General features: G+C 30.1%; 92 protein-coding genes, 1 tRNA gene and 1 pseudogene (1 of these 94 running past the window's edge). 50 read left to right on the forward strand and 44 right to left on the reverse strand.

The features are described from left to right. Both K354_RS0103640 and K354_RS0103645 read right to left on the reverse strand, forming a co-directional pair. Positions 1–264, reverse strand: the 5' end (the start) of a protein-coding gene (locus K354_RS0103640) for a molybdopterin-containing oxidoreductase family protein (protein WP_024954155.1). It extends 2,292 nt beyond the left edge of the window; only the first 264 of its 2,556 coding nucleotides appear in the window; its start codon is at positions 262–264; its stop codon lies beyond the left edge, outside the window. A 190-nt stretch (positions 265–454) separates the two neighbouring features. Beyond that, the gene (locus K354_RS0103645; RefSeq protein ID WP_024954156.1) at positions 455–997 is read right to left on the reverse strand and encodes a 6-carboxytetrahydropterin synthase; all 543 of its coding nucleotides are present in this window, start codon (positions 995–997) and stop codon (positions 455–457) included. A gap of 82 nt (positions 998–1,079) precedes the next feature. On the opposite strand from K354_RS0103645, the gene K354_RS0103650 reads away from it, so the two are divergent. The 7 genes from K354_RS0103650 (at position 1,080) to K354_RS13885 (ending at position 5,640) form a co-directional block, all read left to right on the forward strand. Next, positions 1,080–1,694: a LysE family translocator gene (locus tag K354_RS0103650; protein ID WP_024954157.1), complete on the forward strand. Its 615-nt coding sequence runs from the start codon at positions 1,080–1,082 to the stop codon at positions 1,692–1,694. A 399-nt stretch (positions 1,695–2,093) separates the two neighbouring features. Next, positions 2,094–2,315 carry a hypothetical protein gene (locus K354_RS0103655; protein ID WP_024954158.1) on the forward strand — a complete coding sequence of 74 codons (222 nt, stop codon included), beginning with the start codon at positions 2,094–2,096 and terminating at the stop codon, positions 2,313–2,315. A gap of 43 nt (positions 2,316–2,358) precedes the next feature. Next, positions 2,359–2,778, forward strand: coding sequence for an ester cyclase (locus K354_RS0103660; RefSeq protein ID WP_024954159.1), 420 nt, complete (start codon positions 2,359–2,361; stop codon positions 2,776–2,778). Continuing rightward, complete coding sequence (locus K354_RS0103665) at positions 2,775–3,011, forward strand: hypothetical protein (protein WP_024954160.1); 237 nt, start codon at positions 2,775–2,777, stop codon at positions 3,009–3,011. Before K354_RS0103660 ends, K354_RS0103665 begins: the two co-directional genes overlap by 4 nt. A 92-nt stretch (positions 3,012–3,103) precedes the next feature. Continuing rightward, positions 3,104–3,682 carry a 7-carboxy-7-deazaguanine synthase QueE gene (locus tag K354_RS0103670; RefSeq protein ID WP_024954161.1) on the forward strand — a complete coding sequence of 193 codons (579 nt, stop codon included), beginning with the start codon at positions 3,104–3,106 and terminating at the stop codon, positions 3,680–3,682. Further along, positions 3,682–4,368 (forward strand): 7-cyano-7-deazaguanine synthase QueC, encoded by a 687-nt coding sequence (gene queC, locus K354_RS0103675; RefSeq protein ID WP_024954162.1) that lies wholly within the window; start codon positions 3,682–3,684, stop codon positions 4,366–4,368. Before K354_RS0103670 ends, queC begins: the two co-directional genes overlap by 1 nt. Before the next feature lie 135 nt (positions 4,369–4,503). Continuing rightward, the gene (locus K354_RS13885) at positions 4,504–5,640 is read left to right on the forward strand and encodes a Fic family protein (RefSeq protein ID WP_156928205.1); all 1,137 of its coding nucleotides are present in this window, start codon (positions 4,504–4,506) and stop codon (positions 5,638–5,640) included. 2 nt (positions 5,641–5,642) lie between these two features. Here K354_RS13885 and K354_RS14585 read toward each other — a convergent pair whose 3' ends face one another. Next, positions 5,643–6,557: a putative phage abortive infection protein gene (locus K354_RS14585; protein ID WP_024954163.1), complete on the reverse strand. Its 915-nt coding sequence runs from the start codon at positions 6,555–6,557 to the stop codon at positions 5,643–5,645. Positions 6,558–6,581: 24 nt separating this feature from the next. After that, positions 6,582–7,457 (reverse strand): NAD(+) diphosphatase, encoded by an 876-nt coding sequence (nudC, locus tag K354_RS0103690; protein ID WP_024954164.1) that lies wholly within the window; start codon positions 7,455–7,457, stop codon positions 6,582–6,584. Positions 7,458–7,694: 237 nt separating this feature from the next. On the opposite strand from nudC, the gene K354_RS0103695 reads away from it, so the two are divergent. The 7 genes from K354_RS0103695 (at position 7,695) to K354_RS0103725 (ending at position 14,557) form a co-directional block, all read left to right on the forward strand. After that, positions 7,695–8,189 (forward strand): YgjP-like metallopeptidase domain-containing protein, encoded by a 495-nt coding sequence (locus K354_RS0103695; RefSeq protein WP_024954165.1) that lies wholly within the window; start codon positions 7,695–7,697, stop codon positions 8,187–8,189. Beyond that, positions 8,186–8,671 (forward strand): nucleoside 2-deoxyribosyltransferase, encoded by a 486-nt coding sequence (locus K354_RS0103700; RefSeq protein ID WP_024954166.1) that lies wholly within the window; start codon positions 8,186–8,188, stop codon positions 8,669–8,671. Before K354_RS0103695 ends, K354_RS0103700 begins: the two co-directional genes overlap by 4 nt. 264 nt (positions 8,672–8,935) lie before the next feature. Next, the gene (locus K354_RS0103705) at positions 8,936–10,375 is read left to right on the forward strand and encodes an alanine/glycine:cation symporter family protein (RefSeq protein WP_024954167.1); all 1,440 of its coding nucleotides are present in this window, start codon (positions 8,936–8,938) and stop codon (positions 10,373–10,375) included. Between the two features lie 105 nt (positions 10,376–10,480). Next, positions 10,481–11,608 carry a sensor histidine kinase gene (locus K354_RS0103710; protein ID WP_024954168.1) on the forward strand — a complete coding sequence of 376 codons (1,128 nt, stop codon included), beginning with the start codon at positions 10,481–10,483 and terminating at the stop codon, positions 11,606–11,608. After that, a complete protein-coding gene (locus K354_RS0103715) occupies positions 11,589–12,269 on the forward strand; it encodes a response regulator transcription factor (protein ID WP_024954169.1) in 681 nt (226 codons plus the stop codon). The genes K354_RS0103710 and K354_RS0103715 overlap by 20 nt, the downstream gene beginning before the upstream one ends. 133 nt (positions 12,270–12,402) lie before the next feature. Then, positions 12,403–13,062, forward strand: a complete 660-nt coding sequence (locus tag K354_RS0103720) for a ferritin family protein (protein ID WP_024954170.1) — start codon at positions 12,403–12,405, stop codon at positions 13,060–13,062. Positions 13,063–13,120: 58 nt separating this feature from the next. Further along, positions 13,121–14,557, forward strand: coding sequence for a sensor domain-containing diguanylate cyclase (locus K354_RS0103725; RefSeq protein WP_024954171.1), 1,437 nt, complete (start codon positions 13,121–13,123; stop codon positions 14,555–14,557). A gap of 8 nt (positions 14,558–14,565) precedes the next feature. Here K354_RS0103725 and K354_RS0103730 read toward each other — a convergent pair whose 3' ends face one another. The 15 genes from K354_RS0103730 to K354_RS0103800 all read right to left on the reverse strand — a co-directional run bounded on the left by K354_RS0103730 (position 14,566) and on the right by K354_RS0103800 (position 29,259). Continuing rightward, positions 14,566–15,447, reverse strand: coding sequence for a DNA cytosine methyltransferase (locus tag K354_RS0103730; protein ID WP_024954172.1), 882 nt, complete (start codon positions 15,445–15,447; stop codon positions 14,566–14,568). Positions 15,448–15,465: 18 nt separating this feature from the next. Beyond that, a complete protein-coding gene (locus K354_RS0103735) occupies positions 15,466–15,852 on the reverse strand; it encodes a hypothetical protein (protein WP_024954173.1) in 387 nt (128 codons plus the stop codon). A 72-nt stretch (positions 15,853–15,924) separates the two neighbouring features. Next, positions 15,925–16,683 carry a phosphate ABC transporter ATP-binding protein PstB gene (gene pstB, locus K354_RS0103740; protein WP_281169388.1) on the reverse strand — a complete coding sequence of 253 codons (759 nt, stop codon included), beginning with the start codon at positions 16,681–16,683 and terminating at the stop codon, positions 15,925–15,927. Positions 16,684–16,691: 8 nt separating this feature from the next. Then, positions 16,692–17,861: a phosphate ABC transporter permease PstA gene (pstA, locus tag K354_RS0103745; RefSeq protein WP_024954175.1), complete on the reverse strand. Its 1,170-nt coding sequence runs from the start codon at positions 17,859–17,861 to the stop codon at positions 16,692–16,694. 15 nt (positions 17,862–17,876) lie between these two features. After that, entirely contained in the window at positions 17,877–18,779 is a 903-nt protein-coding gene (gene pstC / locus K354_RS13895) for a phosphate ABC transporter permease subunit PstC (RefSeq protein WP_037940176.1), read from the reverse strand. A 202-nt stretch (positions 18,780–18,981) separates the two neighbouring features. After that, the gene (locus K354_RS0103755; RefSeq protein ID WP_024954176.1) at positions 18,982–20,010 is read right to left on the reverse strand and encodes a PstS family phosphate ABC transporter substrate-binding protein; all 1,029 of its coding nucleotides are present in this window, start codon (positions 20,008–20,010) and stop codon (positions 18,982–18,984) included. Between the two features lie 43 nt (positions 20,011–20,053). Beyond that, positions 20,054–20,803: a glycosyltransferase family 2 protein gene (locus K354_RS0103760; protein ID WP_024954177.1), complete on the reverse strand. Its 750-nt coding sequence runs from the start codon at positions 20,801–20,803 to the stop codon at positions 20,054–20,056. A gap of 45 nt (positions 20,804–20,848) precedes the next feature. Further along, entirely contained in the window at positions 20,849–22,582 is a 1,734-nt protein-coding gene (locus tag K354_RS14590; protein WP_024954178.1) for a methyl-accepting chemotaxis protein, read from the reverse strand. Between the two features lie 103 nt (positions 22,583–22,685). Next, complete coding sequence (locus K354_RS0103770) at positions 22,686–23,102, reverse strand: acyl-CoA thioesterase (protein WP_024954179.1); 417 nt, start codon at positions 23,100–23,102, stop codon at positions 22,686–22,688. A 56-nt stretch (positions 23,103–23,158) separates the two neighbouring features. Beyond that, positions 23,159–24,283 (reverse strand): hypothetical protein, encoded by a 1,125-nt coding sequence (locus tag K354_RS0103775; protein WP_024954180.1) that lies wholly within the window; start codon positions 24,281–24,283, stop codon positions 23,159–23,161. A 55-nt stretch (positions 24,284–24,338) separates the two neighbouring features. After that, entirely contained in the window at positions 24,339–24,659 is a 321-nt protein-coding gene (locus tag K354_RS0103780) for a hypothetical protein (protein ID WP_156928206.1), read from the reverse strand. A gap of 51 nt (positions 24,660–24,710) precedes the next feature. Further along, complete coding sequence (locus K354_RS0103785; protein ID WP_024954182.1) at positions 24,711–26,489, reverse strand: PhoX family protein; 1,779 nt, start codon at positions 26,487–26,489, stop codon at positions 24,711–24,713. A gap of 44 nt (positions 26,490–26,533) precedes the next feature. After that, positions 26,534–27,919, reverse strand: a complete 1,386-nt coding sequence (locus K354_RS0103790; RefSeq protein WP_024954183.1) for a sensor histidine kinase — start codon at positions 27,917–27,919, stop codon at positions 26,534–26,536. Continuing rightward, a complete protein-coding gene (locus K354_RS0103795; RefSeq protein WP_024954184.1) occupies positions 27,916–28,578 on the reverse strand; it encodes a response regulator transcription factor in 663 nt (220 codons plus the stop codon). The genes K354_RS0103790 and K354_RS0103795 overlap by 4 nt, the downstream gene beginning before the upstream one ends. Before the next feature lie 9 nt (positions 28,579–28,587). Continuing rightward, positions 28,588–29,259, reverse strand: a complete 672-nt coding sequence (locus tag K354_RS0103800) for a phosphate signaling complex PhoU family protein (protein ID WP_024954185.1) — start codon at positions 29,257–29,259, stop codon at positions 28,588–28,590. A gap of 128 nt (positions 29,260–29,387) precedes the next feature. On the opposite strand from K354_RS0103800, the gene olsF reads away from it, so the two are divergent. Further along, positions 29,388–31,097 (forward strand): bifunctional ornithine lipid synthase OlsF, encoded by a 1,710-nt coding sequence (gene olsF, locus K354_RS0103805; RefSeq protein WP_024954186.1) that lies wholly within the window; start codon positions 29,388–29,390, stop codon positions 31,095–31,097. A gap of 16 nt (positions 31,098–31,113) precedes the next feature. Here olsF and K354_RS0103810 read toward each other — a convergent pair whose 3' ends face one another. Continuing rightward, positions 31,114–31,617, reverse strand: coding sequence for a DUF2062 domain-containing protein (locus tag K354_RS0103810; RefSeq protein WP_024954187.1), 504 nt, complete (start codon positions 31,615–31,617; stop codon positions 31,114–31,116). Between the two features lie 95 nt (positions 31,618–31,712). Between K354_RS0103810 and K354_RS0103815 the strand changes: the two genes are divergently transcribed. From K354_RS0103815 to K354_RS0103835, 5 genes are all read left to right on the forward strand, one after another. Then, the gene (locus K354_RS0103815; RefSeq protein WP_024954188.1) at positions 31,713–32,564 is read left to right on the forward strand and encodes an ADP-ribosylglycohydrolase family protein; all 852 of its coding nucleotides are present in this window, start codon (positions 31,713–31,715) and stop codon (positions 32,562–32,564) included. A gap of 133 nt (positions 32,565–32,697) precedes the next feature. Beyond that, on the forward strand, positions 32,698–32,976 hold the full coding sequence (locus K354_RS13905) for an HvfA family oxazolone/thioamide-modified RiPP metallophore (protein WP_024954189.1): 279 nt from the start codon (positions 32,698–32,700) through the stop codon (positions 32,974–32,976). A gap of 16 nt (positions 32,977–32,992) precedes the next feature. Continuing rightward, a complete protein-coding gene (locus K354_RS13910) occupies positions 32,993–33,811 on the forward strand; it encodes an MbnB/TglH/ChrH family RiPP precursor modification enzyme (protein WP_037940181.1) in 819 nt (272 codons plus the stop codon). Then, positions 33,798–34,487: an HvfC/BufC family peptide modification chaperone gene (locus K354_RS0103830; protein WP_024954190.1), complete on the forward strand. Its 690-nt coding sequence runs from the start codon at positions 33,798–33,800 to the stop codon at positions 34,485–34,487. Before K354_RS13910 ends, K354_RS0103830 begins: the two co-directional genes overlap by 14 nt. 1 nt (position 34,488) lies before the next feature. Beyond that, positions 34,489–34,923, forward strand: coding sequence for an HvfX family Cu-binding RiPP maturation protein (locus tag K354_RS0103835; protein WP_024954191.1), 435 nt, complete (start codon positions 34,489–34,491; stop codon positions 34,921–34,923). Positions 34,924–34,956: 33 nt separating this feature from the next. Here K354_RS0103835 and K354_RS0103840 read toward each other — a convergent pair whose 3' ends face one another. Then, positions 34,957–35,157: a hypothetical protein gene (locus K354_RS0103840; protein WP_024954192.1), complete on the reverse strand. Its 201-nt coding sequence runs from the start codon at positions 35,155–35,157 to the stop codon at positions 34,957–34,959. Positions 35,158–35,284: 127 nt separating this feature from the next. On the opposite strand from K354_RS0103840, the gene K354_RS0103845 reads away from it, so the two are divergent. From K354_RS0103845 to K354_RS0103855, 3 genes are all read left to right on the forward strand, one after another. Continuing rightward, on the forward strand, positions 35,285–35,569 hold the full coding sequence (locus K354_RS0103845; protein ID WP_024954193.1) for a hypothetical protein: 285 nt from the start codon (positions 35,285–35,287) through the stop codon (positions 35,567–35,569). Positions 35,570–35,659: 90 nt separating this feature from the next. Then, positions 35,660–36,316 carry a response regulator transcription factor gene (locus K354_RS0103850; protein ID WP_024954194.1) on the forward strand — a complete coding sequence of 219 codons (657 nt, stop codon included), beginning with the start codon at positions 35,660–35,662 and terminating at the stop codon, positions 36,314–36,316. Continuing rightward, the gene (locus K354_RS0103855) at positions 36,309–37,463 is read left to right on the forward strand and encodes a sensor histidine kinase (RefSeq protein WP_024954195.1); all 1,155 of its coding nucleotides are present in this window, start codon (positions 36,309–36,311) and stop codon (positions 37,461–37,463) included. Before K354_RS0103850 ends, K354_RS0103855 begins: the two co-directional genes overlap by 8 nt. Here the strand turns inward: K354_RS0103855 and K354_RS0103860 are convergent. From K354_RS0103860 to K354_RS0103870, 3 genes are read right to left on the reverse strand one after another with little or no spacing between them, the layout of a single operon-like run. Further along, entirely contained in the window at positions 37,456–38,583 is a 1,128-nt protein-coding gene (locus K354_RS0103860) for a hypothetical protein (protein ID WP_024954196.1), read from the reverse strand. The genes K354_RS0103855 and K354_RS0103860 overlap by 8 nt on opposite strands. Positions 38,584–38,630: 47 nt before the next feature. Next, positions 38,631–39,101, reverse strand: coding sequence for a hypothetical protein (locus K354_RS0103865; RefSeq protein WP_024954197.1), 471 nt, complete (start codon positions 39,099–39,101; stop codon positions 38,631–38,633). Then, positions 39,101–39,391, reverse strand: coding sequence for a hypothetical protein (locus K354_RS0103870; protein WP_024954198.1), 291 nt, complete (start codon positions 39,389–39,391; stop codon positions 39,101–39,103). Before K354_RS0103870 ends, K354_RS0103865 begins: the two co-directional genes overlap by 1 nt. An 84-nt stretch (positions 39,392–39,475) precedes the next feature. Between K354_RS0103870 and ciaB the strand changes: the two genes are divergently transcribed. The 4 genes from ciaB (at position 39,476) to K354_RS0103890 (ending at position 45,252) form a co-directional block, all read left to right on the forward strand. After that, on the forward strand, positions 39,476–41,332 hold the full coding sequence (gene ciaB / locus K354_RS0103875) for an invasion protein CiaB (protein WP_024954199.1): 1,857 nt from the start codon (positions 39,476–39,478) through the stop codon (positions 41,330–41,332). Between the two features lie 16 nt (positions 41,333–41,348). Beyond that, positions 41,349–41,945, forward strand: coding sequence for a hypothetical protein (locus tag K354_RS0103880; protein ID WP_024954200.1), 597 nt, complete (start codon positions 41,349–41,351; stop codon positions 41,943–41,945). A gap of 58 nt (positions 41,946–42,003) precedes the next feature. Continuing rightward, positions 42,004–43,752 (forward strand): EAL domain-containing protein, encoded by a 1,749-nt coding sequence (locus K354_RS0103885; RefSeq protein ID WP_024954201.1) that lies wholly within the window; start codon positions 42,004–42,006, stop codon positions 43,750–43,752. A gap of 96 nt (positions 43,753–43,848) precedes the next feature. After that, positions 43,849–45,252, forward strand: a complete 1,404-nt coding sequence (locus tag K354_RS0103890; protein WP_024954202.1) for a chloride channel protein — start codon at positions 43,849–43,851, stop codon at positions 45,250–45,252. Here the strand turns inward: K354_RS0103890 and K354_RS0103895 are convergent. The 4 genes from K354_RS0103895 to proV form a co-directional block, all read right to left on the reverse strand. Further along, the gene (locus K354_RS0103895) at positions 45,247–45,855 is read right to left on the reverse strand and encodes a LysE/ArgO family amino acid transporter (protein ID WP_169733414.1); all 609 of its coding nucleotides are present in this window, start codon (positions 45,853–45,855) and stop codon (positions 45,247–45,249) included. The two genes, K354_RS0103890 and K354_RS0103895, sit on opposite strands and share 6 nt — an antisense overlap. A 100-nt stretch (positions 45,856–45,955) precedes the next feature. After that, the gene (gene proX / locus K354_RS0103900) at positions 45,956–46,912 is read right to left on the reverse strand and encodes a glycine betaine/L-proline ABC transporter substrate-binding protein ProX (RefSeq protein WP_024954204.1); all 957 of its coding nucleotides are present in this window, start codon (positions 46,910–46,912) and stop codon (positions 45,956–45,958) included. 11 nt (positions 46,913–46,923) lie between these two features. Next, the gene (proW, locus tag K354_RS0103905; protein WP_024954205.1) at positions 46,924–47,937 is read right to left on the reverse strand and encodes a glycine betaine/L-proline ABC transporter permease ProW; all 1,014 of its coding nucleotides are present in this window, start codon (positions 47,935–47,937) and stop codon (positions 46,924–46,926) included. After that, on the reverse strand, positions 47,927–49,048 hold the full coding sequence (proV, locus tag K354_RS0103910; protein WP_024954206.1) for a glycine betaine/L-proline ABC transporter ATP-binding protein ProV: 1,122 nt from the start codon (positions 49,046–49,048) through the stop codon (positions 47,927–47,929). Before proV ends, proW begins: the two co-directional genes overlap by 11 nt. Before the next feature lie 219 nt (positions 49,049–49,267). Between proV and K354_RS0103915 the strand changes: the two genes are divergently transcribed. Next, positions 49,268–49,615 (forward strand): MerR family transcriptional regulator, encoded by a 348-nt coding sequence (locus K354_RS0103915; RefSeq protein ID WP_245600566.1) that lies wholly within the window; start codon positions 49,268–49,270, stop codon positions 49,613–49,615. 120 nt (positions 49,616–49,735) lie between these two features. On the opposite strand, the gene K354_RS0103920 is transcribed toward K354_RS0103915, so the two are convergent. After that, a tRNA-Phe gene (locus K354_RS0103920) sits at positions 49,736–49,811 on the reverse strand. Positions 49,812–49,955: 144 nt separating this feature from the next. On the opposite strand from K354_RS0103920, the gene K354_RS0103925 reads away from it, so the two are divergent. The 3 genes from K354_RS0103925 to K354_RS0103935 are packed head-to-tail and all read left to right on the forward strand — an operon-like array spanning position 49,956 to position 53,428. After that, entirely contained in the window at positions 49,956–51,863 is a 1,908-nt protein-coding gene (locus tag K354_RS0103925) for a TonB-dependent receptor (protein WP_024954208.1), read from the forward strand. Next, a complete protein-coding gene (locus K354_RS0103930; RefSeq protein WP_024954209.1) occupies positions 51,860–52,273 on the forward strand; it encodes a hypothetical protein in 414 nt (137 codons plus the stop codon). The genes K354_RS0103925 and K354_RS0103930 overlap by 4 nt, the downstream gene beginning before the upstream one ends. Before the next feature lie 6 nt (positions 52,274–52,279). Next, complete coding sequence (locus K354_RS0103935; RefSeq protein ID WP_024954210.1) at positions 52,280–53,428, forward strand: diguanylate cyclase; 1,149 nt, start codon at positions 52,280–52,282, stop codon at positions 53,426–53,428. Here K354_RS0103935 and K354_RS0103940 read toward each other — a convergent pair. Then, positions 53,425–54,267, reverse strand: a complete 843-nt coding sequence (locus tag K354_RS0103940; RefSeq protein ID WP_024954211.1) for a TIGR02285 family protein — start codon at positions 54,265–54,267, stop codon at positions 53,425–53,427. The genes K354_RS0103935 and K354_RS0103940 overlap by 4 nt on opposite strands. A gap of 135 nt (positions 54,268–54,402) precedes the next feature. Here K354_RS0103940 and K354_RS0103945 point away from each other — a divergent pair, with 135 nt between their 5' ends. From K354_RS0103945 to K354_RS0103960, 4 genes are all read left to right on the forward strand, one after another. Further along, positions 54,403–55,176 (forward strand): exodeoxyribonuclease III, encoded by a 774-nt coding sequence (locus tag K354_RS0103945; RefSeq protein WP_024954212.1) that lies wholly within the window; start codon positions 54,403–54,405, stop codon positions 55,174–55,176. Between the two features lie 65 nt (positions 55,177–55,241). Continuing rightward, positions 55,242–57,188: a thioredoxin domain-containing protein gene (locus tag K354_RS0103950; protein WP_051505384.1), complete on the forward strand. Its 1,947-nt coding sequence runs from the start codon at positions 55,242–55,244 to the stop codon at positions 57,186–57,188. 168 nt (positions 57,189–57,356) lie between these two features. Continuing rightward, positions 57,357–58,676 carry a double-cubane-cluster-containing anaerobic reductase gene (locus K354_RS0103955; RefSeq protein ID WP_024954214.1) on the forward strand — a complete coding sequence of 440 codons (1,320 nt, stop codon included), beginning with the start codon at positions 57,357–57,359 and terminating at the stop codon, positions 58,674–58,676. A gap of 1 nt (position 58,677) precedes the next feature. Beyond that, positions 58,678–59,430 carry an acyl-CoA dehydratase activase gene (locus K354_RS0103960; protein WP_024954215.1) on the forward strand — a complete coding sequence of 251 codons (753 nt, stop codon included), beginning with the start codon at positions 58,678–58,680 and terminating at the stop codon, positions 59,428–59,430. Positions 59,431–59,538: 108 nt separating this feature from the next. On the opposite strand, the gene murD is transcribed toward K354_RS0103960, so the two are convergent. Together murD and mraY are read right to left on the reverse strand one after the other, a co-directional pair. Next, the gene (gene murD / locus K354_RS0103965; protein ID WP_024954216.1) at positions 59,539–60,729 is read right to left on the reverse strand and encodes a UDP-N-acetylmuramoyl-L-alanine--D-glutamate ligase; all 1,191 of its coding nucleotides are present in this window, start codon (positions 60,727–60,729) and stop codon (positions 59,539–59,541) included. After that, positions 60,726–61,790 (reverse strand): phospho-N-acetylmuramoyl-pentapeptide-transferase, encoded by a 1,065-nt coding sequence (mraY, locus tag K354_RS0103970; protein WP_024954217.1) that lies wholly within the window; start codon positions 61,788–61,790, stop codon positions 60,726–60,728. The genes murD and mraY overlap by 4 nt, the downstream gene beginning before the upstream one ends. 83 nt (positions 61,791–61,873) lie before the next feature. Here mraY and gpmI point away from each other — a divergent pair, with 83 nt between their 5' ends. From gpmI to accA, 5 genes are all read left to right on the forward strand, one after another. Further along, a complete protein-coding gene (gpmI, locus tag K354_RS0103975; RefSeq protein WP_156928207.1) occupies positions 61,874–63,337 on the forward strand; it encodes a 2,3-bisphosphoglycerate-independent phosphoglycerate mutase in 1,464 nt (487 codons plus the stop codon). A 100-nt stretch (positions 63,338–63,437) separates the two neighbouring features. Continuing rightward, a complete protein-coding gene (gene fabG / locus K354_RS0103980; protein ID WP_024954219.1) occupies positions 63,438–64,181 on the forward strand; it encodes a 3-oxoacyl-ACP reductase FabG in 744 nt (247 codons plus the stop codon). Between the two features lie 79 nt (positions 64,182–64,260). Continuing rightward, entirely contained in the window at positions 64,261–64,491 is a 231-nt protein-coding gene (acpP, locus tag K354_RS0103985) for an acyl carrier protein (RefSeq protein ID WP_024954220.1), read from the forward strand. Between the two features lie 57 nt (positions 64,492–64,548). After that, entirely contained in the window at positions 64,549–65,757 is a 1,209-nt protein-coding gene (locus K354_RS0103990) for a beta-ketoacyl-ACP synthase II (protein ID WP_024954221.1), read from the forward strand. A gap of 8 nt (positions 65,758–65,765) precedes the next feature. After that, on the forward strand, positions 65,766–66,704 hold the full coding sequence (accA, locus tag K354_RS0103995) for an acetyl-CoA carboxylase carboxyl transferase subunit alpha (protein WP_024954222.1): 939 nt from the start codon (positions 65,766–65,768) through the stop codon (positions 66,702–66,704). A gap of 104 nt (positions 66,705–66,808) precedes the next feature. Here the strand turns inward: accA and K354_RS0104000 are convergent, their stop codons facing one another. The 5 genes from K354_RS0104000 to K354_RS0104020 form a co-directional block, all read right to left on the reverse strand. Further along, positions 66,809–67,828: a c-type cytochrome gene (locus K354_RS0104000; protein ID WP_024954223.1), complete on the reverse strand. Its 1,020-nt coding sequence runs from the start codon at positions 67,826–67,828 to the stop codon at positions 66,809–66,811. Then, positions 67,825–69,078 (reverse strand): cytochrome b, encoded by a 1,254-nt coding sequence (locus K354_RS0104005; RefSeq protein ID WP_024954224.1) that lies wholly within the window; start codon positions 69,076–69,078, stop codon positions 67,825–67,827. Before K354_RS0104005 ends, K354_RS0104000 begins: the two co-directional genes overlap by 4 nt. A gap of 9 nt (positions 69,079–69,087) precedes the next feature. Next, complete coding sequence (gene petA / locus K354_RS0104010) at positions 69,088–69,591, reverse strand: ubiquinol-cytochrome c reductase iron-sulfur subunit (RefSeq protein ID WP_024954225.1); 504 nt, start codon at positions 69,589–69,591, stop codon at positions 69,088–69,090. Positions 69,592–69,909: 318 nt separating this feature from the next. Next, entirely contained in the window at positions 69,910–70,542 is a 633-nt protein-coding gene (locus K354_RS0104015) for a Crp/Fnr family transcriptional regulator (RefSeq protein ID WP_024954226.1), read from the reverse strand. Further along, complete coding sequence (locus K354_RS0104020) at positions 70,524–70,733, reverse strand: YgaP family membrane protein (protein WP_024954227.1); 210 nt, start codon at positions 70,731–70,733, stop codon at positions 70,524–70,526. Before K354_RS0104020 ends, K354_RS0104015 begins: the two co-directional genes overlap by 19 nt. A 293-nt stretch (positions 70,734–71,026) precedes the next feature. On the opposite strand from K354_RS0104020, the gene K354_RS0104025 reads away from it, so the two are divergent. Next, positions 71,027–71,455, forward strand: coding sequence for a hypothetical protein (locus K354_RS0104025; RefSeq protein WP_024954228.1), 429 nt, complete (start codon positions 71,027–71,029; stop codon positions 71,453–71,455). 93 nt (positions 71,456–71,548) lie between these two features. On the opposite strand, the gene mnmG is transcribed toward K354_RS0104025, so the two are convergent. Beyond that, a complete protein-coding gene (gene mnmG, locus K354_RS0104030) occupies positions 71,549–73,417 on the reverse strand; it encodes a tRNA uridine-5-carboxymethylaminomethyl(34) synthesis enzyme MnmG (RefSeq protein ID WP_024954229.1) in 1,869 nt (622 codons plus the stop codon). A 135-nt stretch (positions 73,418–73,552) separates the two neighbouring features. Between mnmG and ribE the strand changes: the two genes are divergently transcribed. Genes ribE through K354_RS0104050 form a run of 4 tightly spaced genes read left to right on the forward strand, consistent with a single transcriptional unit; the run spans position 73,553 to position 75,271 of the window. Then, positions 73,553–74,161: a riboflavin synthase gene (gene ribE, locus K354_RS0104035; protein WP_024954230.1), complete on the forward strand. Its 609-nt coding sequence runs from the start codon at positions 73,553–73,555 to the stop codon at positions 74,159–74,161. Next, entirely contained in the window at positions 74,161–74,769 is a 609-nt protein-coding gene (gene pgeF / locus K354_RS0104040; protein WP_024954231.1) for a peptidoglycan editing factor PgeF, read from the forward strand. Before ribE ends, pgeF begins: the two co-directional genes overlap by 1 nt. Continuing rightward, the gene (locus K354_RS0104045) at positions 74,766–75,068 is read left to right on the forward strand and encodes a cupin domain-containing protein (RefSeq protein WP_024954232.1); all 303 of its coding nucleotides are present in this window, start codon (positions 74,766–74,768) and stop codon (positions 75,066–75,068) included. The genes pgeF and K354_RS0104045 overlap by 4 nt, the downstream gene beginning before the upstream one ends. Then, the gene (locus tag K354_RS0104050) at positions 75,044–75,271 is read left to right on the forward strand and encodes a hypothetical protein (RefSeq protein WP_024954233.1); all 228 of its coding nucleotides are present in this window, start codon (positions 75,044–75,046) and stop codon (positions 75,269–75,271) included. The genes K354_RS0104045 and K354_RS0104050 overlap by 25 nt, the downstream gene beginning before the upstream one ends. Before the next feature lie 43 nt (positions 75,272–75,314). Here the strand turns inward: K354_RS0104050 and prx-suh are convergent, their stop codons facing one another. The 6 genes from prx-suh to K354_RS13920 form a co-directional block, all read right to left on the reverse strand. Beyond that, positions 75,315–75,857, reverse strand: a complete 543-nt coding sequence (gene prx-suh, locus K354_RS0104055; protein ID WP_024954234.1) for a thiol peroxidase Prx-SUH — start codon at positions 75,855–75,857, stop codon at positions 75,315–75,317. A 114-nt stretch (positions 75,858–75,971) separates the two neighbouring features. Then, positions 75,972–76,817: a universal stress protein gene (locus K354_RS0104060; RefSeq protein WP_024954235.1), complete on the reverse strand. Its 846-nt coding sequence runs from the start codon at positions 76,815–76,817 to the stop codon at positions 75,972–75,974. Between the two features lies 1 nt (position 76,818). Then, positions 76,819–78,315, reverse strand: coding sequence for a SulP family inorganic anion transporter (locus tag K354_RS0104065; protein WP_024954236.1), 1,497 nt, complete (start codon positions 78,313–78,315; stop codon positions 76,819–76,821). A 121-nt stretch (positions 78,316–78,436) separates the two neighbouring features. Beyond that, the gene (locus K354_RS14595; protein WP_169733415.1) at positions 78,437–81,388 is read right to left on the reverse strand and encodes a GGDEF domain-containing protein; all 2,952 of its coding nucleotides are present in this window, start codon (positions 81,386–81,388) and stop codon (positions 78,437–78,439) included. Positions 81,389–81,506: 118 nt separating this feature from the next. Beyond that, positions 81,507–82,055 carry an AmmeMemoRadiSam system protein A gene (gene amrA, locus K354_RS0104075; protein WP_024954238.1) on the reverse strand — a complete coding sequence of 183 codons (549 nt, stop codon included), beginning with the start codon at positions 82,053–82,055 and terminating at the stop codon, positions 81,507–81,509. Then, positions 82,042–83,745, reverse strand: a complete 1,704-nt coding sequence (locus K354_RS13920) for a sensor domain-containing phosphodiesterase (RefSeq protein ID WP_156928208.1) — start codon at positions 83,743–83,745, stop codon at positions 82,042–82,044. Before K354_RS13920 ends, amrA begins: the two co-directional genes overlap by 14 nt. Positions 83,746–84,069: 324 nt before the next feature. Here K354_RS13920 and rpsB point away from each other — a divergent pair, with 324 nt between their 5' ends. The 5 genes and pseudogenes from rpsB to K354_RS0104105 form a co-directional block, all read left to right on the forward strand. Next, positions 84,070–84,879 (forward strand): 30S ribosomal protein S2, encoded by an 810-nt coding sequence (gene rpsB / locus K354_RS0104085; protein WP_024954240.1) that lies wholly within the window; start codon positions 84,070–84,072, stop codon positions 84,877–84,879. A 2-nt stretch (positions 84,880–84,881) separates the two neighbouring features. Beyond that, a complete protein-coding gene (tsf, locus tag K354_RS0104090) occupies positions 84,882–85,928 on the forward strand; it encodes a translation elongation factor Ts (protein ID WP_024954241.1) in 1,047 nt (348 codons plus the stop codon). Between the two features lie 61 nt (positions 85,929–85,989). After that, positions 85,990–86,613, forward strand: coding sequence for an ABC transporter ATP-binding protein (locus K354_RS0104095; RefSeq protein ID WP_024954242.1), 624 nt, complete (start codon positions 85,990–85,992; stop codon positions 86,611–86,613). Continuing rightward, positions 86,601–87,371, forward strand: coding sequence for a flagellar biosynthetic protein FliR (fliR, locus tag K354_RS0104100; protein WP_024954243.1), 771 nt, complete (start codon positions 86,601–86,603; stop codon positions 87,369–87,371). The genes K354_RS0104095 and fliR overlap by 13 nt, the downstream gene beginning before the upstream one ends. Before the next feature lie 56 nt (positions 87,372–87,427). Continuing rightward, a pseudogene (locus K354_RS0104105) lies at positions 87,428–88,166 on the forward strand (hypothetical protein); the annotation flags it as partial.

Genomic DNA, 88,166 nt, shown 5'->3' on the forward strand with positions numbered 1-88,166 from the left:
CATAGCAGCTCGTCCACGTCCACAAAGACCACCATATGGAGTATCCATATTTGCTTCCATGCGAACTAGTCTACCATTACGTACTGTAGCTATCGCAGGACATTTTTGTGCACACATGCGGCAAAGTAGTGGAACCTTTTTTTCAATTCCAAAATCAGCATTTGTGACTGTCTTGGCTTGACTGACAGTTTTTCCACCTAAGGTTACGCCAGCAATTGTTGAAACGCTTCCTTTAAGAAACTTTCTTCTTGAAGTAGTGCCCATATTTCCATCCTTAAAATAGATTTATAAATTACTTTTAGAAATTTTCTTAAAGAAACTTTATCATAGGAAAGGGTTGAAAGAGGGGGAGAAGAGTGCATTAGTATTAAATAAAAATAAAAATACTATTGTTTTTATTCAGTAAATGGGAGAGAGTAATTTTCTCAATTTTGTTCTATATAAGTGAAATTTTTTAGGACGGATTATATACTATACTTCGGCTTTTAGGGGTTTCAAAAAACTCTATGCGGGAGACATCGACATTTATCTTTTTCATTTTTTCAGCAACAATTCTCATAAGCCATGTAGAGATATTTTCACTTGTAGGTACAAAATCTACTATGATATATCCTTCATACATTTCTATAAGGTGTTCAGGTTTATCTCTTAATACATCTAAGTTTGGTCTTTGAAAGCCATCTTCAAAATCAATTAAATTTTGTTTGTCTGCAAAATCAGGAAGCAGAGTTGCAAAAAGAGGGTCATTGATGTCTATAATAAATTTATGATCAAGAGTTTTATCTAAAAAAACTTTAAACCAGTTAAGATGGTGAAAATCTGTAACCATACCGTTTTCAAGTTTGTCACTCTCTAGATATACTATTAAACGACCTTGATGACCATGTAGATGACGACAAGCTAAACAACTATCCATAGAAAATTCTACATTGAGAGTTTGCGACCAAACCCTATGCCCATAACAAAAATCAAACTGCTTAGCTATTTCCCACTTCATTTTACGCCTTATTAAATTCATATTTGGTATTATACCAAATAGAATTTAAGTAGGGATATTATGTGTAACAAAAGGATTAAAAATGTTTAGTACAGAGTTTTTCTTAACTTCGTTGATAGTTGTACTAATACCTGGAACAGGTGTAATTTATACTCTTTCAACAGGTTTATTTGTAGGTAAAAAAGAGAGTATTTTTGCTGCTCTTGGATGCACATCAGGAATTATTCCTCATTTAGTAGCGTCTGTTTTGGGCTTGTCTGCTTTACTTCATACCAGTGCTGTTGCATTTAGTATTGTTAAATATATAGGCGTAGCGTATCTTCTTTATCTTGCTTATTCTATGTGGAAAGATACGAGTACTTTGCAAATAGATGCTAATACTCAAAAAACTAATTTATTAAAAATAGTTACAAAAGGTTTTTTGATTAATATTTTAAATCCAAAATTATCTATATTCTTTTTAGCATTTTTACCACAGTTTGTTTCACCACATGCTTCTTCACCTATGACAGAGATGTTTTTTTTAAGTTTTTCTTTTATGTTTATGACTTTTGTAATCTTTGTTTTTTATGGTTTATTTGCCAATAAAGCTAGAGTATATGTCATAAATTCTCCAAAAATCATGAGTAGAATTCAAAAAACATTTGCTGCTATTTTTGTTTTATTTAGTGCAAAACTTGCTATGGCTGAGAGATAAAAAAAATAACTGCTCATACACAAATTCTACATTGAGAGTTGAAGCTCAAAGTCTATTGCATAACAAAAACTACTAATTTAATAATTTCATCGAGATAGTATATTACTAAGAGGGTATATAAGCCTCTCTTTGAGAAAAATAAAAGGATGCATAACCTCTATTTTAGGTGTTTCTGAGCATTTTGTTTTTTTAAGATTTCTTTTAGCAAAATTATTTATTTTTTTGATTATAATTTCTGTGTAGAATAAGGATTTAAGTTAAAAAGGGGTTCCTGAAAACTTTGTTTAAAACATTGGTCGTGTATTGCAAAAGTTCTCAGAAACATGTTGTACTCTAAAAAAAGAGTACTTTTATACTAACAAAATAAACTTAGTTTATTGTTAAGCTATAGGAGAAAAAGTGTTTAAATATATCATTGTTACGTTGATGGTTTTTCAACTATCTATAAGTGCGCAGGAACAAAAACCAGCAGAAGAAGATTTACATAGTAGTGTCATATGTGAAGCAAATTTTGATAAATGTATATCGAAATGTGATGAAAATGAACAAGAAGCAAAATGTTCTAATCAATGTGAGGAAGCATTTAACGAATGCATAACTAAAGGAGAACAAAACAATTAAAAAACATTATCCTTATTCTACATGAAAAATATTGGAGAATAAAATGAATTTCAAATCATATAAAGAAGCAGTGCTTTCTTATTATGAAGAACTATGGAATGAAAAGAACAAAAGTTATATAGATTTACTTTTTGATGATGAAATTACTTTTAGAGGTTCGCTAAATGTTGAAACAAAAGGTAAAAAAGAATTTGAAAAATATATGGATAATGTAAATCAAGGTTTGCCTAATTTGTATCATGGTGTTGAAATGATGGTTTGTGAGAATAATTTGATTTCTGCAAAGGTTCATTATCATGGTACTCATACAGGAAAGTTATTTAAGCTTGAAGCAACTAATAAAACGATTAGATATAGCGGTGCTTCATTTTTTCAATTTCGTAATAAAAAAATTGTTAATATTTGGGTTTTAGGTGATTTAATTAATCTTTATAAGCAGTTAGATGTTAAGGACATTATATGAATTCTGTGATATATGAATTAAGAGCAAACAATATTAAAGATGAAGATATTGAAATAATTATGGATAGGGTAAAAAATAGACTTTCTGAGGAAAATTTAGATATAGAACTACAAAAATTGGGCTATCCTAAAATATTTACAGTTGACTACGACAATTATGATTATGATAGTTTTGATGACTATGATGATTTTGAGTTAATGCAAAAATCTGATAAATATAGTGATTTTGACTAATAACAAATGCTATAGAAATTTTCTATAGCATTTTACGCCTTATTAAATTCATATTAGATATTATGTCGTATAGAATTTAAATAGAGGTTTTTATGCTAAAAATAGTAGATATTTTTTACTCAATACAAGGTGAAGGAAATTTTAGTGGAGTGCCTTGTATCTTCGTTCGACTTCACGGTTGTAATCTTGATTGTTCTTTTTGTGATGAGGATTTACATAAGGGAGCCTATGAGAGTAAAACAATTGATGAAATCTTAGAACACATAAGTCAACACCCTTCAAAATATGTAGTTATCACTGGTGGTGAACCATCTTTAAACGATATCAATGAGTTTATAGATGCTTTACATGTAAAGGATTATCATGTGGCTATTGAGAGCAACGGATATAAGTTTGAGCATATCAAAAATGCAGACTGGATAACATACTCTCCAAAAGATTGGGACTCTTTACATGTAGAAGGTTTTAATGAGTATAAGTTCATAGTAGGAGCAGATTCTGATATAAATAAACTTTTACATGTAAACCAAGAAAAACCAATATATATACAACCAGAGAATTTTAAAGATAGAGTCAATAAAGAAAATGCAGATTACTGTATAGAACTCGTTAAAAAGCATCCTCAGTTTAAATTGAGTGTGCAGTTACATAAGTATTTAGGGGTAGAGTAGTGAGTACAGTTGATAAAAATGGTTCGGCGTTAATAGTTTTTAGTGGAGGACAAGATAGTACGACTTGTCTAGGTTGGGCAAAAAATAGATTTGAAGATGTAGAAACTTTGACATTTGATTATGGTCAAAAACATAGAGTTGAGATTTATCAAGCTAAAAAGATTGCAGATGCAATGAATGTAAATAACTTTGTATTAAATATCAATGCTTTTTCACAGTTAAATGATTCTGCTTTGATTGATGGGAGTTTAGATATCTCTAGTAGCCATCGAACAAAACCAAATCTTCCAGCTTCTTTTGTACCAAACCGTAATGCTATATTTTTTACTTTAGCTCATGCATACGCTCAAAAGCTTGGCATAAACAATATCATAGTAGGGATTAATCAAACAGATTATTCTGGTTATCCTGATTGTAGACAAAACTTTATAGAAGCGTTGGAAATCTCTTTGAACCTTGGAAGTGAATCAGATATAAAGTTTCACTATCCTTTGATGCATCTTAGTAAGGGTGAGACTTTTAAAATGAGTGAAAATGAAGGTATCTTAGATATGGTCATAGACGAATCACACACTTGTTACAATGGTGACCATAACACGAAAAACGAATGGGGATACGGATGTGGAGAGTGTCCAGCATGTATCTTAAGAGCTAAAGGTTGGGAAGATTATAAAGAGCATGTTTAATTTTAAATTGTATTATAATTATATAGTTAAATGTATTTAATTGAAATAAATTTTTTATGATATAATCCCTATATAAAAGCATTTTAGAAGATTTTTTGTAAATAATAAATTTCATAAATGTAGAAAAGGATTTTTGTGAGTGTAGAAAATATTAAGTTAGTTGCTCCATCTTTTGATTCAACATTAGTTGATGTTTTATTAGAATTAAATCATGTAAGAAAGCTTGTACTCTCTGGTTCAACTTATCCAGAAATATTTTTTCAGTTAAAAGAGATTTTTCATATGATGGAGAGTATTGGCTCTGCAAGAATAGAAGGAAATAGAACAACTATTTCAGAGTATATAGAAGAAAAAATAAACAAAACACAAGACAAGAGTGAGCAATACTCAGAAATTGCTAATGTAGAAGAAGCGATGAAATATATAGAAGAGAGTATATCTTTTGAGAGTAAAATTACGCATCAATTTATAAGAGAGCTTCATCATTTAACAGTAAATAAATTGAGTAAAGAAGGCGATAAAACACCTGGTTCTTACAGAAAAACAAATGTAGGGATTGCATTATCTGAACATAAACCACCAGAGCATTATTTAGTTCAAGAGCATATGGAAGATTTGTTAAATTTTATAAATGAAGAAACATCAAATAAATATGACCTACTAAAAGTTGCACAAGTACATCATCGTTTTACTTGGATACACCCTTTTGGAAATGGTAACGGTAGGACAGTAAGACTTCTTACTTATGCACTTTTGATAAAGTATGGTTTTAATGTAAAAGAGGGAAGTTTGTTGAACCCCTCAGCTGTTTTTTTTAATGACAGAGATAAATACTATGAAATGCTAAGTATTGCAGATAAAATGGATGATGAGAGTATGTTAGTATGGACTGAGTATGTTCTAAAAGGGATACTTGAAGAGATAGAGAAGATAAATAAACTTACAGATTATAGTTTTTTATCAAAGCATATATTGTTTCCTGCTATTGCTCATGCCAAAGATAGAGGTCAGATAAATGATAAAGAGTATAAGATTTTGTCAATTGCTATAAAACATCAAATCTTTGCTTCAAAAGATATAAGTGATGCAAAAATAGGACTTACTGAAAGGCAGAGAACTTTTACAATCTCTAAACTAAAAGAGAGTGGACTAATCTATCCAGACAAAAAAGGTGGAAGAAAATACTTTATCAATTTTGTAAGTAGTCATCTGCTTAGAAGCATCATACTTATGCTAGAAAAAGAGAAATTTATCCCTGAGATAAATAGATAAACTTAGGATTTATTTTTTAATTCATCATATTTTTCTAAGATGTTTTCTTTTTCCCCAAAGGCTTTTCTATCGTATTGAGTAAGCTTCTTTTCAATGTCGTCATTTAAAGTTATATGTTCAAAAAATTCAAATTCTTCTATAAGTGGTTTGAATTTTTTAGAGCCAATACTCCCCAAACAGTGATAAAATAAAAACTCTAACTCCTCTTTTGTAAATTGTGCTCTTAAAATATTTACATATAATTGTTTATCTTTTATTTGAGAGTTAGCTATAAACTTTAGAATTTGGTAGTTTTGTATAAAGTAAGTTCCCGTGTTTCCTTCATAGATTTTATTAAAAGCATCATAATCTAAGGTATAGTTTTTTTCTAAAATTAATAAGTAGTTTTTTATTGCAATATAAGCAGAAAACGATCCGTTCATAAAAATTCTGTCTCTATCATATCCTTCATTAATATTGTTAATGAAAAGTTCATTAAAACTATTCCTAAATATATTGATTGTTAAATTATTTCTAGTATTATTAAACAAATCCATAAGTTGAAAAAAATTATTTTCAAATGTTTGTTGTCTTATAGAAGCATTTTGTATTTTAAAAGACTCACTCTGTTCTTCTTGGGCTATTCTTGATGCCTTTAATTCTTCTTTAGTATCTTTCAACTCTTCACGTGAAAGTTCTAATTCTTCAGTTTGTATTTTAATAGTATATATAATTGCAAATAAGCTAAACAAAGCAAATAATGGATTTAGTGTACCACCCATAAAATCACCAAAAGTTCCCCAATCATTTTTTTCTAAGGAAAATCCGCCATGAAAATTTAAAAAATAAAAACCCAATGTGATTACAAAAAGAAATATTGCAATGTATAAAATCAAATTTAGACGAGAAAGTTTTTTAGAGTTAGGTTTAGTTGACATTCAAATCCTTTTAAAAGTTAAATATTATTTTATCCAATACTCTAACAAATTCCTAGCAATTGCTATTTTCCTAGGTGTAGAAATACCAAAGCTTTCATCACCATCAAGTATTTGTTTAATATCATCTTTATGTACCCATTTTGCATCTTCTATCTCATGAGGGTCTATGGTTATCTCTTTTGTTTTTGCCTTTACATGTACGCCTATCATAAGTGTTGAAGGAAATGGCCAAGGTTGGCTAGCGATGTAAGTTACTTCGCCTCCTGTGATGCCAGCTTCTTCGAAGAGTTCACGCTTAGCTGCTTCTTCTATGCTTTCTCCACTTTCCATATACCCTGCCAAACAAGAATAGCGGTTTTCTTTGAAGTTCACCCCACGTCCTAAAAGACAATATTCACCATGAGTTACAAGCATGATAACCACAGGGTCTACACGAGGAAAATGCTCTTTTTTACACGCCACACAATCTCTTCTCCATCCAGCATGCTCCATGAGTGTATTTGCTCCACACTCTGCACAGTGTTTATGAGAAGAGTGCCAGTTTAATACCGAAGAGGCTTGGGCTAAAATACCAAGTGATTTTTCTTTTACATATAAGGCAAATTCTCTCAATCCAGCAGTCGCTAGATTTGAGGGAAATGTGTTTACATGTAAACAAAAATAGTGGACATTTTTATCTTCTCCAAGTAAGATAATCTCCTCTTTGTTGTATGTACATGTAAGAAGGTCTTGTTGCGTAAAAAGATATTGTTTGTTTTGAGTAAGTAAGTTGCCTTCAAAAAAGAGTAAAAATTTACTTGATGGTAAGTTTTGTAGTTTTTGTACTTCTTTTTTATCTCTTCTTGTAGCATCTAGTCTATCAAGAGGGTTTTGTGAGAAAAAAGGGTATAAGTTCTTCATAGATAATGTACCTTGGCAATTTTTTTATAAGTTTACTATTTATTTAATAAAAGTTAATAGAGTGTTTAGACTATAGGTATATAATTTTATTACCAAGACAAAAACCTCCTTTTTGTAGATAGTATGCAAAAGCGTTCGAGATGCCCACCTCGGACGCTTTTTTTTTGCCTATTAAGGATATACATATAAAACTTCTTTTTTCATGCTTATCAAATAAAGCATAGTATATAATTCCTTATGAAATATATTAGCCATTACCCACAACAATTACAAGATCAAATTCAACATCTTATAGATAATGATAAACTTGGTATTTATTTAGAGAAAAAATATCCAAAGAAACATAGTATAAAAACTGATAAAACTTTGTACTCATATGTTATGGATTTGAAAAATGAGTATTTAAAAAAGTTTCAAATCTCAAAAGTACTCTATGATGGCAAGATAAATGATGTGAGTCAATCTTTGGGAACACATACTTTTATCTCACGGGTTCAAGGTGGAAAGTTAAAAGCAAAAAACATTATAAAAGTAGCTACTATTTTTAAAGATGTTCCTGAGGAGTTTTTAAAAATGATAGTTGTTCACGAACTTGCACATTTTAAAGAGAAAGAGCATAACAAGGCATTTTACAAGTTTTGTGAGCATATGCAAAAAGATTATCATCAAGTAGAGTTTGATGTACGAGTATATCTTCTTCATCTTGATATATTACAAAAGAGGAAAATATGAAAAAAATATATATAGCAGGTTTTGATGTTTTTAAGCCTGATAGCTTAGAGATAGGCAAAAAATATAAGCTTACATGTAAAGAGTTTGGATATGAAGGATTGTACCCTTTGGATAACCAAATAGATGAGTCGTGGAGTAAAGAAGTTGCTAGGGATTTTATTTATAAAAAAAATATAGAACTCATAGAAAAATCAGATCTAGTTGTAGCCAATGGAAATCCTTTTAGAGGGGATGAGCTTGATAGTGGAACCGCTTTTGAGATAGGTTATGCAATTGCTTTGAAAAAACAAGTAGTTATTTATATGGAAGATACAAGAGATTATAAACAAAAGTGTACATGTAAAGATGAAAATAGAGATAATGTTGATAAAAATGGTATGTTTATAGAAGATTTTAATTATCCATTAAATTTAATGTTTTTAGATTGTAATATCGTACAAGGTGGGTTTCAAGAAGCTATTCATTTTTTAAAAAACAAGTAATTTACTATTTGTTTATAATAAGTTAATACAACGTTTAAGTTAAAGATATATACTTTTATTAACCAAACAAAACAAAAACCTCCTTTTTGTAGATAGAACTTAATATAACGTTCAGAGTTGCCCGCTCTGAACGTTTTTTTTTGCCAAAATTTTTGAACTTTAGATTATATCTGTCCTCCCTAAAACATTCCTCTATGTACTAGCACACTTTTTACCCTCTTTGAAATGCTAAAATCAAGATAATATAATTTAAAAGGAGCATGTATGCTTGGTGAAATTAATACATTTTTAAATGATTTAATTTGGGGGAATATCCTTATATATTTATTACCTATTTTAGGTATCTTTTTTACTGTGAGTTCGCGGTTTGTCCAATTTCGTTATTTCTTTAAAATGTGGCACATTTTAAAAGAGACTGACCACGATAAAGAAGGGCACATTAGTTCTTTTCAGGCGTTGATGCTTTCAGTGGCTGGTCGTGTTGGTGGTGGTAATATTGCAGGTGTTGCGGTTGCTATTACTTTAGGTGGTGCTGGATCTGTTTTTTGGATGTGGGTTATTGCCTTAGTTGGTATGGCAACGAGCTTTTTTGAGTGTTCTTTAGCCCAACTTTACAAAGAAAAAGATGGTTTTGATGAGAATATTTATCGAGGTGGACCAGCATATTATGCTACTAAAGGGTTGGGGCAAAAATGGCTAGGTGCTGTTATATCTATTTTACTTATTATCACTTTTGGTTTTGCCTTTAATGCAACACAATCATTTATAATTTCAAGCTCATTCGCATCTTCATTTGGTTTTCCAACATGGATTACAGGTTCGATATTAACTCTTATTTTTGGTATTACTATTTTTGGTGGTGTTCAAAGAATTGCACGTATCTCTGAGATAATTGTTCCTATTATGGCTATTGGCTATCTTCTTATTGCTATTGTTGTTATTGCGTTAAATATTGCAGAAATTCCTGCACTTGTTTCTATGATTGTAACAGAAGCATTCAACCCAAGCTCGGCAATTGGTGGTGGCTTTGGTGCTGTAATTATTCAAGGTGCAAAACGTGGTATGTTCTCAAACGAAGCTGGTCTTGGTTCTGCTCCAAATGTTGCAGCAGTTGCATATGTAGCACATCCAGTACAACAAGGTATTGTTCAATCTTTTTCTGTATTTATTGATACAATTATCCTTTGTTCTTGTACAGCTTTTATTATTTTACTCTCAGGTGTTTATACTCCAGGAGCTGAAGGTGTTCAAGGTATACTCTTAACACAAAATGCACTTATTGAACATATTGGACCATTAGGTGGGTATTTTGTAACTTTTGCTCTTTTATTATTTGGTTTTTCTTCTATGCTTTATAACTATTATTTGGCAGAAAATAGTTTAAACTTTTTTGAAAATCATAATCGTACAATTTTTAATGTATTTAGAGTTGTATGTATAGCGCTTATTGTTTGGGGATCATTTCAAGATTTAAGTTCAATTTTCTCTTTTGCAGATTTGAGTATGGGACTTTTAGCTATTACAAATATGATAGTTATTGCACTACTTTATAAACCAGCACTTGCTCTTATTAGAGGGTATGATGCGCAGTTAAAAGAAGGCATTAAACCAGTGCTTCGTTATGATAATTATGATGAGTTTAAAGTTCATCCTGAACCGTGGAAAGAAATTGTTGATGATATCAACGTAAAAACTAAAAAATAAAGTATTTTTGCACACTTTTTTACAAGAGTGTGCAAGTTTTTTTTAACTTTGGCTTTACTATAATAGTATATCAATTATAAGGATATATGAATCAAAAAACAAATTATGTTTAATAAAGAAGGTGTTCCTTTTTTTATTATTATGTTTCCTTTTTTATGTTTAATCTTTTTCTCTTTTTTTACAGCTTCTTATTATTTAAAACTTTCAGAAGAAGTAAGTACTTCTACTCAAATGATTTACAAACAAAAAAATCTTAGTCAAGAAAATATCAACCAACGTATAGAACAAATTCACATACAAAAAAAAGAACAATTTATTAATTATCTTTGGATTATAACTCTGAGTGTTTTAGTTTTTATGCTTCTTTTTTCTTTAGTGATGAATAATATTGTTCATGATATTATAAAACGTTATAAAGAAAAAGTTCATGCAAAGGAAGATTCTTTACGAGAGTTAAATCGAACTTTGACTTTTCAAGTGGCAGAAGGTATTAAAAAAGGAAAAGAAAAAGATAAAACTATTTTAAGAGAGTCTCGGTTAGCTATACTAGGTTCTATGCTTTCTATGATTGCTCACCAATGGAGACAACCTTTAAGTGAACTCTCTGGTATATTAATGCAAATCGAGATAGCTACGAGATTTAAAAAATTGACCAATGAAAAACTTTTTAGTTCACTCGAACGCAGTAATGAGCGAATAGAGTATATGTCTAATACTATTGATGATTTTAGGCATTTTTATAAACCTGATAAAAAGAAAGAGTTGTTTTGGCTTGGAGAAGCATGTCAAAAAGCACTCAACCTGATAAATGCAGCATTAATAAATGCAGATATCAGAGTAGTTACTCGTATAAAAAAAGATGAACAATTTATGGGTTATCCTTCAGAGTTTGCACAAGCCATTTTAAATATTTTGAGTAATGCTAAAGATGTTTTAGTAGATAGAAAGATTGAAAATCCAACTATTACACTTTCATTAAATACTACAGATACTCACATTGTTGTTGTCATTCAAGATAATGGTGGTGGTATTGAAGAAACAAGTATGGACAATATTTTTGATCCATATTTTAGTACTAAAGATGCGTCAAAAGGTACTGGTCTTGGACTGTATATTGCTCAAATTATTATAGAAAAAAATTTAGGTGCTAAGTTGCTAGTATCTAATGGTGATTTTGGAGCTGTATTTACAATAGTGTTTGAAAGGATAGAAGATGAATGCAATTTTTCTTGAAGAGTTACGTACTATTCCTATCTTATGTGTTGAGGATGAAGATGGAATTCGTCAAGTTATTGTAGAAACTTTGAAATATTATTTTGAAAATGTGTATGAAGCAAGAGATGGTGATGAAGCGTATGATAAATATTTAGAACATAAACCTAAAATTATTTTATCAGACATTCAAATGAAAAATTGTGATGGAGTAGAGTTTGTTAGCAAGATTAGAAAACATGATTTACATACCAATATCATAATGCTAACAGCTTATTCAAATGAAGAGTATTTAATGGATTTAATTAATTTAAATATAAATCACTATATTTTAAAGCCATTAAATTTAAAAAAACTAGACGAGGCATTGTTAAAGTATTTAAATAAAGAGCATAAGCCAATAACTTTGTTAAATGATTTTGTTTTAGATTTAGAAAAACGAGAATTAATCTATAAAAACATACAAACAATAACTTTAAGAAAAAAAGAAAAAGAGTTTTTAAAACTATTATATGAAAAAGATAAAAGTGTATTAACTTATGAGCAAATAGAGAATGCATTATGGCTAGATAGAGAAATGACAGCATATGCTTTAAAGTCTTTTATAAAAGAACTTAGAGCTAAATTACCAGTAAATATCATTAAAAATATCCCACAAGAAGGCTATATTTTAAAGAAATAGTAAAAATATATTAAATAATAAAAATTATCATTGACAAATAATTATTATTTAGTTATAATTTCACATATATAACATAAAACAGTTTATTTACTGTTCTATGTTATAATTTTTTACTAATTAAAAAGGAGCTTAAATGCGTCAATATGAAAGTTATAAATGTCCAAAATGTGGTAATGTTATCGAAGTACAAAATGTAGGTGGAGGTACTCTAGCCTGTTGTGGTGTTGAGATGGAATGTATTACAGAAAATCTAACAGCAGTAAACCTAATGAAAGCATTTGCTGGTGAATCTCAAGCTAGAAACAAGTATGAGTATTTTGCAAGAGTGGCGCAAAAAGAGGGTTATAGAGATATAGCTGAGCACTTCCAAAGAGCTGCAAACAATGAAAAACATCATGCAAAAATGGAGTATCAACTACATAATAAAATGGTTTATGGACAAGAGAGTGGTTTTGGAAACACACTAGAAAATCTTGCAGCAGCTAGAGATGGTGAAAGCTATGAAAATGTAACTATGTATCCTGATTTTGAAGCAATTGCAAAGGCAGAAGGATATAAAGATGCAGCAACACTTTTCAAAGGAATTGGAAAGATTGAAGTTGAACATGAAAATATGTATAAAATGCTTTTAGCAAGACTTGAAGCTGGAGAAGAGTTTGTAAGTGAAGATGGTGAAGAAGCTTGGATCTGTGAAATATGTGGACATATCCATTATGGTAAAAAAGCATTGAAAAAATGTCCTGTATGTGCACATGGACAAGAGTACCAATCAAGATTTAATACTAAAAAATAATCACTTAAGATAAAAAAATACTCCTGTAATTAGATATAATCCTTTTACAGGAGTTTTGATGCATTTAAAATATAAAATTATTTCAGTAATAGCAGGTTTGTTATTGTCTGTTTCCATTGTAAGTTCTATTATTAACTACCGAATAGATGTTCTCTCAACGCAGGATCAATTAAAAAATATTTCTTTACCCCTTTCTATTGACAATATCTATACTGAAATACAACAACGAATAATTGAACCTTTGATAGTTTCTTCATTAATGGCAAATGATACTTTTTTAAAAGATTGGGTAATTTATGGTGAAAAAGATATCAAATCGATACAAAAATACCTTCAAGAATTGCAAAAAAAATATCAAATTTTTACTTCATTTTTAGTCTCAGACGATACAAAAAATTATTATCATTCAAAGGGAATTATTGATAAAATTAATAAAAATAATGTTGAGGACGATTGGTATTTTAATTTTAAAAAAAGTCCTGATTTATACGAAGTTAATTTAGACTATAATAAAAATTTAGGTGATTCTTTAGTTATGTTTATCAATTATAAAGTTAAAGATTATGCCAATGATTTTATAGCAATAACGGGTGTTGGAATTAAACTTTTAGAAGTGGAGAAAATGTTACGCTCTTTTAAGCAAAAATATAAATATGATGTGTATTTTGCTGATGAAAATGGTGAGATTGTACTTTTTACAAAAGAACTGAATAAAAGAGGAAATATATCTAGCATTGAAGGTTTAAAAGATATTCAAGCAGATATTTTTGCAAATAAAATCAATAAATTTGAATATACATACAAAGATAATGAGTATTTATTGAGTACCAAATATATAAAAAAACTTAAACTTTATCTTTTAGTTGAGATTGATAAGAAAGAGTATATGGAGGATTTGAATAAGACATTTTATATGAACCTTACTATCTCTGTTATTGTGACTTTACTTGTAGTTTTGATTATTATATATACTATTAATATTTATCAAAAGCAGTTAGAATTACTTGCCGATGAGGATTCATTAACTGGACTTGCTAATAGAAGAAAATTTAATGAAAATTTTGAAAAAATGTTTGATTTATATTATAGAAGAAACCTCAAAAGTTTGGCATTAATTTTGATTGATATAGATGATTTTAAAAGTGTTAATGATACGTTTGGGCATCTTACAGGGGATAAAACGCTTGTACGGTTTTCAGAACTGTTAAAAAGTGAAGTCCGCAAAACTGATATACTTGCAAGATGGGGTGGTGAAGAGTTTGCTATCCTTTTAATTGACACTACTAAAGAAGAAGCTATTCAAATTGCTGAAAAAATAAGAGTAGCTGTAAAAGAGGATGTAGATTTACACAGACTTTTAGAAAAGCAAATGACGATTAGTTTAGGACTTGGTGAATTAACAAGTAACGATAGTCAAGATGGTTTAATTTTAAAAGTTGATGAAGCTCTTTACAAAGCAAAAAATGCAGGAAAAGATCAGCTTATCATAATATAAAATAATATTTAGTGAGCCAAGGTAAATTGGGATAAAATAGTTTTTACAGCATACACACTTAAAGAGTTTCCTATAAGTTTGTAAGACTGTCTTTTAGTTATGGTTTTTGGAAAGATGAAATTATCCCCAAAACCCATAAGAGAGGCTATCTCATTTGGTTCAAACAGTCTTACATTATCTTTACATGTAAGATAAGCACCTGAGTGCATCCATGATTTTGAGTATGATGAGGTAAAACAAGTAGTATAAGCATCTTTATTAGTCGCTTCGATTATACGAAAACCATCTCTAAATTTTTCTAAAATATCTTTTGGTATCAAATAGGGCTCGTCAGGCTCTTTTATGTACTGGCTTAACTCTTTACATGTAAAGCTTCTTTTTATCTCTTTAAGAGGTTTTAAAGATGCACATAGATAGTATCTCATACGTCTATTTGGAATGCCTAGTTCACTTGGGCATAAAAGTGTCTCCGTGATATTGTAACCTACTTTTTCAAGTGTGCTTACGAGTAAATCTCTAGCTTGTGAGTTTTTAAATCCTTCTACATTTTCAAGGGCTACATGTAGAGGTGGATTTTTACATGTACAAATTGCGTTAAGTATGTTTTTAAAACTATCGCTTCTATTGTCTGCTAAATCTTTTTGTACACCTTTTTTTGTATAAGGCTGACAAGGAGGAGACATCCAAAGGAAGTTTACATGTAAAGCATCTAAGTAATTGGCATCAAATTTTTCAAGGTTGAATTTTTCGGCTTTATGAGTAAAATTTGTATTGTAAGTAGCTATTGCAGCATCGTTTTGATCATAGGCATATGTAACATCTATTTCATAATCTTCACAAGCTTTACTAAAACCACCAATACCACAATACAATTCAACTGCTTTAATCAATATATGCCTTTTTTGGGCTTATTTTAGCATAGATTTGAGTTTTTTCTTTTCTTGTTGTTCAAGAAGGAGGATTTGAGTTTGTTGGATATAATATTTTATTGCATCTTTTTGGATTTTATCTAATTTTATGATTTTTTGTCCTCTTAAATATTTCCCTTTTCCTAGCAAAAGTTGAGGAATATCTTCTATAGATGAGCCTTTAAACCAGCCAATATGTACAGTATTATCTTTTGTTTTAATGTAACAAAAACCATTATTAAACTCTTTAGAAAAAATAGAAGTGATGTTCTGTGAGTATTTTTCTGTTACTTTTGTATTATATTTTTCAATATTTTTGATGATGAAAGAGCGAACTTTTAAATAAAGCTCAGCAGTATTTGAATTTAAATCTTTGTCTATTTGCATGTTTTCTCTATGTGTAAAATATCCTTTTAGTATTATACAGTGAAATTGTACTAAAAGGATATAAAGGGAAAATCAACCAAACTTACCAGTGATATACTGTTCTGTTTTTTCTTCTTTAGGGTTTACAAATATTTTTTCAGTTTCATCGTATTCTATTAAATCACCCATATGAAAAAATGCTGTATAGTCTGCTATACGAGCAGCTTGTTGCATGTTGTGAGTAACTACAACAATAGTAAACTTTTCTTTGAGTTTTGTCATAAGGTTTTCGATGTTTTGAGTTGATATAGGATCAAGGGCACTTGTTGGTTCATCCATCAAAATAACATCTGGTTTTACAGCTATGGTTCTAGCGATACAAAGACGTTGTTGTTGTCCACCTGAAAGTGCTGTTCCACTCTCTTGAAGTTTATCTTTTACTTCTTCCCATAATCCAGCATCTTTTAGTGAGTTTTCTACCAACTCATCACACTCTTTTCCTTTTTTGACCATATCATGCATAAGTGGAGCATATGCGATGTTGTCATAAATACTTTTAGGAAAAGGATTTGGTTGTTGAAAAACCATACCGACTTTTTTTCTAACAGCTACTTCATCAACACCATCTTCATAAATATCATGACCATCAAGCGTCACTTTACCATCAATTCGAACACTATCAATCAGATCATTCATACGGTTAAGACATCTTAAATATGTTGATTTACCACATCCAGAAGGACCAATAAATGCAGTGATTTTGTTTTCATATATATCTAAACTTACACCTTTTAGTGCTTGTTTTTCGCCATACCATAATTTTAATTTTTCTGATTTTACTTTTACTGTCATTTCATTTCCTACCATGTTTTTGTATATTTTTTTCTAAGATAAATTGCTATTGCATTTAAAGACAATAAAATGCCTAAAAGCACAAGAATACCTGCTGCTGTTCTTTCTACATATGCACGTTCAGGCATACCTGACCATGTATATATTTGAGCTGGCATGACAGTTGTAGCATCCATAAAAGATGTACTAATATCAGGGATAAAGGCAATCATCCCTACCATAATGAGTGGAGCAGTTTCTCCCATAGCTTGAGCAAGTGCAATAATAGCACCTGTAAGCATACCTGGTGATGAGATAGGAAGTACGTGATCACGTACAATTTGCCATTTTGTAAGTCCTAATGCAAATCCAGCTTGGCGAATTGAATCAGGAACAGATTTTAGAGCGGCTTTTGAGCTTACTACGATAACAGGAAGACTCATTAAAGCTAAAGTCATACCACCTACAAGAGGAGATGAGCGTGGAACTCCAAAAAAGTTTATAAATACTGCAAGTCCCAAAAGACCAAAAAGTATTGAAGGAATGGCCGCTAGATTGTTAATATTTATTTCAATCATTTGCGTAAACTTGTTATCACTTGCAAACTCTTCAAGATATACAGCAGTCATAATACCTAAAGGAACGGCTATTAACATTGTGATAACCATCGTCATAACAGTACCTAAAATCGAAGCCATGAAACCAGAGAATTCAGGGATTTTTGAATCACCCTTTTTAAAAAATATATTGTTAAAACGTCGTTCAACTTTACCGTCTCTGTTCATCTGCTTGATTTTTTCAATTTGCTTTGGTTTGAGTCTATTGTATTTACCTTTTATGTATTGGTCAACATTTGAGTTTGCTAATGTCCAACGTTCTTCTTGTGTGTCCATCCATGAAGGATTTTCTTTTATACGATTTGGTAAACCTCTAAGCCATGCACGACTCACTGCAAAACCATACTCTTTTCTATCAACTGCTAAGTGAGAAAATTTTGCTGTTTTTTGATTTATATTTACAGGTACTTTGACATAAGTTTGTGTAAATGCACCATAACCTTTAAAAAACATATCTGATAAAAAGAATACTAAAAATGTTACACTTGCTATAAGTGACATGAGTGTAAGTAGTCTAAACCTAGCTGCTTTTTTCTTTCTTTTTGCTAGTTGTGGTATGTGAAAATATTCATTTGAATTCATATAATTATTTCTCTTTTATAGATTTGATATTTTGTATTTTTTGTGAAATTTACGGATAGTGTAAACTGAGACAATATTTATACTAAGCGTTACAACAAATAGTACAAGTCCAAGGGCAAAAGCACTTAATGTTTCAGGTGAACTAAACTCTTGATCTCCTGTCATTGCATCGACAATACGAACTGTAACTGTTGTCATAGTTTCAAGTGGATCCCATGTAAGGTTTGCTTGAAGGCCTGCTGCCATAACAACTATCATTGTTTCACCCAAAGCTCTAGAAATTCCTAGTAGTGTTGCAGAAATAATACCAGGAAGAGCAGAAGGTAAAACTACAAATTTTATAGTTTCCGCTTTTGTCATACCAAGAGCTAGTGAGCCATGACGAACATGTTTTGGAACTGAACTTATAACATCATCTGAAAGTGATGAGATAATAGGAATAATCATAATTCCCATAACAATTCCAGGAGCTAAGGCATTTTGAAAAGAGACATTAAAGCCAAATATTTCAAAAAACTCAACAATTGCAGGAGCTACTGTAATAGCTGCAAAGAAACCATAAACGACTGTTGGAATTCCTGCAAGTATTTCAAGCATAGGTTTTACTGATTCTCTTGTTGTTTTATTTGCATACTCACTCATGTAAATTGCTGATGAAAGTCCAACTGGAAGTGCAATCAACATAGCAATAGCAGTGATGTAAAAAGTACCAGCAAAAAGAGGCAGTGCCCCAAATCTATCACCTTCAGGAAACCATTCACTCCCAAAGATAAAATAGAAGATACTTTGTACTTTAAAAAAAGCAATAGATTCAAATAGGATTGAAAATAGTATGCCAAATGTTGTAAGTATAGTAATAAGAGATGCAAGCATCAAAAGGGCTTTTATAATCCCTTCTCTAAATTTTCTGTCAAACACTTATTTTCCTAATTATTTAATGTTTATTAGTATAGCTATGAAATGTTACAAAATGGATACAGCATGCATGTAAAGGGACTATTACTAAGTAGTTTTAGTCTATTTTGAATATTTTATTATTATTGAAAGTTTTAAATGTTGTAGTTTTTTTGAGGGTTTTAAAAGTGGTTGTCTATGAAGACAACCACTTAATTTGTAAGTTTTAGTGAATTTTTCTAGCTTTAACCATATCAAGTGTAAGAGGAGTTAATTTACCTACGCTTGCTTGGATTTCTTGTTTTAAATCTTTAGCCATTGGGATAAGACCTATAGTTTTAAGTACACCATCTGAACTAATCATATTATCACTCATAAACATTTTAAGGTAAGGTTTCATAGCTTTTACCTTGTCTAAGTGAGATTTTTTTACATAGAAGTAAAGACTTCTAGAAACTGGATAACTTGCATCAGCAATTGTTAAAGGAGTTGGTTTTTTACCATCTATTTTTGCCGCATCAATTTTATCTGCATTTTCTGCTAAGAAGCTATATCCAAAGATACCAAAAGCAGCTTTATTACGCTCTAGTTTTTGAACGATTAAGTTATCATTTTCACCTGAAGGGATATATACACCATCTTGTCTGATTGTATGGTATTTTTTCTTACCATATCCAGGCATTTTTTTACTCATTTTTTCCATTACTAGTTCTTCAAAAGCATCTCTAGTTCCTGAACTTGTTGGAGGGCCATAGATGATGATTTCTCTGTTTGGAAGACTCGCATCAATATCACTCCATTTTTTATATGGATTATCAACCAATTTTCCATTTACTGGAACTTTTGCAGCAACTGCTAAAAGTAATTGTTTTCTTGTAAAAGATGCAGCACCATTTTTATTAGATTGTGCAAAAGCAATACCATCATAACCTACCATAGAACCAGCTATATCAGTTACACCGTTCTTTTGACATAAATTCCACTCTTTTACTTTCATAGCACGTGATGCATTTGTAATATCTGGAGTATTCATACCATTACCAGCACAAAACAATTTCATACCACCACCTGAACCAGTTGATTCTACAACAGGAGTTGGGAAACTTGTAGTTGCACCTAGCTCTTCTGCTACATAAGATGAAAATGGATAAACAGTAGATGAACCTACTATTTTAATTTGGTCACGTGCTTGTGCAGCACTAGCCGCGATGATTAATGCAGTTGTTGTTACCGCTACTTTTCTTAATAAACTCATTTAATTCTCCTTAAAATGTTAAGGATATTGTAACTATGAATTATTACAATTTGGATACAGTATTGTGCCTGCTTAGAATACTGTTTTTATACTCTATTTCTTCAACTACTTCATTTTGAAAAGGTGAATTAAGATGCTTTTTTAGGGCTTTTACTCTGTATAAATCTATAAGAGGAGTTGTAAACGAGAGTTGATTTTCATGTCCAGCTTGTTTGGTAATAAGTTCTTTGTTTATGAGTTTTATATCATATTTACTAAGAATTCTCAACCACAAATCATAGTCTTCACAAACCTTTAAATCTTCATCAAAAAGACCGATTTCATCAAAAATACTTTTATGTGCAAAAAACGTTGAAACTCCAATCTTGCAAAGTCGTAATGAGTTTAAAAAAGTAGGTTCATCTTTTTTTTGATGCTTTTTTTTATTTATAGTTTTACCATTTCGCATCCATACTTCATCTGTATAGGATGCTTTTAATAACGGAGAGTTTACATGTAAAGATATATGTTCTTGTATCTTATCTTTGTGCCATATATCATCAGAGTCCAAAAAAGCTATCCATTCATATTTTGCCGCTTGAATTCCTTTGTTTCTTGCACTCGAAACTCCACGGTTTTTTTGATAGATATATGTTATATCTTCATTTTTTAAAAGCTCTCTTGTTCCATCGGTTGAGCCATCATCTACTACTATTATTTGCTTTACATGTAAGGATTGATTTTGTACACTTTTTATGGCATCTAGTATAAAGTTTTTTCTATTGTAAGTTGGGATTATAGCTGTGATTTTCATAAAAGAGAGTTTAACAAAATATATGTTAAAACCTTACTAAATAGCTTATAAACTAAACTTACTCAAATCATTTTTTAAATTATCAGAATCCAGATCGATTTGTCTTGCAGATTCTCTTACTAGTTTGCTTGATTTTCTATTGTTTACTGACATATCAATTGTTTTTTGCATTTTTTCAATAAGGATTTTTGTCTTTTGTGATACATAGGTGTTTAGACTAATGACATTTGAAGATACTTTTACAGAGTCAATTAAGTTGTTTTGAGCAGTATTAGCAAAACTTACAAGTTGGCTTGCTGTTTTTGAGACATTTTTCATTTGTGTTGAGATGACAGCTATCTCATCATTGTTATTGTGGATTTCTTCAGATATGATATTGAGAGTTACATTGATTTGCTCTAGGCTCAAGCGAGTATTGTCTGCAAGATTTCTTACCTCATCTGCTACAACTGCAAAACTACGACCGTGTTCACCAGCACGTGCTGCTTCAATAGCAGCATTGAGGGCTAAGAGGTTTGTTTGGTCCGCAATATCAGATATTATATTGAGCACTTCTTTTGTTTTTTTGGTTTGATCAGTTAAAGAGCTCATTTTTGATGCTATTGTTGATTGTTGCTCGCTACTTTCATTTACTGTTTTTATAACAGATTCTAATTGATACGTAAAAGATTCCATTGTATTTTTATTGTCATTTAAATCACTATTTGTTTTTATTGCCATATTTTCTGCTTTATCTAAGTTATCAACTACATCATTTACCAGTGTATTTATGGTGTCTATATCTCCTAATTGTGCTTTGATAGTTGCTGCTAAGTCAATAGAAGTTTCTTTAAGAACATCGCTTGTATTTACATTTTTATCAGAGATATCTATAGCAGATACAATAGCTTCTTTTACTTTAGCAAATACACTTTCTAAAGATTTAGCTATAAAGTTGATTTCATCATTTGAGTTCTTTGAGTAGCTTATCTTATGGTCAAGGTAAATAGTACCATTTTTGACTATATTATTTAAATAAGTAGTTATTCTTTGCATGTTTTTTGAGAGTTGTTTGACAGATAAAATCATGATTGCAATAACACATACAAGTAAAATCATAGCGATAACTACACCAGTAAGTATAAAATTACTTTTTTTTGTAGTTTCATCTCTTTTTTTAGAAGCTGTTTGTAAAGAGTGTTTGTTTTTAGCAAGTGCACTATTGACTTGATTCATATCATTGTTTACATTATCTACCATTGCAAGAAAGCTATTATTAGTTTTAATAGTCCTTTTTAAGATATTGCTTGTTATATTTTTGATAGTTTCTTTTATATCTTTCCCCGCAAATTCATCTAAGTTCTTTTCCAAAATTTTTGCTTGAATCTTTAATTGTTGTGCGAAAGATTTGATATACATATTTTGAGCTGTTTTACTTTGTGTCCATTTTTGTAGTTCTTTAGAGATGCGTTGTATCTTTCTTTTTTCTCTTAGTTTATATGTAAGCATTCCTAGTTGGTTATCGAGTTCTCTTAATATCTCTAAGTCTGCATAAAAAACGGCAATTTCATTAGTTTTATCTTGGATATTTAAAAATATATCTAAAGTTTTTTGATTTATATTTGTTATTTCATTGATATTTTTTGTAAAAATTTGAGAATTTTTTACTTCACTATTTTGATAAGAAGTTATATTTAACTGATAGATAAAAAAAAGACTAGCAAGTCCTAAAAAAGTGATGGATATTAAAATTGCAATAATTGTAAATTTTTTAACAATCGAAAGGTTTGATAAGTTCATACTATATTCCTAATAAATTTTGGAAATTATATGCAAAATTTATTACAAAAAAGAGACAGATTTAATAATCTATTTGTCTCTTTTCATATCAAAATCTAATGTCTCATATCTCACTAGATAACAAAGCACGTTTATGAGCTTCGCTACATTGAATAGGGGCTTTTTCTCCATTTTTAGTAACAGAGACATAAGTGATAACACCACTTGTTACATGTACGCAACGTCTTATGCCTTCAATATTTCTCTCAGCAGTTACTTCTACGACAGTTTTTATTGATGTATTGCCTATTTTGATGATTCTTGCATAATAACTTACCGCATCACCTACGAAAATAGGCTCATGAAACTCCATTGCATTTACTGCTATTGTTACAACTCTCTCTAAGTGTAAATCACGAGCAGCTAAAGCCCCTGCAATATCCATTTGAGACATTATCCATCCCCCAAATATATTACCAGCAGGATTTGTATCTTTAGGCATTGCCAAAATTTTGATGCGTGGTTCACCCATGTCTTTCATTAGTAAATTCCTATTTTTTTTGTAATAGTAGTCTAATTAAGGTAAAAACTATCTTATTAATCCATCAATAAAGCTACAATTTGTGCTTGAATTGTTGCAATCTGGGTTTGTATTGAACCTTTTGCATCAGAAGAGGCATAAGCGAGTTTTGATTGGAGTTTTTTAACCATTGCTTCAAGTTTTGATAATAAATCATTATTACTATGGTTTGTAGTATTGCTTTTATCAGTATAGATGTTTTTTGCCATTAGTTTGGAGATGTCTTGAGTTGTGGCATCTGCTTTTTCTAAGGTTTCTTTTGATTGAACCGCTAAATCAACTTGTGAAACTACTCCTGCTTTTCCATTTTCAAACAAAAAGAATCCACTTTTTTTGACTTCTCCCAAAAGCTCATTTGTTTGGGTTTTAATATCAAACGGTGTTTGTGTATTGCCTAAGTATATTGCTCCAATTCCCAGCTCACCTATCGAAACTAATTTATCTTTGTTTTGTGTTTTCATCCAAACTTGAAGGCGGTCAAAGATTTTGTCATTTTCATCTATCCAGCCATTTTTGTCATCATCAAATGTTGCTAAATCTTCAAATCCATTTCCTGATTTTGTTCCAAATAGTTCACTTCCATCATCAATCTTGCCATTTTTATTGTTATCGAGTGCTAAAAAACCACTATTATGCTTAAGAGCGGATATTTGGTCGCTTGTGCCATCACTATCTATATCAAATTCAAATTTATGAGAACTTAGCATAGGAAGATCTGTATTAAGCGAGATAATAAGAGGATCTTTTAGTGCCTCAGTTGCAAGAGTTGTTTTTGTTTGATAAACAAAACTTCTTGAAAGTGATATATCTAAAGATATTTCTATCTCACGATCTTTTGATTGAATAAAAGCTTGCGTTTGGAAGTTAAGTGCTTGAGCTTCTGTATGAGTTCTTGTTATCTCTACATCTTCACCTATAGATTGCATAGATACATTATTGAGATTTTTAAGTATGCTTGAAGAGAGTTTAGCATTTAGCTCATGCAGTGCTAATTCTTGTTTTATTTTATTTATATCAGTTTTTTGAACTTCTTTTGAAGAAGAGTTAGTGTTTGTACTATTTTGTATTTGTGCTTCAATAGAATCAGCTGCAAGGTTAAAATACTGAGAGTTCATCGAGATAGAATGATTTTGAATATACATGATACTTCCTTGTACGTTTATTCATACACACATATATCGACAATTTAATAATACTCTAAAGAGTACTAGGCTCATGACACATGGCACAAACATTGTAAATAGTCTCTTCTTCACTAGGGTCTTTAGCAAATACTTTGAGTCCTCCAGGATGTTTTTTTGGAGCACCTTTGTGAGCAGTTTCTTCTGTGAGTGCATTTTTATCTCCACCATGACAGAGAGTACAATTTGGCTCGTTGATACTTTGGGCAAGTGTTGTTATTGTGTTCATCATGGTTATCTCTTGATGAATCTCACTGAGCTGATTGTCGTGGCAAGATATACATTGATTTGCATAGATATTGCTTATAAGAATTAAAGTGATAATTAGTTTGTGCATAGTTGTCCTAAAGAAGTGTAGAAGTCTTATGAAAGACTTCTACATGTAAAGTTATTTATTTATAACAGGAAGTGGTCCAATGTATCCTGTATAACCCATCATTTGACCTTTTGAATTAGCTATATTTGGCATATCTTTTTCTTTTGTAAGAGCATCACCTTCACCATAAGGGTGTTGTACAACACTCATAATATAACCATAACCTTTTACGTTATTGTTAAAATATAAAGAAGTTGTTTCACTTCCATATGGAGTAGTTTCTATTCTTGTTAATTTTTTATCATCAAGATTATATGCCCATACAAAGTCATTTTGGTGTCCGCTTCCTGTATCTTCACCAATAAGAAGTGTAGAAGTGTTTGGAATGTACGAGATATTATCTGGATTTGCTAATGAGCTTAGAGCACAGGTATTTCCTTTTACTGATTTGTCTTGGAAGCCTGAAACCTCTCCGATCATCATATTTGGAACAAATGAAGAGTTGATAACATTACCATCTAAATCAAGAGGAGTGTTCATGCCAATACTTAGTTTATATACAGTTCCACAAGGATTGTAAGGAAGTTTTATATCGTTGTGTCCACCTTTATCATACTTAGTATTAGGCTTGTTTTTCTTTTTATTGTCTTCCATACCTTTACCAATAGAACTCATAGCAATGTATATCGAATGGTTGTTTTGGTTGTAAGAAAAACCTTCCATTTTTCTAAATTCTGTTGTAGCACCTTTGAGTGAAGCGTATCTTCTACTCTCTAATCTTGAAGCAATTTTTTCCATATTTGCTTTTACTTTTAGGTTTTCTTGTCCCATTGTTGTATTTATTGATGGATACTCTTTAGAAGAGTCAAAAATATCTTTAAAAGTAATTTTTTTATCAAGTGCAAGTTTTATTTCATCGCTTGTAGCATGGCCTAAATTTACCCATTGAAGATATGCTTTTCCACCATTCTTACTACTTTGTTGAATCCATTTTGCAGCATAAAGTACACCAGCATCAAGTTTTTCTTCTTCATCTGCAATAAACATAAAAAGAGCTACGTTTGTTCCATCATCCGTTAAAAATACAGTTTTGTTATCTGGCATTACGTAAGCAAGCTCATGAGAAAATCTTCCCATAGCGTAGTGTTTCGTAACTTTCACATCACCTTTTTCATTTAAAACTTTTATTTCAGGAGTCCAACCATAATCATAAGGATTAAGAGCATTTAAATCACCATTGACATAAGCGCCCATAGCATCATAATAAGCATTTATTGAACCATTTTCTTTTACTTTTGCTGCATTTGGTTCGTACTCTTCACTTCCTATATGAGTATTCCAAGGAGTTATACTTCCAGCACATGGAACCCATAAACCATTAAATTGTGAAAAATCTATATTTCTTGTATTGATTGCTTTTAAATTTCCATCTTTTTGCTGTTCTAATTCTGTAAGATACATAGCAGCAGGACGACTTTCAAAATGGTTTACCATAAAGATTTTTTCACCAACTGGTAGTAAAGATGTATAGTCATTTGAATTAGATATTCTTAAAGAACCATCAGTATTTCTTATTGTATTGCCTTTTTTATCAAATAAAAGACCAAAAGTTCCACTACCAGATTTTTCTCCACTTCTTAAAATAGTATGAAAATCTATAGGGTATGTTTTACCGTCGATTGTAACTTCTTTTGAAGCTCTTACTTCTCTTTTTTCTTTATCTGTTGTTGGCACAGAAACCTCTTGGAAACTGATTGAATGTTTTTGTGTGTTTGATACTTGTGGTGAAGCTGTACAGCCAACTAACAATGAAGCAACAATTGTTGATAACCCCAATAACTTATAATTCATAATATCTCCTATGTAAAATGATGAGAAATATTAGTATGAATTAATTACAATTTGGTTTCAATTTTAAAAGAAAAATCAGAGCCAACTCCAACTTCACTTTGTATATCTAAATCACTATTATGAAGGTTTAAAATGTACTTAACAAGTGCAAGCCCAAGTCCTATAGAGTTATCCCAAGATAGGGTATTTGAGCGATAGAATTTGTTTGTAACTTTTTCTATTTCATCAGGAGCTATTCCTATACCTGTATCTTTTACATGTAAAGTTCCATTTTCTATTTCTATATGAATGTCACTGTGGGAGTATTTGACAGCATTGTCAATAAGATTTGTAATTACGAGTTCAATCATTGTTTTATCAGCATTGACAATATAGCTTTCACCTTTACATGTAAATTCTCTATCATTGTTATTATCTTTAAAACTACTGAGTATATCTTGCGTTAAATTATATAAATCAAATTTTGTGAGTTTTGGAGATAGATCACCATTTTCAAATTTTGTTGCTAGGGAAAGTCTATCTATCATGCTTGAAATTTTGTGAGAATTTTTTATGATTTTTTCTAAAAATCTCTCTTTTATACTGGTATTTGCGTTAGGATCATCCATAAGAGTTTGAGCATATCCTATCACTGAAGCTATAGGGTTTTTAAATTCATGACTGATTGCTGAGATGATATCGCTTCTTTGTTTACTTATAAGTTTTATTTTTGCTGTATATTTTCTTTTTTGTTTTGATCTTTTTTCAAGTATACGAGCGAGTTTTTCTATGTGAGATTCTATTGTAAAAAATTCTTTTGCAAAAGAAGCATTTACAACTGCTTTAAAATTTTTATTAGAAATCTCATCGAGGGTATTTGTTACTTTACCTATCTCTTTTTCAATTTTTTGACTTAGTTTATAAAAAACATAAAGACCTAAAAAAATAGAAGAAGCAAAGATAATAGTAAGTTTGATCCACATATTGTAAAATTCTTGAGAAATAGAGTTTAACTTCATAGAAAGTCGTATGAAAATAGGTTGTTCTTTGTAGTAAGTTTGACTTGCTAAGTATAAAAAGTCAATACCTATTGTTTTTGAGTGACGTACGGCATAACCATCTTCATTGGCTCTTGAAAGTTTTATTTCTCTTCTATCACTATGGTTTTCCATCTCTTTTTTATCATAATCACTCTCAGCCAGAATGACACCATCATCGTCTATAACAGTAAGTCTGTTGTTTGTAGCTTTTTTTACACGTAAAGCAAATTCATCTAAATTTTTAATCAAAGGAAGTTGTGCTTTTACGAGTTCTACTTCTTTTTTTATAAAGTTTTTATACTGTTGGAGATTTATCTCTTTTACTGTAAAATAACTTACTGCTGTAGTAAGAAGTAGTGTAGTAACAAATATAAGTAAAAAGTTGATGATAAAATGTTGGTGAAGCTTCACGAGATACTGTACCCCACACCCCAAACAGATTTAATGTACTCTTTAGAGCCATCGGGGTCAATTTTCTTTTTTAAGCGATTGACTGCAACATTAACTGTTTTATCTTGAAAAAATGTTTCATCTTTCCAAACATGAGTGAGGAGATACTCTCGATTTAAAACGTTGTTTTTATTTTCTATGAGAGTTTTTAAAAGTTCAAATTCTAGCTTTGTTAAATCAATTTCTTTTTTATTTACATATACTTTTCGTGATTTATTATCTAGTAAAATATCTTTATGTTCTATGGTTTCAAGGCTTGTTGGGTTTGTTCTTTTTAAAATAGCTTTGATTCTAAGGATAAGTTCTTTTATGTTGTATGGTTTTGTAAGATAGTCATCACCACCACGCTCAAAACCTTCTTCTATATCTTCATCTTTGTCTTTTGCAGTAGCAAAAATCGTTGGGATATTAATCCCAACTTCACGCAAGTTTTTTACAAACTCACTGCCTTCAATATTTGGTAGGTTTCTATCTACTATCATTAAATCAACTTTTTCTTCTTTTAAAAGTTTTTCAACATTTTTAGTAGATAAAAAACCGACTGTTTCAAATCCAGCTTTTTGTAAGTTATACTCTAAAAGTTCTAATAAATCTTCTTCATCTTCAATTATAACTATCATACAATGACCTTAACCAAAGTGTTTAATTTCCCCACCAACTCTTGCAAATAACATAAGTTTTGTTATGTTTACAGCACGATCTGCCATACGTTCAAGTTTTCTCATTGTACTTAAAATTTCTATAGATTCTGCTGATTTTTCAATATCTTTACATAAATCAGCCATAATGTTTTTTTCTAAGATAGAGTATAAATCATCAGTTTTACTCTCTTCAACACAAGTTTTTCTATAAAGGTCATTTGCTGCATCTTTTGAGTCCACTTCTAAAGACTCTATAGAACAAGTTATCGCTTTAAAAGCACTTTTTGCAAGATGATTTGAGTACTCTTGAAGAGTTGTAAAGTCTATTTCACTTGTAATATGATTTTTCATGCGCTTACTAAAACTTTTTACATTGTCACTGAGTCTTACTAGTTCACTCGTGATTTTTAAGTAAGCAACAATTTCTCTAAGCTCAACTGCTTCTGGTTCAAACAGTGCTAAAATTTTTAAAATATTTTGATCAATGTCATTGGCACTTTGTTCAACATTTTTAAGAGAGTCTCTTGCATCATTAAATTTTGAAATATCTAGTGATTGAACACCGATTTCAGCACTTGCAACAGCATCTTTGATATCTGCTCCTAAGTCATGTAATTGAACCTTTAACTCTTGTAATTGTTCTTCATATCTGTCTAACATAATTTTCCTTGGTATTTTATTGCCTAAACTCTACTAAATCATTGTTACGATTTGGTAACACCTGATATAACTTACGGTTATCAAATTGTAATTATAGAATAATAAAATAGCAAAATGAAGGAGATATTATGGTAGATATTGAAAAAGCAATACAAAAGAAATTTCCAAAGTTTGAGCACTACCCACAGTTTGTAAAAAAGCCATTTACATATATGAGTAAAAAACTGATGTATGAAGAAGAGATAAATAGTTTTTTAGAAAAATATAATACTTTGGAAAGTTTTGATTTTATTGAAGCTATATTAGAGTACTTTGGATTTGGATATAGTATTTCTAATAAAGCAAAGCGTAATATTCCAGCTTCAGGAAGAGTAGTAATTATAGCAAATCATCCTCTTGGTGCTTTGGATGCACTTAGCCTTATCTCTTTAATTAAAGAGATAAGAAGTGATGTAAAAATAGTTGCAAATGATATACTTATGCAAGTTCCTCAACTTCAATCTTTACTAATCCCTGTAGATAATATCTCACAATCTTCTACAAAAGAGCAGATAAAAAACGTATATAAAGCACTTGAAAATGATGAAGCAGTTATCATTTTTCCTTCAGGTGAAGTTTCACGTGCAAGAGTTACTGGTATAAAAGATACGTATTGGCAAAAAGGCTTTTTAAGATTTGCAAAAAAGACAAATTCTCCTATATTACCAGTTTTTATAGAAGCAAAAAATTCTTCTTTTTTTTATACACTCTCAGCACTCAATAAAAAGCTTTCAGGACTTTTTTTAGTAAGAGAAATGTTTTTGCAAAGATCAAAAGGAGTAAGTTTTAAAGTAGGAGAGCTTATACCTTATAAAAATATATCAAAAACTGAATTATCTGAAAAAATGCTTGTTAATCTTTTAAAAAAACACCTCTATAAAATAAGTAAAAATAAGCCAGGAATATTTCAAACACAAACTTCTATTGCTCATCCTGAAAATCGACAAGAAATAAAAAAAGAGTTAAAAAATGCAGAGTTTTTAAGTACAACGAATGATGGTAAAAAAATCTATTTAGCAGAGTATGAAAAGAGTCCAACTATTTTAAAAGAGATAGGACGACTTAGAGAATATAGTTTTAGAAAAGTAGAAGAGGGAACAGGATCTAAAAGAGATACAGATTCTTATGATAAATATTATAAGCATATAGTTTTATGGGATGATGAAGAGTTAGAAGTGGTAGGAAGTTATAGAATAGGAGAGTCAGGGTTTATAAAACAATATTTTGAAATTGAAGGTTTTTATTCGAGTACACTTTTTAAGTATCAAGAGTCATTCAATAAGTATCTTATAAACTCTATTGAATTAGGAAGAAGTTTTGTACAACCTAAGTATTGGGGTTCTCGAGCACTTGATTATCTTTGGCAAGGCATAGGCGCATATTTAGCTAAAAATAGTGATGTAAAGTATATGTTTGGACCAGTTTCTCTAAGTGATATGTATCCTAAAATAGCAAAAAATTTGCTAATTACTTTTTATAAACTTTATTTTAGCCCTAAAGAGGAAATAGTTGTTGCAAAAAATAGTTTTTTTATGAGTAAGTTAGAAAAAGAAGAAGCAAGAAACTTTTTTTGTGCAAATGATTATGCTGCAGATTTTCGTATACTAAAAGAACAACTCTCTCACTTAGGACTTAGTGTTCCTACTTTATATAAGCAGTATGCTGATTTGTGTGAAGAGGGCGGTATAGAATTTGTGGATTTTAATGTAGATGGAGATTTCTCAAATTGTGTAGATAGTTTTATTATAGTAGATATAGATAAAATAAAAGAAGTAAAAAGAAAAAGATATATTAAATAGTGTTTACATGTAAAGTTTATTGTTTTTTGTTATCTTTTCTTTTTTGGTAGCGTTTTTCTTTTTTTACTGAGTGTATCCATAACCAATTGACTGTAAAATAAGTAAAGGTTGAAACTCCAATAGCATATACTAAGGTTCCAAGATATAAAGGAATAAAAATATTGCTAAGGTTGTTTTCAAACCATTGCATTGTAAGTTCTACACTTGCTACTTCACTTCCTAAAATAAAACTTCCTGTGATGTATTCCATATAGTACATAAAAGGCATAGTGATTGGGTTGCTTAACCAAACCGCTGTAAAGGCAATGGGGATATTAAATTTAAAAAAAGGAATCATAGCTACGACTGCAAGCATTTGAAAGGGCATAGGTATGAAACCCCAAAATATACCCACTAACAAACCACGAGTTGTAGCTTTCCTGTTTGATGAGAGATATTCTCTAGGAATATTATATTTTTTTATAAATGAATCTAGGTTACTTTTTTTCTTATTTTTTCTTTTAAATACTCTTCTAATCATGGAGTGAAGTATATCATAAATATAGTAGTCGTATAATAATAAATAAGAACTATGTAAAAGTGTGTTAATGCCATGAAAATATATAAGGAGTCATGATGTTTAGCAAAGAAAAAATCAAAGAGATAGTAACTATATCTTTAATCGCAGATTCTTATAGCCTTGGAGCTCATTGGGTTTATGATGAGGAACAGCTCAAAAATTTAGATATTGATTGGGAAAAGTTAAATGCTCCACAAGCTATGTGGCATAAGGGTAAGAGTGCTGGAGATTTTACACATATTGGTGACCAAGCTTATTGGTTGTATCAGTTTTTACAAGACAAAGAAACTTTTTATCCTTTAGAGTATTTAACTTTTTGGAAAGAGAAAATGAGTGACTATGAAGGTTATATTGATGGTGCAACAAGAGAGACTTTAGAAAATATAGATAATGGCAAGTTGAGTGGTTCAAACTCTGATGACTTTTCTGTTATAGGAAGAATGTTTTCTTTGTTACTTGTTTCTAAAACGGAAGAAGATTTTTTAAAAAATGTAAAAAAATTTATAAAGTTATCACATGATAATGAAAAAGTTATAGAAGTAGCTCTCTTTTTTGCAAAATTACTTTTACATGTAAAGGATTCAAAAAATATAGAAATGAGTATGCGTACACTCTCAGAGCATTTTAGTGAGTATGTCAAACAAAGTGTCAAAGAAGGTATAGATTCCAAAGATAAAGACAGTTTTACTACAATAAGGAACTTTGGACCTGCTTGTGGGATAGATGAAGGTTTTCGTGGAATTATTCACCTTTTAGTGAAGTATCCAGATGATTTGAAAGAACTTTTAATGCAAAATGCAAAAGCAGGAGGAGATAGTTCATCTCGTTCTATGATTGCCTCTAGTATATTGACTGCTATAAAGACACAAGAGAGTCTTCCTAAAGATTGGTACAAAATAAATTTATAATTTCCATATAAAAGGCTCAAACTTTATCCAATAGTTTAAGCCTTTTTACTACACAAATACTACACATTTCATAAATAATTACTACACACTTAGCCGTTATAATTTCAGTACAAATCAAAACAAGGAAAGAAAGATGAAGACAGGAAATAAGCTAAAATTAGCAGGAATTCTTTTAGGAACAACACTTATTACAGCAACTGCAGCAGTAGCTGGATCAGGTGATGGTAAATGTGGAGCAGGAAGTTGTGGTGATAAAAAAGTAAAATCTGAAAAGATGATGACTAAAGCTAAAGATGGTAAATGTGGAGCAGGAAGTTGTGGTGACAAAAAAGCAATGACTAAAGAAGCAAAAAAAATGAAAAGTGCTAGTAAAAGTGCCGATGCAAAATGTGGCGCTGGTAAATGCGGCTAGTATTTGAGGTAAAGTTATGAACAACATAAATGGATTAGGCTTAGGGCTTAGAAGAGATTTTTTACAAGAGATTGATGCTGATGGATTTTTACCTGATTGGTGGGAAATTGCACCTGAAAATTGGTTTGATATTCCATTTCATCATAGAGAAAAATTTGAAGAAGTGATATCTTTGCGACCAGTAGTTGCTCATGGCTTATCTTTATCAATAGGTTCACATGAACCTATTGATAAAAAGTTTTTAAAACAGATGAAAAGTTTTTTAGATAGGTACAAAATAGAAGACTATTCAGATCATATTAGTTTTACTTCACTTTTGGGTTCACAAACTTATGATTTATTGCCTCTTAGTATGACTAAAAAAAGTATAGAGCATACAAGTGATAAGATAAAAAGAGTGATGGATTATATGCAAAGAGAGCTTATTTTGGAAAATGCAACATATTATTATGTTCCTGATTCTGATATGAGAGAAGTTGAGTTTATAAATGAGCTTATGGAAAAATCAGGAGCAAAATTGCTTTTAGATGTAAATAATATTTATGTAAATGCGCAAAATCATGGATTTGATGCACATGAGTTTTTAAATGAACTAGATGTAAGTAAAGCAGCATATATTCATGTTGCTGGACATTATGAAGATGAAGAGTTAGGTATGATTATAGACTCTCATGGAATGCCTGTCAAACAAGAAGTATGGGATTTTTTAGGTGATACTTTAAAAAAAGTGGATATTCCTGTAATGATAGAGAGAGATAACAATATACCTCAATACTCTGTCATGGAAAAAGAGTATAAAATACTCAAAAAGGTAGTTAAAAATGCGAGAATTTAAAGCACAAAAAAAGCTTATTGATATTGCTTTTGAAAATGCCAAACTACCGAAAAATCACCAAGGCTATAAGATATATAAAGCTTTGGTATTTCATAGATTTTTTGAAGTCTTAAGTAATGCTTATCCTATATTTTATGAAGAAGTGGATAAAAAGAGATTTGAAAAAATTATTTATGAATTTATGAGGTATGGTGCTAAGAGTGAAGTGATGTGGAAGTTACCCAATGAATTTAGGACTTTTGTAAAAAAACACAAGAAGTTCCAAGAAATTCCTTATGTGAATGAGCTTTTATGGTTTGAGTGGGTTGAAGTAGCATTGATGATGAGAAATTACAAAAGCCAAAAAGAAAAAAAGTTTTCTTATTCTAAAAATTATAAATTAAACTCTAGTGTACTTTTAAAAAAGTTAGACTATAAGGTCTTTGAGAAAGAAAGCTATGATAAAAAAGGTGAGTATTATCTTTTAGCATATTATGATTTTAATGATTTGCAAGTCTATTATAGAGAGATTTCTTTACCAATGTATATGTTTTTAAAAGAGTTAAACAAAAATGGCTTAAATCAAGCGATTAATTTGATAGCAAAAAAAAGCAAACAAACGAAAAAAGAAGTAAAAGAGTTTTTTAAAGCTTCATTAGAAGAGTTAATAAACCTAAGAATTTTAAAAAGGATCTGAGATGTCAATGAAAAATTGTTATTTCAAAGTAGAAAAAATCACAGATAATTTTCAAAGTATTGCATTATTGTTTGCAAGACTAACTATAGCGTATGGTTTTTTTGAACCAGCTATGAAAAAGTGGCAAGGTATGGATAATGTAGTGGCATGGTTTGGTTCAATGGGAATTCCTTTTCCTTCCCTAAACGCTTATATGGCAGCTTCTACGGAAACTTTAGGAGTAGTTTTACTTACGTTTGGATTGTTTACGAGACTTATATCTATACCACTTATAGTAATTATGTTAGTAGCTATATTTTTAGTGCATTTTCAAAATGGTTTTAGTGCAGCAGCAAATGGATTTGAAATACCATTTTATTATATGTTGTTTTTGATGATTTTTACATCTTTTGGAGCAGGTAAGATAAGTTTGGATAATTTTTTCTTTAAAAAGTAGGAGAGTTGGGAGTGAAAGTCACTCCCTCTTAGATTATGCAGCTTTTTTAATTACTTTTTTAGCAACTTTTTTAGCAACTTTTTTTGCAGTTGGTTTTGCTTTAGTAACAGCTTTAGTAACTTTTTTTAGTACTTTATCAGCACATTTTTTAGTTATAACTTTTTTAGATACAGCTTTTTTTGTAGCTTTCTTAGCAACTTTTGATACAGCTTTCTTCTTTAGAACTTTAGACATGTTATGTCCCCTTTTAATTTAATTTTTAATTACTAATAGTAATAAATTATAGTAATTGTATACTTTTTATTCTTTTTTGTCAAGAAATAAGTTATAATTATAAGAGATTATGGTGAAGGATGAGGAAATGACTTTTATAGAGTTTAAAAAATATTTATTAGAGGCAGAAATAACATTGCCTAAATTTAGTAAATTAATTAAAGTAAGTGAAAAAAATATTCAATCGTATAAGAAAAAAGGTGAAGTTCCAAATACTATAGCTGTTATAGTAAAAAGTTTTTCAAAAATGCATGAAGTTGGTATTGATTACCGTAGTAGCATAGAAGAATTAGAACTTGTTGCAAAAGTAAAAAAAGGTGCAGGATTTGCAAAAAAAGCTGAAAAAGTTAAAAAAGAAGAGAAAGCCTTTTAACGTATACATGTAGACTACACATAAAAATACTATAATAGAATTCAATAAAGACAGAACTTATAAGAATGTGTTTCTTATAAAGGAAAAACAATGAAAATTTTATTATTAGAAGACGATTTGATTTTATCAGATATTTTAACACACCATTTAAGAGAAAGTGGTTTTGAAGTTATACATGTAGAAGATGGAGAGAGTGCATTGGAATGTGCTACTGAATCTAAGTTTGATTTAATGCTTTTGGACATAAATGTTCCGAAAAAAAGTGGACTTGAAGTTGTCAAGACTTTAAGAGAGTATAACAATACAACCCCAGCAATTATTATAACAGCTTATCACGATACGTCACATATGAAAAATGGTTTTGAAAGTGGTTGTGATGACTATATAAAAAAACCTTTTGATTTAGAAGAGTTAGATTTACGTATAAAAAATATTCAAAAAAGATTTTCAATAGAGAGTGAAGATGAGATCAAATTGGATATTGATACAACTTTAGTATCAACAAAAAATAGGCTAGTTGTTCAAGGTAAAGAGTATCAATTAGCAAATAAAGAGTGTGAAATTTTAGGTTATCTTTTAGCCCATAAAAAAAGAGTCGTCTCTTCAGATGAGTTGATGCAAAATTTGTGGGAGTATGAATCTATGCCTAGTGATGCTACAATTAGGGTATATATCAAAAATTTACGAAATATTTTAGGAAAAGATAGAATTAAAACCATAAGAGGAAGTGGGTACTACTTTGAATAAAGAAGAAAAAAGAGCACTGATTAGTTTTTTAGCTATATATATTTTTTCAGCTATGATATTGGTGAGTATTATTGGTGTTTTGTATTATAAAAAAGAGATAGTAGCTATAGATGATAGATGTTCTATTGAAATGGCAAATGCAGCCATGATAGTTGAAAAAGATTTGATACAAGCAAAAATGGAGGGTAGAGAGTATAAGTTTGCTTCGCCTTCAAAAACTTTAAATATAGGGCTTTATGACAAAGATGGAAAAGCTATTTTATCAAATATACAAAGTAAAAAAGTTTATGTTTCAAAAAAAGCTTATAAAAGTAATACTCACGAGTATCATATAGATAAACTTTCAATGCCTGTGTTTGGTATACACTACATTGCTGTAGAAGGAAATGAAGCGGATTCTCAAAAATTTAGACTTATTCTAATCATAGCAACTGTGATTTTGATTGCAACTATTTTTGTAGGTTTTGTTGGGTATTTTTTGAGCAAGTTACTTATAGCTCCTATAAAATCAAGAATGGAAAAACTTAATTGTTTTATAAAAGATAGTTCACACGATTTAAATACACCAATATCTGCTTTAATGATGAGTGTTTCTTCTTTAAGACATAAAGATAAGATAGATAGTAGAGTTTTAAATCATATCTCAATTAGTACAAAACTTATCTCACAGATATATAATTCTCTCTCTTTTATTGCTTTTAACGATAAAGATGAAGTACTAAATCAAGATTTTGATTTAGCAGATATTGTAAGAGAGAGCGTAAAGTTTTTTGATGAAATAGCAGTAAATAGAGGTAATACAATACTTTGTGAGTTAGAACCTACTATAATAAATATGGATAAATCTCGTATACAAAAAGTTATTAATAATCTAATATCGAATGCATTAAAGTACTCTTATCCAAAAACAGAAGTTTTGATCAAATTAAAAGATCATGTTTTTAGTATACAAGATAAAGGAATTGGTATTGCTAAAGAAGACCAAGAAGCAATCTTTAACCGATACGAGAGAAAGAGTAAAGATATAGGGGGTTTTGGTATAGGACTCGATATAGTAAAATCAGTTTGTCATACGTACAACATAAAAATTGGAATAGATTCAAAACTTGAAGAGGGAACTACTTTTTATCTAAACTTTTCTAGTTAAATTTTTTAAGTTCTCTTTTTAAATCACCAATAAGACCAGTTTGTCTTAAGGCTATATACGTTCGTAGTTTAGATTTAATAAGTCTATTTGGAGTGATGTTTAATACAATTTTATTGTTTATAATACTATATAAAACAGCTTTTGTTTTTACCATAGTTAAGAAACTTTTTTTTGTAGGAATTTGAAATTGTAAAGTAAGTTCTGTATTCCAAAGAGGATTTTTTGTAAGAGTTTCTAAATTGGTTGGTTTTACATCCAAAACAACAGAATTCTCAGAGAGTGATATGATAGATCCTTCAAGTAACTTTTTATTTTCTAAAGATAAAGAAGCATAGATATTTCGTTCAGGTTCCACCCTTATACCACTTCTCTCTACAGGAGAAGAGTCTAAAAATTCTAAATTGCTTAAAACCATTAAAGATTTGTTTGGCTCAATCTTTGTTATCGATGCTTTTATAATAGCAGGGATAAGGTCATGTTGGATAAAAGTAAATTTTTCAATTTCATAAAAAGGAAGTTTTATTGGGTCTATTTTTATTTGAATAAGTCCTTGGTCAAATTTTAAAACTTGCACTTTTTCTGTTATTGGAAGACCTTGATAAAAATTATAGAGTTTTATATCGCTTACTTTTTTAAATATATTGTTTAAAACTTTTTTATCACTTTGTGTTTCATAAAAATCAAAATCAGATGTTCCATAAAAAGTTTTTGTTTTAGAAGATAATTTGGACATAACATAATATTTGTCTAGTCTGTCTAGTAGAGTTTTATAGGTATCATTTTCATGAAGAAGTGTAATTCCTATGTTAGTTATTTCAGTTTTAAATTTGAATTTAATTTTTTGTATCATTTGGGTGATGATAGATTTTGCTTCATGGATTTTACAATCTCTGAGAAAAATAATAAAAGTATCATTGGGTTGTTGCAAAATAGAGTTAAAATCAGAAAAAGAGTGTATAAAAGATATGAGGTCTTTAAAGAAGAAGCTATCTTCAAGATCGACATCATAGCCAAACTTGACTATGCTAAGAGGAGTGTTGTGGTTTTGAGCAAACTCTATATTTGCTTCAATAATACCTTTATTAATGATATTGTTGATTTGAATTTCTCTTGTTTCCACGTGTTCCCTATCTTTTTTATCTAATCATACCAAAAAAAAACTATTTCTCAAACTCTCATCCAGCCATGCATTTTTTTTGCTGAGATTATATTATATTGGGCATTTAATTCTATAGAATTTAATGCAACAAAATTAGAATTTTCAAATGTTTTAGAGAGACTATCTGTAGACTCTTTTTTAGAAAGTATAAAAAGATGTCCCGCATTTTTAATGATTCTATAGAGTTTATTCGCTATTTCTGTGATATCTTCTTTTTTTTCTAGGCTAGCACATAAAAATAAAAAATCATATTGGATGGCATTATGGTTGTACCTATTTTGCTCAAAGCTAAAATCATCTACATGTAAATGATTTGGATAAATTTTTTGTTTTAAACTCTTTACATGTAAAGAAGCATTTATACTTTGTGAAAACTTGGCTAAACTTGTAACACACTCATAATTTTCATCTTCTATGATCGAGATAAAAAGACCAGGATGATGAGGAATAAGATCATATAGTAGTTCTAGCTCTTTCATTAGCTAGTTACCTCATGAAGTTCTCTAAACATATATGCTTCAACAATATCTTCAATACTTCTTTGCATAGGAGCTACTAAAATACCAATGCCTTCAATAAAAAACTCACTGATAAATTCTTGTGAACTAATAACAACAACATAATCTATAAGCTCATTAATATCTTCCTTTTTTTCATAGGTGTCGAGTTGTTTTAGTGTTCCATTGTCTAATGAAGCCAATGCCCAAGCAGAGTTTTCTTCCATGCTGCATAAATTATTTTCAGAATTTATAGGAATAAGTAAATTCAAAATTTTCCTTTTTTTTCATAGTTTACCATTTAAGAGTTATTTTGTCTTCTTAATTTGGTATAATTCACTTTTAAAAGGAAGAAAATGAGTAAAAATTTTACAAATGAGTTAAAAGAAGTATATACATTAGTTGGAAATAGACAAAAAGAGTTAGGGGAGTATTTTAAAATACTAGAAGAAGACGATGATGATACATTTGCTGATATGAATAGATATATAGATAAGTTTATTCAAAAGATTGGACTCTCTTTAGTAAAAGAAAATAGGCTTTCAGTTTTAAGTAGACTTATATCTTTAAGAGATGAGCAGTTAGTACAATCTTTAGTAAAAGAGAATTTTAGTGATGAGAAAATTAGTGAGATAAAAGAGTTAGCTTATCTATGGGTAAAAGAGTTTTATATACAAAGACATGAAGAGTTTTTACAAAGCATAGAAGAAAAAGAACTTTTAAATGAGTTTTATAGAAGACTTTTAAGAGGGGTTCATGAAGTGGGAATTGCTATGAGTGAATGGCAAAGTTTATGGACAAAACATATTATTAACACAATTAACCCTGAACTTCAACATGAGTTTGGAGATGAAACAGTAGCTTTCTTAGAGAAACAAAAGCTTTATGATACGGATGAAAATGGAAATAAAGCGGATAGAGCGTATTCCGTTTTGAAAAAAGATAAATCAGGATACAGTGTTCAAGCATATGCTGAGTTTTTTGAAAATGAAGTAAATGAAGTAACTAAAGCGTATGAGACACTGATAAAAGATTTAGAATTATTAGAAGATGAAGATACGAATCAAAAAGAGGTTTATATATCGTATTTTAAAACTCTTCAAAATGCTTTTGGAGAAAAAGAAAGAAAAAATCTTATTCAAAGATGGCAAGATGTTGATAGAGCTTGGATGAAAGTAACGAGTCCTCTTCAAGTAGGTCATCCTTTAGAGTATTATGAAGATCATTTTAGAAAAGCTGTTGCATTAGAATGGGATGTTAGAATATCAAATCCAGATAATCTTGGGGCAGATAAAACATACAAAAATATTCTTTACATGTATAATACTTTATTTGAAAAATTAGGAAGTCAAAAGAAAAAAGTTTTAGAGTTAACTCTTGCAAATTTACAAAGAGTTGGATTATATATTGGTCGTCCTGCACTTTTTTATGGAGCAGAATTTAACGGACTTTTTTCAGCTCAAGTTGTTCCAAATGATGAACAAGTAAGTAAAGAAGAGGGAAAAAAGATATTTGCATTTTCGGATAATATTCTTGATTCTTTAAGAGCAAAACCATTTTTAAAAATTCAAAATAAAATCTTTGGAAAAGAGTTTATGGATGTTGAGAGAGAATTGGTTTTCAAAAAGAGTGAGCTTTGGCACAAAGTATATGAAGTAACAACTATAGGACATGAATATGGACATATTTTATGGCTAGATAATGATACTGAGAGTAGAATGAATGTTAGTGGAGTTTTTAAAAATATAGAAGAGTTTAAGGCAACCACTGGTGGATTGATGGCATTTTTTATGAATGAAGATGAGAGTTGTAAGTCTTATGTACTCAGTGATGTGATCAAAAGAGCTGTTGGTTTGATAGGTTGGATGAAAACAGATGAGGTGCAACCTTATTATTGTGAAGGGTTGATTCACTTGAAAGGGTTATTTGAAACACAGGTATTAAGTTTTGATGAAAGTTTGAGCATAGATACAAGTGATGATGCTTATGAGAGACTCAAAAAATGGTATCAAACTACATATGAAGATTTAGCATCTCACTATTTGGCAAAAAAAGATGCAAATGAGTTTTTATCAAAATATGCAGTAAAAATCAACCATTCGTATATGCCACTTGATAAAAAAGTTAAATCTTTTGTAGACTACTATTGGAGTTTACATCAAGATATTGGTAGAGATATTGATGAGGATGAACATAGAGAAGATTGGATTTGATTTTAAAGGATTTTCGATGCATAAGTATATATTGATTTTATTAGCTCTATTTTTAGTTGGTTGTTCTCCAAAATATGTCGTGAAAAAACAGTATATTCCTAAAAAAGAGAAAAGTTTTGCAGGCTGTGTACAAACTTGTGAAGTAGAAAAAAGTGTATGTAAGCAGGATTGTAAAAATCAATTTGATTTTTGTATGAGTGATGCATATACTAGGTCAAAAGATATTTCTAATATAGAATTTTTAAAATATGATGAGGAGTATGAAGAGTATCTTTTAAAACTAAGTGATTATAAAAGGCATAGACATCAGTTTGATAGAAATTATCGTAAGGTGGAAAATGATTATAGATATTTTCGTAAACGGTGTGCTAGAACAAAAAAACATTATCCTTGTTATCGAGAACATGAGTTAAATAAAAAATTATTACATATGAGAAGCAATGTTATAGTTTATCCAGTAGCACCTATAAAACCATCTTTTGAAGCTATTTTAGTTAAGCAACAGAGTTTTTGTAAAAGTAATTGTGGATGTGATGAGAGTTTTGATAGATGTTATGTAGAGTGTGGAGGAGCAGTAGTCCCTTATAAATTTTGTATAAAAAACTGTGATTAATTTTGTAACTGTTTAGTAATTTCGATTTAATATACTTTGAAAAAAGGAGTAGATTAAAGTGGATAAAAAATGGCTAGATTTAATAGACACAGTTGATTATGCTTTTCAGCCTATAGTAAATATTCATAGTGGAAAAATGTATGGGCTTGAAGCATTGATTCGCAATTATGAGTCTGACGAATTTCACTCAATAGACTCCGTTTTTGATACAGCTTATAGTGAAAATGTTTTGTATAAGTTGGATATGATTTTAAGACAAAAAGCCATAGAAAAATTTGCAAATTATGAGTTTGCAAAAGATTTAAAACTTTTTTATAACCTTGACAATAGAATAACTTCGATGCCTGATTTTTCTTCTGGTAAAACAATTGATGTCATGGATATGTTTGATTTAGATAAAGCTAACATATGTTTTGAGCTCTCTGAAAAACATCAAGCAGGAGCATTTACGGGAATCGATCATTTAGTTTTAAATATATACAAACAACAAGGTTATAAAATGGCTATTGATGATTTTGGAGTTGGATTTTCTGGACTTCAAATGTTGTATCGCTCAGAACCAGACATTATTAAAATAGATAGATTTTTTATATCTGATATAGATACAAATAAAAAGAAAAAACTTTTTGTAAATTCTATTGTTGAAATGTCACAAGCTATGGGTATTTATGTGGTTGCTGAAGGTGTTGAAACCCTCAAAGAGTATGAAGAGTGTAAACGTCTTGGTTGCAATATGATTCAAGGATATTTTGTAGCAAAACCTACTCAAAATTTAAAAGATTTAAGATTAGAATATAAAAATATTTCTGATTTATCGTTACAAAACAAAAGAGACAACCATAAAATACAAAATATAAAAGATTATTTAGAAATTTTGCCTACACTTAAAGATACATCAAATCTAGATGATGTATTTGAATATCTTAGAGATAATTTAGGAACATCAATTATACCTATACTCTCAAAAGATTTAGGACCAGTTGGCATTATAAAAGAAGTAGATTTAAAACAATATACTTATTCTCAATTTGGATATTCGATTTTAAAAAATCAGACGAAAGGAGAGATTAAAAAGTTTACAATTCCTTGTGGGATTGCTGATATTAATGATCCTTTAGGCAAAATACTTAAAATATACTCTTACAATAGTGATAATGGCGGTATTATAATAACACAAGATAATCAATATGTGGGGTATTTAAGTGCTAAAGTTATTTTGGATATAGTCAATGAAAAAAGCGTATTAGATGCAAAAGAGCAAAATCCACTAACGGGTTTAAATGGAAATAAAATTATTAATGAATATATAAGCGATAGATTAAAATCAGGACAAGAATATGTGATGATTTATTTTGATTTTGATAATTTTAAACCTTATAATGATTTTTATGGATTTAGAAAAGGTGATAGAGTTATATTACTTTTTGCTGATATCCTTAAAAAAGATTCTAAATTTAAAGATCATTTAGTTGGTCATATTGGCGGAGATGATTTTTTCTTGGCATGGAATTGTTCAGAAGATTCGTATGATAAAATATATGAAAAAATTAAAAAGATAGTAGATAAATTTTCTCATGATGTGGAAAGTTTTTATGATGAAAAAGATAGAAAAAATGGCTATATAAATGCAAAAAATAGAGAGGGAGAATTGAAAAAATTTGATCTTCTTACTGTAAGTGCAGCAGCAATTTTAGTAAAAAGCACTGAAAAAACAAAAGAAGAAACAGTAGTTGAAGAACTCTCTAGACTTAAAAAAAGTGCAAAAACTATGAAAAATCATATAGCTTTAGCTACATTTTTAAATTAATTGTCAATATTTTTAAAAAAAAACCTATTTCTTATGCCTATTTAAGGCTAATGGGTTATAATCGCCATTATAATACTTTTTATGTAAAGAATCGTTGTGAAAAAACACATTGCTGAACAAACAGTTATATTTTTTAGTGTTTCAAAATGGTTGATTTTATCTTCAGCAGTCGGAATTATGATTGGTGCATTGATGTCAATCTTTTTAAAACTTTTACATTCTGCAGAAGATAGCAGAAATATACTTCCTTTTAATTATTATTATTTACTTCCTTTTGCTTTAATGTTAACTATTTGGATTGTAAGAACTTTTGATCGAACAGCGACTGGGCATGGTACAGAAAAAGTGATAGAAGCCGTTCATAAAAAAGATGGTTTTATTAATGTAAAAGTTATACCTGTAAAACTTGTTGCAACTATTATTACTATTTTTGCAGGGGGTTCAGTAGGTAAAGAAGGACCTGGTGCACAAATAGGTGCTGGAGCTGCCTCATTTGCTTCAACAATACTAAAATTTTCTAAAAAAGATAGAAAGAAACTTGTAATTTGTGGTATTAGTGCAGGGTTTGCTTCAGTGTTTGGTACACCAATAGCAGGAGCTGTATTTGGAATCGAAGTTCTTATCATCGGTGTAATTATGTATGATGTTCTTTTACCTTCTTTTATAGCAGGATTTGCAGCTTTTACAACAGCCAAGTTCTTAGGTGTACATTATACTTACTATGATATAGATTTTTTTAGAAGTTTAAATTTAGATTTAATGTTAATATCTCAAGTTGTAGTTGCTGGCATATTTTTTGGAGTAGTTTCAGATTTATTTATAACTATTACTCATAAAGTGGAAGCTTTTATGGATAAAATACCTTATGACAGATACTTAAAAGCATTTGTAGCTGGTCTTATTATGGTTATCTTATCTTTGCTTATTTCAGATAAATATTTAGGATTAGGATTAGATACTATATCAAATGCACTTCATTCAGAAGTGATATTTTCAGATACTGTTCATTGGTATGATTTTCTTTTAAAAACGTTATTCACCTCTTTAACTTTAGGTGCTGGAGGAAGTGGTGGTGTTATTACTCCTGTATTTTTTGTAGGAGCAACGAGTGGTGTTGCTTTTGGTCATATTATTGGGGATAATATAGCTCTTTTTGCTGCACTTGGTTTTGTAAGTGTACTTGCAGGAACAACAAACTCTCCAATAGCTTCAATTATTATGGCAGTTGAGCTTTTTGGGACTCAAATATCTAATTATGCTGCAGTTAGTGTTGTTATTGCATTTTTAATAACAGGACATAGAAGTGTTTTTCCTTCTCAGCGTATAGGTGGATTTTCTAAAGCAGAAAACATTGAAGTAGGAGAAGGTAGTGATATAGAGCATACTCCAATTAGTGTTAATATGAAAGATATTGAAAAATTAAGACATATTAGAAGTAAGTTGCGTTATAAAAGTATAAAGTGGCAAATTAAGCATTTAAAAGATGAAAAAAAATCATAAACTATCATAAAGTGTATAAGCAACAAAAAACATAACAAGAGCTGTAAAAAAGTCTAGATATTTCCATGTAATTGGTTGTTTAAATAAAGGTATAAGTACACGACTCCCATAGGCTAAGGCAAAAAACCAAATAATAGATGCTGCAGTTGCTCCTAAAACAAAAAGATTTTGCTGTATTCCCACATATTTACTCCCAATAGTTCCTATTAGAATAACTGTATCTAAATAAACATGAGGATTTAAAAAAGATAAAGAAAAAAGAGTTGCTAAAATGAGTAGAGTAGATTTTTTACTAGAATGAGTATCTACTTTCATAGAGTGTTTACTAAAAGTAGATTTGAGTGCTATAACACCATAGGCTATTAGAAAAATGATACCAAACCAAGTAATATATATGATAAATTGAGGAAATGCTTCTAAAAGCTTACCCAAGCCTTTTACTCCTGCTATAATAAGAGCAGCATCAATCAAAGAACAAGTAAGTGCTACAGCAAATACAGACTCTTTTAATAGACCACGTTTGAGTACATAAATATTTTGTGCACCAATTGCCACTATGAGTCCAATACTTATTAAAAAACCATTGATAAAAGAACTTAACAATATAAATACCTTTGAAAATTTGTATGAATTGTAGCCAAAGCGAAAGTACTTTGCAAGAAGAGTGTAGCTAAGAGAAATTCCCTTAGCTACATGTAAAGAATTATTTTGCAGCTTTGGCTTGTTTAATCCAGCTATCAAAAGTTGTTTTATTTTGTTTTATCCACATTTTTGCATGTTTGATAATATCTTTTTCTTTATTTTCACCTTTGCTCATTAGCATATTTTCACCACTAACATCATTTACACTTAGTTTCATAATAGCAAATAGTTTTGCTATGTCTTTGTGATTTTGTGCTGCTTTATTTGCTACTATTCTTTGAGAATTTATAGCAAAACCATAGTTTGCACCATTTGAAAGCTTAGTACTTTTTAATACTGGATGCGCTGATTTTTTTACTTGTAAAAAAACAACATCTTTACCAGGAACAAGTTTTCCACTTACCCAATAAGGTGTCCATGTATAATAAAGAATAGATTTACCCGTACGGTAACTAGCAATAGTATCAGTAATAATCGCAGCATACTGACCTTGATTATGTGTGATTGTATCTCTTAATCCAAATGCATCAAGTTGATGCTCAATTACTTTTTCACAGCCCCATCCAGGTGCACAACCAGCTAAATCTGCTTTACCATTTCCATTAGAATCAAAAAGCTTTGCAATTTTTGGATCTTTTAAATCGTTGATATATTTAATATTGTATTTGTCTGCAGTTTTTTTATCTATTAAATAACCTTGAGCACAGTTAGAGATATAATCTCCTGCAATAAAAAGATTTTCTTCTCCTACTGCTTTTATCATATTACTTTGAAGTGGTGCCCAGTTTGCTGCCATAAAAGAAACACCATCTTTATCTTGAGCAATAATTTTATATGCCACTGCATAATCTACACCATTTGTTACTTCAACATCATGTCCTAAAGCTCTTAGTGCCTCAGCAACAATTTGCATTTGAAAGCCTTCTTCGGCTATGCTTGTTTTAACAGCTGTAACTTTTACAGCAAATAGATTACTTGCCAATAAAATTGACAACATCATAAATACGATTTTTTTCATTTTTTTTCCTTTTAATTGAGTTTATTTTTTAGTTTATAAAAAAATCCTATTGGCCCTTTTTCAAACCAACGAATTTTTTCATCTTTATTTTTATGTCCCATTGACTGAGTTAGTCTATCTAACACAACAGCTAGTAAAACGATACCAAGTCCACCAACAGCAGCCAAACCAATATCTAATCTACCAATTCCTCTTAAAACCATTTGTCCCAATCCTCCAACAGCTATCATAGATGCAATTACAACCATTGATAGTGCTAGCATAAGTGTTTGGTTAATGCCAGCCATGATAGTAGGCATAGCAACAGGAAGTTGGACGCGAAATAGCATTTGAGCTTCATTTGCACCAAAAGAACGAGATGCTTCAATTAGGTCTTCAGGAACTTGTCTTATACCCAAATTGGTAAGCCTTATAAGAGGAGGTAAAGCAAAGATAATAGTAACGATAACTCCAGGAACATTTCCTATACCAAAAAGCATAACTATTGGGATAAGATAAACAAAAGCTGGTGTTGTTTGCATAGCATCTAGTAATGGCCTTACAATAGAATCGACTCTGTCACTTTTTGCACTCCATATTCCTAGTGGGAGTCCTATAAGTACAGAAAAGAGTACGGCTGTAAAAACAAGTGCAAGTGTTATCATTGATTCTTCCCACGCTCCAACTAATCCAATCGTAACAAATGAGATGAGTGTCCCTAATGCTAGTTTTTTTGAAGAAAATTGCAATGCCAAAAGTACAAAAAATATAATAATAACATATGGAGAAAGTGAAAGTAAAAAGTTTTCAATAAATTTAAGCATAATTTCAATTGGCATTTTTGCAGCAAGAAAAAATTCTCTAAAGTGATCAACACTCCAGTTTATACCATCATTTGTCCATGTATCAAAAGGTATAATTGTTTCATTAAATGGATGCAATATATCAAATTCTTTTACTTTTTCAACACTCGTTTGAGACCAATCAACTGAAGTGACTTTATCAGCTTGGGCTGTTGAAGCATTGCCCCATGGATCAGATTGCATATTCTACTCCTTCATCAAGAGTTTTTAGTAACTTAGTTTTAGAGATACTACCTTGATATTTACCATTTTCATCAACCACAACTGTTTGAAAACTACAATCTGCAACTGTACCTATGAGGTCACTAATAGCTGTAGTATTCACTATTGAGGTATTTTCAACAATAGCATCAGTGATGGTTTCGTGTTTTTTAAGAGAATCCATAGTTACAACACCAAGATATTTACCATTTTTAGTAAGATAGTATCCATAGTCACTATCATAATCATCCATATATTTGTATGCTGACTTTACTCCAAAACCTTCTTTTTGAATAAGTGTTGGGATACTTTTCTTTACAATATGTGAGGCACTTAAAATTGAAGTGACATCAACACCTTGAAAGAATGAACGTACATAATCATCTGCAGGATTTGAAATAATCTCTTCAGGAGTACCTATTTGAGATATAACACCGCCTTGCATAATAGCTATTCTATCTCCGATTCTTATAGCTTCATCTAAATCATGGGAGATAAATACAATCGTTCTTTTTGAATTTTCTTGAAGTTCGATAAGTTCATCTTGCATTTGTGTTCTTATGAGTGGATCAAGGGCTGAAAAAGCTTCGTCCATAAGTAAGACATCAGGATCATTAGCAAGTGCACGAGCTAAGCCAACACGTTGTTGCATACCACCACTGAGTTCACTCGGATATGATAGTTCATGATGCTCAAGTCCTACTTGTTTAAGAGCAGCTTTTGCGCTTTCATATCTATTTTTTTTATCAATACCACTTAACTCTAATCCAAAAGAGACATTATCAATGATATTCATGTGTGGCATAAGAGCAAAGGATTGAAAAACCATAGAGAGTTTTTTACGTCTTATCTCTATGAGTTCCTTATCACTAAGGTTAGTTATATCAGTATTGTCGATAATAATTTGTCCAGAACTTGGCTCTATGAGTCTATTTAATAGTCTGACAAGAGTTGATTTTCCTGAGCCTGAAAGACCCATTATAACAAAAATCTCTCCTTCATATATTTCAAAACTAGCGTCTTTGACACCTATTGTCATTCCTGTTTGTTTAAATATCTCATCTTTGTCAATGCCTTCTTCTAAAAGTTTCATGGCTTTTTTAGGGGTATTACCAAAGATTTTATATACATTTTTTACTACAATTTTCGTCTTTTTCTTTTCAGAAATAATTTATCCTTTATGTTTAAATTAAACAATATAGATGTAATATATTTACATTGAGTGTGTATAAATATAACATATTAGTCTTATTTTGAAGTTAAAAGTATAAATTTTAATAATTGATAAAGTATAATTTGAAAAAGTAAAAGGATGATTTTGGCACTTTTAGATAATGATAAATTGATTCTTCCTATTAGTAGTATTGCAGAATTGCTGAATGCGAAAGTAAGAACATTAAAAATGTATGAAGATAAAGGACTTTTTCCTAAAAAAAATGGACAGCTTAAAAAACTGTATTCGATTAATGATATAAAGCTTATCTCTTTTGTATATTATCTTGCAAGTGTTAAAAAAGTTAATGCAAATGGAATTAGATATATACTTGATATTTTAGAGAACAATATGGATGAAAACAATAGACAAGAGTTTTTAGATATTGTTGAAGCAAAAATGGAATCGTTATCTGGTATTGATGTTAAAGATGTAGAAATTATTTAATACCCAAGGGAAGATGTCTATTTTATAAAAATGTTAGGTAATATAAGGTTATTGTAAAAATAGACATTTATAAAGATATTATTTGTAATTTAACATATGGTTTGGGATTTTCTTAAGGAGTGGTGGCCTGACTCGGAATCGAACCAAGGACACGATGATTTTCAGTCATCTGCTCTACCGACTGAGCTATCAGGCCACTGTGTTAAAGAGATGAAAGTATAGCCAAATAGTCTTAAATTTAGATAAAATAAATGTGAGGTATCTCTTCTATTTTAGTGTGTTGTAAGTCACTACGTGATAACATTCTTTTCTAGTTTAACGAATAGGGTAATTTATTTATATGAGAATTTTTTTGTTTATTGCAGTTTTTTTATTTACTTTTGTAGAGAGTGGACAAGCTAAAGATATAAGTTCACTATTAGATGAATTAGTAAGAAAAGATGATTTATCTGAGTATACAAAAAAAGAAACAGCAGGTTTTATTAAGGTTTTTACACGTGAAGATTTAGATCGTATGAAAATTAAATCTTTTGATGAACTTTTAGAAAAAATTCCTTATGTAAAAAATAAGACAAATCATTTTGGGTTAAGTGACCCATACTACAAACCTTATCAAATAAGCAATCCTTCAAGAACTAGACTTTTTATTAATGATAAAGAAGTTTTAGCACCGCTTTATGGTAGTGGGTTAGGACTTTTTGGTCAGATTGATATGAGCTATATTAATCATGTGGAAATTTATATTGGAATTCCTTCTTATGAGATAGCAATAGAGCCTTCTATTGCAGTTATTAAAGCATATACTAAAATTGGTAAGAGAGAAAATACTACAACATTAGGAACATCTTTAGCAAATCATGGTACATATGATGGATATGCATATAAATCTGAAAAGCTAGATGAGTATTCATATTTATCATATATTAACCATAGGAATTTAAAAAGAGATAAGGTAAATAGTCTGGGAAGTAAACTTTCTCGTGATAAAAAAAATACACATTTATATACTCAAATATCTAATGAGACATCAAACTTTGAATTACAAGCATTTGATGCTTCTGTTGATACTTTTGTAGGTTATAGTACAAATATGAATCCGGATGATGCATATTCAAATGCACAGTATTTTTCTGCTGGCTATACATATCAAACACTTGAGAAAGATTTAAAAGCAACTTTTTATTATACGTACTTTAATGCTTATTATAATGAGACATCAACTAGTCCTGTGGGATTTGTTGGAATATCACCTTTTTATGAGTATGAAAGAGATACAAAAGAACATATGATTGATGCTAGAATAACGAAAATATATGATTATAAGAACGGTTCTATTTTATTTGGTTTTGGTGATAAATTGAAAAAATTTAATCTTGATTTAATAAAAGTAGATGGTGTTGAGCACAACATAAATTCTTCTTATGATACAGAAAATATAACCTCTTTATTTACAGAGATAAAATATTTTCCAGACACATATAATCAAATCATTTTCTCTTTAAATGCACAACATTATTATGAAAATGCTAGTGTGGATGATGATGTCATCTATGGCTCTAGATTGGGGCATATTTATAGTAAAGATAATTTTACTCAAAAAACATTTCTTGTTTATGGCAAGTTTCATCCTTCTACTAGTATATTATTAAGCAATGATGAAAGCTCATTGGGAAATAATCAATTAGAAGCAGAAAAAGTATATTTTATTTCGACAGAGTTATTATTAGATTATGATAACTTCAACTATTCGTTGACTTTTTCAAGAGGTGCATATGAAAATGGTCTTATAGCAGATCCCATAAAAAATAAATATATAAATTTAGAAAATAAGTATATTATTAATGGTACATCTCTTAGAGGGGCATTTTCTTTTAATAGTACTGATAAAATTGATTTTATGGCTTGGGCTTTAATAATGGATTATGGAGAAAATACTTCTGATAGATATCAAAATAGCTATGGAGGATTTTTATCTTTGTATAAAAAGATATTAGTATTTGATACGTATAATTCGATTTCTTATGTCAAGGGAGAGAATAATAATCCAGATGGTTGGAATTATAATGCAACCATTAAATATGCATATTCAAAAAAGTTATCTTTTTTTATTAAAGGTAAGAATTTACTCAATAAAGCATTAACGAGTGATTATATAAGAGTAAATCCTATAAATGGTAATGTAACACAATTAGATAATGTAGCAAATATAGATAGAACAGTGTGGTTTGGATTGGAGTATAAGTTTTGAAAATAATTTTTATACTTATGTTAAGTTTTATATCATTGTTTAGTTTTGATGCTTTACATGTAAAGGCTGAGATATTATCACATATAGCTCATGAATTAGTCAAAAAAGATGTAGTAAATATATATATTGATGATAAAAAATTCATAAAAACGAAAGGTCTTATATCAAGTGTAAAATATACTTCTTGTCAAAATGCAGATGTTATTTTTATATCTAAAAAAGAAACTTTAAATAAAAAGTGTAATTCTAAGTATCTTTTTACTACGTCTTACTATTTATATCAATCTCTTCCTGATGTAATAGGGGTGTTTTTTTGGCAAAAAGGCAGACCAAATATAATTATCAAATCCTCTATGATAAAAAAACTCAATATTTCTTTATCTGAATCATTTAAAAAATATGTTGAGTAGCATCATATGAAAAAGATTTTATTTGTAAATAAAAATTTATTTTTTGTAATCTCAATAATAACTCTTCTTGGGAGTTTTTGGTTGTATTTCAACTTTAAAGATGTACTTGGAAAACATAAAGATGAAATTCAGCGTATAGAGATAAATAGAGCTCATAAAACATCAGAAAAGATTTTATTAAACATACAACCACATATTATAGATAAGGTATTAAGTCTTAAAGATAATTTGAAAATAACTACAAAGATATCGAAACTTTTAACATATTATCGTAATGATGAATTTAAATATGTATATATCATCTATATTGATGAAAATGGAGCTTACCGTTACTTAGCTGATGGTTCTGAATTGGATGAGAGAGCATACTTAGCACAAAAATTTACACCAAGTAAAACTCTTTTATGGCAAAGAGTTCTCAAAGAAAAAAAAGAAGTATATGATTTACAAGATAATGCTGAAGGTTTATGGCTAACGTATTTAACACCTATTTTAAAAGATGGAAAAGTAGAGGGAATTTTAGCTTTAGATGTTTCAACTCAAGAATTTAACAATTTTTCTAAACTAATAACACCATTAAATAAAGCACTCAATATTTTCTTTCTTTTAATATTTGCTATTTTTGTTGTTATATTACTTCAAGGAATACTTTTTTATAATGAGCTTAAAAAAAGTATGATAGATTCTTTAACAAAATTGTATAATCGGCACTATTTAGAACAGGTTTCTTCAAAAATTAAATTAGATAAAATGGCAATTATTATGTTAGATGTTGATCATTTTAAATCAGTAAATGATAGATATGGTCATGCTATAGGAGATTTAGTTCTTATCGCAACCGCAAGAAAATTGATTGCGGCTACTAGGTTGGAAGATAAAGTCATAAGATATGGTGGTGAAGAATTTCTTATATTAATTAAGTCGGCTAAAGTAAAACAAGATGTAATAAAAGTAGCACAAAGAATTAAAAATGCCATTGGTAAAGAAAAAATTAGAGTAAATGATGAATTAAGCATTAATATTACAGTATCCATTGGTCTGAACCTTTGTGAAAATTCTACGAAGTTTTTTTACGATGAAGTAAAACATGCAGATGAAATGTTATATAAAGCAAAAAGAAATGGACGTAATAGAATAGAAATTTATAAGAATTAATCTACTTTTTGAACTAATGCTTTATTATATCTCTTTAAAGAATTAGGAGAGATCCATTTTTTATAAGACTCAGTAAAATAATTTTTGTTTTTGTCTATAATTTTATTAATTTTTTCAATTATTTTTTTGCCATTTTGAGTTTTTGAACATCCAACATAAATTTTAATCAAACTACTAGAATCTTTTATAGGGTATTGGATAAACTCTTCTTGCATATTGTATTTTTTTTTAATATATTTCACCATAGTAGGATATTCTATTATAAAATCTACTCTTTTATAAGCTAGCATATAAAGCAATCCTTTTGTTAAATCTTCTCCTTTTCTTGGCATTGAAGTTAGGTTTGATTGATATTTTTTAATAAGTTTATCTGTGTTGTTACTATAAGATCTTTTTTCAACATAACCAAATATAAATTTATTATCTTTTAAAAGTTTTTCTAAATCTATCTCATTGTTAGAGGTTAAATATTTTTCATATTTTTGTTTATCTTGTTTTCTTATAGTTAATTCATTTGGCAAGGAATATAGGGCTGGCTTTGAGTATTCTACAAAATTTATTCTATCTTTATTCATATTCATTCCTGCTATACAAGCATTATCTAAACGTTTTAGATTAATAAGAGATACTTTTACAGTTGCTATTTCTAAAGTATGTTGCAGTTCAGGTAAGTTTTTTATAATAGTTGTACGAATAGCATCACAATACCCACGCTCTTTTAGGGGACCTTCTGTAATATCTGCAGGAGGAAAAGATGCACTACTCCAGTATATTGAAGAGATATCTTTTGAGAAAGAAAAAGTAAATAAAATAGATAGTAAATAAAAATATTTCAACATATTTAAACCTATATATAATAAATTTTATTAAGTATATCATATTTATTCCAAATAAACTAAGAGAAAAAATATAAGATTAAAATGCAGATTGTGTTTTAAAATTTTTTGTTATAATTTCTTCAAGGAGTTATAAAAATGAAAGATTTAGTATTTGTATCATGGAATGTTAATGGTATAAGAGCAGTTGATAAAAAAGAAGCACTAAAATGGGTAGATAAAAAACAGATTGATTTTTTAGCTTTACAAGAGATCAAAGCACAAAAAGAGCAAATCCCAACAAGTATATTTGATAAAGAATTTTTAGAGTTACATGTAAACTCATCTTCAAATAAAGGACAATCAGGTGTTGCAGTATATAGTGATGTAAAATCAAAACATGTAGATACAACAAAGGATGTAGATATATTGGATGAAGGGCGTATCAATGAATTTCATTTTGATGATATAGCTTTTTTTAATGTTTATTTTCCAAATGGACAAAGAAATGAAGAGAGATTAGAATACAAAATGGCTTTTTATGATAGATTTTTAGAATATATTGAAGAGTTAAAGAAACAAGGAAAGTCTATTGTAATTTGTGGAGATGTAAATACAGCTCATACAGAGATAGACATTGCACGTCCAAAAGCAAATGAGAATACATCAGGTTTTTTAAAGATGGAGCGAGAATGGATAGATAAGTTACTATCTCACGGATATATAGATACTTTTAGGCATGTACATGGTGACATTAAAGATAGATATTCTTGGTGGTCATATCGTGCAAGTGCAAGAAAAAATAATGTAGGATGGAGAATAGATTACTTTTACGTATCTGATGATTTAAAAGATAAAATACTAGGAGCTGAGATTCATGATGATATCTTAGGAAGTGATCACTGCCCTATAAGTTTAACTTTAAAAAGATAGTGGAAAATAAATTAAACAATAATTTTTATTAATTAGCAATGAAATTTGTATTAATATTCATTATTATGATTACAAATACAGATTCAAAAACACAATATACAAATGCCCTCATTAAAGAAGATTCTCCTTATCTCCAGCAACATGCATATAATCCAGTAGCATGGTATGCTTGGGGAGAGGAAGCCTTTGAGTTGGCAAAAACACAAAATAAGTTGATATTTCTTTCTATTGGGTACAGTACTTGTCACTGGTGCCATGTTATGGAAGAAGAATCCTTTGAAAATGAAGAAATAGCAAAAATTTTAAATAAATACTTTATCAGCATAAAGGTAGATAGAGAAGAGATGCCTCATATAGATAAATACTATCAAGATGTTCATAATCTTTTAAATAAACGTGGAGGAGGATGGCCTTTAACTATAGTTATGACGCCTTTTGCAAAAGCTTTTTTTGCTGCAACGTACATACCAAATCAGCCAAAATATGGAAGAAGTGGTATAAAAGAACTCTTACTTCAAATAGAAGGTGTTTATCAAAGAGATACGCAAAAAGTGATACAAAGTTCTTTAGAAATTGAAAGAATTTTGAAAGAACATAAAGACTCCTCAAATAAGGAAAAGGTAGTTCTTAATAGCACTATAGTAAGTCAGTTTATTAGTGATGTTGAAAGCTCATTTGATAATAAACATTTTGGAATTGGAATAGAGCCTAAATTTCCTCATGCTTCTACAGTTGAAACACTTTTGGATATATATAGTGTGTATAATGATGAAAAAGCTTTAGATATGGCTACAAGTATGTTAAAAGCTATGGCAAATGGTGGTATAAATGACCAGATAGAAGGAGGGTTTTATAGATATAGTGTAGATGCTGCTTGGATGATACCTCATTTTGAAAAGATGTTGTACACAAATGCAGAACTTTTAAGTGCCTATGCAAAAGCTTATAAAATTACTCAAGATGAATTTTATAAAAATCAAGTTGATGCCATTGTAAACTTTGTAAGAGTTAGATTTGAAAAAGACTTACTTCATTATAGTGCAAGTGATGCTGATTCTCTTGTTGGTGAAACAAAAGAGGAGGGTGCTTATTTTGTATTTGATTATAAGCAAACTAAAGAGTATTTGCAGCAAAAAGGTTATAAAAATACACAAGAAATTTTAGAGTATTTTAATATTTCAAAACAAGGAAACTTTGAACATCAACAAAACAATCCTTATTTAAATGGAAAAAATGAACCTGAAAATTTATCACAGATAAAAAAAGATTTAAAAAAATTGCGAACTCAAAAAGAGTATCCTTTTATTGATTATAAAATTTTAACAGCTTGGAATGCTCTGTATATAACGTCTTTGTTTGAAGCAGGATATTCTAAAGAAGCATGCATATACTTAGATACTTTAGTGAATAAATTATATATTGATGGTGAATTATATCATCAAAGGTTAATAGAAAAAAAACCTAAAGTAAAAGGACTTTTTGAGGACTACTCTTTTTTAATTTCTGCTCTTATAAAAGCTTATGATAGTAGTTTAGATCAAAAGTATCTAACTTTGGCATTAACACTTAATGATGAAGCAATAACTAAGTTTTATAAAAATGAAAATTGGTATATGAGTGATGATACGTTTCAAACAGTAAGTTCAATTTATGATAGTTCATATAAAAGTGCACTCTCAAATATGTTAGATAATCTTTTAAAACTAGCTGTTCTTCACGAAGATTTAAATTTACAAAAAATCTTTAAAGATAGTTTGGATACAAATTCATTAACTCTTACTTCAAGTCCTAGTAATTCAGCTTGGTTAGTAAGGAATTATATCTCTTTTGAAAAAGGTTATATAGTTTTAAAAGCAACGAAAGAGATGTTAAAAAAAGAAAAAATACCTTTAAATCCATTTTTACTTAAAAAAGTTATAAACGAAAAAAAATATTTAGCATGTTCAGTAAATAGTTGTTTTGCATATAGTAATAATCTTGATGAAATTCTAAAAAAAATTGAAGCATATTAGGGATAAATATTTATTTATCCTTTAATATACTTATTAGTTGATTAATCTTATAATTTCACCTAATGCTGTTAGATCTAAGTTTAGATACACATGAATAGGCACTTCATCCAATAAATTCCTCTTACATGTACAACTATAATTCGGCATAATTTTTTTAAGGACAATAAAATGGGCGTAGAAGCACACAAAGATTTGTTAGCAAGTATAGGTGTTGATGTCGATAGACATGCAAAAATGATGGGAATGGGATTAGAGGCTTATCAAAATCAATTTTTATTACAAAATAATAGACCAGAAGCAATGAAATATTTTGATTGGTTTATGAGTGAAATTCAAGGCGATAGAATCGCAGAAATAAATAAGCTAAAAGAACAAAAAAAACCAGCTGTTGGTACTTTTTGTATTTTTGTTCCAGAAGAGATAATTGTAGGTGCTGGTGGTGCCTGTTTTGGTCTTTGTGGCGGAAGTGGTGCTACTATTGCCGATGCTGAAACGGAGTTACCAAGAAATATCTGTCCTCTTATAAAATCAGCTCATGGTTTTAAACTTCAACGTACCTGTGCTTATACGCAATCTTCGGATTTTATTTATGGTGAAACTACCTGTGAAGCAAAGAAAAAAACATGGGAGATTCTCAATAAACATCATCCTGTACATGTAATGAATATTCCACACATGAAACGTGAAAAAGATTTAAAAATGTGGAAAGAAGAGATAGTAGAATTTAAAGAACATATAGAAGAAGTAACAGGTAAAAAACTTAGTGTAGAAGAGATGAAAGAGGGCACAAGAATCGTTAATGAAAAAAGAAAAGCTCTTTTAAGATTGGATAGTCTAAGAAGTATGAATCCTGATGTTGTACCAATAAGCGGTAAAGATGGATTATTTGTAACGCAAATGGGATTTTTAGATGATCCTGTGAGATATACACAAAAAGTGAATGAACTTTGTGATGAATTAGAAAAAAGAGTAGAAGATAAAGTAAGTGTTTTTGAAAAAGAAACGCCTCGTCTTATGGTTTTAGGTACTCCTTTTGCACCACCAAATTGGAAACTTCATACAGCAGTTGAAACCACTGGTGGAGCTATTATCAATGAAGAGTCTTGTATAGGACATAGATACTATAAAGACAATGTTGATTTAGAAGGTGTAGAAGATGAAGATACATTGATGAGTAGATTAATGAACAGATATAGTAAAATTGATTGTGCATGTTTTACTCCAAATACTCCAAGAATTGATAAAATTTTAGAAATGTATAAGGACAGAAAAGCAGATGGCGTGATTTATTATTCACTTTCATTTTGTCACACTTATAATGTAGAATCTCATTTAGTAACAGAAGCCTTAGAAAAAGAAGGTATTCCTTGTTTAGTGATTGAGTCTGATTACTCACCAGAAGATGCAGGACAAATTAAAACTCGTGTAGAAGCATTTTTAGAGAGTTTAACTTTTAAGAAAAAAGCACAAGCTTTTAAAGGCAAATAGTATGTTTTGGGGCGTGGATGTAGGTTCGACTTATACAAAGATTACAGGGATAAATGAAAAACAAGAGATAACTCATAGTACAGTTATCCCAACTATTGTAAATCAAGATATAGTAGTACAAGAGTATTTAAGCGATAAAGCAGTTGAGATGATAGTTTCAACTGGTTATGGCAGATATATGATTGAAGATACGTTTTCATGCCCCGTTATAAGTGAGATAAAAGCTCATGCAAAAGGTGCTTATTTTTTTAATCAAGAAGCTGAGCTTGTGATTGACTTGGGTGGACAAGATAGCAAAGTGATAAAACTAGATTCTCGTGGTGGTTTTGTGGATTTTCGTATGAATGACAAATGCGCAGCGGGAACAGGAAAGTTTTTAGAAATTGCAGCAAATCGTATGGGTTTAGATATGACAACTTTTTCAAATATTGGTTTTGATGCCAATAAAGAGTTAGTCATCTCTAGTATGTGTGCAGTTTTTGCTGAGAGTGAAGTCATCTCTTTGATAGCAAAAAAAGAGAGTGCAGCAAATATCACTTATGGAGTGCATGAATCAATAGCTTCTCGTTTAGCCTCTATGGCACAAAAGTTTGCCAATAAAAGTGAGCATATAGTTTTTACAGGTGGGGGTGCGATGAACCCTTTTTTAAAACATTTACTAGCTCAAAAATTAGAAAAAAATATAATAGTCCCCAAACAACCTCAGTTGATTGGTTCACTTGGTGCAGCGTTGAGTGGTTTAGAGTTTAGTTAAAAAAGAGTAAAAGGATATGTGGAGGAAAAAGTTCACAGTATCCTGATATCCTTTTTATAAGTCGATAATTTTTCATTTTAGAAACCAGATAGATAATTTAACTACAAATTATAAAAGGGCAAGTTTTTTAAACAACTCCCCACGCTGGGCATATGAGCTAAATTGGTCTAAACTAGCAGCTGCTGGCGAGAGAAGAGCTAAAGTCTTGTTTGTATGTTCTTTATGAATAAGAGGCATAGCATCTTTTAACTCATAACAAGCAATGACCTCTTTGTTTATTTTATTTGCTAAATTTACTATCTTATCAGTATTTGAACCTATAGCAAATATCTTTACATGTAAAGGTTTCATAATTTCAAAGAGAGGGTCTAAGGAGACACCTTTATCATCTCCACCTAAGATAAGTAGTATCTTCTCATCTTTGTATCTTTTTAAAGCTTCTATTGTAGCATCTACATTAGTTCCTTTGGTATCATCAACCCAGATTCTACCTTTGTTATCTGTAAACTCTTCAAGTTTATGAATATCAGTTTTAAAAGAGTTTATTTTTGCATAATCTATTTCATCATAAATGATAAGTGAAGGAGCCATTGCTAAAATAGCATCCATTAAAAAAGGTGATTTAAACTCTACTTTTTTTATGTCTATACCAAGAGTTTTTGCTAAATCATATTCATCTGTATAAGTTATTTTTTTAGCATTGGTTGGATAGTTTTCATACTCTTTTGGAATAATCACTACGCTTCCCTCTTTCATTCTATCAAGCGGCGTAAGTTTTGCTTTTTCATACTCTTCAAAACTTTGATGCCAGCTAATATGGTCTGGTTTGATTGGAAGAAGTAGATATAATCCTGGCGTTGCTTTTTTTGTGTAATGAAGCGTAAAAGAGCTACTCTCTAGTATCCAAATAGGAGCATTTTTATCAAGTTCTGCTAGAGGTGTACCTATGTTTCCTCCACTGATTGCTCCTTTTTGTTTTAAAAGATGTGTTGCCATCTGTGTAGTAGTTGTTTTTCCATTTGTTCCACTTATCCAGATAGAAAAAGGCATATCTTCATGAAAAAAATCATATTCGCTTACAAGATTGTTTGCATTTTTTACTAATTCGTGTTGAGGAGGAAATCCTGGGCTTGGGATTTGCATTGTACTCTTACATGTAGAAAATTTTGCAGGAGGTAAAAGTCTGTTTCCATACTCATCTACACTCTCTTCTTTAAAATTGTCATCAAAAATTAAACAATTTTGTAATTTTTTTGCAATTGCTTTTGTTGTTTTTCCATAACCAAATAGTGAAATCATCTTACTTTTAACTCCATTAATGCTAATAAATTTGACATAAGGGCTATAATCCAAAATCTTACAATAATCTTATTTTCTGCCCAACCTTTTATCTCAAAATGGTGATGAATTGGTGCCATGTGAAAAATTCTTTTTTTACGAGTTTTAAAACTACCAATTTGAAGGATAACAGATACGGTTTCAATAACAAATACTAACCCAACAAGAAGGAGTAAAAGTTCATTCTTAGAAATGATTGCCATATATGCTATAAATGCACCAATGCTCAAACTCCCACTATCTCCCATGAAAAGTTCAGCTGGGTAACAGTTGTACCAAAGAAAAGCAGTTAAAGCACCTATAAGTGCAGCAGCTAAGATAACAACTTCTCCAGAACCACTTACCTTTGGTAAAAACAGATAACTGCTTAATACAGCATGTCCACCGATGTACACAAATACACCAAGACTTAGCAGTGAAAAAATAGAAGGAACAGTAGCTAGTCCATCAAGTCCATCTGTTAGATTAACAGCATTACTTGCTGAAACCATTACTAAAATCCAAAAAATAATAGCAAATAGTTCCATATGTATAACAGGGTTTTTATAAAATGGTACAAATAGTTCATTCCCTATACTTGAACCAAAAAAGAGAATAAATGCTATTAGAGCAGCAGATATTGTTTGAAGTATGATTTTTGCACGTCTACTAAGTCCTGATTGGTTCGTTCCACCAAATATTTTTGATAAATCATCTTTAATACCAATTAGTCCAAAAAGTATAATAGTCAAAGTTCCTGCAATAACATAAATATTTTGGAGTTTTGCACAAAGTAAAGTGGCTAATATAGTTGAAGTTAAAAAGACTATACCACCCATCGTTGGAGTATTGCATTTTTCTTGATGTGCTTTTGGGGCTAGTTCATATATGGGTTGGCTCGCATTTTTATTTTTAGCCCATTTTATAAATTTTGGTACTAAGTATAGAGTGAGCAAAAAAGAAACAAAGAACGCAATTCCTGCACGTACAGTAATGTATTGAAAAATATTTATAGTAGTTATTTGATAAAGCCAATAGAGCATTTATGATTCCCATTTGTAATATATTTTATTAAAAGTTTTATTCTAGTAAAATATTACTTATAAGCTAATAATAAAGGTTGAATTTGCCAATAAAATGTAAAAAAACGGTACTTATTATCACAGATGGTATCGGACACTGTCAAACAAAAAAAAATAATGCATTTATGAGTGCAAAAAAAACAACGTATGATAAATTATTTAAAGAAATTCCAAATTCTCTTATACAAACATCAGGATTAAGTGTAGGTTTGCCTGAAGGGCAAATGGGAAATAGTGAAGTAGGCCATATGAGTATAGGAAGTGGTAGAGTTTTATATCAAAATCTTGTGAAAATCTCTATGGCTTTGAAAGATAATTCACTTCGCACCAATGAAGCTTTAAAAAGTCTTTTACATGTAAAGGGTGATATTCATATAATTGGGCTCTTAAGTGATGGAGGTGTTCACTCTCATATAGATCATATTATAGGATTAGAAAAGATTGCTAAAGAGTGTGGCAAAAATGTCTATATTCATGCCATTATGGATGGAAGAGATGTTTCTCCAACTTCAGGGATAAATTATATTCAACACTTAGAAAAAAACAATATAAAAATCGCTTCGATTAGTGGACGTTTTTATACAATGGATAGAGATAACAGATGGGATAGAGTCAAAAAAGGTTATGACTCTTTATTTGGAAAATCTCTTACATGTAAAGAGACTCCAAGTGAATATATACAAAAGATGTATGCACAAGATATAACAGATGAGTTTATTGAACCAATCTCTTTTGGAGTAGCTATAAAAGAAGATGACGGTGTGCTTTTTGCAAATTTTAGAAATGATAGAATGAGAGAGATAAGTAAGGCTGTTGGGAGTGAAAACTTTGAAGAGTTTCAAAGAGATCTGCTTCCTGCAAAAGTGATTACGATGACTGAGTATGATAGTTCTTATGACTTTGATATTATGTTTAAAAGTGAAGCACCAAAAAATACTTTGGCTGAGGTTATCTCAAATGCAGGACTTTCTCAACTTCATACTGCTGAGACTGAAAAGTATGCTCATGTTACTTTCTTTTTAAATGGAGGCATAGAAGAGCCATTTGCTAATGAGAGCAGAGTTTTAGTTCCAAGTCCAAAAGTAAAAACATATGATATGAAACCTGAGATGAGTGCAAAAGAGGTTTGTGATGAGGTCTTAAGAGCGATGCAAAGTGAATATGATTTTATAGTTGTAAACTTTGCAAATGGCGATATGGTAGGGCATACTGGGAATTTTGAAGCAGGAGTAAAAGCTGTTGAAGCAGTTGATACTCAATTAGGTCGTATCTATGATAATAGTAAAGATTATAATATAATTCAAATCAGTGACCATGGAAACTGTGAAGAGATGGTAGATAATAAAGGTAATGTTTTAACAAATCATACAACATATGATGTGTATTGTTTTTTAAAAGCCCAAGGTGTAAAAAAAATAAAAAATGGTGGCTTAAATAATATAGCTCCAACTATTTTAAAACTCATGGATTTAGAAATCCCATTAGAAATGGATGAAGCTTTAATTTAATTAAGAAGAAGGCAAAGTTCTTTTTAAATTCTACTCAAGAAGTAAGTTTTAGTGAGAGGAATTTAAAAGGGACTTTGTTCCTTTTAAAGGAGAAATAAAAATGAAATTTACAGGAAAAAATGTATTAGTAACAGGTGCTGCGAGTGGCATAGGAAAACAATTAGCTATAACTTTAGCTGGATATGGTTTGAAAGTATGGATAAATTACCGTTCTCGTCCAGAATCAGCTGATGCAATTAAAGAAGAAATAGAAGCTAATGGTGGAGAAGCCGCTGTTATAGGTTTTGATGTGGCTGATGAAGAAGCATTTATAGAAGGAGTAAAAACTATTATTTCGAGTGATGGAGAAATCTCTTATCTTGTAAATAATGCAGGAATTACGAATGATAAACTTGCTATGAGGATGAAAAAAGAAGATTTTACATCTGTAATAGATATCAATCTAACTTCTGCTTTTGTAGGCTGTAGAGAAGCTCTTAAAGCAATGGGTAAAAAACGTTTTGGTGCTATTGTAAATATAGCTTCTATTGTAGGTGAAACTGGAAATGCAGGACAAGTAAATTATTCTGCAAGTAAAGGTGGGCTTATTGCGATGACAAAAAGTTTTGCGCAAGAAGGTAGTGCAAGAGGAATTAGATTCAATGCAGTAACTCCAGGTTTCATCGCAACTGAGATGACAGATAAATTGAGTGAGGAAATTAAAGATAGCTATACATCAAAAATTCCTCTTAAAAGATTTGGTAACCCTGAAGATATAGCTGAAGCAGTGGCATTTTTACTCAGTGATAGTTCAGCATATATAACAGGAGAAGTACTAAAAGTAAATGGTGGAATGTATATGTAAAATAGCTTTGTTTTACGTAAACAAACTAGTTTTAAAGATTATTTTGGTAGAATAACAAAAATTTTTATAAGGAGCTGTAATGGCACTATTAGATGATGTAAAAGAAGTTGTAGTTGAACAATTAAATGTTAACCCTGATGAAATCAAAGAAGATTCAAAATTTGTTGAAGATTTAGGTGCAGATTCATTAGATGTAGTTGAGTTAGTAATGGCATTAGAAGAAAAATTTGATATTGAAATTCCTGATGCAGATGCTGAAAAAATCGCAACTGTTAGTGATGCAATTAAATACGTAGAAGACCACCAATAAGTAAAATTCCCCTTATTGGGGATTTTATTTTATGTATTTTAAACTAAGGGAGCAAAGTTGAGAAGAGTAGTAGTTACTGGTATAGGTATGATAAATTCGTTGGGCTTAGATAAAGAGAGTTCTTTTAAGGCTATAGTAGATGGACAGTGTGGCATTAAAAGCATTTCCTTGTTTGATACAGAGAAGCACTCTGTAAAAATAGCAGGCGAAATTACAGACTTTGATCCTACAACAGTAATGAATCCAAAAGATGTAAAGAAAGCAGATAGATTTATTCAGCTTGGATTAGCAGCAGCAAAAGAAGCTATGGCTGATGCAAAATTTGAATCATTTGATGCAGATACTTTTGGAGTGAGCTCAGCTTCAGGGATTGGTGGATTACCAACAATCGAAAAACACTCTATAATTAATAATACAAGAGGACCAAGAAAGATATCTCCGTTTTTCATTCCTTCAGCTCTTATCAATATGCTAGGTGGGTTAGTTTCAATAGAACATGGGACAAAAGGACCTAATCTTTCTTCTGTAACAGCATGTGCTGCTGGAACTCATGCTATTGGTGAAGCTGTGAAAACTATACTTTTAGGTGGAGCAGATAAAATGTTAGTAGTTGGGGCAGAATCAGCTATATCAGAAGTTGGTATTGGTGGATTTGCAGCTATGAAGGCACTATCAACTAGAAATGATGAACCACAGCGTGCTTCACGTCCATTTGACAAAGACAGAGATGGTTTTGTTATGGGAGAGGGTGCTGGATCACTTGTTCTTGAAGTATATGAAGATGCTGTTAAACGTGGTGCTCATATTTATGGTGAAGTTGTTGGTTTTGGTGAGAGTGGTGATGCACATCATATAACAACTCCAACACTAGATGGTCCACTTCGTGCTATGAAAGCAGCACTTAAAATGGCTGGTGATGTGAATGTTGATTATATTAATGCTCATGGAACTAGTACTTCTGCAAATGATAAAAATGAAACAGCAGCTATAAAAGAAGCATTTGGTACAAGTGTCCCAGTAGTTAGTTCTACAAAAGGACAGGTTGGACATTGTTTAGGAGCTGCAGGTGCTATTGAAGCAGTTATATCTTTAATGGCAATGAGAGATTCTGTAATTCCTCCAACAATTAACCAAGAAAACGCTGATGAGGATTGTGATTTAGATTACACTCCAAATAGTGCTAGAAAGCAAGAATTAAATTGTGTTATGAGTAACTCTTTTGGTTTTGGTGGAACTAACGGTTCAGTTATATTTAAACGTATCTAAGGATAGATGTGGCTACTTACCTAGACTTTGAAAAGAGTATAAAACAAATAGATGAAGATATAGCATCTGCAAGAATAAAAGCAGATAATCATGCTGTTGAGATTTTAGAAAAAGAGCTTGAAAAAGAAGTTTCTAAAACGTATAAAAATTTAAGTGATTATCAAAAACTTCAACTTGCTCGTCACCCTGATCGTCCTTATGCAATAGATTATATAAGATTACTTTTACAAGATAGTTATGAATTACATGGAGACCGTGCATTTAAAGATGATTTAGCGATAGTATGTTATATAGGATATATCGCTGAGCGTAAAGTCATGGTTATTGGTGAGCAAAAAGGTCGTGGTACTAAAAATAAATTAAAAAGAAACTTTGGGATGCCAAATCCTGAAGGCTATAGAAAAGCACTTCGTATGGCAAAAATGGCAGAAAAATTTGATTTGCCAGTTTTATTTTTAGTGGACACTCCGGGTGCTTATCCTGGAATTGGGGCTGAAGAGAGAGGTCAAAGTGAAGCAATTGCTAGAAATCTTTATGAAATGAGCAAATTAAATACGAAAAGTGTTTCAGTGGTCATTGGTGAAGGTGGAAGTGGTGGAGCACTTGCTATTGGTGTAGCTGACCGTGTTGCTATGATGAGATATTCTGTGTTTTCAGTAATTTCACCAGAAGGTTGTGCTGCAATTTTATGGAATGATCCAGCAAAACAAGAGAGTGCTACAAAAGCTATGAAAATAACGGCTGATGATTTGCTTGGATTTGATTTAATTGATGATGTGATTGAAGAGCCTATAACAGGTGCTCATAGAGATAAAGTAGCCGCTGCTAAGGTTTTAGCTGACTATTTTATCAAGTCACTTGAAGAGATGGATCAATTAAGCGATGAAGATAGAATGAATAAACGATATGAAAGAATTTGTTCTATGGGAGCTTTTGAAGAAAAATAAAGAGAGGGGGAAATGATTCCCCTTAACTCAACTAACTATTTCTCACAGTATTCATATAAATATTTATACATTAGGTAGTGACCCTTTTTAAGGGTCACTTATCTTTAATGTACTTCTCTCCAAATTTTAACTTTCCAAAGGTAAGCTAAAATAGTAAAGATAATCATAAAACCTACTACTTTCATTCCAAGTGATTCACGTTCTTCTTTTTTTCTATCACCTGTATCTTCAAGGAAGTTTATAACTTGTTCTTGAGACTCTTTTGTTAATCCAACTCTAGGCATAGCAGTACCATGAAGTTGTTTTTGAGGGTTGTTAATAAACGTTTGTAAGTAATCTTTCCCTTTTGATCTAATCATCATTGAAAGATCAGGAGGAGTACTACCCATATAGTTTGCTAATGCACCTTTTTCAGTATTGCTAAATCTTTTAGCATATTTGATGTCATGACAACGTTGACATGCATTTTCAAAAACTTCTTCATCTTTTAAAGTTTTTGGAGCAATTGATTTAAGATAAGCTACTATATCAGCTAACTCTTGATTCATATCTCCACCTAGGCCAAAAAACTGAGGCATTGGGTGAGGTTTTGTTTCACTAAATTTATGTTCTACTTTGAGTGCTTTTACAGGGTCTTTAATAAGTGCAGCTAAAAAAGTACCATCATAAAGTTTACCAGCTGTACTTAAATCAGGAGGAACTACACCAAATGAAGCTGAAGCAGTTGCATCATCCATTGGACTTGGCATACCTTGGCTTTTAATACCATGACAACCAACACATCCTGCATTCATAAAAGTTTCAGCACCTTTAGTAGCATCTCCTTTAGATAAATCAATCTTAGCAATTTCATTCCAAAAAGTAGTTGTACTATCCAATAGTTTTTTATCAGCTTTTAGTTGATTTTCTGCAATTTCAACATTTTTATTATTACTTTTTGCTTCATCAAGCTTTTCTTCTGCTTTTTTAACTTCTTCTGTTGCATAGTCAATAGATTCTTCTTGAAAGTTAAAATTTGCAGGAGCAACATGAGGATGCATTTGAGAATGAGCAAATGGTTCAACACCAATATACACTACCAATGTAAAAAATATAACTACACCAAGTATTTTTAATTCTCTCATTTTACACCTCCTGTATGTTTAGCATCGCATTTTGTTATAAATGGAAGAGCAACAAATAGAAGTATAAATGACACAGCTGCTACAAATCCTATATATGTATTTATTCCCATAGGAGGTAATTTACCATACACAGTAAGAACAATCATATCTATTAGAAGTAACCAAAACCAAATTTTAAATTTAGGACGTCTATGTGCAGGAGCAACATTAGGGTCTCTATCTAAGAAAGGAAATACCATAAAGATTACATTTGCAAAACCAAATGCAGCTAAGCCTATATCCATCGCAGCCATTGGACCAACATCAAAGAAAAATCCTCTAAGAACTTCGTAGCTCCATAAGAAATACCACTCAGGATAAATGTGTGCTGGTGTTTTCATTGGATTTGCTGGTTCAAAGTTAATTGGATCCATTGCAAAATCAAAATGATAAAATGTTAAGTAAAAATAAAATACTAAAAATGCACCTGATACAAAGAAATCTTTTGATAAAAAGACTGGCCAAAAAGGGACAACTTTTGATTCTTTTTTATTTCCTGCTAAATATTTATCTGATTCTTTATCAAAATCAATATCTTCTGATTCTTGATTATTTACATGTGGGATTCTTAATGAATAAAAGTGAACTACAATTAAGACAATAATTACTAATGGTAAAAGAAGTACATGTAACATAAAAAATCTTGTTAGAGTAGGATCTGCAACCGCAAAGTCACCACGAATCCAAATTACAAGAGCATCACCTATAACAGGAATACCTCCAAATAAGTTAGTGATAACCTGTGCAGCCCAATAACTCATCTGACCCCAAGGTAACATATATCCACTAAATGCTTCAGCTGAGAACATGCCAAATAGAGCCATTCCTGTTAGCCAAATCATTTCACGACCTTTTTTATAAGAGCCATAATAGATACCTGTAAACATATGAATATAAATAACTAAAAAGATTGCAGATGCAGCAACACCATGCATATGTCGCCATAACCAGCCATATTCAACTTCTTGCATAATTGTATAATTTACACTATCAAACGCTAATTTTACATCTGGTTTGTAGTACATTAAAAGAAAAATTCCACTAATAATAAGGATTGTAAATAAAACTACTAAAACTACACCCATTGCCCATAAAAAGTTAATATTTTTTGGGATCCAATACTCTGTCATTAAAACTTTTGTTAGTTTTTTTGTCGCTAGACGTTGGTCAAACCAATCACCAATGCCTTCAGCTTTTCTGATTTCTGCCATTTTTAATCCTTACGCTTTTGGAACTAATTTTTTGTACTCTGGGCCTTCTTCACCCAAAACAAGTTTCGTACCGTCAATTTTAAATGGAGGTATATCAAGTGGACGAGGAGGAGGACCAAAAGTATTGACACCACTAGCATCAAATTCTCCACCATGACAGGCACATTTAAATTGCTTAGTTGCAGGATACCAATTAGGAATACAGCCAAGATGGGTACAAAGACCAATTACAACAGTGTAGTTAGCATCTCCAACTACAACATCTCTTGATTCTTCTTTTTTCATTTCATCTGTTTTTTTGAGTAGAAAAATTGGTTTTCCTCTCCATGTAATTGTTCTTAATTCTCCCGCTTCAAGTGGTGAGAGATCAACAGTGGTAAATCCAGCGGCTTTTACACTTGGAAGTGGATCCCAAGTCTTTTTCATTGCAACAAGTGAGAATGCCCCACCAACAGCAGCAACGCCACCAAATGCCATGCCAAGAAAGTCTCTTCTACTTTGCTTAACTGCCATTCTTAATTCCTTTCATCTAGTTTGATTTGTTTTATCTTATCGTATTGCTTTAAGAAAACATATGATTAAAGTCAAATGTAATATAAATGTCACTATTTTATCATAAAAATTTACAAAATACCTTTATTCGAGACATTATGACTAAATAAAGTGGCAAAAAAGTGCCTAAAAATAATTATTTATTTAATTTTTTTAAATAATAAGTGGTTTTTTTGAATATTTTATAGTAATTTTTTATTTTAATAAATATAATTTTTACTTAAATTAAAGATAATAGTATCTTAAAATTTGATTTACGTTAATAAATTTTTAATTGGTTTATTTATTATTGTGAAGCATTATATATCCTCTATAAAGTTCCAATTCTCCTTCTTTTTCTAAATCTTTTAAAATTCTACTTATGACAACTCTTGAAGTTCCCATATTTTGGGCTATTTTTTCATGAGTTATATGTATCTTGTTGATTTTTTTATTTTTTAAAAAAGAGAGTATTCTTGTTTTGAGAGGTTTGAATTTTATATCTTCTATTAAAGTTGCTAAAGAAGTTAGTTTGAGTGTAAAAATATTAAACATATGTTCTTGGTAAGCTAAGGATTCTTTCATTAGTTTTTTGACACTATTTTTATCTAGTATATAGCCACTTATTTCACTTAGGCTTACTGCACTTCCAAGAGCTGGGGTTGATGAAATAGTACTTGAAGTATTGACAACACATTGCTCCCCAGCTTCTAAAGTATAAAGTGTGATTTCATCACCATTTTCATTTTGTAGATACACTTTTAAGCTACCCGTTTCAAGGTAGAGAATACCTTCACATAAATCACCTTGCCAAAAAAGAATCTGCCCTTTAGGAAAACAGACTCTTTTTGCATGGTTAAAAAATACCTTTTTTTCTTTACTTGACAAGTTTTTGAAAAAGCAATAGCTTTCTTCTATTGTTTTGTGCAACATCCACCATCTTTGTTACAAGTTGTATTAACGTTAAAAATGCAGTAAGCTGGGCAAAAACCTAATAAGCCTGTTATTGCAGGAACCACACCAATATACGCTAATGGTTGTTGTCCAAGATATGCAAATGCTATTAATCCTAAACCTACTAAAACTCTCACTACTCTATCTATTTTTCCTACGTTAGATTTCATAATATATTCCTTATGTTAATTTATAATATAAGTATAGTAGTTTGCTTTTCTTTTGTCTGTAACCTATGTTACATTATAATTTCTTTATTCAAAATATTATATAAAATATAAACTTCCTCTACTATTTTTTAGAAAGAAAATAAAGAACTTTAACGTTCAAGAGTTCAATTGTTTTAATCATAAAAAAAGGTTTCAATTTAATGAGAGTTTTTGATTAAGTTTTTTAAATAAAAATATTATTAAAAGGAATATATTTTGCTTGTATTTATTATGTTCAATATAAAGGAGCAAAAATGAATGTTAATTCAATTGTAAGTTCTCAATCAATATCTCAAGTAAAGAATACTGAACAAGTGAGAGAATCTAAAAACAAAGAAGAACTTTCCTCAAGTTTTAATATTGATAATCATCAACTTGAAAGCTTAGATGAAAGAGGCAATGAAATACTTAATCAACTTTTAGTTGGTAAAACAGATCGTGAAAAAAGTGATATTAAAGTTATTTTAGATGGTATGTTAATGTTTGAAGCACATTTGGATTCTTCTGGTAATCCTGTATTTACAGTTAATAAAGATACAAGTGAGGAATCAATTTTAGCTAAACTAGATAAGAAAATGCAAGAACAGAAAGCAAACACAGGTAATCAAGAAATTTTAAGAATAATGGAGCAACTAAAAGAGTTATATGAAGTTGGTTATTCTCCCTTAGACCAAAAGGTTTAAGAAAAAAGTATTATCTAAACAAATGGTTTTTGTTTTGTAAACCTGTTAGTCTTGACATGTAGGAGAAAATCTCTTACATGTCAAGGTATAAATCTACTTTCTTCTGTGGTGCATTTTTATGTATATATGAAGGATATCAATAGCTGCTGGAGTCATTCCACTTATTTCACTAGCTGCAAAAAGTGTTGGTGGTGTAAACTTTTGTAGCTTTTCAACAACTTCGTTACTTAAACCACTTATTTCACTAAAGTCCATCATTGGAGGGATTTTTATGTTTATCATCTCTTTCATATGGTCAATTTGATTTTTTTGTTTTTCTATATAGTTTTTGTACTTTGCTTCTACTAAGATTTGCTCTTTTGCTTCTGGAGTAAAGCTAGCAATTTCTTCAGATAATTTTTCAAGTTTTTCTATTGTAAAAGTTTTTCTTGCAACTATTTTTTGTAAAGAGACTTTGTCTGTTATTTTATCTTCACCAAGTTCTTCTAAGTATGCAATATTCTCTTTTGAAGGGGTTAAAAAAGTTTCTTCGAGATACTCTAGACCTCTTTTTGTTTCATCTATTTTTTGTACCACTTTTTTATGAGTTTTTTCATCTATAAGACCTATTTTATAACCGTAAGGAGTTAATCTTATATCAGCATTATCTTCACGTAAAAGCAAGCGATACTCAGCACGACTAGTAAACATACGATAAGGCTCTTTCGTTCCTTTTGTAACTAAATCGTCTATAAGCACACCGATATAAGCTTCATCACGTCTAAAGATAAGAGGTTCTTCATCGTTAAGACTTAATATGGCATTTATACCTGCCATAAGACCTTGTGCTGCTGCTTCTTCGTATCCTGTTGTTCCATTAATCTGTCCCGCACAATACAAGCCATTTACTTTTTTTGTCTCTAGTGCGTGAGTTAATTCTGTTGGATTTACGTAATCGTACTCAATTGCATAACCATATCTTACGATTTTTGCATTTTCTAAACCACTGATGGAGTGTAACATACTTAGTTGAGTATCGGGTGGCAAAGAAGTGCTCAGTCCATTTATGTAGTACTCTGTTGCTTCTTCCGTTTGAGGTTCTACAAAAAGATGGTGTCTATCTTTATCTCTAAATCTATTTATCTTATCTTCAATACTAGGACAATATCTTGGACCTGTTCCTTCAATTTGACCTGTAAAAAGAGGGGCTCTATGAAAGTTTCCTTCTATGATATTGTGTGTATTTTCATTGGTATAAGCAATATAACATGGAAGTTGATGGGGTTTAAAAGTGCTTTTTTCTGTTCTAAAACTAAAAGGCATTGGGTCTTCATCCCCTGGTTGTATTTCCATTTTTGAAAAATCTATACTTTTACCATCTACTCTAGGACATGTTCCTGTTTTTAATCTTCCCATATCTAGTCCAAGTGATTTTAATGAATCAGATAAATTGACTGCTGCAAACTCTCCAACACGTCCAGCTTCTTGTTTATATTCACCAATGTGAATTAAACCTTTTAAAAATGTTCCTGTTGTAAGAATAATTTTTTTAGCATGGTAGTGATTTTTTAGGTGAGTAATTATACCTGTAACAGCACCATCTTTAGTGATGATTTCTTCTGCTATTTCTTGTGCTACATCAAGGTTTTCACTGTTGAGCACTAAGTTTTTCATATAAACTCTATATTTATCCATATCGATTTGAGCACGACTTCCTCTTACTGCTGGACCTTTTGATTGGTTTAAAATTCTATATTGTATTCCATTGATATCCGTTGCCAATCCCATTTGTCCACCAAGTGCATCAAGCTCTTTTACTAGATGACCTTTTGCAAGTCCTCCAACAGCTGGATTACAGCTAGTAGCTCCTATTTGTTCTGCCAGTATTGTTATAAGTAGTGTTTTTTTGCCAAGTCTTGCACTTACTAGTGCCGCTTCTATACCAGCATGACCTCCACCAACTACAATAACATCATATTTCATAAAATTCCTTAAATATATTATTGCGACATTATACTACTTATTTACTGTAAATATGTTTGAATATTGACTTTAGTATACTTAAATTATCTTTTTAAATGTGATATAATAATTCTTTACATGTAAAGAGGAAAACAAATGTTCACAGGACTTATAAGAGAATTTGCAACTGTAGTGAGTTACGAAAATAGCTATTTAACTTTAAAAGCAAAATACAAACCAGGGATAGGCGATAGTATAGCAACTAATGGAGTATGTTTAACAGTTGTAAGCGTAGCAAAGGATACTTTTACAGTAGAACTTTCAGCAGAAACTAGAGAAATTATGGCAATAGAAAATTTAAAAGGTAAAGTTCATATAGAACCAGCCATGGCTATTGGAGATAGACTTGAAGGTCATATAGTACAAGGTCATATAGATTGTGTAGGGACTATAAAATCAATCACAAAAAATCAAAATGCAACAGATATGGTTGTTGCTTTACCAAAAGAGTATCAAAAGTTTATTATTCCAAAAGGCAGTATTGCCATTGATGGTGTGAGTTTGACTCTTAATGATATAAAAGAAGATGGTTTTAGGCTTACTATTATTGCTCATACTTTAGATCAAACCATTTTTAGTGATTATAGGGTAGGAAGACGTGTTAATATTGAAACAGACATGTTTGCAAGATATATTTATCATATGTTTAAGGGTAAAAAAGAGATAACTTGGGATAATGTCGATAATTTGATGGCATTGTATTAGTGTATTTTTTTACAGATAGATTTGTTGGTGTCGATAGAGAAAAATTACAAAAAAAAGTAGGCAATAAAAAACTTATTTTTATGAACCAAATCCACTCATCTAATGTAAAAGTAGTGAACAAAAACTCACCAAGTGCTCTAGAGAAAACGGATGCAATGATAACAAACGATAAAGATGTAGCTTTATGTGTTGTTGTAGCTGATTGTAATCCTGTTATTTTTTTAGATGAGAGTAAAGGTGTAGTTGGGGTTGCTCATGCTGGCAGAGTTGGTTCTTATGAAAAGATTGCACAAAAAACGGTTTTAGCGATGAGCGAAGAGTTTGGTTGTGTAAAAAAAGATATACATGTGAAGATTGGACCATCTATCAAAGCGTGCTGTTATGAAGTAGGCAGTGAGGTTATAGGTGGATTTGAAACCTTTACATGTAAGAAAAATGCAAAGATATTTTTGGATTTAATTGCTTTAAATAAACAACAATTACAAGAAGTAGGAATAGAAGAGAAAAATATAGAAATTTCTTCTACATGTACCTGTTGTGATGAAAACTATTTTTCATACAGAAGAGAAGCGACAAAATCAAGATTTTGTGGTGTCGTGAGTTTATGAATATATTTGAAAATCTTAATATTCCTAAAGTTGGAGAAAATTTTGAGGCTTTGTATGAGAAAGATGGTATTCTTATAGAGAGAATTATAAGTTCAGATACACCTGATATTAAAGAGTATAGTCAGCCTTATGATGAATGGCTTGTTCTTTTAAAAGGAGAAGCCACTCTTGAAATAAACCATGAGATGATTTTACTTGAAGTTGGAGATACAAAGCTCATAAAAAAAGATACTCCACATAAGGTAATAAGTACAAAAAAAGGAACTATTTGGTTATGTATTCACCTAAAAAACAGATAAATCAAATATTTACTCCAAGAGAAATTAAAATAATGCAAAAAGCAAAGGCTTATGGTATAGGAACTTTAAGTAATGAAGATTTAGCAAAGGAACTTTTTAATCTTACTTTTTATGTAGATTTGGATAAAAAATATATACAAGAGATACTTAAACTTTATAGTATTTTTGATAAAACCGTAGAAACTGCTCAAATAAGTTCATAATAGAATTCAGATAAACACTACCTGAATTCTATAAATCACTTAATTATGAACAACTACCACCACAACAACTTTTTGCAACTGTTGCTTCTTTGATTGCAGCTAAAGCAGCATCATAGTTAGGCTCTTCAGTAATTTCTGAACAAATTTCTTTGTAAGCTATTTTACCACTTGCATCAAGTATAAAAATTGCTCTAGCAGTAACACCAGCTAATGGACCATCTGCGAGAAGAACACCATAAGCATTAGCAAAATCTTTATTTCTAAAGTCACTACCTACTGCTAAGTTTTCAATACCTTCAGTTGTACAGAATCTTCCCATTGCAAATGGTAAATCCATAGATACAACAGTAACAGAAGCATTTTCTACTTTAGCCGCTTCTACATTAAATCTTCTAGTTTCAGCAGCACATACTGGAGTATCTAGTGAAGGTACAACAACAATTATTTGTGCTTTACCTTGTGCTCCACCTATTTCTATTTCACTTAAATCTTTAGCTACTACTTTTACGATTGGTGCTAAATCACCAACATTTACTTCATTACCTGCGATATTTACTAAATTGCCCTTTAGATTAGTTGTTGCCATATTTTTATTCCTTAAATTAATTTGTTATAAGATTATAGCTAAATAGGATAAAAAATATCTTAATTAAATTTTTCATAATTTTTTACAAGTAAACAACTATTTAGCTATTTGTAGCTATCGAAATAAAAATAGAGGTTTTTTTGATTTTAAAAGCATTTGTGTCGTAAAACTTCCAAAAATTACAGTTCTAAATCTGTTGTGGCTATACGCACCCATCGCAATAACATCCAGATTGTTTTCATCTTGATATTTGATAATTTCTTCAACGTTATCTCCACTTAAAGATTTTGTTTCAACTTCGATATTTGCATTTGCAAATAGTGCTTTTGCTGTATCTAAAAGTTTGTTTGAGATGGTTGTATCTTTATTTACATTTACAATATGTCTTTTTACATTGGTAAAAATTGGGCTTTGTTTTGCCTCTTTTATAGCTTTATTTGCATAATCACTGCCATCATAAGCCATCAATAGTGAGTCTATTTGTTTAAATTCACCATTTACAAGTAATATAGGGATATTAATAGTTCTAATAAGCTCCTCTATGTGAGAGCCTATCTTTTTATCACCACTATCTTCTCCTGTTAAACCAATTATTGCTATTTTTAAATCTTTAGATAAGTCATCTAGTGTTTCATAAAGAGTTCCATGTTTTTGTAGAGTTGAGCAGTTAGATAAACCTTGAGATTTAACATACTCTTTCATCTGTTTTAAAATACTTTTACCCTTAGCAATAAGTTGTTTACTTTCATTCATCTCTTCATCAACAAGCTCATCCAATAAATCTTCTTTTGAACCAAATCCTATGCTTCCAGATAAATCAACTTTTTTTGTTGTATGTGAGTGTTCTACTACATTTAATAAAATAAGAGGTAAGTCTAGTTTTTTTGAAATACTTATACCATAGTCACAAACTGCATGTGAAAGTTTTGATCCATCTACACAAACTAATATTTTTTCCATTTTAGTGTCCTCCCATTACTTTTTCAATCTCTTCAGGTTTATCATGAATTCCAAATCTATCTATAACAGTAGAACTTGCTTCATTTTGACCGATTATCTCCACATCTGTTCCTTCTCTTCTTAACTTTATAACAGCTTTATCAAGAGAATATACTGCTGAAATATCCCAAAAGTGTGCTCTTGTTAAATCAATAACTACTTTATCTACTACTTCCTTAAAATCAAAAGTTTTATAAAATTTATCTGCACTATTGAAAAAAACTTGTCCAATGAACTTGTAAGTTTTCACTGTATTATCTTCGTTATAAGAAGTTTCACTGTACATAAAGTGGGAAATTTTGTTGGCAAAAAATAGTGAAGCTAAAAGCACTCCAGAAAACACTCCATGTGCTAAATTATGAGTATATATTGTAACTACAACAGTTGTAAGCATGACTAGATTTGTTGATAACGGTAGAGATTTAAGTTTTTTAATACTCCCCCAATCAAATGTTCCAATAGAAACCATTATCATAACAGCAACCAATGCAGCCATAGGAATAATATTTATTACATCACTTAAAAACACAACCATAAGTAGCAGATATATACCAGCTAATAGTGTTGAAAGTCTTTTTCTACCACCTGATTTTATATTGATGACTGATTGTCCAATCATCGCACATCCAGCCATACCACCCATAAGTCCTGATGCAATATTTGCAATACCTTGACCTTTGCACTCTTTGTTATTATCACTTGTTGTATCTGTTAAATCATCAACAATAGTTGATGTCATTAAAGATTCAAGTAAGCCAACAACTGCAAGAGAAGCTGAATAAGGTAAAATTATCATTAAAGTTTCAATATTTAAAGGAATATTAGGAAGTAAAAAGACAGGTAAAGTATCCGGAAGTTGTCCCATGTCTCCCACAGTTCTTACATCTATACCCATAAAATATACAAATATTGTTAAAACCACAATAGTGACTAAAGGAGATGGTAACATCGAGCCTATTTTAGGAACATAAGGGAAAAGGTATATGATGCCAAGTCCAACTGTAGTTAAAGCATATACATGCCAAGTTACATTCGTAAGCTCAGGAAGTTGCGCCATAAAAATCAAAATAGCTAAAGCATTGACAAAACCAACTACAACGGCTCTTGGAACAAAACTCATAAATCGCCCAAGTCGTAAGTATCCTGCTATTATTTGAAATACACCTGTTAGAAGTGTCGCAGCTAATAAATACTGTAATCCATAATCTTTTACCAGTGTAACCATTACAAGAGCCATAGCTCCAGTTGCTGCACTAATCATACCAGGTCTTCCACCAACAAAAGCAATAACAACTGCTATACAAAATGATGCGTATAATCCAACTTTTGGATCAACACCTGCTATAATTGAAAAAGCGATTGCTTCAGGAATGAGTGCTAGTGCAACGACCATACCAGCTAAAGCGTCATTTTTGACATTTCCAAACCACTCATCTTTTTTAAAATATGATTTTACCATTTAATTCCTTGTTCATTTTACTCTTGAGTTATTATTGTAGGAGAGTGCTTTTTAAATTCAACAAAATATATTCCTACTTTTTGAGAGAAGGGATTGTACTGTTTTTTTGTTTTATATTTGATTAAGTTAACTTATTACTTGGCTCAGAAAAGTAAAATCCTTGTAAATAGTCTATGTCAAAGTTACTTAAAGCTGTTATAATATTTTTAGAACTAACATGTTCAGCAATTACTTTTGCATCAAGTGTTTTTGCAAATTTGACTATGGCATCCACGATATGGTATTCATTCGAATTGAGTGTGAGATTTTTAATCAATGAACCATCTATTTTTATATAGTCTGGTTTGATTTGTAAAAGGTAAGAAAAGTTTGAATAACCTGAACCAAAATCATCTATGGCAAATTTTACACCTAGTCTTTTCATAAGTTTTATAAAGGGTTTTACCTCTTCAAAGTCTCCAATCTCTTCAGTTTCTAATAATTCAAAAATAAGCTTATTTTGAACATTGTACTGATGAATTTTTTTATAAATAAAATTTACAGTTTTTTTATTTCTGATATCATCAATTGATAAGTTAAGAGAGAAAAAAACATCTTTGTGTTCAAAAAATTTAAATGTTTTTTCTACCATTATTTGCGTTAATTGTGGATATAGTTTTGCTTCTTTAGCAATATCTAAGAAAAAATATGGAGATATTATTTTGTTTTCAACTTCATCTTTTATTCTTATTAGAGCTTCATATTTTTTATTTTTTGGATTTTTGATATCAATAATTTCTTGAAAAAAAGGAATGATCATATCATTTGAAATAGCATATTGAATTTTTTCTTTCCAGAACATATGATTTTTATGTTTATTCATATTTTGATTTGAATCGCTGTAAATTAGATAAGAAACTTTTTTACGTACAGCTTCATTGAGTGCTAAATCAGCCTTTTCTAAAAGATTACCTTCTCCAGCGGAAATTCCACAAGTAAAACTGATTGTTATATCTACATGTAAATCATGATTAATAAAATGTGTATTACTAACTAATTGAGAGAGTGTTTCTATAGTGTTTTTAATCACTTTATAAGTACTTTTTTTTCCTAATAATAAATATTCATCAGAGCCAATCCGATAGATATTCATCTGTTTATCTTGAGCAAATTTTCTCAGTAAATGAGCAAATTCAACTAAAACAAAATTACCGGCTTTGACTCCATAATAGTCATTAATGTTTTTAAATAAATCTATATCTAAAAGGTAAAGTGTGGGATTAGAATAATTGTTTATATCTTTCCAAAAAGACATTCTATTTTTTAGTTTTGTTAATTCATCTGTGTAAAGTTTATTTTGTAAGTCTTTATTTAAAAAATTTATAGATTGGGCCATTTCATTAAAAGCATTTTTCAATTTACCAATTTCATCTTTTCCTTTAGTTTCAATTTGGTATTCAAAGTCTCGTTCTTTGATTTTTTCTATTCCTATAGTGACACTATTTATTTTATTTGATATATGATTGGCTATGTATATTGCTACATATATAACGAGAATAATCAAAATAATTGTTATTAAGATCATATTGTTAGTATGACTTTTTATATTTTGAAATATATGTTTTGTAATTTGTAAAATATTTTCTTCTATACTGTTTTCTTCTTTAGCCAGGTCTTTATCAATTTTTTCTTTAGTTTTTGTAGCGGCTTTATGAAATTCTTCAGTATTTGCACCTATAGTGATAAATCCAAAACCTCTTTTTGAATTTTTATATTGACCAGTATAATAAGGTATAGTTGCAGCAGTTGTGAGTTTCCATACATTGCTCCAAAAAATAATAAAAGAGCCATAACCACCATCTTCTGTAAGTTGACTCCATCCTTGGCATTGTGGTGCAAAGTTTAAATAACGACAATCTAAAGCAATCTGTCCTTTTTTAATCTGAGCAGTATTGGGTTTTTTCTTTAAGGATTGATTTAAAAATAGAGGTTGTTCTTTTAAAAATAAATTGAGATTTTTTTTGCCACTTTTTTTAAAAGCAGAAGCTAATTCTTCATCAATCCAACCAGGTACAATTTCTCCCGTTTGTCGATTATAACCAACAATAAAATAATCTCTTGGGTGTGAAATAGATTTAAATTCAGAACTCCACATAAAAGCATAATTTCCTTTACTCGCATCAGAAATATCTAAAGATGCAGCACTAATAGGTTCAACAAAATCAGTAAAATCCATGATATGCTGATGATCAAGTGCAAAAGTTAAATAGCCTTGTAATTTATTTTTTTTATATACAGGTGTCACAAAACGGATAATACCGTCAAATTTTTTACCAACAGGATTTTCTATTCCGGCATAAGCATATTTTTTAGGTTCAAATTTTATATTTGCAAGTTGTGCTTTTGCTTTTGTGAAAGAGCCGATAATAGGTGAAGGGATATATTCGCCTATGACTTGCGAAACATAAATTTCATTTTTTTTGAGTTTTAATGATTTTTGATAATATTCTTCTGCACGGCAATATGTATTTTGTTTTAATGATATGTTTTTTAGTTTTTTATCAAGAGAAGAGACTTTATAGATTTCTTGACCTTGAAGATTATAGTAAGTTATTTCCTTATAAATAGGTATAAGTTTTTTTCTTGCTGGTTTAATATTTATTTTATGAAATTCTTTGGCATTATCTTGTAACTTTGCGACTTCTTTATTTTGCCGAAGTATAGGAGTGTTTAGGGGTATCCATTTATCAATTTTATCATTGTATTGATAATTAACAGGAATATGTATGGCACTATTTTTGCGATTGTAAAAATTTTCTAAAGATTTTTGATTTATTTTTTGATTTGCTAAGTAAAGTATGTCTTTGTCTCTTTTTTTTAAAAAATCAGCAACACTATTAGCTATTGATAATGTTTGATTCTCTATCATGTCTTGAGATTTTTTATCTAATTCTTTTATACTGTCAGAAATGGCTGAATGAGTTATTTTTTGTATTGAATCGTGGCTTTTTTCTATTATTTTTTTAGAATTATCATGAATTATATCTTTTATTTCTAAAAAACTAAATATACCCAAAGCAGACAATAAGAACAATGGTATAATTTTAAAGACAATAAATATTATAATAAGTTTTGTCTTTATAGAGTAATTATTATAATCGAGCATAATATAGAGTTTAACTTTAATAATATAAAGTAAAACTTAAATTAACTTATTTGTATTTACTTACTTGATATTTGTATATTTGTGGGTGATTTTTGAAACAATCTAGAGGAAGCCCAGCTTTATTTATAAGGTGAGCGAAAAAAGATTCAAATTCTGGTAATTCTTCCCATACTTGCGGTAAAAAAGTTGCTTGATTTTGATATAGTTTTAAAATTACTCCATCAACATTTGGAGTAATTTTACTTTTTAAATCTTCAATATCAGTATAATTTACTAATTGAGCAGGAGTAAGTATTGAAACTTCGATATTTATAGTATTTAACTCTTCACGAGTGAGTTTAGGAAATCTAGGGTCTCTAAAAGAAGCATTTTTTGCATTGGATATAATATCTTCTATAAGAGGACGAGATGCAACTAAAGAGCCAATACAGCCACGTAATGTTCCATTTTTTGTTAATGTGACAAAAGACGCACCATTTTCATTTATCCATGGATTTTCTTTTGATATTTTTTCTATATCAATACCATCTTTATAATCAAATTCATCTTTAATCGCTTGTCTTGCAATATCAAGAAGCATATTAGATATGTTCATTTGGTTTGCCTATAAAAAATCCTTGAGCATAATCAACTCCTAAGTCTTTTACTTTGTCAAAAACTTCTTGCGAATGAACATATTCAGCTACTGTTTTTATACCTAATTCTTTAGCAAAATTGACAATGGTTCTTGCAATAATTACCATGTCATCATTTTGGTCTATATTCTTTATCAAACTACCATCTATTTTAATGAAATCTACTTGTAATTCAACTATTCTTTCAAAGTTGGAGTATCCTGAGCCAAAATCATCTATGGCTATTTTTGCCCCATAAGATTTTACTTGTTGTATAAAGTTCATCACTTCTTTATAGTTTTCAATACCTTCACTTTCTAAAAGTTCAAAAATTATCCAAGGACCTATGCCTGTTTCTTCCAGAGTATTTAAAATGAATTTTCTAGTGGCTTTATTTGTTATATCTAAGTATGAAAGGTTGACAGAAAATTCACAAGGGCAAATACTAAAAGTATCAATACTCTTTTTTATGAGTGAACAAGAAAGTTTAGGATAAATTTTTGAGCGTTTTGCTATATCCAAAAACTCATATGGAATTAATATATTTCCTTTTTCATCTTGTACTCTCATTAAAGATTCATATTTTTCAATTTCACCTGTATTTATATTCATAATAGGTTGAAAATAAGGTAATACTAAATCCTGATCAATAGCATTTTTTAATACTTTAGAAACTTGTATATTTTTTGTATACTCTTCTTCTTTATTACTTTTTATATCATAAATTGCAAAAGATTTTTTTGTTAGCTTTGCATCTTTATATGCAATTTGAGCAAGCTTGAGCTGATTGATTCTTCCTTGTGATGCTCCTATTGTCATGGAAATTTCAATTTCTGTTCCATTGCATAAAAATTTTTCTTTAATAATTGCTTGAGAAACATTGCGTAGATAGTTTAATAGTTCTTTTTCTTGAATTTTTTCTAAGTTTACCATGACATAAATGTCAGCTTCAAATTTATAAAGTTTGGACTTATCTGTCAATAAATTATTTTCTAGCCACTTAGAAAACTGTAAAAGTATTTTATCACCAAATAGATTTCCATAAAGATTATTGATTGTATCAAAAGAGTCTATATTAAAAATAATATACGTGGCCTCATTTTTTGAGTTCAAAATACTTTTATCAGTAAAAAGTTTTAGCCTATTAGGAAGTTTGGTTAAAGAGTCTTGATAAAGACTGTTTTTGATATTAGTTTTACTAAGGGTCAATTCTGTTATATCTGTTGCTAAAAAAAGTATCTCTTTGAGTCCTTCGTTATTATTGAAAATAGGAATGAATGAACAGTTTAAATGAATTTTATTACCATCAGGAGTATCAATAGTTTGGACACCATCCCATGATTGTTTATATTTGAGTGTTTCTAATATCTCCTGAGCATCAGAATGAAATAAATCCTTTAATGTCATTTTTTGACACTCTTCTTTTGTTTTATGAATAATTTGACAAAATTGTCTATTTGTTTGGATGATATTATGATTTACATTGAGTTTTGCAAATATTGCATTATTTTCAAATGCCTCTAAATATGTTTGAGGAGAAATCGTTTCTATGTCATTATCTTTTTGTATTATTTTAGTTTTAATTAAAAATAGTTCAATAATTACTAGAGTAAATAGTGATATGATAAAAAAGATAGAAAAATTAATTAAATTAAATAAAAATGTTATCATTAAACCTAATAATAATATTAAAAACAATATTTTTATCTTTATACTCTTACTGTAATCCAAAAAATACCTTTTGCCTATATATAGGGGATTACTTTAGCAAAATAGTTTTAAAAAACACTTTAATTTACTAAAGATTTATTATATTAAAGTTTCTACGGTTTGTTTGGAATGTTTTTTGTGAAAGCATATTTTAAACTATTTTTGTGTATAATCACGTCCTAAATCTCACACACACCAATCCTTTTAGGTTGCACGATTTCGTGTTGATGGGTGTGGAGGCTAAACCAAAAGGGGTAAAACCCAAATCAAATTAAAGGAGACTTCATGGTAACAATGAAGGATTTACTAGAGTGCGGTGTGCACTTTGGACACCAAACTAGAAGATGGAATCCAAAAATGAAAAAATTCATTTTTGGTGAAAGAAAAAATATCTATATTATAGATTTACAAAAAACTCTAAGATATTTTAGACATACTTACAATATCGTAAGAGATGCAGCAGCTGAAGGTAAAACAGTACTTTTCGTAGGTACTAAGAAACAAGCTAGTCATTCTATTAAAGAAGCAGCTATCGCTTGTGGTATGCCTTATGTTAACCATAGATGGTTAGGCGGAATGTTAACTAACTACAATACAATTAAACTTTCAATTAGAAAACTTGACATCATTGAAAAAATGGAAGAAGATGGACAAATTGAATTATTAACAAAAAAAGAAGCACTTATGCTTCGTAGAAAAAAAGCTAAATTATTAGATTATCTTGGTGGTATTAGAGATTTAAAAACTACTCCAGATATGATTTTTGTTATAGATACAGTAAAAGAAAAAATTGCAGTTAACGAAGCAAGAAGATTAGGAATTCCTGTTGTTGCTCCACTTGATACTAACTGTGATCCTGATGTTGTTGATTATCCAATTCCTGGTAATGATGATGCTATTCGTTCAATTCAACTATTTTGTAGAGAAATGAAAGAAGCAATTATCGAAGGTAAAGAAATTAAAGCTCAAGATGAAGCAGCTCCAGAAGTAGAAGAAGAATTAATAGCTGAAGAAGAAAAAGCAGCGTTAGTTGAAGAAGCTGTAACTGAAGGTGAAAAAGAAGCTGTAACTGAAGAAAAAACAGAGGAAGCATAATCATGGCTGAAGTAACTGCAAAATTAGTTAAAGAGTTAAGAGAATCAACTGGTGCTGGTATGATGGATTGTAAAAAAGCACTTGTTGAATGTGATGCAGATATTGCAAAAGCAACAGAACTTTTAAAAGAAAAAGGTCTTGGAAAAGCTGAAAAGAAAGCTGATAGAATTGCAGCAGAAGGACTTGCAGGTTTAAAACTTGATGGTAACAGAGGTGTTGCTATTGAGATAAACTCAGAGACTGACTTTGTTGCAAAAAATGAAGCATTTAAAGAACTTGTAGTTAAAACTACAGAGTTTGTATATGATAATAACCCTAGCGATGTAGCTGCTGTAACAAGTGGTGAATTTGGTGGATATTTTACAGATGCTGTTTCTAAGATTGGCGAAAAAATCGAACTTAGAAGATTCTCTGTAATTGAAGCTGGAGAAAATGAATCTATCAATGGATATATTCACTCAAATAACCGTATAGCTGTTATTGTTAAAGCCAAATGTGATAGTGCTAAAACTGCTGAAGAAATGAAGCCATTTTTGAAAAATATTGCTATGCATGCAAGTGCAATGAAACCTTCAACTTTATCATATACTGATTTTGATATGGACTATGTTCAAAGCGAAACAAATGGTAGAATTGAAATTATCAAAAAAGATAATGAAGAGTTATATAGATTAAAAAAACCTTTGAAAAATGTACCTGATTATGTATCTCGTTTACAATTAACTGATGAAGTTATTGCAAATGTAGAAGCTAAAATCAAAGAAGAACTTTTAGCAGAAGGAAAACCTGAGAAAATTTTTGATAGAATCGTTCCAGGTAAAGTTGCTAGATATATTTTAGATAATACTACTCTAGATCAAGAGCAGTGTTTATTAAACCAACAATATGTTATGGATGATAAATTAACAGTTGCTGAAGCTGTAGTTGCTGAAGCATCAAAAGTTGGTGGAACTGCTGAAATAGTTGAGTTTGTAAGAATTGAAGTGGGTGAAGGAATCGAGAAAAAAGTCGAAGATTTTGCTGCTGAAGTTGCTGCACAAGTAGGCTAATAAACTGTTACAAGTAAGAGGGAATTCTTCCCTCTTATCTCTTTAATTACGAAGGATCTTAATGTCTCTTTTAGAAGTCAAAAATCTTTCACACTCTTTTGATTACCAACTTTTTTCTGATATAAATTTTTCTTTAAATAAACAAGAATCAATTGCAATTGTTGGTGTAAGTGGTAGTGGTAAATCAACCCTTTTACACATATGTGCGACTCTTTTAAAACCTCAAGCAGGTAGTGTTACATTGTTAGATAAGAATTTATATGAGCAAAAAAGTAAAGAAATTTTAAAAATACGAAGAGAAGATATTGGTATAATTTTTCAATCACATTATCTTTTTAAGGGCTTTAATACTTTTGAGAATATTGAGCTAGCTACACTTTTGAATAATACAACTATAGATACTGAGTTATTAAAGCATTTGGGTATAGAAAATTTGATGGATCAAAAAATTGGTGAACTCTCTGGTGGGCAACAGCAGCGTGTTTCTATAGCACGTGTGCTTTCAAAAAAACCAAAAATAATATTTGCAGATGAACCAACTGGTAATTTAGATAACAAAACAGCAAATGAAGTGATGGATATTTTATTTTCCTATATTAAAAAGAATAATGCTGCACTTTTGTTAGTTACACATGATATGACTTTAGCTAATAGATGTAATAGTACAATGAAATGCAGTCTTTAATAGAATTTTTAGGACAAAACCACGTTATACTTTTTTTGTTACTTTTTGCTAGACTAAGCGGATTATTTGCATTTTTCCCATTTTTTTCTCACATGAGAATACCAATGAGTGTAAAAACGGCAATGGTCCTTTTTATGGCAGTCTTTCTTTTTCCTCAAGCAACCTTACCAAATATTGATTTTAGTGTTGGGGCTATTGCCTTAGCTATAGTAAGTGAAATTATGCTTGGTTTTATTGCAGGTATTTTTTTATTGATAGTATTTGCAATACTTCAAATGGCAGGTATGCAAGTATCGTTTATTATGGGTTTTACTATGGCTAGTGTTATGGATCCACAATCTGGTACATCAATGCCTATTATAAGTACTTTTTTCACACTAGTTGCTCTTGTTGTTATGTTAGCTTTTAACGGACATCATATGATGATAATGTTTATCGTAGAATCTTTGAAAATTTTACCATTGGGTGATTTTTATCCAAACCACGGAATATGGGACTATTTAGTGCATGCAGTATCAAATATGTTTATTTTTGGATTTATTCTTTCTTTTCCAATAGTTGGATTGTCTCTCTTAGCAGATATTGTTTTTGGAATGCTTATGAAAACTATGCCACAATTTAACTTATTAGTAGTTGGTTTCCCTATTAAGATTATGGTAGCATTGATAGTGTTGATAGCAGTGTTAACTTCGATTATGTTGATTTTTAAAAGAGAGTTTCTTGAAGCAATTGAAAAATTAACGATACTATTTATATAGACCTAATTTATTTTATACTAAAATGACATAACTATTCTAAATTTAGGAGTGACGTCATGCATTTTCTTCTTGTAAACAATAACCCAGCAGTATCTAGATTAATTACTTTAAGCGTTGAAAAACTAGGATTTAATATTGATGAAGTAACTTCATTTGATGATATACCAGAAGAAAGTTATGATATTGTATTTGTAGATAATGAATTATATAGTGAAATAACTATTGATGACTTTATTGAAGAAGGACTTTCTAGACACTTTGTTTATATATCTCCTAGAGGGCAAGAAAAACCAGCTAATATGAATTCTATTTTAGAAAAACCATTTTTGCCAACAGATTTTATTGATTTAATAGCAAAAATTGATAGTGAGAAAAATAACGAAAAGTTAGATATAGGCTTAGATGATACTGAAGAAAAAACTTCTACAACTGAATTTGAAGATAAAGTACATGATGAAGAAGATGATGATATTTTAGATGATTTTGATTTTGATCATGATATAGGCGACATTGATATGGATGAAATAGAAAATGAAATCTCAAAAATAGATGATAGTGAAATAAATTTTGAAGATGATGAAATAGGTCTTGATGAAGATATTTTAAATGAAAGTGAAGTAGAAAATACAGCTATGAACGAAGAAGTTGAAGAAGATAACCCTTCAATTTTGGATAGTGAAGATATTGATGAAGTCAAGCAATTGTTAGAAGAAAATGATGAAGAAATTACAGAAGACGTTGATGGTCTTGTTAGTGCCCTTAGAGATATAGATGAAGATAAAAAAAGTGAAGATT

This window comes from Sulfurospirillum arcachonense DSM 9755 (assembly GCF_000597725.1).
GTDB lineage: Bacteria > Campylobacterota > Campylobacteria > Campylobacterales > Sulfurospirillaceae > Sulfurospirillum_A > Sulfurospirillum_A arcachonense.

Excerpts from the sequence above, each read along its gene's own strand:
- K354_RS0103645 (WP_024954156.1), bottom strand. The coding sequence starts at position 997 with ATGAAGTGGGAAATAGCTAAGCAGTTTGATTTTTGTTATGGGCATAGG.
- K354_RS0103650 (WP_024954157.1), top strand. The coding sequence starts at position 1,080 with ATGTTTAGTACAGAGTTTTTCTTAACTTCGTTGATAGTTGTACTAATA.
- K354_RS0103660 (WP_024954159.1), top strand. The coding sequence starts at position 2,359 with ATGAATTTCAAATCATATAAAGAAGCAGTGCTTTCTTATTATGAAGAA.
- K354_RS0103665 (WP_024954160.1), top strand. The coding sequence starts at position 2,775 with ATGAATTCTGTGATATATGAATTAAGAGCAAACAATATTAAAGATGAA.
- K354_RS0103670 (WP_024954161.1), top strand. The coding sequence starts at position 3,104 with ATGCTAAAAATAGTAGATATTTTTTACTCAATACAAGGTGAAGGAAAT.
- K354_RS14585 (WP_024954163.1), bottom strand. The coding sequence starts at position 6,557 with ATGTCAACTAAACCTAACTCTAAAAAACTTTCTCGTCTAAATTTGATT.
- nudC (WP_024954164.1), bottom strand. The coding sequence starts at position 7,457 with ATGAAGAACTTATACCCTTTTTTCTCACAAAACCCTCTTGATAGACTA.
- K354_RS0103695 (WP_024954165.1), top strand. The coding sequence starts at position 7,695 with ATGAAATATATTAGCCATTACCCACAACAATTACAAGATCAAATTCAA.
- K354_RS0103700 (WP_024954166.1), top strand. The coding sequence starts at position 8,186 with ATGAAAAAAATATATATAGCAGGTTTTGATGTTTTTAAGCCTGATAGC.
- K354_RS0103705 (WP_024954167.1), top strand. The coding sequence starts at position 8,936 with ATGCTTGGTGAAATTAATACATTTTTAAATGATTTAATTTGGGGGAAT.
- K354_RS0103710 (WP_024954168.1), top strand. The coding sequence starts at position 10,481 with ATGTTTAATAAAGAAGGTGTTCCTTTTTTTATTATTATGTTTCCTTTT.
- K354_RS0103715 (WP_024954169.1), top strand. The coding sequence starts at position 11,589 with ATGAATGCAATTTTTCTTGAAGAGTTACGTACTATTCCTATCTTATGT.
- K354_RS0103720 (WP_024954170.1), top strand. The coding sequence starts at position 12,403 with ATGCGTCAATATGAAAGTTATAAATGTCCAAAATGTGGTAATGTTATC.
- K354_RS0103725 (WP_024954171.1), top strand. The coding sequence starts at position 13,121 with ATGCATTTAAAATATAAAATTATTTCAGTAATAGCAGGTTTGTTATTG.
- K354_RS0103735 (WP_024954173.1), bottom strand. The coding sequence starts at position 15,852 with ATGCAAATAGACAAAGATTTAAATTCAAATACTGCTGAGCTTTATTTA.
- pstB (WP_281169388.1), bottom strand. The coding sequence starts at position 16,683 with ATGACAGTAAAAGTAAAATCAGAAAAATTAAAATTATGGTATGGCGAA.
- pstA (WP_024954175.1), bottom strand. The coding sequence starts at position 17,861 with ATGAATTCAAATGAATATTTTCACATACCACAACTAGCAAAAAGAAAG.
- K354_RS0103755 (WP_024954176.1), bottom strand. The coding sequence starts at position 20,010 with ATGAGTTTATTAAGAAAAGTAGCGGTAACAACAACTGCATTAATCATC.
- K354_RS0103760 (WP_024954177.1), bottom strand. The coding sequence starts at position 20,803 with ATGAAAATCACAGCTATAATCCCAACTTACAATAGAAAAAACTTTATA.
- K354_RS14590 (WP_024954178.1), bottom strand. The coding sequence starts at position 22,582 with ATGAACTTATCAAACCTTTCGATTGTTAAAAAATTTACAATTATTGCA.
- K354_RS0103770 (WP_024954179.1), bottom strand. The coding sequence starts at position 23,102 with ATGAAAGACATGGGTGAACCACGCATCAAAATTTTGGCAATGCCTAAA.
- K354_RS0103775 (WP_024954180.1), bottom strand. The coding sequence starts at position 24,283 with ATGTATATTCAAAATCATTCTATCTCGATGAACTCTCAGTATTTTAAC.
- K354_RS0103780 (WP_156928206.1), bottom strand. The coding sequence starts at position 24,659 with ATGCACAAACTAATTATCACTTTAATTCTTATAAGCAATATCTATGCA.
- K354_RS0103785 (WP_024954182.1), bottom strand. The coding sequence starts at position 26,489 with ATGAATTATAAGTTATTGGGGTTATCAACAATTGTTGCTTCATTGTTA.
- K354_RS0103795 (WP_024954184.1), bottom strand. The coding sequence starts at position 28,578 with ATGATAGTTATAATTGAAGATGAAGAAGATTTATTAGAACTTTTAGAG.
- K354_RS0103800 (WP_024954185.1), bottom strand. The coding sequence starts at position 29,259 with ATGTTAGACAGATATGAAGAACAATTACAAGAGTTAAAGGTTCAATTA.
- olsF (WP_024954186.1), top strand. The coding sequence starts at position 29,388 with ATGGTAGATATTGAAAAAGCAATACAAAAGAAATTTCCAAAGTTTGAG.
- K354_RS0103810 (WP_024954187.1), bottom strand. The coding sequence starts at position 31,617 with ATGATTAGAAGAGTATTTAAAAGAAAAAATAAGAAAAAAAGTAACCTA.
- K354_RS0103815 (WP_024954188.1), top strand. The coding sequence starts at position 31,713 with ATGTTTAGCAAAGAAAAAATCAAAGAGATAGTAACTATATCTTTAATC.
- K354_RS13905 (WP_024954189.1), top strand. The coding sequence starts at position 32,698 with ATGAAGACAGGAAATAAGCTAAAATTAGCAGGAATTCTTTTAGGAACA.
- K354_RS13910 (WP_037940181.1), top strand. The coding sequence starts at position 32,993 with ATGAACAACATAAATGGATTAGGCTTAGGGCTTAGAAGAGATTTTTTA.
- K354_RS0103830 (WP_024954190.1), top strand. The coding sequence starts at position 33,798 with ATGCGAGAATTTAAAGCACAAAAAAAGCTTATTGATATTGCTTTTGAA.
- K354_RS0103835 (WP_024954191.1), top strand. The coding sequence starts at position 34,489 with ATGTCAATGAAAAATTGTTATTTCAAAGTAGAAAAAATCACAGATAAT.
- K354_RS0103840 (WP_024954192.1), bottom strand. The coding sequence starts at position 35,157 with ATGTCTAAAGTTCTAAAGAAGAAAGCTGTATCAAAAGTTGCTAAGAAA.
- K354_RS0103845 (WP_024954193.1), top strand. The coding sequence starts at position 35,285 with ATGACTTTTATAGAGTTTAAAAAATATTTATTAGAGGCAGAAATAACA.
- K354_RS0103850 (WP_024954194.1), top strand. The coding sequence starts at position 35,660 with ATGAAAATTTTATTATTAGAAGACGATTTGATTTTATCAGATATTTTA.
- K354_RS0103865 (WP_024954197.1), bottom strand. The coding sequence starts at position 39,101 with ATGAAAGAGCTAGAACTACTATATGATCTTATTCCTCATCATCCTGGT.
- ciaB (WP_024954199.1), top strand. The coding sequence starts at position 39,476 with ATGAGTAAAAATTTTACAAATGAGTTAAAAGAAGTATATACATTAGTT.
- K354_RS0103880 (WP_024954200.1), top strand. The coding sequence starts at position 41,349 with ATGCATAAGTATATATTGATTTTATTAGCTCTATTTTTAGTTGGTTGT.
- proX (WP_024954204.1), bottom strand. The coding sequence starts at position 46,912 with ATGAAAAAAATCGTATTTATGATGTTGTCAATTTTATTGGCAAGTAAT.
- proW (WP_024954205.1), bottom strand. The coding sequence starts at position 47,937 with ATGCAATCTGATCCATGGGGCAATGCTTCAACAGCCCAAGCTGATAAA.
- proV (WP_024954206.1), bottom strand. The coding sequence starts at position 49,048 with ATGAAACTTTTAGAAGAAGGCATTGACAAAGATGAGATATTTAAACAA.
- K354_RS0103915 (WP_245600566.1), top strand. The coding sequence starts at position 49,268 with ATGATTTTGGCACTTTTAGATAATGATAAATTGATTCTTCCTATTAGT.
- K354_RS0103925 (WP_024954208.1), top strand. The coding sequence starts at position 49,956 with ATGAGAATTTTTTTGTTTATTGCAGTTTTTTTATTTACTTTTGTAGAG.
- K354_RS0103935 (WP_024954210.1), top strand. The coding sequence starts at position 52,280 with ATGAAAAAGATTTTATTTGTAAATAAAAATTTATTTTTTGTAATCTCA.
- K354_RS0103940 (WP_024954211.1), bottom strand. The coding sequence starts at position 54,267 with ATGTTGAAATATTTTTATTTACTATCTATTTTATTTACTTTTTCTTTC.
- K354_RS0103945 (WP_024954212.1), top strand. The coding sequence starts at position 54,403 with ATGAAAGATTTAGTATTTGTATCATGGAATGTTAATGGTATAAGAGCA.
- K354_RS0103950 (WP_051505384.1), top strand. The coding sequence starts at position 55,242 with ATGATTACAAATACAGATTCAAAAACACAATATACAAATGCCCTCATT.
- K354_RS0103955 (WP_024954214.1), top strand. The coding sequence starts at position 57,357 with ATGGGCGTAGAAGCACACAAAGATTTGTTAGCAAGTATAGGTGTTGAT.
- K354_RS0103960 (WP_024954215.1), top strand. The coding sequence starts at position 58,678 with ATGTTTTGGGGCGTGGATGTAGGTTCGACTTATACAAAGATTACAGGG.
- murD (WP_024954216.1), bottom strand. The coding sequence starts at position 60,729 with ATGATTTCACTATTTGGTTATGGAAAAACAACAAAAGCAATTGCAAAA.
- mraY (WP_024954217.1), bottom strand. The coding sequence starts at position 61,790 with ATGCTCTATTGGCTTTATCAAATAACTACTATAAATATTTTTCAATAC.
- fabG (WP_024954219.1), top strand. The coding sequence starts at position 63,438 with ATGAAATTTACAGGAAAAAATGTATTAGTAACAGGTGCTGCGAGTGGC.
- acpP (WP_024954220.1), top strand. The coding sequence starts at position 64,261 with ATGGCACTATTAGATGATGTAAAAGAAGTTGTAGTTGAACAATTAAAT.
- K354_RS0104000 (WP_024954223.1), bottom strand. The coding sequence starts at position 67,828 with ATGAGAGAATTAAAAATACTTGGTGTAGTTATATTTTTTACATTGGTA.
- K354_RS0104005 (WP_024954224.1), bottom strand. The coding sequence starts at position 69,078 with ATGGCAGAAATCAGAAAAGCTGAAGGCATTGGTGATTGGTTTGACCAA.
- petA (WP_024954225.1), bottom strand. The coding sequence starts at position 69,591 with ATGGCAGTTAAGCAAAGTAGAAGAGACTTTCTTGGCATGGCATTTGGT.
- K354_RS0104015 (WP_024954226.1), bottom strand. The coding sequence starts at position 70,542 with ATGTTGCACAAAACAATAGAAGAAAGCTATTGCTTTTTCAAAAACTTG.
- K354_RS0104020 (WP_024954227.1), bottom strand. The coding sequence starts at position 70,733 with ATGAAATCTAACGTAGGAAAAATAGATAGAGTAGTGAGAGTTTTAGTA.
- K354_RS0104025 (WP_024954228.1), top strand. The coding sequence starts at position 71,027 with ATGAATGTTAATTCAATTGTAAGTTCTCAATCAATATCTCAAGTAAAG.
- mnmG (WP_024954229.1), bottom strand. The coding sequence starts at position 73,417 with ATGAAATATGATGTTATTGTAGTTGGTGGAGGTCATGCTGGTATAGAA.
- ribE (WP_024954230.1), top strand. The coding sequence starts at position 73,553 with ATGTTCACAGGACTTATAAGAGAATTTGCAACTGTAGTGAGTTACGAA.
- K354_RS0104045 (WP_024954232.1), top strand. The coding sequence starts at position 74,766 with ATGAATATATTTGAAAATCTTAATATTCCTAAAGTTGGAGAAAATTTT.
- K354_RS0104050 (WP_024954233.1), top strand. The coding sequence starts at position 75,044 with ATGTATTCACCTAAAAAACAGATAAATCAAATATTTACTCCAAGAGAA.
- prx-suh (WP_024954234.1), bottom strand. The coding sequence starts at position 75,857 with ATGGCAACAACTAATCTAAAGGGCAATTTAGTAAATATCGCAGGTAAT.
- K354_RS0104060 (WP_024954235.1), bottom strand. The coding sequence starts at position 76,817 with ATGGAAAAAATATTAGTTTGTGTAGATGGATCAAAACTTTCACATGCA.
- K354_RS0104065 (WP_024954236.1), bottom strand. The coding sequence starts at position 78,315 with ATGGTAAAATCATATTTTAAAAAAGATGAGTGGTTTGGAAATGTCAAA.
- amrA (WP_024954238.1), bottom strand. The coding sequence starts at position 82,055 with ATGAACATATCTAATATGCTTCTTGATATTGCAAGACAAGCGATTAAA.
- K354_RS13920 (WP_156928208.1), bottom strand. The coding sequence starts at position 83,745 with ATGATAACATTTTTATTTAATTTAATTAATTTTTCTATCTTTTTTATC.
- rpsB (WP_024954240.1), top strand. The coding sequence starts at position 84,070 with ATGGTAACAATGAAGGATTTACTAGAGTGCGGTGTGCACTTTGGACAC.
- tsf (WP_024954241.1), top strand. The coding sequence starts at position 84,882 with ATGGCTGAAGTAACTGCAAAATTAGTTAAAGAGTTAAGAGAATCAACT.
- K354_RS0104095 (WP_024954242.1), top strand. The coding sequence starts at position 85,990 with ATGTCTCTTTTAGAAGTCAAAAATCTTTCACACTCTTTTGATTACCAA.
- fliR (WP_024954243.1), top strand. The coding sequence starts at position 86,601 with ATGCAGTCTTTAATAGAATTTTTAGGACAAAACCACGTTATACTTTTT.